General features: G+C 67.9%; 109 protein-coding genes and 2 pseudogenes (2 of these 111 running past the window's edge). 56 read left to right on the forward strand and 55 right to left on the reverse strand.

What is annotated here, in order from left to right; genetic code table 11:
- Positions 1-621 carry the 5' portion of a protease modulator HflC gene (hflC, locus tag ASC79_RS16980; RefSeq protein WP_056021764.1) on the reverse strand. Its footprint begins 270 nt before the window's first position, so 621 of the gene's 891 nt are visible here — the first part of the coding sequence; it begins with the start codon at positions 619-621; its stop codon lies beyond the left edge, outside the window.
- Entirely contained in the window at positions 618-1,649 is a 1,032-nt protein-coding gene (gene hflK, locus ASC79_RS16985; protein ID WP_235528762.1) for an FtsH protease activity modulator HflK, read from the reverse strand. The genes hflC and hflK overlap by 4 nt, the downstream gene beginning before the upstream one ends.
- Before the next feature lie 281 nt (positions 1,650-1,930).
- Here hflK and ASC79_RS16990 point away from each other — a divergent pair, with 281 nt between their 5' ends.
- A complete protein-coding gene (locus tag ASC79_RS16990; RefSeq protein ID WP_056021756.1) occupies positions 1,931-3,043 on the forward strand; it encodes an Mrp/NBP35 family ATP-binding protein in 1,113 nt (370 codons plus the stop codon).
- Between the two features lie 37 nt (positions 3,044-3,080).
- Here ASC79_RS16990 and ASC79_RS16995 read toward each other — a convergent pair whose 3' ends face one another.
- From ASC79_RS16995 to ASC79_RS17020, 6 genes are all read right to left on the reverse strand, one after another.
- The gene (locus ASC79_RS16995) at positions 3,081-4,493 is read right to left on the reverse strand and encodes an MFS transporter (protein ID WP_056021752.1); all 1,413 of its coding nucleotides are present in this window, start codon (positions 4,491-4,493) and stop codon (positions 3,081-3,083) included.
- An 88-nt stretch (positions 4,494-4,581) separates the two neighbouring features.
- The gene (locus tag ASC79_RS17000) at positions 4,582-6,012 is read right to left on the reverse strand and encodes an MFS transporter (protein ID WP_056021750.1); all 1,431 of its coding nucleotides are present in this window, start codon (positions 6,010-6,012) and stop codon (positions 4,582-4,584) included.
- Between the two features lie 180 nt (positions 6,013-6,192).
- The gene (locus tag ASC79_RS17005; protein WP_056021747.1) at positions 6,193-7,098 is read right to left on the reverse strand and encodes an SDR family NAD(P)-dependent oxidoreductase; all 906 of its coding nucleotides are present in this window, start codon (positions 7,096-7,098) and stop codon (positions 6,193-6,195) included.
- Positions 7,099-7,212: 114 nt separating this feature from the next.
- A complete protein-coding gene (locus ASC79_RS17010; protein ID WP_056021745.1) occupies positions 7,213-8,178 on the reverse strand; it encodes an HlyD family secretion protein in 966 nt (321 codons plus the stop codon).
- 6 nt (positions 8,179-8,184) lie between these two features.
- Positions 8,185-8,934 (reverse strand): ABC transporter ATP-binding protein, encoded by a 750-nt coding sequence (locus ASC79_RS17015; protein ID WP_056021742.1) that lies wholly within the window; start codon positions 8,932-8,934, stop codon positions 8,185-8,187.
- Positions 8,931-10,073 carry an ABC transporter permease gene (locus ASC79_RS17020; RefSeq protein WP_056021740.1) on the reverse strand — a complete coding sequence of 381 codons (1,143 nt, stop codon included), beginning with the start codon at positions 10,071-10,073 and terminating at the stop codon, positions 8,931-8,933. Before ASC79_RS17020 ends, ASC79_RS17015 begins: the two co-directional genes overlap by 4 nt.
- A 161-nt stretch (positions 10,074-10,234) precedes the next feature.
- Between ASC79_RS17020 and ASC79_RS17025 the strand changes: the two genes are divergently transcribed.
- Complete coding sequence (locus ASC79_RS17025; protein WP_056023602.1) at positions 10,235-12,307, forward strand: S46 family peptidase; 2,073 nt, start codon at positions 10,235-10,237, stop codon at positions 12,305-12,307.
- 214 nt (positions 12,308-12,521) lie between these two features.
- Positions 12,522-12,821: a DUF6665 family protein gene (locus ASC79_RS17030; protein WP_200937218.1), complete on the forward strand. Its 300-nt coding sequence runs from the start codon at positions 12,522-12,524 to the stop codon at positions 12,819-12,821.
- On the opposite strand, the gene ASC79_RS17035 is transcribed toward ASC79_RS17030, so the two are convergent.
- Both ASC79_RS17035 and ASC79_RS17040 read right to left on the reverse strand, forming a co-directional pair.
- Complete coding sequence (locus tag ASC79_RS17035; protein ID WP_056021734.1) at positions 12,818-13,294, reverse strand: MarR family winged helix-turn-helix transcriptional regulator; 477 nt, start codon at positions 13,292-13,294, stop codon at positions 12,818-12,820. The genes ASC79_RS17030 and ASC79_RS17035 overlap by 4 nt on opposite strands.
- Complete coding sequence (locus tag ASC79_RS17040) at positions 13,291-13,710, reverse strand: organic hydroperoxide resistance protein (protein WP_056021731.1); 420 nt, start codon at positions 13,708-13,710, stop codon at positions 13,291-13,293. The genes ASC79_RS17035 and ASC79_RS17040 overlap by 4 nt, the downstream gene beginning before the upstream one ends.
- Before the next feature lie 193 nt (positions 13,711-13,903).
- On the opposite strand from ASC79_RS17040, the gene ASC79_RS17045 reads away from it, so the two are divergent.
- From ASC79_RS17045 to ASC79_RS17055, 3 genes are read left to right on the forward strand one after another with little or no spacing between them, the layout of a single operon-like run.
- Complete coding sequence (locus ASC79_RS17045; protein ID WP_056021728.1) at positions 13,904-15,181, forward strand: NupC/NupG family nucleoside CNT transporter; 1,278 nt, start codon at positions 13,904-13,906, stop codon at positions 15,179-15,181.
- A 32-nt stretch (positions 15,182-15,213) separates the two neighbouring features.
- Positions 15,214-15,831 carry a glutathione S-transferase family protein gene (locus ASC79_RS17050; protein ID WP_056021726.1) on the forward strand — a complete coding sequence of 206 codons (618 nt, stop codon included), beginning with the start codon at positions 15,214-15,216 and terminating at the stop codon, positions 15,829-15,831.
- On the forward strand, positions 15,828-16,289 hold the full coding sequence (locus ASC79_RS17055) for a hypothetical protein (RefSeq protein WP_156378371.1): 462 nt from the start codon (positions 15,828-15,830) through the stop codon (positions 16,287-16,289). Before ASC79_RS17050 ends, ASC79_RS17055 begins: the two co-directional genes overlap by 4 nt.
- On the opposite strand, the gene ASC79_RS17060 is transcribed toward ASC79_RS17055, so the two are convergent.
- The 3 genes from ASC79_RS17060 to ASC79_RS17070 are packed head-to-tail and all read right to left on the reverse strand — an operon-like array spanning position 16,286 to position 17,447.
- Entirely contained in the window at positions 16,286-16,732 is a 447-nt protein-coding gene (locus ASC79_RS17060; protein WP_056021719.1) for a GNAT family N-acetyltransferase, read from the reverse strand. The two genes, ASC79_RS17055 and ASC79_RS17060, sit on opposite strands and share 4 nt — an antisense overlap.
- A gap of 4 nt (positions 16,733-16,736) precedes the next feature.
- Positions 16,737-16,982 (reverse strand): hypothetical protein, encoded by a 246-nt coding sequence (locus tag ASC79_RS17065; RefSeq protein ID WP_056021716.1) that lies wholly within the window; start codon positions 16,980-16,982, stop codon positions 16,737-16,739.
- A gap of 3 nt (positions 16,983-16,985) precedes the next feature.
- Positions 16,986-17,447, reverse strand: coding sequence for a PaaI family thioesterase (locus tag ASC79_RS17070; protein WP_056021714.1), 462 nt, complete (start codon positions 17,445-17,447; stop codon positions 16,986-16,988).
- A 97-nt stretch (positions 17,448-17,544) separates the two neighbouring features.
- Between ASC79_RS17070 and pcaF the strand changes: the two genes are divergently transcribed.
- The 7 genes and pseudogenes from pcaF (at position 17,545) to ASC79_RS17105 (ending at position 23,518) form a co-directional block, all read left to right on the forward strand.
- Positions 17,545-18,753 carry a 3-oxoadipyl-CoA thiolase gene (pcaF, locus tag ASC79_RS17075; protein WP_056021711.1) on the forward strand — a complete coding sequence of 403 codons (1,209 nt, stop codon included), beginning with the start codon at positions 17,545-17,547 and terminating at the stop codon, positions 18,751-18,753.
- On the forward strand, positions 18,753-19,280 hold the full coding sequence (locus ASC79_RS17080; protein WP_056021708.1) for a hypothetical protein: 528 nt from the start codon (positions 18,753-18,755) through the stop codon (positions 19,278-19,280). The genes pcaF and ASC79_RS17080 overlap by 1 nt, the downstream gene beginning before the upstream one ends.
- A 13-nt stretch (positions 19,281-19,293) precedes the next feature.
- Positions 19,294-20,444, forward strand: a pseudogene (locus ASC79_RS17085) (acyl-CoA dehydrogenase family protein).
- A gap of 2 nt (positions 20,445-20,446) precedes the next feature.
- Positions 20,447-20,737 carry a DUF3253 domain-containing protein gene (locus ASC79_RS17090; RefSeq protein WP_056021705.1) on the forward strand — a complete coding sequence of 97 codons (291 nt, stop codon included), beginning with the start codon at positions 20,447-20,449 and terminating at the stop codon, positions 20,735-20,737.
- Positions 20,738-20,761: 24 nt separating this feature from the next.
- A complete protein-coding gene (locus ASC79_RS17095; RefSeq protein ID WP_056021702.1) occupies positions 20,762-21,343 on the forward strand; it encodes a uracil-DNA glycosylase family protein in 582 nt (193 codons plus the stop codon).
- On the forward strand, positions 21,343-22,380 hold the full coding sequence (locus ASC79_RS17100) for an alpha/beta hydrolase (protein WP_056021695.1): 1,038 nt from the start codon (positions 21,343-21,345) through the stop codon (positions 22,378-22,380). Before ASC79_RS17095 ends, ASC79_RS17100 begins: the two co-directional genes overlap by 1 nt.
- A gap of 61 nt (positions 22,381-22,441) precedes the next feature.
- Positions 22,442-23,518, forward strand: a complete 1,077-nt coding sequence (locus ASC79_RS17105) for a Glu/Leu/Phe/Val dehydrogenase dimerization domain-containing protein (RefSeq protein WP_056021692.1) — start codon at positions 22,442-22,444, stop codon at positions 23,516-23,518.
- On the opposite strand, the gene ASC79_RS17110 is transcribed toward ASC79_RS17105, so the two are convergent.
- From ASC79_RS17110 to ASC79_RS17140, 7 genes are all read right to left on the reverse strand, one after another.
- A complete protein-coding gene (locus tag ASC79_RS17110; protein WP_056021689.1) occupies positions 23,515-23,979 on the reverse strand; it encodes a carboxymuconolactone decarboxylase family protein in 465 nt (154 codons plus the stop codon). The two genes, ASC79_RS17105 and ASC79_RS17110, sit on opposite strands and share 4 nt — an antisense overlap.
- A gap of 78 nt (positions 23,980-24,057) precedes the next feature.
- Positions 24,058-24,273: a hypothetical protein gene (locus tag ASC79_RS17115; protein ID WP_056021686.1), complete on the reverse strand. Its 216-nt coding sequence runs from the start codon at positions 24,271-24,273 to the stop codon at positions 24,058-24,060.
- A gap of 21 nt (positions 24,274-24,294) precedes the next feature.
- On the reverse strand, positions 24,295-25,635 hold the full coding sequence (locus ASC79_RS17120; protein ID WP_235528761.1) for an MFS transporter: 1,341 nt from the start codon (positions 25,633-25,635) through the stop codon (positions 24,295-24,297).
- Positions 25,636-25,766: 131 nt separating this feature from the next.
- Positions 25,767-28,034, reverse strand: coding sequence for a TonB-dependent receptor (locus ASC79_RS17125; RefSeq protein WP_056021683.1), 2,268 nt, complete (start codon positions 28,032-28,034; stop codon positions 25,767-25,769).
- Between the two features lie 70 nt (positions 28,035-28,104).
- On the reverse strand, positions 28,105-30,360 hold the full coding sequence (locus ASC79_RS17130) for a xanthine dehydrogenase family protein molybdopterin-binding subunit (protein WP_056021680.1): 2,256 nt from the start codon (positions 30,358-30,360) through the stop codon (positions 28,105-28,107).
- On the reverse strand, positions 30,357-30,827 hold the full coding sequence (locus ASC79_RS17135; protein ID WP_056021678.1) for a (2Fe-2S)-binding protein: 471 nt from the start codon (positions 30,825-30,827) through the stop codon (positions 30,357-30,359). The genes ASC79_RS17130 and ASC79_RS17135 overlap by 4 nt, the downstream gene beginning before the upstream one ends.
- Before the next feature lie 79 nt (positions 30,828-30,906).
- Positions 30,907-31,641: a hypothetical protein gene (locus tag ASC79_RS17140; RefSeq protein ID WP_056021675.1), complete on the reverse strand. Its 735-nt coding sequence runs from the start codon at positions 31,639-31,641 to the stop codon at positions 30,907-30,909.
- 84 nt (positions 31,642-31,725) lie between these two features.
- On the opposite strand from ASC79_RS17140, the gene ASC79_RS17145 reads away from it, so the two are divergent.
- Together ASC79_RS17145 and ASC79_RS17150 are read left to right on the forward strand one after the other, a co-directional pair.
- On the forward strand, positions 31,726-32,940 hold the full coding sequence (locus ASC79_RS17145) for a putative DNA modification/repair radical SAM protein (RefSeq protein WP_056021672.1): 1,215 nt from the start codon (positions 31,726-31,728) through the stop codon (positions 32,938-32,940).
- Entirely contained in the window at positions 32,940-34,370 is a 1,431-nt protein-coding gene (locus ASC79_RS17150; protein ID WP_056021669.1) for a UdgX family uracil-DNA binding protein, read from the forward strand. The genes ASC79_RS17145 and ASC79_RS17150 overlap by 1 nt, the downstream gene beginning before the upstream one ends.
- Here ASC79_RS17150 and ASC79_RS17155 read toward each other — a convergent pair.
- Both ASC79_RS17155 and ASC79_RS17160 read right to left on the reverse strand, forming a co-directional pair.
- A complete protein-coding gene (locus ASC79_RS17155; protein ID WP_235528760.1) occupies positions 34,367-35,020 on the reverse strand; it encodes a TetR/AcrR family transcriptional regulator in 654 nt (217 codons plus the stop codon). The genes ASC79_RS17150 and ASC79_RS17155 overlap by 4 nt on opposite strands.
- Positions 35,021-35,080: 60 nt before the next feature.
- Positions 35,081-36,256 (reverse strand): VWA domain-containing protein, encoded by a 1,176-nt coding sequence (locus ASC79_RS17160; RefSeq protein WP_056021664.1) that lies wholly within the window; start codon positions 36,254-36,256, stop codon positions 35,081-35,083.
- 298 nt (positions 36,257-36,554) lie between these two features.
- Between ASC79_RS17160 and ASC79_RS17165 the strand changes: the two genes are divergently transcribed.
- Positions 36,555-37,307 carry an ABC transporter ATP-binding protein gene (locus tag ASC79_RS17165; protein ID WP_056021661.1) on the forward strand — a complete coding sequence of 251 codons (753 nt, stop codon included), beginning with the start codon at positions 36,555-36,557 and terminating at the stop codon, positions 37,305-37,307.
- Position 37,308: 1 nt separating this feature from the next.
- On the opposite strand, the gene ASC79_RS17170 is transcribed toward ASC79_RS17165, so the two are convergent.
- From ASC79_RS17170 to ASC79_RS17180, 3 genes are all read right to left on the reverse strand, one after another.
- Positions 37,309-37,686 (reverse strand): MerC domain-containing protein, encoded by a 378-nt coding sequence (locus ASC79_RS17170; protein ID WP_056021658.1) that lies wholly within the window; start codon positions 37,684-37,686, stop codon positions 37,309-37,311.
- A 103-nt stretch (positions 37,687-37,789) separates the two neighbouring features.
- A complete protein-coding gene (locus tag ASC79_RS17175; protein WP_056021655.1) occupies positions 37,790-38,290 on the reverse strand; it encodes a recombinase family protein in 501 nt (166 codons plus the stop codon).
- Positions 38,291-38,444: 154 nt separating this feature from the next.
- The gene (locus ASC79_RS17180; RefSeq protein ID WP_056021652.1) at positions 38,445-38,978 is read right to left on the reverse strand and encodes a GNAT family N-acetyltransferase; all 534 of its coding nucleotides are present in this window, start codon (positions 38,976-38,978) and stop codon (positions 38,445-38,447) included.
- Positions 38,979-39,015: 37 nt separating this feature from the next.
- On the opposite strand from ASC79_RS17180, the gene ASC79_RS17185 reads away from it, so the two are divergent.
- From ASC79_RS17185 to dxs, 5 genes are all read left to right on the forward strand, one after another.
- A complete protein-coding gene (locus ASC79_RS17185) occupies positions 39,016-39,939 on the forward strand; it encodes a histone deacetylase family protein (protein WP_056021649.1) in 924 nt (307 codons plus the stop codon).
- Positions 39,940-39,979: 40 nt separating this feature from the next.
- The gene (locus tag ASC79_RS17190) at positions 39,980-40,597 is read left to right on the forward strand and encodes a histidine phosphatase family protein (protein ID WP_056023596.1); all 618 of its coding nucleotides are present in this window, start codon (positions 39,980-39,982) and stop codon (positions 40,595-40,597) included.
- 66 nt (positions 40,598-40,663) lie between these two features.
- The gene (locus ASC79_RS17195) at positions 40,664-40,906 is read left to right on the forward strand and encodes an exodeoxyribonuclease VII small subunit (RefSeq protein WP_056021646.1); all 243 of its coding nucleotides are present in this window, start codon (positions 40,664-40,666) and stop codon (positions 40,904-40,906) included.
- A 1-nt stretch (position 40,907) separates the two neighbouring features.
- Positions 40,908-41,786 (forward strand): polyprenyl synthetase family protein, encoded by an 879-nt coding sequence (locus ASC79_RS17200; protein WP_056021643.1) that lies wholly within the window; start codon positions 40,908-40,910, stop codon positions 41,784-41,786.
- A gap of 18 nt (positions 41,787-41,804) precedes the next feature.
- On the forward strand, positions 41,805-43,724 hold the full coding sequence (dxs, locus tag ASC79_RS17205) for a 1-deoxy-D-xylulose-5-phosphate synthase (protein ID WP_056021639.1): 1,920 nt from the start codon (positions 41,805-41,807) through the stop codon (positions 43,722-43,724).
- A 4-nt stretch (positions 43,725-43,728) separates the two neighbouring features.
- Here the strand turns inward: dxs and ASC79_RS17210 are convergent, their stop codons facing one another.
- The 5 genes from ASC79_RS17210 to flgF are packed head-to-tail and all read right to left on the reverse strand — an operon-like array spanning position 43,729 to position 47,306.
- Positions 43,729-44,232 carry a hypothetical protein gene (locus tag ASC79_RS17210; protein WP_056021636.1) on the reverse strand — a complete coding sequence of 168 codons (504 nt, stop codon included), beginning with the start codon at positions 44,230-44,232 and terminating at the stop codon, positions 43,729-43,731.
- Positions 44,233-44,270: 38 nt separating this feature from the next.
- On the reverse strand, positions 44,271-45,002 hold the full coding sequence (flgH, locus tag ASC79_RS17215; protein ID WP_056021633.1) for a flagellar basal body L-ring protein FlgH: 732 nt from the start codon (positions 45,000-45,002) through the stop codon (positions 44,271-44,273).
- Between the two features lie 12 nt (positions 45,003-45,014).
- A complete protein-coding gene (gene flgA, locus ASC79_RS17220; protein ID WP_056021630.1) occupies positions 45,015-45,764 on the reverse strand; it encodes a flagellar basal body P-ring formation chaperone FlgA in 750 nt (249 codons plus the stop codon).
- 2 nt (positions 45,765-45,766) lie between these two features.
- The gene (flgG, locus tag ASC79_RS17225; protein ID WP_056021627.1) at positions 45,767-46,555 is read right to left on the reverse strand and encodes a flagellar basal-body rod protein FlgG; all 789 of its coding nucleotides are present in this window, start codon (positions 46,553-46,555) and stop codon (positions 45,767-45,769) included.
- Positions 46,556-46,568: 13 nt separating this feature from the next.
- Positions 46,569-47,306, reverse strand: coding sequence for a flagellar basal-body rod protein FlgF (gene flgF / locus ASC79_RS17230; RefSeq protein ID WP_056021624.1), 738 nt, complete (start codon positions 47,304-47,306; stop codon positions 46,569-46,571).
- A 217-nt stretch (positions 47,307-47,523) separates the two neighbouring features.
- Between flgF and ASC79_RS17235 the strand changes: the two genes are divergently transcribed.
- Genes ASC79_RS17235 through ASC79_RS17255 form a run of 5 tightly spaced genes read left to right on the forward strand, consistent with a single transcriptional unit; the run spans position 47,524 to position 53,454 of the window.
- Positions 47,524-48,111 (forward strand): flagellar basal body-associated FliL family protein, encoded by a 588-nt coding sequence (locus tag ASC79_RS17235; protein ID WP_056021621.1) that lies wholly within the window; start codon positions 47,524-47,526, stop codon positions 48,109-48,111.
- Positions 48,112-48,137: 26 nt separating this feature from the next.
- The gene (fliM, locus tag ASC79_RS17240; RefSeq protein WP_235528759.1) at positions 48,138-49,229 is read left to right on the forward strand and encodes a flagellar motor switch protein FliM; all 1,092 of its coding nucleotides are present in this window, start codon (positions 48,138-48,140) and stop codon (positions 49,227-49,229) included.
- Positions 49,226-49,744: a DUF6468 domain-containing protein gene (locus ASC79_RS17245; RefSeq protein WP_056021618.1), complete on the forward strand. Its 519-nt coding sequence runs from the start codon at positions 49,226-49,228 to the stop codon at positions 49,742-49,744. The genes fliM and ASC79_RS17245 overlap by 4 nt, the downstream gene beginning before the upstream one ends.
- A complete protein-coding gene (locus ASC79_RS17250) occupies positions 49,741-50,532 on the forward strand; it encodes a MotE family protein (RefSeq protein ID WP_056021615.1) in 792 nt (263 codons plus the stop codon). The genes ASC79_RS17245 and ASC79_RS17250 overlap by 4 nt, the downstream gene beginning before the upstream one ends.
- A 3-nt stretch (positions 50,533-50,535) precedes the next feature.
- Positions 50,536-53,454 (forward strand): endoglucanase, encoded by a 2,919-nt coding sequence (locus ASC79_RS17255; RefSeq protein WP_056021612.1) that lies wholly within the window; start codon positions 50,536-50,538, stop codon positions 53,452-53,454.
- Between the two features lie 7 nt (positions 53,455-53,461).
- Here ASC79_RS17255 and fliP read toward each other — a convergent pair whose 3' ends face one another.
- Together fliP and ASC79_RS17265 are read right to left on the reverse strand one after the other, a co-directional pair.
- Entirely contained in the window at positions 53,462-54,259 is a 798-nt protein-coding gene (gene fliP / locus ASC79_RS17260; RefSeq protein ID WP_056021609.1) for a flagellar type III secretion system pore protein FliP, read from the reverse strand.
- Between the two features lie 3 nt (positions 54,260-54,262).
- Positions 54,263-54,545 (reverse strand): annotated as a pseudogene (locus ASC79_RS17265) (flagellar biosynthetic protein FliO); the annotation flags it as partial.
- Positions 54,546-54,650: 105 nt separating this feature from the next.
- Here ASC79_RS17265 and flgB point away from each other — a divergent pair.
- The 10 genes from flgB to ASC79_RS17315 all read left to right on the forward strand — a co-directional run bounded on the left by flgB (position 54,651) and on the right by ASC79_RS17315 (position 63,511).
- On the forward strand, positions 54,651-55,079 hold the full coding sequence (gene flgB, locus ASC79_RS17270; protein WP_056021603.1) for a flagellar basal body rod protein FlgB: 429 nt from the start codon (positions 54,651-54,653) through the stop codon (positions 55,077-55,079).
- 11 nt (positions 55,080-55,090) lie between these two features.
- Positions 55,091-55,510: a flagellar basal body rod protein FlgC gene (gene flgC, locus ASC79_RS17275; protein ID WP_056021600.1), complete on the forward strand. Its 420-nt coding sequence runs from the start codon at positions 55,091-55,093 to the stop codon at positions 55,508-55,510.
- 13 nt (positions 55,511-55,523) lie between these two features.
- Positions 55,524-55,832 (forward strand): flagellar hook-basal body complex protein FliE, encoded by a 309-nt coding sequence (gene fliE / locus ASC79_RS17280; protein WP_056021597.1) that lies wholly within the window; start codon positions 55,524-55,526, stop codon positions 55,830-55,832.
- A 49-nt stretch (positions 55,833-55,881) separates the two neighbouring features.
- Positions 55,882-56,649, forward strand: a complete 768-nt coding sequence (locus tag ASC79_RS17285) for an ABC transporter ATP-binding protein (RefSeq protein ID WP_056021594.1) — start codon at positions 55,882-55,884, stop codon at positions 56,647-56,649.
- Complete coding sequence (locus tag ASC79_RS17290; protein WP_056021591.1) at positions 56,646-58,190, forward strand: glycine betaine ABC transporter substrate-binding protein; 1,545 nt, start codon at positions 56,646-56,648, stop codon at positions 58,188-58,190. The genes ASC79_RS17285 and ASC79_RS17290 overlap by 4 nt, the downstream gene beginning before the upstream one ends.
- 76 nt (positions 58,191-58,266) lie before the next feature.
- Positions 58,267-58,530, forward strand: coding sequence for a flagellar biosynthesis protein FliQ (gene fliQ, locus ASC79_RS17295; protein WP_056021588.1), 264 nt, complete (start codon positions 58,267-58,269; stop codon positions 58,528-58,530).
- Between the two features lie 19 nt (positions 58,531-58,549).
- The gene (gene fliR / locus ASC79_RS17300) at positions 58,550-59,305 is read left to right on the forward strand and encodes a flagellar biosynthetic protein FliR (RefSeq protein ID WP_056021585.1); all 756 of its coding nucleotides are present in this window, start codon (positions 58,550-58,552) and stop codon (positions 59,303-59,305) included.
- Positions 59,306-59,308: 3 nt separating this feature from the next.
- Positions 59,309-60,397 (forward strand): flagellar biosynthesis protein FlhB, encoded by a 1,089-nt coding sequence (flhB, locus tag ASC79_RS17305; protein ID WP_056021582.1) that lies wholly within the window; start codon positions 59,309-59,311, stop codon positions 60,395-60,397.
- 75 nt (positions 60,398-60,472) lie between these two features.
- A complete protein-coding gene (gene cckA / locus ASC79_RS17310) occupies positions 60,473-62,542 on the forward strand; it encodes a cell cycle histidine kinase CckA (protein WP_056023590.1) in 2,070 nt (689 codons plus the stop codon).
- Between the two features lie 48 nt (positions 62,543-62,590).
- Positions 62,591-63,511 carry a mechanosensitive ion channel family protein gene (locus tag ASC79_RS17315; RefSeq protein ID WP_056021573.1) on the forward strand — a complete coding sequence of 307 codons (921 nt, stop codon included), beginning with the start codon at positions 62,591-62,593 and terminating at the stop codon, positions 63,509-63,511.
- On the opposite strand, the gene ASC79_RS17320 is transcribed toward ASC79_RS17315, so the two are convergent.
- Positions 63,483-64,712 carry a TIGR03862 family flavoprotein gene (locus ASC79_RS17320; protein WP_056021570.1) on the reverse strand — a complete coding sequence of 410 codons (1,230 nt, stop codon included), beginning with the start codon at positions 64,710-64,712 and terminating at the stop codon, positions 63,483-63,485. The genes ASC79_RS17315 and ASC79_RS17320 overlap by 29 nt on opposite strands.
- A gap of 39 nt (positions 64,713-64,751) precedes the next feature.
- Positions 64,752-65,135 (reverse strand): hypothetical protein, encoded by a 384-nt coding sequence (locus tag ASC79_RS17325; RefSeq protein WP_056021568.1) that lies wholly within the window; start codon positions 65,133-65,135, stop codon positions 64,752-64,754.
- Between the two features lie 160 nt (positions 65,136-65,295).
- Here ASC79_RS17325 and ASC79_RS17330 point away from each other — a divergent pair, with 160 nt between their 5' ends.
- The 3 genes from ASC79_RS17330 to ASC79_RS17340 all read left to right on the forward strand — a co-directional run bounded on the left by ASC79_RS17330 (position 65,296) and on the right by ASC79_RS17340 (position 69,115).
- Entirely contained in the window at positions 65,296-67,212 is a 1,917-nt protein-coding gene (locus ASC79_RS17330) for a DEAD/DEAH box helicase (RefSeq protein WP_082532187.1), read from the forward strand.
- A gap of 83 nt (positions 67,213-67,295) precedes the next feature.
- The gene (locus ASC79_RS17335) at positions 67,296-68,030 is read left to right on the forward strand and encodes a TVP38/TMEM64 family protein (protein ID WP_082532188.1); all 735 of its coding nucleotides are present in this window, start codon (positions 67,296-67,298) and stop codon (positions 68,028-68,030) included.
- Between the two features lie 59 nt (positions 68,031-68,089).
- A complete protein-coding gene (locus ASC79_RS17340; protein ID WP_056021559.1) occupies positions 68,090-69,115 on the forward strand; it encodes an NADP-dependent oxidoreductase in 1,026 nt (341 codons plus the stop codon).
- 15 nt (positions 69,116-69,130) lie between these two features.
- Here the strand turns inward: ASC79_RS17340 and ASC79_RS17345 are convergent, their stop codons facing one another.
- The gene (locus ASC79_RS17345; protein WP_082532189.1) at positions 69,131-70,762 is read right to left on the reverse strand and encodes an acyl-CoA synthetase; all 1,632 of its coding nucleotides are present in this window, start codon (positions 70,760-70,762) and stop codon (positions 69,131-69,133) included.
- 95 nt (positions 70,763-70,857) lie between these two features.
- Positions 70,858-71,871 (reverse strand): fatty acid desaturase, encoded by a 1,014-nt coding sequence (locus ASC79_RS17350; RefSeq protein ID WP_200937221.1) that lies wholly within the window; start codon positions 71,869-71,871, stop codon positions 70,858-70,860.
- Positions 71,872-72,056: 185 nt separating this feature from the next.
- On the opposite strand from ASC79_RS17350, the gene ASC79_RS17355 reads away from it, so the two are divergent.
- Positions 72,057-73,901: a DUF885 family protein gene (locus tag ASC79_RS17355; RefSeq protein ID WP_056021552.1), complete on the forward strand. Its 1,845-nt coding sequence runs from the start codon at positions 72,057-72,059 to the stop codon at positions 73,899-73,901.
- A gap of 2 nt (positions 73,902-73,903) precedes the next feature.
- Here the strand turns inward: ASC79_RS17355 and ASC79_RS17360 are convergent, their stop codons facing one another.
- On the reverse strand, positions 73,904-74,407 hold the full coding sequence (locus ASC79_RS17360; protein WP_056021549.1) for a GNAT family N-acetyltransferase: 504 nt from the start codon (positions 74,405-74,407) through the stop codon (positions 73,904-73,906).
- On the reverse strand, positions 74,407-76,032 hold the full coding sequence (locus ASC79_RS17365) for an EAL domain-containing protein (protein WP_082532228.1): 1,626 nt from the start codon (positions 76,030-76,032) through the stop codon (positions 74,407-74,409). Before ASC79_RS17365 ends, ASC79_RS17360 begins: the two co-directional genes overlap by 1 nt.
- A 130-nt stretch (positions 76,033-76,162) precedes the next feature.
- On the opposite strand from ASC79_RS17365, the gene ASC79_RS17370 reads away from it, so the two are divergent.
- Together ASC79_RS17370 and ASC79_RS17375 are read left to right on the forward strand one after the other, a co-directional pair.
- Positions 76,163-76,654, forward strand: coding sequence for an NUDIX hydrolase (locus ASC79_RS17370; RefSeq protein ID WP_056021542.1), 492 nt, complete (start codon positions 76,163-76,165; stop codon positions 76,652-76,654).
- Between the two features lie 43 nt (positions 76,655-76,697).
- Positions 76,698-77,783 (forward strand): Ca2+-dependent phosphoinositide-specific phospholipase C, encoded by a 1,086-nt coding sequence (locus tag ASC79_RS17375; RefSeq protein ID WP_056021539.1) that lies wholly within the window; start codon positions 76,698-76,700, stop codon positions 77,781-77,783.
- On the opposite strand, the gene ASC79_RS17380 is transcribed toward ASC79_RS17375, so the two are convergent.
- Positions 77,780-78,178, reverse strand: coding sequence for a GFA family protein (locus tag ASC79_RS17380; RefSeq protein ID WP_082532192.1), 399 nt, complete (start codon positions 78,176-78,178; stop codon positions 77,780-77,782). The genes ASC79_RS17375 and ASC79_RS17380 overlap by 4 nt on opposite strands.
- A 104-nt stretch (positions 78,179-78,282) precedes the next feature.
- Here ASC79_RS17380 and ASC79_RS21165 point away from each other — a divergent pair, with 104 nt between their 5' ends.
- The 4 genes from ASC79_RS21165 (at position 78,283) to ASC79_RS17390 (ending at position 80,810) form a co-directional block, all read left to right on the forward strand.
- On the forward strand, positions 78,283-78,423 hold the full coding sequence (locus ASC79_RS21165; RefSeq protein ID WP_156378370.1) for a hypothetical protein: 141 nt from the start codon (positions 78,283-78,285) through the stop codon (positions 78,421-78,423).
- A gap of 64 nt (positions 78,424-78,487) precedes the next feature.
- Positions 78,488-78,637, forward strand: coding sequence for a hypothetical protein (locus ASC79_RS21170; RefSeq protein ID WP_156378369.1), 150 nt, complete (start codon positions 78,488-78,490; stop codon positions 78,635-78,637).
- Between the two features lie 69 nt (positions 78,638-78,706).
- Positions 78,707-79,684: a CorA family divalent cation transporter gene (locus ASC79_RS17385; protein WP_056021533.1), complete on the forward strand. Its 978-nt coding sequence runs from the start codon at positions 78,707-78,709 to the stop codon at positions 79,682-79,684.
- A gap of 70 nt (positions 79,685-79,754) precedes the next feature.
- Positions 79,755-80,810 (forward strand): alpha/beta fold hydrolase, encoded by a 1,056-nt coding sequence (locus tag ASC79_RS17390; protein ID WP_056021531.1) that lies wholly within the window; start codon positions 79,755-79,757, stop codon positions 80,808-80,810.
- On the opposite strand, the gene ASC79_RS17395 is transcribed toward ASC79_RS17390, so the two are convergent.
- Positions 80,807-82,081: a dicarboxylate/amino acid:cation symporter gene (locus tag ASC79_RS17395; RefSeq protein WP_056021528.1), complete on the reverse strand. Its 1,275-nt coding sequence runs from the start codon at positions 82,079-82,081 to the stop codon at positions 80,807-80,809. The genes ASC79_RS17390 and ASC79_RS17395 overlap by 4 nt on opposite strands.
- A gap of 141 nt (positions 82,082-82,222) precedes the next feature.
- A complete protein-coding gene (locus ASC79_RS17400) occupies positions 82,223-83,866 on the reverse strand; it encodes a putative 2OG-Fe(II) oxygenase (RefSeq protein ID WP_056106316.1) in 1,644 nt (547 codons plus the stop codon).
- Between the two features lie 248 nt (positions 83,867-84,114).
- Between ASC79_RS17400 and ASC79_RS17405 the strand changes: the two genes are divergently transcribed.
- Positions 84,115-87,105: a TonB-dependent receptor domain-containing protein gene (locus ASC79_RS17405; protein WP_082532194.1), complete on the forward strand. Its 2,991-nt coding sequence runs from the start codon at positions 84,115-84,117 to the stop codon at positions 87,103-87,105.
- Positions 87,106-87,289: 184 nt separating this feature from the next.
- Here the strand turns inward: ASC79_RS17405 and ASC79_RS17410 are convergent, their stop codons facing one another.
- From ASC79_RS17410 to ASC79_RS17425, 4 genes are all read right to left on the reverse strand, one after another.
- The gene (locus ASC79_RS17410) at positions 87,290-90,049 is read right to left on the reverse strand and encodes a M14 family metallopeptidase (RefSeq protein WP_235528758.1); all 2,760 of its coding nucleotides are present in this window, start codon (positions 90,047-90,049) and stop codon (positions 87,290-87,292) included.
- Between the two features lie 202 nt (positions 90,050-90,251).
- Positions 90,252-91,742, reverse strand: coding sequence for an amidohydrolase (locus ASC79_RS17415; protein WP_082532196.1), 1,491 nt, complete (start codon positions 91,740-91,742; stop codon positions 90,252-90,254).
- 67 nt (positions 91,743-91,809) lie between these two features.
- Positions 91,810-92,835, reverse strand: a complete 1,026-nt coding sequence (locus tag ASC79_RS17420; protein WP_082532197.1) for a FecR domain-containing protein — start codon at positions 92,833-92,835, stop codon at positions 91,810-91,812.
- Positions 92,798-93,361 carry an RNA polymerase sigma factor gene (locus ASC79_RS17425; RefSeq protein WP_056021512.1) on the reverse strand — a complete coding sequence of 188 codons (564 nt, stop codon included), beginning with the start codon at positions 93,359-93,361 and terminating at the stop codon, positions 92,798-92,800. The genes ASC79_RS17420 and ASC79_RS17425 overlap by 38 nt, the downstream gene beginning before the upstream one ends.
- A gap of 298 nt (positions 93,362-93,659) precedes the next feature.
- On the opposite strand from ASC79_RS17425, the gene ASC79_RS17430 reads away from it, so the two are divergent.
- From ASC79_RS17430 to alaS, 3 genes are all read left to right on the forward strand, one after another.
- Complete coding sequence (locus tag ASC79_RS17430) at positions 93,660-96,101, forward strand: TonB-dependent receptor (RefSeq protein WP_056106320.1); 2,442 nt, start codon at positions 93,660-93,662, stop codon at positions 96,099-96,101.
- A 166-nt stretch (positions 96,102-96,267) separates the two neighbouring features.
- On the forward strand, positions 96,268-97,338 hold the full coding sequence (gene recA, locus ASC79_RS17435) for a recombinase RecA (protein WP_056021505.1): 1,071 nt from the start codon (positions 96,268-96,270) through the stop codon (positions 97,336-97,338).
- 252 nt (positions 97,339-97,590) lie between these two features.
- Positions 97,591-100,230 carry an alanine--tRNA ligase gene (alaS, locus tag ASC79_RS17440; RefSeq protein WP_056021502.1) on the forward strand — a complete coding sequence of 880 codons (2,640 nt, stop codon included), beginning with the start codon at positions 97,591-97,593 and terminating at the stop codon, positions 100,228-100,230.
- Between the two features lie 99 nt (positions 100,231-100,329).
- Here alaS and ASC79_RS17445 read toward each other — a convergent pair whose 3' ends face one another.
- The 4 genes from ASC79_RS17445 to ASC79_RS17460 all read right to left on the reverse strand — a co-directional run bounded on the left by ASC79_RS17445 (position 100,330) and on the right by ASC79_RS17460 (position 103,271).
- A complete protein-coding gene (locus ASC79_RS17445; protein WP_056021499.1) occupies positions 100,330-100,707 on the reverse strand; it encodes a VOC family protein in 378 nt (125 codons plus the stop codon).
- Positions 100,708-100,775: 68 nt separating this feature from the next.
- Positions 100,776-101,468 (reverse strand): ribonuclease T, encoded by a 693-nt coding sequence (locus tag ASC79_RS17450; RefSeq protein WP_327082832.1) that lies wholly within the window; start codon positions 101,466-101,468, stop codon positions 100,776-100,778.
- A 5-nt stretch (positions 101,469-101,473) separates the two neighbouring features.
- Positions 101,474-102,043 (reverse strand): DUF2939 domain-containing protein, encoded by a 570-nt coding sequence (locus ASC79_RS17455; RefSeq protein ID WP_056021493.1) that lies wholly within the window; start codon positions 102,041-102,043, stop codon positions 101,474-101,476.
- Between the two features lie 4 nt (positions 102,044-102,047).
- Positions 102,048-103,271 carry an NADP-dependent isocitrate dehydrogenase gene (locus ASC79_RS17460; RefSeq protein ID WP_056021490.1) on the reverse strand — a complete coding sequence of 408 codons (1,224 nt, stop codon included), beginning with the start codon at positions 103,269-103,271 and terminating at the stop codon, positions 102,048-102,050.
- A gap of 177 nt (positions 103,272-103,448) precedes the next feature.
- Between ASC79_RS17460 and ASC79_RS17465 the strand changes: the two genes are divergently transcribed.
- The 5 genes from ASC79_RS17465 to ASC79_RS17485 all read left to right on the forward strand — a co-directional run bounded on the left by ASC79_RS17465 (position 103,449) and on the right by ASC79_RS17485 (position 106,966).
- Entirely contained in the window at positions 103,449-104,228 is a 780-nt protein-coding gene (locus tag ASC79_RS17465) for an RNA methyltransferase (protein WP_056021488.1), read from the forward strand.
- The gene (locus ASC79_RS17470; RefSeq protein WP_056021482.1) at positions 104,228-105,301 is read left to right on the forward strand and encodes a nitronate monooxygenase family protein; all 1,074 of its coding nucleotides are present in this window, start codon (positions 104,228-104,230) and stop codon (positions 105,299-105,301) included. The genes ASC79_RS17465 and ASC79_RS17470 overlap by 1 nt, the downstream gene beginning before the upstream one ends.
- A 71-nt stretch (positions 105,302-105,372) precedes the next feature.
- Entirely contained in the window at positions 105,373-105,717 is a 345-nt protein-coding gene (locus ASC79_RS17475) for a hypothetical protein (protein ID WP_056021479.1), read from the forward strand.
- A gap of 168 nt (positions 105,718-105,885) precedes the next feature.
- On the forward strand, positions 105,886-106,503 hold the full coding sequence (gene rpsD / locus ASC79_RS17480; RefSeq protein ID WP_056021477.1) for a 30S ribosomal protein S4: 618 nt from the start codon (positions 105,886-105,888) through the stop codon (positions 106,501-106,503).
- Positions 106,504-106,591: 88 nt separating this feature from the next.
- Positions 106,592-106,966: a hypothetical protein gene (locus ASC79_RS17485; RefSeq protein ID WP_056021474.1), complete on the forward strand. Its 375-nt coding sequence runs from the start codon at positions 106,592-106,594 to the stop codon at positions 106,964-106,966.
- Between the two features lie 8 nt (positions 106,967-106,974).
- Here ASC79_RS17485 and ASC79_RS17490 read toward each other — a convergent pair whose 3' ends face one another.
- The 6 genes from ASC79_RS17490 to ASC79_RS17515 all read right to left on the reverse strand — a co-directional run bounded on the left by ASC79_RS17490 (position 106,975) and on the right by ASC79_RS17515 (position 110,702).
- Positions 106,975-107,394, reverse strand: a complete 420-nt coding sequence (locus ASC79_RS17490) for a thioesterase family protein (RefSeq protein WP_056021471.1) — start codon at positions 107,392-107,394, stop codon at positions 106,975-106,977.
- The gene (grxD, locus tag ASC79_RS17495; RefSeq protein WP_056021468.1) at positions 107,391-107,735 is read right to left on the reverse strand and encodes a Grx4 family monothiol glutaredoxin; all 345 of its coding nucleotides are present in this window, start codon (positions 107,733-107,735) and stop codon (positions 107,391-107,393) included. The genes ASC79_RS17490 and grxD overlap by 4 nt, the downstream gene beginning before the upstream one ends.
- A gap of 75 nt (positions 107,736-107,810) precedes the next feature.
- On the reverse strand, positions 107,811-108,716 hold the full coding sequence (locus tag ASC79_RS17500; protein WP_156378368.1) for an aldo/keto reductase: 906 nt from the start codon (positions 108,714-108,716) through the stop codon (positions 107,811-107,813).
- Positions 108,717-108,729: 13 nt separating this feature from the next.
- The gene (locus ASC79_RS17505) at positions 108,730-108,963 is read right to left on the reverse strand and encodes a BolA family protein (protein WP_200937222.1); all 234 of its coding nucleotides are present in this window, start codon (positions 108,961-108,963) and stop codon (positions 108,730-108,732) included.
- Between the two features lie 85 nt (positions 108,964-109,048).
- Positions 109,049-109,453 (reverse strand): VOC family protein, encoded by a 405-nt coding sequence (locus ASC79_RS17510; RefSeq protein ID WP_056021462.1) that lies wholly within the window; start codon positions 109,451-109,453, stop codon positions 109,049-109,051.
- A 16-nt stretch (positions 109,454-109,469) separates the two neighbouring features.
- Positions 109,470-110,702 carry a serine hydrolase gene (locus ASC79_RS17515; RefSeq protein WP_056021459.1) on the reverse strand — a complete coding sequence of 411 codons (1,233 nt, stop codon included), beginning with the start codon at positions 110,700-110,702 and terminating at the stop codon, positions 109,470-109,472.
- Between the two features lie 95 nt (positions 110,703-110,797).
- On the opposite strand from ASC79_RS17515, the gene ASC79_RS17520 reads away from it, so the two are divergent.
- Positions 110,798-111,017 carry the beginning of an amidohydrolase gene (locus tag ASC79_RS17520; protein WP_056021456.1) on the forward strand. It continues 758 nt past the right edge of the window, so the window shows 220 of its 978 coding nt (coding positions 1-220); the start codon lies at positions 110,798-110,800; the stop codon falls past the right edge of the window.

The following is a 111,017-nucleotide window of genomic DNA, read 5'->3' on the forward strand; positions in this document are numbered from 1 at the left end:
CTGCTCGCCCTGGGCGCGGATGCGGGCCGCTTCCTGCTGACGGCTGGTCTGCATCCGGCGATAGACCGACTCCTGAATCTGCGGCGGGTAGTCCGCGCGCTTGATGCGGATGTCGATGATCTGGATGCCGAGGCGCGAGGACTCGGCGCGGGCGACGACGTCCTTCTTGGTCTGGGCCAGCAGCGCTTCACGACGGCCCGAGATGATCTCGGTCGAGGTCGCGGTGCCGAGCACCTGGCGCAGCGAAGAGTTCACCAGCCGCTCGATGCGGTCGCTGGCGGTCTGCTCGTCGCGCAGGGTGCGGTAGTAGAGCAGCGGATTGGAGATCCGGTAGCGGATGAAGGCGTCGACCACGAGGCGCTGCTGGTCGGCGGCGGTGATTTCTTCCTGGGCCGCTTCGATGGCCAGGTTGCGCTTGTCGAACATGACCACGTTCTCGACGAACGGGACCTTCATCTTCAGGCCCGGGTCGGGATCGCCGGGCGCGTTGATGACGCGGACGGGTTCACCCAGCCGCACGATCACCGCCTGCTTGCGCTGGTCGACGATGAAGAAGGTCTGCGACAGGACGATCAGAGCCCCGGCCACCAGGATGCCGAGAACGGGAAGGTTGCGGATCATCGGGCGGCTCCCGTCGACGGAGCGACCGTGGGCGGAGCGGGCTCCGCAGCCGGCGCGGCCTGGGTGCGCGGACGGAAGACGTCAGGCGGCAGAATGATCGGCGCGCTTGCGCCCTTGCCGTCGATGACGACCTTGTTCGACTTGGCCAGCACGCGTTCCATGGTTTCGATGTAGAGGCGGTCCTTGGTCACGCCCGGAGCGCGGCGGTACTCGTTGTAGATCTGGTTGAAGCGGGCGACGTCACCGGTCGCCTCGCGAACGGCCTGCTCGCGATAGCCTTCGGCCGACTGGACCAGCTTGGAGGCGTCGCCCTTGGCTTCGTTGACCACGCGGTTGCGGTAGGTGTTGGCCTCGTTGCGGGCCGACTCCTGGTCCTGGCCCGCGCTGTTCACGTCGCGGAACGCGGCGGCCACTTCCTGCGGCGGGTTGGCCGAGCGGATCTGGACTTCGACGACGCTGATGCCCGCGCCCCAGGAATCCAGGGTCCGCTGCATCAGTTCGGCGGTCTGGGCCTGAACCGCGCCGCGGCCGGTGGTCAGGATCGGCTGCAGATCGGACTTGCCGACCACCTCGCGCATGGCGCTTTCGGCGGCGGCCTTAACCGAGGCGTCCGGGTCGCGCAGGGTGAAGACGTACTTGCTGGCGTCGGCGACGCGCCAGGTGACGCTGAAGTTCAGGTCGACGATGTTCTCGTCGCCGGTCAGCATCAGGCTTTCTTCGGGGACCTTGGCGTCGCCGACGCCGCCGATGTCGATGCGGTTCAGGGTGGTGACCGGCACCTTCTCGACCCGCTCGATGGGCGCGGGGAGATGGTAGCGGATGCCGGGGCCTTCCGAGCGCGAATAGGCGCCGAAGGTGGTGACCACGGCCTGTTCGTTGGGCTGGACGATGTAGACGCCCGACAGCGCCCACAGACCGACGCCGACGCCGGCGACCGCAGCGACCGCCGCGGGGCGAACGCCGTCGCCGCCAGGACCGCCGAAGAAGTCGCGCAATTGGCGTTGCAGCCGCTCGAAGGCGGCGTTCAATTCGGGCCCATCAGGGCGACGCGGGCCGCGAGGTCCGCCTCCGCCGCCGCCACCACCGCCGCCGAGGGGGCGGCGAGGTCCGGGTTTCTTGTCGCCGTTCCCTTCGTTGGGCGGCGGCGCGCCCCAGGGACCGGGGTTCGCGTTGTCATTCCAAGGCATGGTCGCGTCGTCTTGCTTTCGTTTCGGCGCGGCCGCGTCGTTAGCCCGTGGATGGGCTTGTAAACCGGCGCTGTGAGCCGGATATGTGGCTCAACACCAGTTAAAGCAAGTCAAAGGGCCGTATGGAGCCGACAATCCCCGACCGCGACAGCGTTCTGACAGCGCTGGATCGCGTCCTTGATCCGAAGACCGGCAAGGGATTGGCGAGCGCCGGGCTCGTCCGTGGGCTGACGGTCGGCCGTGGGCGCGCCGGCTTCATGCTGGAGGTCCCCGCCAGCGAAACTGCACTGTACGCGCCGGTGCGCGACGCCGCGCAGGCGGTGCTGGCGGCCTTGCCGGGCGTCGCCAAGGCGCAAGTCGTGCTGACCGCCGAGCACGCTTCGGCGCCGCCCGCCGAGGGCGTGACGCGGGTGCGCAAGGGCGCGCGCGTGGCCCAGGACCCGCAGGCCGCCCCGGCCCCGCCGGCCGACGCCGCGCGGCCCGCCCATGTGCGCCGGGTGATCGCGGTGGCCAGCGGCAAGGGCGGCGTTGGCAAGTCCACCGTCTCGGTCAATCTGGCGACGGCGTTTGCGGCCCAGGGGCTGAGCGTCGGGCTGCTGGACGCGGACGTCTATGGCCCGTCCGCCCCGCGGATGCTGGGGATCCAGGAGGAGCCGGCCTTCGTGGACGGCAAGCTGCAGCCGCTGGAGGCCTGGGGGCTGAAGGTGATGTCGATCGGCTTCATGGTCGATGAGGGCTCGCCGATGATCTGGCGCGGACCGATGGCCAGTTCGGCGGTGCGCCAGATGATGAACGACGTCGCCTGGGGCTCGGAGGCCGAGCCGCTGGACGTGCTGGTGGTCGACCTGCCGCCGGGCACCGGCGACATCCAGCTGACCCTGATCCAGAAGATGAAGATCGACGGCGTGGTGATCGTCTCGACGCCGCAGGAGATCGCGCTGATCGACGCGCGGCGGGCGGCCTCGATGTTCCAGAAGACCGCGACGCCGATCCTGGGCGTGATCGAGAACATGGCCTTCTTCACCGATCCGACGACCGGGGCGCCGATTCCGATCTTCGGCTCCGGCGGCGCTAAGGCCGAGGCCGCGCGGCTGGGCGTGCCGGTGCTGGCGGAGATCCCGCTGGAGATGTCGCTGCGCGAAGCCTGCGACGACGGCCGGCCGCTGGTGGCGACGGCGCCCGATAGCGCCGCCGCCAAGGCGTTCATCGCGGCGGCCAAGGCTCTGACGGCCTAGGGGCGTCCCCGGTACAAGCCCGGGGACGAGGGGATGTCTAGCGCGGGGCTTCGGTCGCCAGGCCGACGCCGCTGACGCTTTCCAGCAGGCCGGCTTCGGCCGCCAGGGCGTCGCGCTCGTCGAGCTGACGGCGGACCTCGGCGTGACGCTTGGCGTCCAGCTTCCAGCCGATGAAGGCCGCACCGCCGAAGAACACCAGGATGATCGGCGCGAACACGTAGCAGAGCTCCAGCCCGCGGATCGCCGCCGGGCTGTTCACCGCGCCTTCAGCGGGGTTGTAGCCGACCAGGTCGAGGACGGTGAAGCTGATGCCGACGGTGATGGCGGTGCCGATCTTCTGGGTCGTGGTGACCAGGGCGTAGAGCAGGCCCACGCGTTCCTTGCCGGTCTCCAGGCGCACCTCGTCGGCGACGTCGGCGACCATGGCGCGGACGATCAGGACGAAGGCCGAGGAGACGAAGCCGACCGAGAACATGCCGGGGATCGCCAGGGCCATGGTGGCGGGCGGGATGATCATCAGCGCCGACTGGGTGACGGCGTAGGCGACGGCCGAGACGATCAGGGCGCGGTGCTTGCCGATCTTCTGGGCCAGCCAGCCCCAGAACATGGCGCCGACCAGGCCCGCGCCGATGAAGAACACCAGCAGGATGCCGGTCTGGGTCGTCGAGTAGCCACGGGCGTCGTGGAAGAAGAACAGGTAGAGCGCCGCGGTGGTGCCCGGGCCGAGCGCCATGAACAGGTCGGCGAAGATCAGCCGGGCCATCTCCGGCCGGCGGACCAGGTCCCAGTAGTCGCGCAGGGTGACGCGTTCCTTGCTGGCGTCGGGGGCGACGCGCTCGGGGGTGATCAGGGTGCAGAGGGCGAGCGTGACCGGGATCAGCAGGATGCAGAACCAGCCCATGGCGTGGACGCCGTTCACGCCTTCGCCGTGCTTTCCGAGCGCCAGCGGCAGGAGCAGGATCAGCACCGCGCCGATCACGCCGACCGCCTGGATGACGCCGTAGACGCGCGAGCGGTCATGATAGTCGGTGGCCAGCGACGCGCCCCAGGCGGCCTGGGCCAGGGTCAGGATCGAGACGCCGAGATAGAGCACCAGCAGCCAGCCGATCAGGTAGGCCTCGGTGATGCCCGGCTGGGCCATGAACAGCATGTAGGCGGCGAGCATGACGATCGGGCCGCCGAGGAGCAGCCAGGGCCGGTAGCGGCCGAGCCGGCTGCGCGTGCGGTCCATGGCCATGCCGAGGATGGGGTCGATGGCCAGGTCGATCAGCCGCACGATGGTGAAGGCCAGGCCGACCGCGGCGAGCGACAGGCCGAGCTGGCCGGCGAAGAACCGCGGGAGATAGACGGCCATGACCAGGCCGATGGCGGCGATGGGCAGGGCTGTCGAGGAAAACGCCATAACGACGGGCAAGGGCAGGCGCGAGCTGCCGACGGCGGAATTCGCCATGTATCGCCTCAAATGTCAGGCCCCTGAAAAATGTTAGGGGCGGGCTAAAAATGAAACCGGCCCGGACGAACCGGGCCGGGCAGGGGTGTTATCGACCCGCTTGGGGCGGGACCGCAATGGCTGCTTCGGCGGAGACGACCTCGATGATCGGAGTTTCGTCGTAGAGGGCGTCGCGCTCGTCGAGCTGGCGGCGGATTTCCCCGTGGCGCTTGGCGTCGAGTCCGTAGCCGATCATGCAGGCCCCGCCGAGCATGACGAAGACCACCGGCCCGATCATGTAGGCGAGCTCGAGGTTGTGGATGGCTTGCGGCGTGTTGACCACGCCTTCCTTGGCCACGTAGCCGACCGCCTCCAGGACCAGGAAGGTCAGGCCGATCGAGAATGCGCCGGCGATCTTCGAGGTCATGGTGGTGATGGCGTAGAGCAAGCCTGAACGTTCGCGGCCCTGTTCGAGGCGGACCTCGTCGGCGATGTCGGCGGTCATGGCGCGGGTCAGGACGTTGAAGCCCGCCGCCAGGAAGCCGGCCATGAACATCGGGAAGATCGCGACCAGCATGTTCCCCTTGGGGATCGCCATCAGCGAGATCAGGATCAGCGAGTAGCCGGTGGTGGCGACCATCACCGCGCGGTGCTTGCTGATCATCATGGCCAGCCGGCCCATCATCGGCGCCCCGGCGAAGCCCGCCAGGATGTAGACGGCCAGCAGGATCGAGGCCTGGCCAGTGGTGAAGCCGCGGCTGTCGGTGAAGAAGAACAGGTAGAGCGCGCTCATCCAGCCCGGGCCCAGGGCCAGGCAAAGGTCGGCGGCGAGGATGCGCGCCATGCTGGGCCGCGAGACCAGGGACCAGTAGTCGCGCAGCTTGAACTGGTGACCGGGAACCTCGGGGGCGATGCGTTCGGGCGTGCGCCAGACGACCAGCGCCACGGCGATCGGGGTCAGCGCCAGGATGAACCAGCCCATGGTGGCGACGTTGCCCGAGTCGGGCAGGTCGCGGGCTTCGGCGATGATCGGGATCGCCAGCACGGCTGCGGCGCCGAGGACGCCGACGGCGGTCATGATGCCGAACACGCGCGAGCGGTCGTTATAGGCCGGGGCCAGGGTCGCGGCCCAGGCGGCGTGGGACAGGCTGAGGATCGAGGTCCCCAGGTACATGACCAGCAGCCAGAAGATCAGATAGCCGATGCCGACGCCTTCGGCCGGCATGAACAGCCAGTACATCGAGGCCATCAGGAACGGCGCGCCGACCACGGTCCAGACCCGGTAGCGGCCCCATTTGGTCCGCGTCTTGTCCATCACCCAGCCCAGCAGGCCGTCGACCGGAATGTCGATCATGCGGACGATGAAGAAGGCGGCGCCGACGGCGGCGAGGCTGACGCCCAAGTGGCTGGCGTAGTGACGGGGCAGATAGACCGCCACCGCGATGATCACAGCCTGGATCGGCAGGCTGGTCGCGGCGAAGGCGAAAATGGTGGAAAGCGGCAGCGTGCTGGCGCGCGGAGCCGGCGAAGCCTGGGTCAAGGTCTGGTTTCTCCCTATGCGAGCCGGGGCCTCTTCGGGCGCGGTCTCAAGGGTAGGTTACGCGCGATAACCTTGGTCGCGGCAAGTGAATTCGTTGCAACAGTACGCACAAAAGAAAGGGGCGGCCGCCCCGTCTGGAACGACCGCCCCCGATGTCCTGCGCCTTATGCGCGTGGCGTCTTAGCCGCCTTGCAGCTTGCGGAAGAACTTGCCGCTCTGCTCGCCGCCGTTGACGTAGGCCTGCTGGCCTTCGGGGTCGGAAATCTTGGACCAGTTGTCGCGGACCTCCTCGACCGACAGGCCGCCTTCACCGAGGTACACGCCCTCGGTTTCGTAGATGCGCGACAGGGCGAAGGCGCCGGCGCCGGCGGTCAGGATCGCGCCGGTCGGGGCTTCTTCCGAGGCCAGGTAGACGACGCCCGGGGTGACGTATTCCGGCTTCAGCTTTTCCAGCACCGGGGCCGGCATCAGGTTCTCGGTCATGCGGGTGGCGGCGACCGGGCTGATGGCGTTGATGTGGATGTTGTTCTTCTGGCCTTCGAGCTTGATGGTGTTCATGAAGCCGATGATGCCGAGCTTGGCCGCGCCGTAGTTCGACTGGCCGAAGTTGCCGTACATGCCCGACGACGAGGTCGTCACGACGATACGGCCGTAGTTCTGCTCGCGCATGATTTCCCAGACGGCCTTCACGGGCTTCACGGTGCCCATGAGGTGGACGTTCACGACCAACTCGAAGTCGGCCAGTTCCATCTTGGAGAAGGACTTGTCGCGCAGGATGCCGGCGTTGGCGATCAGGATGTCGATGCGGCCCCAGGTGTCCATCGCCTGCTTGACCATCAGGGCGACGCCGGCGTCGTCGGTGACCGACGAGCCGTTGGAGATGGCTTCGCCGCCGGCGGCCTTGATCTCGGCGACCACGGCGTCGGCCGCGGCCGAGGAGCCGCCCGAACCGTCGACCGAACCGCCCAGGTCGTTGACCACGACCTTGGCGCCGCGACGGGCCAGCTCAAGGGCGTGCTGACGGCCCAGGCCGCCGCCCGCGCCGGTGACGATCGCGACTTTGCCGTCGAAGCGGATGTCCGCCATGAGAAGTCTCCCATCAAACAGGGGTTTGAAATTTCGCAGCGGTTTGTGCGGTGCGGGAGAAGGGACGTCAAGCGGCGGTCTTTTCCCTCCGCGTGGAAGGGGAGCGAACGAGGATCAGCGCGCGGCGAGCGCGCTGGCGCCATCACGCATGAACTTCACCAGCACGCGCTGGCCGATCAGGAACGGGGCGCTGTCGGCGCTGACCACCACCTCGACCACGCGGTCGTCGGCGCGTTCGCTGGGATCGTCGGACTGCAGCTTGCGCGCGCCGAAGACGGCGGCTCGGCGCAGGACCTTGCCGCTGTAGGTCTTGGTCGGCTCCGACTCGGGCGCGATCTGGACGGTCTGGCCGATGGCGACATGCGGCAGGGCGCTTTCGGCGATTTCGGCGCGGACGATGCGGGGGGCGGCCGGCTCAAGGTCGAACATGTTCGAAACGTTGAGGGTCGAGGCGCCGGCGCCCGGATTGGCGTAGCGGCGGGCGATGCGCCCATCGGTCGGGGCGCGGATGATGGTCAGTTCGAGATTGTAGCGCGCCTCTTCGAGGGCGGCCTGGGCGGTCGCGATCGCGGCGCGCTGGGCCTGGATGTTGGCCTGGGCCTCGCGGATCTTGTCGGCCGCCTGGTCGACCCGCTGGGCGGCGACGAAGTTGGTCGCCACCAGCCCCTGCAGGCGCTTGTGCTCGCGCTCGGCGGTGGAAAGCTGGACCTGATACTGGGTCATCTGGGCCTTGGCCTGTTCAACCGCGGCGGCGGCGCGAGCGGCCGAGAGCTTGGGCTCGTCGTCTTCCTGGCGGGCGAGAATCTGGCCCTTCACGACCTCGTCGCCTTCCTGGACGTAGACCTCGCGCACGATGCCGGCCCGGCGGGCGGCGACCTGGATCATGCCGCCTTCGACGTCGGCCTTGCCGTTGGCGACGGCGACGAAGGGGCTCTTTGGCGCGGCGGCCGCGGCGGCCTTGGCCTCGGCTTCCTTCTTGGCGTTGGCCTGGCTCGACACCATGAAGGCGCCGCCGCCCAGGACGACCAGGGCTGCCACGGCCGCGATTTTGATGCGGTTGGATTTCACGAAGGCGAACATGGTCTCTTAGGCTCCAACGAGCTCGGTGTGGCTGACGGGGGCATGGATCTCGCGCGTTCGGCGATCGTCCAGAATACGTCCGTCCTCGATGTGGATGATGCGGTCGGCATAGGCCTCGAGCCGCGGGTCGTGGGTCACGCAGATCACCGCCGCGCCGTGTTCCTTGGCGGCGCGCTGCAGAAGCTTGATGACGATCTGGCCGTTCTCGCCGTCGAGGGCGCTGGTCGGCTCGTCGGCGAACAGCAGGCGCGGATCCTTCGCCAGGGCGCGGGCGATGGCGACGCGCTGTTTCTCACCGCCCGACAGCTCTGACGGGCGCTGGTCGAGGCGATTGCCCAGACCGACCTCGGTCAGGGCGACCGCGGCGCGATCCTTGGCCTCCGCGGGCGAGTAGCCCTTGTACTTCAGGATCGTCGTGACCTGCTGCAGGGCGCTGAGCGCGCCGAACAGGTTGAAGCCCTGGAAGATGAAGCCGCAGTGATCGAGACGGAACTTGTCGATCTTGCCGGGGCGCTGGCTCCAGAGGTCCTCGCCGAGCGCGACGACCTTGCCCTGGTCCGGCTTGAGCAGGCCCGAGAGGCTGGCGATCAGGGTCGACTTGCCCGAGCCGGAGGGGCCCATGACCATGGTCATCTCGCCATGGCGGCAGTCGAAGTCGACCGACTTGAGCACCTCGATGTGGGTGCGGCCGGTCTTGAACCGCTTGACCAGGCCGGTCCCCTGGAGCGCGATGGAGTTGGGGGCTTGGGCGTTCATCGCAGCAGGTCCGCCGGTTGGCTCTTTTTCAGGATGCCCAGGGCCATGAGCCCGGAGGCCAGCGAGATCGCCATCAGCAGCACGGCGACGGCGGCGACCCAGACGGGCGGGAAGCCCATGGGCAGACCGCCGCTGCGGGCCAGCAGCGAGACGAGGAAGGTGAAGAGGGCGGTGGCGCCAAGGCCCACGACCCCGACCCAGAACGACAGCTCCAGCACGATCAGGCGCAGCGACCCCATCGAGACGCCGAGGGCGCGCAGGGAGGCGAACTCCTTGATGTTGGCGAGGATGGCTCCGCGCAGGGTCTGGGAGGTGATGCCGACGCCGATCAGGAAGCCGAGGAACACAGAGAAGCCGAGGAAGATGCCGATGATCTGCTCCTTCATCAGCGCGCTCTCGTTGGCCTGGGCGAGCTCGGCGCGGGTCCAGGCGCGGTAGGCGCCCTTGGCCTCGGCGTTGAGCTGGTCGCGGACCGCCGCGGCCTGGGCCGGGTTGTTGATGCGGACCATCAGCGGGCCGGTCTTCTCGCCCTTCTCCATCATGCCGAGCCGGCGGAGGGTGTCGCGCGAGACGACGATCGAGGGCTGATTGATGTCCGGATAGTTGTCGAGCAGGGCGCGGACGCGGACCGTCTTGCCGTTGACCGTGGCGGTGTCACCGAGCTTCACGCCGAGACGTCCCAGCCCCGAGCGGTCGATGGCGACGGCGTTCGGCTCCATCAGCGCGATGCGCACGCTCTCGGGATAGTCGACCGGCAGGGTGAGGGCGCCTGGCTCGGTGTCGACCATGTTCACCTGGACGAAGGTGGTGACCTGCTTCTGGCCGTCCTTGGGCTGGTTGGTCCAGCGTCCGCCGCCGCCGTCGAAGCTGGCGACCTCGGCGACATTGGGGTTGAGGTAGAGCTGCGGACCGATGCGGCGCGGCAGGCTGGACGGGCCTGAATTGATCAGGCTTTCCGACTTCGCCGGCATGATCATCAGGTCGGCGCGCGAGCGGTTGATCGTGGCCGTGGCGGCCTGGATCATGCCCGTGAACATCCCGACCTGAGCCAGGATGAGCAGGCCGGAAAAGGCGAGGGCGATGACCGCGGCCAGGTAGCGGCGCCATTCGTAGATCAGGGTCGCTAGAGCCAATGACATGGGGCCCTCCTCAGGCCCAGCATGTGCGGCGGACCCGCGTTCGAACCTAGTTAAATCGAGGTAAGGCGACGTTGGCGTCGCTGGTCGCGAAGATTTGCGGGTGTTACGGAGTTACATCTCGCGGGGCCCGGGGGGCGCCCGCGCCCATCAAGTTGGTGACCATGAATTCAGTGAAGTTCGGCGCAGGCCTTGGCCTGGCCGCTGCGTTTTCGATTTCCGCCGCGCCTGCCCTCGCCGACGAAGGCATGTGGACCTACGACAACTTCCCCCTCGCCAAGGTGAACCAGGACTATGGCCTGAAGCTGGACCAGAGGTGGCTGGACCGGATGCAGGGGGCCTCGGTCCGCCTGACCACCGGCTGCTCGGCCTCGCTGGTCTCGGGCACGGGCCTCGTCTTCACCAACCATCATTGCGTGGTCGAGTGCGTCCAGGACCTGTCGTCCGGCGACAAGGACTTCGTGAAGGACGGCTTCCTCACCGCCACGCGCGACGAAGAGAAGAAGTGCCCGGGGATGCAGGCCGAGATCCTGGCCTCGATCACCGACGTGACCAAGGACATCCAGGCCGCCGGCGCGGGCAAGACCGGTCAGGACTTCGTGCGGGCTCGTGAGACCGCCATGGCCGCCGCCGAAAAGGCCGGCTGCGGCGATGACGCAAATGTCCGCTGCCAGGTGGTGAGCCTCTACCGGGGCGGCCAGTTCAAGCTCTACAAGTACCGCAAGTACGCGGATGTGCGGCTGGTCTTCGCGCCTGAGTTCGCGACCGCGTTCTTCGGCGGCGACCCGGACAACTTCAACTTCCCGCGCTTCAACCTTGATGTCGGCTTCGTGCGCCTGTACGAGAACGGCAAGCCGGCCGTGACGCCGACGCATCTGAGCTGGGTCAGCCGTGCGCCGCAGGAGGGCGAGGCGACCTTCGTCTCCGGCAATCCCGGCTCGACCAACCGCCTGATGACCGTCTCGCAGCTGGAGACCCTGCGCGACCTGACGATTCCGGTCGGTCAGCTGCAGCGCTCCGAGATCCGCGGGCGCCTCGCGCAGTTCGGCCAGGAGAGCGCCGAGCACAAGCGCATCGCCACCGATCCGCTGTTCGGCATCGAGAACAGCTTCAAGGTGTTCTATGGCCAGCAGTCGGCGCTGAACGACAAGGCGTTCATGGACGCCAAGCGCGCCCAGGAGGCTGAGCTGAAGGCCAAGGTCGCCGCCGACCCGAAGCTGACCGCCGAGATCGGCGATCCGTGGGGCGACATCGCCAAGGCGCAGGACGCCTACGCCAACAACTATCTGCGCTATCGCCAGATCGAGGGCGGGGCGACCTACTCGAACCTCTACTACTATGCCCAGACCCTGGTCCGGGCCGCCGAGGAGCGCGCCAAGCCGAACGCCGAGCGTCTGGCCGAGTACGCCGACACCCGCCTGCCGCTGGTCGAGAAGAAGGTGCTGGACGCCAAGCCGGTCGACGCCGAGCTGGAGGAGGTCTACCTGGCCTTCTGGCTGTCGAAGACCCGCGAATACCTGACCACGGACGACGCTGCGGTGAAGACCCTGCTGGGCAAGGAGAGCCCCGAGGGCCTGGCCAAGCGGGCGGTGGCCGGCTCGAAGCTGGGCGATCCGGCGGCGCGCAAGGCGCTGTGGGACGGTGGGCTGGAGGCGATCAAGGCCTCGGACGACCCGATGATTCAACTGGTGCTGCGCAACGAGCCGGCGGCCCGGGCGGTGCGCAAGGTCTGGGAGACCGAGGTCCAGGCCCCGACGGACTCCGCCGCTGGGCGCGTGGCCCGCGCCAAGTTCGCGGCCTATGGCGACGCGGTCTATCCCGACGCGACGTTCAGCCTGCGGCTGTCCTACGGCAAGGTCGCCGGTTGGAGCTATCGCGGCGTGACCGTTCCGGCGACGACCAACTTCGCGGGGTTGTACGACCGGGCGACCGGCGCCGAGCCCTACAGGCTTGCGCCGCGCTGGGTCGAGGCGCAGGCCAAGGTCACGCCGACGACGGTCTACAACTTCGTCACCACCAACGACATCATCGGCGGCAATTCCGGCTCGCCGGTGGTGAACGCCAAGGGCGAAGTGCTGGGCGCGGCCTTCGACGGCAACATCCACTCGCTGGGCGGCGCCTTCGGATATGACGGCTCCATCAACCGCACCGTGGTGGTCGCGACCTCCGCGGCGACCGAGGCGCTGTCGAAGGTCTATGGCCGGACCGCGCTGGTGAAGGAACTGACGGGGAAGTAGGCCGCTCGGCAATATCCATAGGTCATCCCCGAAAGCGCGGAGCGCTTGTCCGGGACCCATGAACACCGGATCGTCGTGTAGGCGGCTCTGGCCTCGCCATCTGGTGAACCGCGGCGCGAATGGGTCCCGGACAGCCGCAAGCGGCTTCCGGGATGACACGACGTGTTGCTTGCGACTTCAGGCCGTTCATATTTGCGGAATGTCCAGCCTCCGCATGCCGCAGGGATCGACGTCGCCGCTGTTCAAGAGCGGCGCGAGCATTCTCGACTACGAAATCCAGGAAGAGCGCGGCTATGCGCTCGGGCGCGCCGGGGAGCGGGTCGAGCGGGCGCTCGCGGCGCTGAAGGCGTTCGACGGTCCAGACGAAGACCGCGCGCCGCTGTTGAAGGAGGCCGCCACGGCGGTCTGGTACTACTTCATCCAGCGTGAGGCGTGCGGCATCCGCAACCAGAAGCCGGCCATCGAGCACTACGGCATTCCGCGCGAAGTGCTGATGCGGCTGGGCGCGACCTAGGCCTTCATCCGACGGGCCAGGTCCTGCAGCGTCGCGCGCAGGTCGACGATCTCGTTCAGCGGCAGGTGCAGCTGGCAGGCCAGGGCGGCCGGGACTTCCGCCGCTCGCGCCTGCAGCGCCCGCCCGGCGTCGGTCAGCTCGATCTGCACCTTGCGCTCGTCCTGGGTGTCGCGGCGGCGGGTGACAAAGCCGGCCGCCTCCAGCCGCTTGAGCAGCGGGGTGAGGGTGCCGGAGTCGAGGTCGAGCGCCTGGCCCAGCGCCTTCACCGTGCGCGGGGCGTCTTCCCACAGCGCGAGCATCACCAGGTACTGCGGATAGGTGAGGCCGAGCGGCTCCAGCAGCGGGCGATAGGCGCGCGTGACCAGCCCGCTGGCGGCGTAGAGCGCAAAGCAGAGCTGGTTGTCGAGGCGCAGCAGATCGCCGGCCGCGGGTGCGGCCGGCGTCGTCGGCGAGGATTTGGTCTTGGCGGTCATTCAGCTCGCACAGATATCGCAACATCGACGTTGCCGCGAATGGCGTTGGAATAAGGGCAGACCTGGTGGGCCGACGCCACCAGCGCTTCGGCGGCGGCCTGGTCCAGGCCCTGGGTCTCGGCGTCGAGCGCCACGCCCAGCTTGAAGCCGCCCTCGGCCCGCGGATGCAGCTCGACCGTCGCGGTCACGGCCGCGCCCTTGAGCGGGATCTTCTGCTGGCCGGCGATGTAGCGCACGGCGTTTTCGAAGCAGGCCGCGTAGCCGGCCGCGAACAGCTGCTCGGGATTGGTGCCGCCGCCCTTGCCGCCCATTTCGCGGGGGAGGGCGAGGTCGAGGCTGAGCAGGCCGTCCTGGGATTCGACGTGGCCGGCGCGGCCGCCGACGGCGCGGGCCTGGGTGGCGTAGAGAGCGGTCATTTGTTTGTCTCCAATTGCATTGTACACAATTAAATATGATGCAAATGGGGTTCGTCAAGGGGCGGCGATGCGCGCGCTTGCCTGACCCGGCCCCGGCGTAGTCAATAGCCCCAGAAAACCTGCGCGAGTCCGCGCGGACCGTGAGAGATATTGGGCTGTCGCCGTTTCCGCGCGACGGGCCCGGGGGCCATGAATGTTTCGTCCTGAGAACGCCCAGAGCCTGGCCGGCCTGGGCTTCATCATCGCCGTTTGCTGGGCGCTGTCGGAGAACAAGAAGGTTTTCCCCTGGCGGCTGGCCCTGGGGTCGGTGGCGGTGCAGGTGGGGCTGATCCTGCTGCTGTTCGGCCTGCCCGGCGCGCAGGCGGTGATCGAGACGATCAACCGCGGCGTGGACGGCTTGGCCGCGGCCACGGCCACCGGCACCCAGTTTGTGTTCGGCTATATGGGCGGCGGCGCCCAGCCCTATGAGGTGACCAATTCGGGGGCGCTGTTCGTCTTCGCCTTCCAGGTGCTGCCGCTGATCCTGGTGATCTCGTCGCTGTCGGCCCTGCTGTGGCATTGGGGGATTCTGAAATGGATCACCCGCGGCTTCGGCCTGCTGTTCCAGAAGACCATGGGCCTGGGCGGCGCCTCGGCCCTGGCGGTGGCGGTGAACATCTTCCTGGGCATGATCGAGAGCCCGATCGTGATCCGCGCCTATCTCGACAAGCTGACCCGCTCCGAACTGTTCCTGATGATGGTCGTCGGCCTGGCCACGGTGGCCGGCTCGACCATGGTCGCCTACGCCACGATCCTGAAGACCGTGCTGCCCAACGCCGCCGCGCACGTGCTGGTGGCCTCGATCATCTCGGCCCCCGCCGGCATCCTGCTGGCCAAGATCATGATCCCCGAGAAGCCGGGGCAGGGCGGGCTCTACGCCGACTATTCCTCGCTGCTGAAGTACGACAGCTCGATCGACGCCATCAGCAAGGGCACGATGGACGGACTGACCGTGGTGCTGAACATCTCGGCGATCCTGATCGTGTTCGTCGCCTTCGTGGCGATCGGCAACGGACTGCTGTCGGTCCTGCCGATGGTCGGCGGCGAGCCGGTGACCATCGAGCGCGTGCTGGGCCTGGTGTTCTCGCCGCTGGCCTGGGCCATGGGCGTGCATTGGGACGAGGCGCTGAAGGCCGGCTACCTGCTGGGCGTGAAGCTGATGCTGACCGAGTTCATCGCCTTCATCCAGCTGGGCGCGGTCCCGGCGGGTGAGATGACCGAGCGCACGCGGATGATCCTGACCTACGCGCTCTGCGGCTTCGCCAATGTGGGGTCCGTCGGGATCACCGTGACCGGCATGGGCGTGCTGATGCCCGAGCGGCGCAACGAGATCATCGGCATGGTCTGGAAGGCGCTTATCGCCGGCTTCCTGGCCACCTGCATGACCGGCGCGCTGGTCGGGGCCATGCCGCGAGAACTGTTCGGACAATAGCAGCGGCCGTCAGAGCCGCCGGAGGACCAGGGATGAAGCTCTACGACACCGCGATGGCTCCCAATCCGCGCCGGGTGCGCTGGTTCATGGCCGAGAAGGGCATCGACGACATCGAGATCGTCCAGCTCAACCTGATCCAGGGGCAGCACAAGCAGGCGGACTATCTGACCAAGGCCGGCCTGCCCAACGTGCCGGCGCTGGAGATGGACGACGGGACCTGCATCACCGAGTCTCTGGCGATCTGCCGATATCTGGAGAGCCGCTACCCGGAGCCGAACCTGTTCGGCGCGACGCCGGAGGAAGCCGCCGTGGTCGAGATGTGGACCCGCCGCGCGGAGATGCTGGTCGCCAACCCGTTCATGCTGGGCGTGCGCCACACGCACCCGGCGCTCGCGGCGCTGGAAGCGCCCAACCCGCCGGTCGGCGAGTACAACAAGGAGGTCGGGCTCAAGGGCCTGAAGGTGCTCGACCGCCGGCTGGGCGAGAGCGTGTGGCTGGCGGGAGATCGCCTGACCATCGCCGACATCATCGCCTTCATCGGCATCGACTTCACGCGGATGATCAAGCTGCCGATCCCGGCGGAGCTGTCGAACCTGGATCGCTGGGCGCAGGCCATGCGCAGCCGCCCGGCGGCGAAGGCGGCGATGTGAGGGGCCTAGGTTTCGCCCTTGCGTTGGCGCTGGCGCCGCTAGGCGCCGTCGCCGCCGAACTGACCATCGTGCCGCCCGGCGGCGCAGCCAAGGTGCTGAGCCAGGCGGACCTGGCCGGTCTGCCGCGAGAGAGCGTGAAGCTGGGCGCCAAGACCTATGAAGGACCGGTGCTGGCCTACGTCCTGCGCGCCGGCGGCATGCCGGTCGGCGCCAAGCTGCACGGCGATCCGCTGCGGGCCTATGCGGTGGTCAGCGGCAAGGACGGGTTCAAGGCGGTCTACTCGCTGGCCGAGCTGGACCGCGACTATCATGCCGGCACGGTGATCCTGGCCGACAAGGTCGACGGGGCGCCGCTGGCCGACAAGGAGACGCCCTGGCGGCTGGTTCTGTCGGAAGACAAGAAGGCGTGGCGCAGCGTCTACGGCGTCACGAAGATCGAGGCGACGATCGTCCCCTAGGCGCGGGTCGCCCAGACCTCGCGGCTGACCGCGAGCTTGTCGCCGGTCTCGTCGCTGAAATAGGGCGTGAAGCCCTCACGCAGATAGACGTGGCGGGCGCGGTCGTTGCCGGGGCGCACGTGCAGGCTCACACCCTCGGCCGCAGTGTTGGCGAAGATCCAATCGACAGCGGCGCGGAAGAGGGCGCTGCCGGTCCCCCGGCCGGTCTTGTCGACCGCGATCCGGCGCAGCAGCGCCGTGGGCGCCGTGAACTCCTGGACGATCACGAAGCCGGCGAGACCGTCGCCCTGGCGGTAGCCTAGGTAACGGGCGTCGGGCGAGGCGAACTGGGCCTCATGCTCCGCCTCGCTGAACTGGCCGATGAAGGCGTCGTAGCCCGGCAGGCGCTCGATGCGCATGACCTCGGCGATGTCGGCCGTCGTCAGCGGAACGAGCGCGGCCACGGGCCTAGTCCCTCAGCGTCCGCATGATGGAGCGGACGCCAAAGGCGGTCAGGACGCCGGTCATGATGCAGATGACGATCTCCATCGAGAGGTCCACCACCTGGTTCGGCGAGGTCGCGCCACGCGTCCCGCTCATCGCCGCGAACATGATCAGGTCCATGACGAAAAACAGGAAGATCGGTCCGGCCACCAGGACCATGAGCGCCGAGGGCGCGATCTTCTTGGCGGTGGCGGCGTCGAGCTTCTTCATGGGTCAGCTCCGGGGCTTGGTCTTCTTGATGATCGCCGAGAAGCTCATCACCGGCTCGCCCCCGGTGGTGATCAGGCCGCGGACGAACACCATGCTGCGGGCGGCCTTCACGACCTCGCCGCGGCACTCGACCAGCGAGCCCTCGGGGACCGCGCCGACGAAGTCGCCGTTGAACTGGGCGGTGACGCTACGGCTGTCCTGCAGGTCGTCGCGGGCGATCACGAACAGGCAGTAGTCGGCGAAGGTCATGATCGCGCCGCCGTGCATGAAGCCGCCGCCGTTCATATGGTGCTTTTCGGCGCGCATCGCGCAGACGCGCTGTCCGGTCTCGTCGACCCGGTAATAGAAGGGGCCAGCATGATCCTCGAACGGGTCGTTGCCGTACAGCACCCAGCCGGCCCACTCGCCGTCCTTTACGACCTGGTGCTTCCAGCCGCCGCTTTCGAGTTCTTCGCCGCCGTCCATTCCGTCCCCTGACCCCTAGAAGGGTTTGCTCGCCGCGTTCTCAAACACTAGTTTGCGGCCCTTATCACGAATGCGAACTAGGCGGCGGGGACATACGATGCAAGGCCGGACTGTCTATCTCTGTGGCGGACTGCGGACGCCCATCGGCCGCTATGCCGGCGCCCTGTCGAAGGTGCGGGCCGACGATCTGGCCGCCCATCCGCTCCGGGCGCTGATGGCCGCCTATCCCAAGCTCGATTGGGCGCGGGTCGACGAGGTCATCTACGGCTGCGTCAATCAGGCCGGCGAGGACAACCGCAACGTCGCGCGTATGGCGCTGCTGCTGGCCGGGATGCCGGAAAGCGTGCCGGGCCTGACGGTCAACCGTCTCTGCGCCTCGGGCCTGGACGCCGTGATCGCAGGCGCGCGGGCGATCGCCTCGGGCGACGCCGACCTGATCGTCGCCGGCGGGGTCGAGAGCATGAGCCGCTCGCCCTTCGTCATGGCCAAGCCGGACACGGCGTTCTCGCGCACGCCGGAAATCTACGACACCACCATCGGCTGGCGGTTCGTGAACCCTGCGCTGAAGAAGGCCTATGGCGTCGACGCCATGCCCGAGACCGCCGAGAACGTGGCCACCGACTACCAGATCAACCGCGAAGACCAGGACGCCTTCGCACAGCGCAGCCAGGCCCGCGTCGGCGCGGCCCGCGCCAAGGGATTCTTCGAGGGCGAGATCGCTCCGGTCACCATCAAGGACCGCAAGGGCGACATCGTCGTCGCCCAGGACGAGCATCCGCGTCCCGACACCAGCCTGGAGGCGCTGAGCGCGCTGAAGCCGATCGTCCGCGAGGGCGGCACGGTGACGGCGGGCAACGCCTCGGGCGTCAATGACGGCGCGGCGGCGCTGCTGCTTGCCTCCGCCGAGATGGTCGAGAAGCTGGGCCTTGAGCCGTTGGCCCGCATCGAGGCCGGCGCCGCCGGCGGCGTGGCCCCGCGGATCATGGGCGTCGGCCCGGTGCCGGCGGTCGAGAAGCTGACCGCCCGGCTCGGGATCAAGGTCGGCGACTTCGACGTCATCGAACTCAACGAGGCCTTCGCCGCCCAGGCCCTGGCCTGCACCCGCGCCTGGGGCTTGCCCGACGACGCGGCGCATGTGAACGCGCACGGCGGCGCCATCGCCATTGGTCACCCGCTGGGCGCCTCGGGCGCGCGGATCGCCCTGACGGCGGCCCGCACCCTGCAGCAGAATGGCGGCGACCGCGCCCTGGCGACCATGTGCGTGGGGGTGGGGCAGGGCTCGGCCCTGGCGCTGGCCCGCGTCTGATGCGGACCCTGGTCATCGCGGCGCTGGGCGTCACGCTTGCGGCCGGCGCCGTGCAGGCGCAAGTCCCGACCATACCGGTCGAGGCGCTGAAGGCCGCAGGGCTCGACCCGCACACCAAGGTCGATGGCGGCGCGGTCCAGGTTCTGACCGGGCAGCGGGCCGTCATCGACATCGATGACAGCGGCAAGCTGAAGCTGGAGGACGTGGAGACTGGCCGCATCGGCATGGCGGCGTCCGACGGCAAGGAAACCTACAAGGGCGCGGGCGCCGGCAAGCTGGCCTTCGCGCTCGACGCCTCGGTCGAGAAGCGCCAGTCGATCCTCAAGATCTGGAACGGCCTGACCCGTCCGCTGGCCTATGAGGCCGAGATCACCGCCCTGCGCGGCGGCAAGCTGATGAAGCGGATGAGCACGATCTGCACCGTGCCAGCCGGCGCGGTGGGCTATGAGGTCTGGCCCGATCCGGTTATCAGCGTCACCCTTTCCAAGTTCGCCGAGACCCCGGCGGACAAGCACGTCTGCCAATAGCCGAGACTTCTCAATGGCCCTGGACCTCGAAACCCGCGAACAGCTCATCGACACGGTGCGCCGGTTCGTCACCGAACGGCTGCGGCCGCTGGAGGCCAAGGTCTCCGAAGACGACGCCATCCCGCAGGAGGTGGTCGAGGAGATGAAGGGGCTGGGGCTGTTCGGCCTGTCGATCCCCGAGGAGTTCGGCGGCCTGGACCTGTCCATGGAGGACGAGTGCCTGGTCGGCGTCGAGCTCGAGCTGGGCCGCACCAGCCCGGCCTTCCGCTCGGCGTTCGGCACCAATGTCGGCATCGGCAGCCAGGGGCTGGTGATGTTCGGCACCGACGCCCAGAAGGCCAAGTACCTGCCGGGCATCGCCTCGGGCGAGATCATCACCTCGTTCGCCCTGACCGAGCCGGAGGCCGGGTCGGACAGCGCCAACGTCCAGACCACCGCGATCCGAGACGGCGACGTCTACGTCCTGAACGGCACCAAGCGCTTCATCACCAACGCCAACAAGGCCGACCTGTTCACCGTCATGGCGCGGACCGATCCCTCCAAGGCCGGCGGCGGCGGGGGCGGGGTTTCGGCCTTCCTGGTGGAGCGCAACCTGCCGGGCCTGTCGGTCGGCAAGCCCGAGAAGAAGATGGGCCAGCARGGCGCGCACATCTGCGACGTGATCTTCGACAATGTCCGCGTGCCGGTCGAGAACCGCCTGGGCAATGAGGGCGAAGGCTTCAAGGTCGCCATGCAGGTGCTGGACCGCGGSCGGCTGCACATCTCGGCSGTCTGCATCGGCGTGGCCGAGCGTCTGCTGGCCGACTGCGTGGCCTATGCGACCGAGCGCAAGCAGTTCGGGCAGGCGATCTCCAGCTTCCAGCTATGATCGCCGACAGCAAGACCGAGGCGCTGGTCGCCAAGGCGATGACCATGGAGACCGCCCGCAAGCGCGACGCCGGACAGAGCGTGACCATGGAAGCGGCGGCGGCCAAGTACTTCGCCTCYGAGATGGTCGGCCGGGTGGCCGACCGCGCCGTKCAGATCTTCGGCGGCGCCGGYTATGTCGCCGACCACGGCATCGAGCGGTTCTATCGCGACGTGCGGATCTTCCGGATCTACGAGGGCACCAGCCAGATCCAGCAGGTCGTCATCGCCCGTGAAACCCTGAAGCGGGGCGGCTGATCATGAGCATCGACATGGAAGCCGTGATCTTCGACGTGCTGGGCAAGCTCGCGCCCGGCAAGTCGGCCTCGTCGGAAGAGGTGGCGCGCGCCGCCGACAACGAGAACTGGCGTCGCCTGACCGGCCACGTGCGCAACACCGCGCGCGGCCTGGCCCGGCAGGGCAAGATCGTCATCACTCGCCACGGCAAGCCCGCGGACCCGGAGAAGTTCAAGGGCGTCTACCGCCTGCGCATGCCGCTGGAGGGCGAAGTTGTCGCGCCGCCGGCCGCCGCCGGCGATGTGGACGAGTAAGGCCTCGTCTCCCATATCGGGCCGATGAGCCTTTCGGCCGTTCTCGACGATATCGCAGCCTGCCGGGCCTGCGCCGGCGAACTGCCGCATGAGCCGCGACCGGTGGTGCGCGTCAGTACGCAGACCAGGCTGCTGATCTGCGGCCAGGCGCCGGGCCGGCGCGTACACGAGAGCGGGATGCCGTTCACCGATCCCTCCGGCGACCGGTTGCGGAGCTGGATGGGCGTCGACTACGAGACCTTCTATGGCCGGCCGGAGATCGGCGTTGCTGCCATGGCGTTCTGTTTCCCGGGGACCAACCCCAAGGGCGGCGATTTCCCGCCGCCGCCACGCTGCGCCCAGCTATGGCGGCCGCAGTTGCTGGCCGGCCTGCCGCGGGTCGAGCTGACCCTGCTGGTCGGCGGTTACGCGCAGGACTGGGCCCTGGGGCCGCGCGCCAAGGGCAACATGACCGAGACGGTGCGCGCCTGGCGTGACTATGCGCCGGCGTTCCTGCCCATGCCGCACCCGTCTTGGCGCAATACCGGATGGTTGAAGCGGAACCCCTGGTTCGAGACCGAGGTGGCGCCCTATCTTCGCCAAAGGGTTCTGGAGATCTTGGGCTAGTGAAACGCCTCGCCGCCATCCTCGCCGCCGTGATGCTGAGCGCCTGTACGCCCCTGATGGTGCAACAGGCCGGCGCTCCGCCGATGGGATTCCAAGGGCCGCACCTGCAGGACGACGCGTTCGTCTCGTTCGACGGCGCGCGGCTGGGGCTGACCCGCTGGGAGGCGCAGGGCGAACCGCAGGCCGTGGTCGTGGCGCTGCACGGCATGAACGACTACGCCAACGCCTTCCATCTGGCCGCCCCCTACTGGGCGCAGAACGGCGTGACCACCTACGCCTTCGACCAGCGGGGCTTTGGACGCTCGCCCAACCGCGGCATCTGGGGCGGCGACGAGCTGATGATCGAGGACCTGCGGACGATCACCACGGTGGTGCGCCTGCGCCATCCCGGCGTGCCGCTGATCGTCGCCGGCGAGAGCATGGGCGGGGCTGTGGCGATCGAGGCCTTCGCCTCCGATCGGCCGCCGGAGGCCGACCGGCTGATCCTGATGGCGCCGGCGGTGTGGGGATGGTCGAACCAGCCGCTGCCCTACAAGACCATGCTGTGGCTGGCCTCGCGGTTCACGGCCGCCAAGGTCTATGAGCCGCCGCGCTGGCTGACCAGCCGCGTGAAGCCGACCGACAATCGCGACGAGCTGATCGCCATGGGCCGCGATCCGTTGATGGTGTGGGGCGCGCGCTCGGACACCCTCTACGGCCTGGTCGCGATGATGGAGCGGGCTTGGTCCTCGATCGGCGAGATCAAGGTCCCGACGCTCTACATCTACGGCGCCAACGACGAGATCATTCCCGAGGCCCCCTCGTTCCAGGCGGCCAAGCGGCTGAAGTCGAGCGATCGTTCGGCCTACTACGACAAAGGCTGGCACCTGATGACTCGCGACCGACAGGGACCGGTCGTCTGGGCGGACCTGCTGTCCTATATCAAGAGCCCCGAAGCGCCGCTGCCGTCCGGCGCCCCGACCATTCCAGGCGCGCGGACGCAGCCCAATGCGCCGATCAACGCCGAGGCCGCAGGTCGCATCAGAGCGGGCTTGTGAAGCGCCGGGCAGCGGCGTAAGGCGGAGGCAAGCTCTTCCAGTCCGAGGCTTTGATTGCAGCATGACCTTGTTCGATTCCCCCGCATTCGAGGGTCACGAAGGCGTCCATTCGTTCTTCGATGAAAAAACCGGCCTGAAGACGATCATCGCCGTCCACTCCACCGCGCGCGGCCCCGCCGCCGGCGGCTGCCGGATGTGGCCCTATGCGAGCGCCGATGCGGCGCTGGAGGACGCGCTGCGGCTGTCGCGGGCGATGTCCTACAAGAACGCCATGGCCGACCTGGAGCTGGGCGGCGGCAAGTCGGTGATCATCGGCGATTCCCGCACCATGAAGACGCCGGCGCTGTTCGAGGCCTTCGGCCGCGCGGTCGAGGCGCTGAACGGCTCCTACTGGACCGCCGAGGATGTCGGCGTGTCGCCGGTCGATCTCAGCTATGCGCGCAAGCAGACGCGCTATGTCGCCGGGCTCGAGGGCCATCCCGCGGCTTCGGGCGACCCCAGCCCGGTGACCGCCGAGGGCGTGTTCCGTGGAGTGCGCCTGGCCGTCCGCCGGGGCCTCGACCGCGAGCTCGACGGCGTCACCGTGGCGATCCAGGGCGTGGGACATGTCGGCGCCTATCTGGCCGATAAGCTGCACGCGGCCGGCGCCAAGCTGATCATCACCGACGTCAACGAGGAGGCGCTGTCGCAGGTGGCGGCCCGCACGGGCGCAACCATCGTGGCCCCTGCCGCGATCTTCGACGCCGAGGCCGACGTCTTTGCGCCGTGCGCGCTGGGCGGGGCGATCAACGAGAGCACCCTGCCGCGGCTGAAGGCCAAGATCATCGCCGGGGGCGCCAACAATCAGCTGGCCAGCGCCGAGATCGGCCGCGAGGTGTTCGCCCGCGGCATGCTGTACGCGCCCGACTACGTCATCAACGGCGGCGGCATCATCAATGTGGCCGGCGAGATCCGCGCCCTGGCGCGCGGCGAGGCGTTCGACCAGGCCTGGGTCGAGGCCAAGCTCGATCGCCTGACCCTGACGCTGGAAGAGGTGCTCGACCGCGCCGCGTCGGAGGGACGGCCGAGCCACGAAGTCGCCAACGAGATGGCCAAGGCGCGCATCGCGCAGGCCGTCGCCGGCAAGCTGGCGGCCTAAGCCGCCTTCTCGGCGACCCACTTGCGCGGGTGCTGGGTGCGGAAGCCGACGGCCAGCCGGTTCCAGACGTTGATCGCGCCGATCAGCATGGTCAGCTTCACCGCCTCGGCTTCGTCGAAGTGCTCGCGCATGGTCGCATAGTCGGCGTCCGGCGCGCGGGTCTGGGCGATCAGGGTGAGGGAGTCGGTCCAGGTCAGGGCCGCCTTCTCGCGCGGGGTGAACAGCGAGCTCTCCCACCAGGCCGACAGCAGATACAGGCGCTCTTCGCTCTCGCCGTGGGCGCGGGCGTCGCGGGTGTGCATGTGGATGCAGAAGGCGCAGCCGTTGATCTGCGAGGCGCGGGTCTTCACGAGCTCGATCAGGCTGTGTTCGAGGCCCGAGGAGACCACCGCCTCTTCGAGGGCGGTCATGGCCGCGATCATTTCCGGAGCAGCGGCGAAGGGATTGAGGCGAGCAGACATGGGGAGGTCCTGTGCTTGGGGTTCAAACACAGGACGCGCGGGCCTCGCGCCGTGTGACACGGCGCGAGGAAATTCTCCCTAGAGGAAGCGCGGCAGGACGAAGACCGCCAGCAGGACCAGCACGACGAGAACCAGGATCGGGCCGGCGTGTCGCCGGCCGCCTAGCATGGAGCCGCCCGACTTCGCCTGTCGGGCGGCCTTTTCGCGGGCGGCCTTGGCGGCCGCCTCGCGAGCCTGCAAGGCTTTTCGATGCTGGGCGAGGTCGACGACCTCGGGGTCTTTCTCCGGCTTCATGTCACCCGGTCTAGCATGCCTTCAGAGGGAGGCCATCCGTGCCGTGCGAGGTTCCTTCACGACGGTGAGCAGGATCACCAGTCCGACCAGAAGGAAGCCGATCGAGGCGCCGAAGACGATGTTGAAGCCATAGTGGTCGGCGATGAAGCCGCCGGCCAGCGGCCCGAGCGAGGCCATGATCCCCTCGGCGGTCGAGGAGATCGCGATCCGCATCGGCATTTCGGCCCGCGAGCCGAACTCCAGGATCATGGTCTGGGCCGCCATCATGTAGCCGGACTGCGCCGCACCCAGGCCGAAGAAGGCCAGGAACACCGCCCAGGGCTCGTGGTTCAGCATCAGCAGCGTCGTGGCCGCGGCCCAGCCGATCAACGAGCAGACCAGCACCAGCTTGAAGCCGGTCTTGTCGCCGAGATAGCCCCAGACCAGGTTCGACAGGGTGTCGGCCCCCAGATAGGCGAGGCTGAGCAGGCCCAGCGTCATGCCGTCCAGCTTCATCGTGGAGGACACGAAGATGATGTAGAACGGCGTCGCGATCCGGCTGGCGGTGGCGACCATCTGCACCACCAGGAACCAGGCGTAGCCCTTGTCCGACATGATCAGCGCGGGGAAGTCCTTGAGCCGGTCGCGGAACCTGGCCTGGGCCGGGAGGTTCGGGGGTTCCGGTTCCTTCAGCAGGATCTGAAGGGCCCACAGGCCCATGGTGGTCAGGAAGGCGGCGAGCGCGAATGTCGTGGCGTAGCCGTTGCCGAGCACATTGCCTTCGATGAGGTATTTCCCTGCCGCCCAGGCCAGGGCGGCGGCTATCAGCCCGCCGGTGGCGTTGCGCCAGGCCTGCAGTCGGCCGCGGCGGCTGAGTGGGATGACCTTGGCCATCAGCAGGCCGAAGACGACCCGCTGGGTGCCCATGAAGAGCCCGAACAGGAACATCAGGATCATCATGGTGACGACGAGCGACTGGCCCTTCAGGAACCAGCCGGCCAGGGCCATGCCGATGATCTGGACGCGGGCCAGGCCGCCCATCCAGACCGCGGCTGGCATGACCTTGCTGCGGTGTTCGATCTGGGTGGCGCCGAAGATCGGCGAGATCACGCTGCCGACCTGCTGCAAGGCCAGGCCCAGGCCCACCACGGTGTTCGACCCGGAAATCATGTGCAGGTAGGCGGGCAGGAAGGTCGGCGCGTTGATCAGCCTGAACCCGGTCATGCCCAGCATGCCGTGCAGGTAGTTGCCGATGTAGTTCCGCTTCAGATTGTCCCAGACGAACTTCTCATAGGCGGCTTCCTTCTCCGCCAGGGTGAGTTCGACAGGGGCGCTTTCGGACGCAGCGGCAGCCGCGTCCTCCTCCTTAATGTGTGCTTCCAATTGCGTTCCGCCCGCGCGCGGATCGCTAAATGGGTCGCGCGGGCGACTCCCTAATCATTACGGCTAAATTTTATGCCGACCGTCGTATCAGAGTCCGATACGGCGGGGGAAGGGGCGCCCGCGACGTTACGTCACCAACGGGCTTCGAGGATGGCGCCGACGACACGCGGGGCGCCGTACATGGCCCGGTTGAGGGTCGGCTGGCGGAACTGGACGTAGTCTTCGTCCAGCAGGTTGGTCGTGTAGGCGGCCAGGGTCCAGCGCTCGGCCTGGTAGCCGAACTTGCCGCCGACCAGGGTGCGCGCGTCGAGTTTGTTGGCGCCCTGGGTCGGACCCGAGACCCCGTAGGATTCGCTGCGGTAGCCGGCGTTGAGGTTGGCGAACAGGCCGTTGTCCCAGCGGTAGTTGCCCCCGACGTTCCAGGTCCACTCCGGAGCGAAAGCGAACTCGCTGCCGGACAGGTCGATGGTCGAGGTGCCCGCGCGGATGGTGAAGTCGTCGAACTCGGTGCGGCTGTAGCCGACGGAACCGTAGAGGTCCCAGGCGGCCGACGGGCGGTACGCGGTCTCGATCTCGGCCCCGTAGAGGGTCGAGGCCCCGGCGTTCTCGGTCTGGTAGTCGTAGGGCGTGGCGCTGAGGTTCACGACCACCTGCTGGTCGGTCCAGTCGACGTAATAGGCGTTCGCGTTCACCGTCAGGGTGTCGTTCAGCCAGCTGGTGCGGGCGGCCAGCTCGTAGTTCCAGGTGTATTCGGGATCGTAGGGCACGACGGCCGAGCGGATGACGTTGATGTTGGCCCCGCCCGAACGATAGCCGCGCTGGGCCACGAAGCTGAGCGAGGCGTCCTCGGTGAGGTCGTACTTGAGGCCGACCTTCGGCAGGAACGCCTCGAAGCTGCGCGAGGTCTCCGGCTGGTTGGCGGTGGCCTGGGCGACATAGAGGCCGACGACCTGGTTGAGGCCGGCGATCACCGGGGCCAGCGTCCCGAAGGCGGCGGGGTTCGGATAGGTCCCGGCGAAGCGCGTCGTCTGGGCGACCGACAGGGTGTTCTCTTCGCGGTCATACCGGAAGCCGGCCAGCAGCGAGAGCTGCGGGGTCAGCTGGTAGCGGCCGTCGGCGAACAGGGCGACCGTCTGGATCTCTTCTGGCGCGCGGCCGCTGAAGTCGACCGACACCGAGGGCAGGGCCGCGACGTAGGCGTTGGCCGCGGCGTTGGCGGTGGCCGAGGGCAGATTGAACGGCGCGCTCATCAGCACGCCGAGCAGGGTCGCTCGCGGCGTGGCCAGGGCGTTGCGGGTGGTGACGGCGAAGTCACGGTCGCGGTCGGCGAAGTAGAGGCCGGCGAGGCCCGACAGGCGCTCACCTTCGTACTGCAGGCGCAGTTCCTGCGAGAACGAGCGGTCGAGGTCGTCCTCTGCCCCGTAGGCGATCGAGGCCGGGCCGCCGTCCATGTCGAACATCGTGGCGCTGCGGACCTTGCTCCAGGCGGTCACCGAGGTGAACTTCAGCTGGTCCGAGATGGCGTAGTCGGCGTTGAGCGTCAGGATGTCGGTGGTGCTGCGGGTCTGGCCCGGGAAGTCGCTGGTGGCGATGCGCGCGTCGGCGGCGTCCGGAACGTCGGAGCGCGAGTAGCTGTAGATGTAGCCGCCCTTGTGCCGGTTGTGGGTGACGCCGGCGCGGATGGTCAGGTCCGGCAGGGCCGAGGGCGTGAACAGCAGCTTGCCGCGGACAGTCGTCGCCTTCAGCGGGTCTTCCTGCGTCTTGCGGGTCGAGTTGTAGGTGAAGCCCTCGGCGTCACGGTCTTCGAACGACACGCGGAAGGCCAGCTGGTCGGCGACGATCGGCCCGCCGCCCGCGAAGGACAGGGTGCGGGAGTCGTCGTCGGCGATGATGGCGCGGGCCGCGCCGCTCCAGGCCCAGGTCGGGTCGTTGGTGCGCAGGACGATGGCGCCGGCCAGGGTGTTGCGGCCTTGAAGGGTCGATTGCGGACCACGCAGGATTTCGGCCTGGGCGATGTCCCACATATCGAGCGGGCCGGCCGCCAGAGTGCGGTCAGGCAGGGCCGCGCCGTCGAGATAGACGGTGGCGAGGCCGCCGCTGCCGCCGCCGGAGACGCCGTTGTTGGCGACGCCGCGGATCGTGAAGCCGAAGCCCTGATAGGTCTCGGCGACGTTGGCGGCCTGGTTCACCAGATCGCCGAGATTGCGGATGTTCTGTTCGTCCATGCGGCGCTCGGTGAAGAGCGCGACGCTGGCGACGGTGTCCTGCAGGCTGCGGTCGGCCTTCTCGCCGGTGACGACCAGCTCTTCGACCTGCGGCGCGGTGTCCGCGGCGAACGCGGCGCTGGAGGACAGGAGCGCGGCGGCGGCCGCGCCGCCGACGAGGAGAAGGCGATGCATCGAGGGGCTTTCCGGTGTCTGCTACGCGTCGCGAGGGGAACGACGCGGCCCGGAAATATCGCCCCGCGGGTTAAGACTTGGTCTTCAAGGCGTTAAGGACTGCTTCCGGCCGGATCGGCAGGTGACGGACACGCGCGCCGCAGGCGTTGAAGATGGCGTTGCCGATCGCGGGCCCGACCACGGTGGTCGCCGGCTCGCCCAGACCCACCGGAACCTCGGCGCTCTCGACGAACTCGATGTCCAGATCGGGGGTGTCGGCCATCCTCAGCGGCGTGTAGCCGTCGAGGTTGGTGTCACGCGGGGCGCCGTTCTCGAACTCGGTGCCCTCGAACAGCGCCAGGCTCATGCCCCAGAGGGCGGCTCCCTCCATCTGCGCCATCGCGCCCTCGGGCGAGACGATGGTTCCCGCGTCCGCCACCAGGGTCAGCTTCTCGACCTTCACCGCGCCGCTGGAGGTGTCGACATTGACCCGCGCCGCGCAGGCGACCCAGGTTGGCATGTCGCGCTCCTGTCCGAAGGTGGTGGCGATGCCAAGGCCGGTTCCCTTGGGCAGCGGCTGGCCCCAGCCGGCCTTCCTGGCCAGGCGTGAGAGCACGGCGGCCTGGCGCTTGGCGCCGCCGACGGAGTTCGGCGGGGTTCCGGCGTTGCGGCCCGCGCCGTCCAGCAGCGCCAGGCGGAAGGCCAGCGGGTCCTTGCCCACCGACTGAGCCGCTTCGTCCATGAAGCACTCGACGGCCCAATTGGTCCAACCCGGGCCTACAGAGCGCAGCCAGCCTGGCCGGAAGGCGCGGTTGGCGAGGTCGTTGGGCACGGCCCGCACGCGCTGGGCGCCGACGCTGTACCAGTGGTTGGCGCCGCTGATCGCGAAAGGATCGTACGCGACGTCGTTGGCGCCCTTGGGCATGAAGAACGGGGCCATGACCTGGGTCGGCCAGCCGGCGCAGGCCGTGTGGTCCATCGCCGCGACGCGGCCGCCCTCGCCGAACGCCATCTTCACGACCTGGACCGAGGGTGAGCGGAATGAGTCGAAGCGGCTGTCGTCGGCGCGGGTGCAGACCATCTTCACCGGCCGGCCAAGCGCCTTGGCGGCAAGGGCCGCGGGCACCGCATAGTCGCCGTTGAGCCGCCGACCGAAGCCGCCGCCCAGCAGGTAGGTCTTCAGGACGATCTTGTCCTCAGGCGCGCCAAGCGCCTTGGACAGCCACGGCAGCACCAGCGACTGCCACTGGTTGCCGGTGTGAATCTCGTAGGAGCCGTCCTTGTTGGCGATGGCCAGGGCGTTGACCGGCTCGAGCTGGAAGTGCAGGGCGCTGGCGGTAGTGTAGGTCCGCTCCAGCTTGGTCTTGGCGCCGGCGAACGCGGCGTCGACGCCGGCGTCTTCGACCACCAGGGCGCCGGCCTTCGGGTCGGCGATCAGGGCGCTGGCGCGCTTCTGGATGTCGGCTTCGGAAACCTTGGCCGTGTCGCCCGAGGTCCACTGCACCTTGACCAGTTCGCAGGCGGCGTCCGCGGCGACGAAGCTTTCGGCGATGACCATCACCCAGCCGGGGACGGTGTTCGACGGATCTTCCAGGGCGATGCTGCGGATATAGCCGGGCACGGCCTTGGCGGCGCTGTCGTCGATCGAAGCGACCTTGGATTCGTTGCGCGTCGGCGGAATTTTCGGCCGGGCGTAGACCATCCCGTCGACCTTGGCGTCGATGCCGAACTTGCCCGATCCATCGACCTTTTCGCCAATGTCGAGCTGGGCCGACGGCTTGCCGACCAGGCGGCGGTCGGCGGCCTTCTTGATGGGCATCTTGCCGAGCTCGTCGGCGGTGAAGCTGCGCTTGAGGTCGCCGCGGGCGACGATGTCGCCGTAGCCGATGGATTTGCCGCCGCCGCTGACGACGCTGTTGGCCGCCGTGCAGGCCTTGGGATCGACGCCGAGCAGCTTGGCGCCTTCCTCGATCAGCACGATGCGGCCGGCGGCGCCCGCCTGGCTCATCAGCGGATAGCTCTGCCAGACCGACCAACTGCCGCCGGTGACCATCAGGCCCCACTTGGCGGCGGAGTCGACGTGGTTGATGCGGACCTTGGACCAGTCGGCCTCGAGTTCGTCGGCGACGATCCGGGCGATGGCGGTGCCGACATGCTGGCCCATTTCAGCGCGGATCACGTTGACCGTGACGATCCCGTCGCGGCCGATCGAGTACCAGATGGTCGGCTCGAAATCGCCGGCCGCGGCTGTCGCGTCATCGGGCGTCACGGCGAAGGTCATGATGGCGCCGGCGGCGGCGATCGAGGCCAGGAAGCCGCGGCGCGAGAGAGGGGCGAGCGCGTTCATGCCTTGGCTCCCTGTATCCGGGCGGCGGCGAGCTTGATGGCCTTCCTGATCCGCACATAGGACATGCAACGGCAGAGGTTGCCGTTCATGGCGTCGTCGATCTGGGCGTCGGTCGGATTGGGCGTCGACTTCAGCAGCGCGGCGGCGGACATGATCTGGCCCGACTGGCAGTAGCCGCACTGCGGGGCCTGGGCCTCGATCCAGGCGGTCTGCAGCGGATGGGCGCCGTTCGGGGCCAGGCCCTCGATGGTGGTGATGGCGTGGCCGGCGATGGAGCTGACCGGCGTGACGCACGAGCGCACGGGCTCGCCGTCGAGATGCACGGTGCAGGCGCCGCAGCCGCCGATGCCGCAGCCGAACTTGGTGCCGGTCAGGCCGATTTCGTCGCGTATGGCCCAAAGAAGCGGGGAGTCGTCCGGGCCCTGAACCGTGACCTCGCGGCCATTCAGCTTGAACGTTGTCGCCATGCAGCCCTAAGCCTCCATGCGTCCCCCGACAGCGGTACGGGACGCCAAGCTCAGCCGGGGCGCAACCCCTTTTTTGCGGTCAGGAATTCCACAGATCCGGCTCGGCGATCATGGCGTCGACCAGCTCCATGACCCGCTCGCGCGGGATGCAGCGGCCGAGGCGTTCGGCTTCGTAGGTGGCGACGTAGATGCCTATCCACTGCATCATCGTGCGATCGCCGCGTTCGGCCCGCAGCGCCACCGGCCCGCCGGAGCAGCCGGCCCCGCCGATACCATCGATGTGGAAGGCGTAGGGATTGAGCCGGTAGTCTGAGGCCAGGGTGAAGCCGCGGGCGATCGGGGCGCTGCGCAGGATCGCCGCGCCTCCAGGGAAGCCGTAGATCATGCCCGCCGAGCCGGTGGTCAGCGGCAGGCCCTGGGGCAGCACCTCATAGTCGCCGAAACGGCCGGTCCAGTTGATCGCCTGGGGCTGGCCCCGCAGCCGGACGGGCACGCCGGCCACATCGAGCGAGGCGTTGTCCGGGTCCTGGTGCCATCGAAAGCGTGGCGCCTGGCCGTCATAGAGCGGCACGCTGATCCCCAGCGCCTCGCAATCGAGGTCGTGGCCGTAGGTGTCGGCCCAGGTCGCCTCAGTCCCGCGGTTCTTGAAGTAGAATGTGTTCGGCCTCAGCAGGCAGTGCAGGGCGGTCAGCACGATGTAGCGGTCGGCGTCGACGTGGAAGAGGAAGCCCGAGAACACCTGATGCGGCTCGCCATTCTTGAGGCGGGTGGCGAACCGCGGGCTGGCCTGGGCGAAGGGATCGATGAGGTCCATGGCGAAAGGCTAGGCCGCATCGGGCGGCCGCGTCGAGACGTCGCCCCACTCGACAGAACAAAATGAGAACATTAGAGTGCGCGGATGGCCGTCCTCAGCCTCAAGCGCAAGCTTTCGATCCTGTCCGACGCGGCGAAGTACGACGCGTCCTGCGCCTCGTCGGGATCGTCGCGGCGGGACTCGGTGGGCGGATCGGGCGTCGGTTCGACCGAGGGCATGGGGATCTGCCACGCCTATGCGCCGGACGGGCGATGCATCAGTCTGCTGAAGATCCTGCTGACCAACTTCTGCGTCTATGACTGCGCCTATTGCGTCAATAGGGTCAGCTCGAATACGCCGCGGGCGCGGTTCGCGGTCGAGGAGGTCGTCGATCTGACCCTCGGCTTCTACAAGCGCAACTACATCGAGGGCCTGTTCCTCTCGTCCGGGATCATCCGGAGCGCCGACTACACGATGGAAGAGATGGTCCGCGTGGCGCGCACGTTGCGCGAGGTCCACGACTTTCGCGGCTACATCCACCTGAAGCTCATTCCCGAGGCGTCGGCGGGGCTGGTCAACGATGCGGCGCTGTATGCCGACCGGCTGTCGATCAACATCGAGCTGCCGCGCGACGAGAGCATCGCCTCGCTGGCGCCGGAAAAGGACGCGCGCCAGATCCGCAAGGCGATGGGCGCGGTGCGGCTGGGCATCGAGGAGGCGTCGGAGCCGGCGCGGGTCGCCGCGCCGCCGAAGTATGCGCCGGCAGGGCAATCCACGCAGATGATCGTCGGCGCGGACGGCGCCCTCGACGGCGAGATCCTGTCGCGCAGCGCCGCGCTCTACGGCGCCTATGGCCTGCGCCGGGTCTACTATTCCGCTTACAGCCCGATCCCCGACACCACCTCGCGGTTGCCACCGGCGCGGCCGCCGCTGGCGCGCGAGCACCGGCTCTACCAGGCCGACTGGCTGATGCGGTTCTACGGCTTCGAGGCCGGGGAGATCGCCGCCAGCGGCGAGAATCTCGACCTGGAAGTCGATCCCAAGCACGCCTGGGCGCTGCGCCATCGCGAGGCGTTCCCCGTGGACCTCAACCTGGCCGATCGCGAGCAGATGCTGCGGGTCCCGGGACTGGGCGTCGCCGCCGTGGACCGTCTGATCGCCCTGCGCCGGCAAAAGCGCCTGCGGCTGGAGGACGTGCGGCGGCTGAGCCGGGGGCTGAAGACCTCAAAGGCCTATATCGTGGTCGACGACTGGCGACCGACCCGGCTGTCGGATCAGGCCGATCTGCGTCCGCCGCCGCAGCAGCTAAGCCTGTTCTGATGCGGGTGGTGCGGCTCGCCTCCGAGATCGACTTTGCCGGGTGGCGGCTCGCCGCGCGGGCCTTGCGCTCGCTTCAGGCGGCGCCGGACGACGTCATCTGGACCGTGGACGGCGAGGGCGACCTGTTCGGAGACGAGGCGACGCCGCCTCAGGCCGGTCCGCCGGCGTTCACGGTGCCCAAGGGGTTCCTCGATCTTGCCCAGGAGGTGGCGCTGCATCGCTCGGGCGAGCGGTTCACTTTGCTTTACCGGCTGCTCTGGCGGCTTGGGCGGCAGCCCGAACTGCTGGGCCTGGCCTCAGATCCCGACGTCGCCCGCGCTCGCGATATGGCCAAGGCGGTGTCGCGCGCATCGCACAAGATGAAGGCCTTCGTCCGCTTCCGGCTGGTCGAGGATGCGGCCGAGGAGACCTATGTCGCCTGGTTCGAGCCCGCGCACCGGGTGACCGAGGCGACGGCGCCGTTCTTCCAGCGGCGTTTCACCAACATGTGCTGGTCGATCCTGACGCCGGACGTCTGCGCCCACTGGGACCGGGAGAAGCTCACCTTCTCGTCCGGCGCCGATCCGGCCGACGCGCCGGGCGAGGATGCGCTGGAGGAGTATTGGCGCACCTATTACGCCTCGATCTTCAATCCGGCGCGGCTGAAGACGGCGGCGATGCAGCGCGAGATGCCCAAGCGCTACTGGCGGAACCTGCCGGAGGCGCGGCTCATTCCCGAACTGGTCGCCACAGCGGAGGCGCGCGCCGAGGAGATGGTCCGCCAGCAACCTTCCGAACCCACGCGGCGCGTCGTGCGCCAGGCCCAGCGGCTGTCGCGGGACGGCTCGTTCGAGGAGGGCGCGCCGGCGACCTTGGAAGAGGTGACCGCCGGCGCCGACTTTTGCCGCCGCTGCGAGCTCTGGCGCGATGCGACCCAGGCTGTCGCGGGCGACGGGCCGGGCAGGGCGAGGCTCATGCTGGTGGGCGAACAACCGGGCGATCAGGAGGATTTGGCCGGCAAGCCGTTCGTGGGGCCGGCGGGGCGGGTGCTGGACGAGGCGCTTGAGGCCGCCGGGGCGCCGCGCGCCCAGATCTACGTCACCAACGCCGTGAAGCACTTCCGGCACGAGTTGCACGGCAAGCGCCGGATTCACAAGACCCCGACGGCAGGGCATGTGTCGGCCTGTCGCTGGTGGCTGGACGCTGAGCGGCGGATCGTCCAGCCGCGGGTGATCGTGGCGCTGGGTGCGACCGCCGCGCTGGGCGTGTTCGGCAAGGCGATGGCGGTCGGCCAGTCGCGCGGCCAGGCGCTGCAGTTGCCGGACCAGGCGCAGGGCGTGGTGACCTATCACCCGTCGTTTCTGCTGCGCATGCCGGACGCCCAGGCCAAGTCCGAGGTGTACGCGGCCTTCGTCGAGGATCTGAAGTTCGCCTGGAAGCTGGCGAGCTAGGCCGTGAAGCCGGCCTCGGCGAAGTCGAGCATCCGGGTCAACAGGGCCGCGGTGTCGCTCTCGCGCGTTGCGCCGTCCGACAGCACGTGCAGGCGGTCGAACTCGGCGAAGCGGTTGTTGTGCACCATGCCCAGGCAGAAGTGCAGCCGCCAGTAGACGGTGTCGCGCGGCAGGTCGGGCCGGGCCTTGATCAGCGCATCGGCGAAGCGGGCGAGGTGGCTGACGTCCTTGGCCAGCGCTTCGCGCATCTCCTCGTTCCCCTCGCTGCGCGAGCGGATGATGAACTGGATGGAGATGCGGCGGTCGTTCTCGGGCGAGCCCCAGCGCAGCGGCGGCGCGAACAGCGCCTCCAGGATCTCGCGCACGGGCGGACTGCCCTGGTGGCGGTCGTTCGCCTCGTGCAGCATCCGGGCGCGCTCGCGGTTCAGCTCCGCCGTCCGGCGACGGAAGATCTCGAACAGCAGGGCGTCCTTGGAGCCGAAGTGATAGTTCACCGAGGCGAGGTTCACCCCCGCGTCAGAGGTGATGTCGCGGACCGAGACGTTCTGGAAGCCGTGCAGGGCGAACAAGCGCTCCGCAGAGCAGAACACGGCGGCCTTGGTGGCGGCTTCGTTGGTCTCTTCGGTTTCGTTGGCCTGAGCCGGGTCCACGGGCGAATCTCTCATACGACACGCGAGCTTAGCAGGTAGCTTGCAAACCGCGATGCGACGCTAGCGCGCGAGCTCCCGCATCGCCTTGTCGAGACCCTCGATGGTCAAAGGGAACATGCGGTCGTTGACCAGTTGCTTCATCACCTCGATCGACGGGGTGTAGTCCCAGTGCCGCTCGGCGGTGGGGTTCAGCCACACGACGTGCTCATAGATCTGGGCCACGCGATCCATCCAGATCGCGCCGGCTTCTTCGTTCCAGTGCTCGACCGAACCGCCCGGATAGGTGATTTCGTACGGGCTCATGGTCGCGTCGCCGACGAACAGCACCTTGTAGTCGCTGGAGTACTTGTGGAGGATGTCCCAAGTGTTCAGCTTCTCGGTATGGCGACGGCGATTGTCCTTCCACACGCTCTCGTAGAGGCAGTTGTGGAAGTAGTAGAATTCCATGTTCTTGAATTCTGACCGCGCGGCCGAGAACAGCTCCTCGCAGACCTTGATGTGGCTGTCCATCGAGCCGCCGATGTCGAAGAAGATCAGCACGCTGATCTTGTTGCGGCGCTCGGGGCGCATGTGGATGTCCAGGTAGCCCTTCTCGGCGGTGCCGCGGATGGTGCCCTGCATGTCCAGTTCGTCGGCGGCGCCGTCGCGGACCCACTTGCGCAGCCGGCGCAGGGCGACCTTGATGTTGCGGGTGCCGAGCTCGACGGCGTCGTCGAGGTTCTTGTACTCGCGCTTGTCCCAGACCTTCACGGCCTTGCCGTGCCGGCCCTTGTCCTGGCCGATGCGCACGCCCTCGGGGTGGTAGCCGTTGGCGCCGAAGGGCGAGGTGCCGCCAGTGCCGATCGCCTTGTTGCCGCCCTCGTGGCGTTCCTTCTGTTCCTTCAGCCGCTCGGCCAGGGCTTCCATGAGCTTGTCGAAACCGCCCATGGCCTCGATCTGGGCCTTTTCCTCTTCAGTGAGGAATTTCTCGGAGATCTTGCGCAGCCATTCGGCCGGGATGTCCGCCGTGCCGGCGCCCTCGATCTTCTCCAGGCCCTTGAACACGTGGGAGAAGACCTGGTCGAACTTGTCGAGGTTCTTCTCGTCCTTCACCAGCGCCGAACGCGACAGGTAGTAGAAGTCGTCGACCGAGCGCTCGATGACCACCTTGTCGAGCGCCTCCATGAGCATGAGGTACTCTTTCAGAGTCACCGGCACCTTGGCTTCGCGCAGCTCGGTGAAAAAGCGCATGAACATGGGGCAGGCTTCCCGCTGGGAGACGAACAGACGTTTGACTTCGAAAGATGGAGCCGCCGACCGCTGTTGTCCAGCGCGCCCTTGCGTCCCATCGGCATGGGCGACCCTTTCTAGGGTTTCTACCTAGGATGCGGAGCCCCGATTGCACCCCTAACATTCGGTCGCGCGCCTTGAAGGCGTGAAGGCGGCGTACTACAGTTTTAACTTAACAAGTTAAAATGAGTGGCGGACGAACATGGTCGCGACGCAACGCGGATGGTTGGCGGCGACGCGGGCGGGGCCGTCTGCGAGAATCGACATGCCTGGGCTTGTCGCCTCGCCGGCTGCGGTCAGCGTCCGCGATCTCACCCTGCGCTTTCCGATCTACGGGGCCGACAACCGCTCGCTGAAGAAGCACCTGGCCCGCGCCGCGGTCGGCGGCGCGCTCAGCCGCGGGGGGCGGATAGTCACCGCGCTCCAGGGCGTCAGCTTCGAACTCCAGCCTGGCGACCGCCTTGGCCTGGTCGGTCACAACGGCTCAGGGAAAACCACGCTGCTGCGCGCGCTAGCCGGCGCCTATGAGCCGGACGAGGGGAGCGTCGCGGTCGATGGGCGGATCGCCTCGCTTCTCGACCTCAGCCTCGGCATCGACCCTACGGCCACCGGCCTGGACAACATCCGCCTGCGCGGACTGATCGCTGGCCTCACCCGGCGCGAGGTGGAAGAGCGCCTGCCTGACATCGCCGAGTTCTCCGGGCTCGGCCGTTTCCTGGAGATGCCGCTCAAGACCTACTCGGCGGGCATGCAGGCGCGGTTGGCCTTTGCGGTGGCGACGTCGGTCGAGGCCGACGTCCTGTTGATGGACGAGTGGATCGCCGTCGGTGACGCGGAGTTCCGCAGCCAGGCCCATCTGCGCCTGCAGCAGTTGGTCGAGCGCGCCGGCATCCTGGTGTTGGCCTCGCACGACCCGATGACACTCAGGACCTACTGCAACAAGGTCATGCGGATCGACGCAGGCGTCGCTTCGCCCATCGTCGAGATCGACGGGTTCGACGCCTTGATGGCGGCCTGATCTAGCCGGCCTTGCCGGCGCAGCTGTGCCGCCGCCGCCAGTTGGCGATGTGGCTCGCGGCGAGCAGCAGGCTGCCGGCCACTGTGATCGGCGTCTCGAACTCGTGGCTCGGCCAATGCGCGACGCCCAGCGCCATCAGCGACAGTCCGGACATGGCGAGCACGATCACCGCCAGCGACTGGCCCCTGCGCCATAGCGCGAGCGCCGACATCGGCGCGGCCAGGCCGATGGCCAGCGCGTGGACCCACTCGGCCTCCGCCCAGGTCGCCACAACTGGGGAGAAGGCGGCGACGAGGGGGAGGGCCAGGCAGTGGGCCAGGCAGAGGCCCGACAGGCTGATGGCCGATGCGTCCAGGAGGGAACTCGGGGCAGCTTTCAAGAATCCCTCCGCAGTCGGCCGCAACCGCCGCGGCAGAGGTCATGTAATATTATAACATTTCACATTCAAGCCCCGGACGGGCCGCGGGCCGCAGTTCCTGGGCTCAGGCCGCCGCTTCGGCCGCTTCCTTGAGCTTGCGCCACACGGTCATGCGAGAGACGCCTAGCCGGCGGGCGATCTCCACGGGACCGACGCCCGCGGCCTGCAACGCGCGGATGTCGGCGGCCGGCGCGCCGCGGCGACGGCGCGCCCACGGCGGTTCGACCGAGGCCACGGCTTCAAGCGCAGCGCGCAGGGCGCGGCCGCCCTCGCCAAGGGTGCCGACATCGGCTTCGGTCACGAACAGGCTCGCGCCGCGGGCTTCCAGACGCTCGATCACGTCGAGGACTTCGCGCGTGCAGGTGGCGAGGTGGTTCAGGCGGGTGACGACCAACTGGTCGCCCTCGGAAATGAAGTCGAGAATCGACATGAGCACGGACGATCCGTCCGCGCCCGGTCCGACCGGTTCTTCAGCGCGCACGACATGGCAGCCGATCGATTTCAGCGTCGCAGTGTCGTCCGCGGACCGCGCGTCGCGCAGCCTGACATATCCGATTTTCAGCATCCCACCCGTCGCGTGCAGCTACGTCGATGATTACGGCGAAGTTCGCAAATGCGAGCGCCAGCGTCAAAGTCTGCGGTGTTAAATCGCAGCAATATTTCTCTAAGGAGGCGAGGAAATTCAGCGAAGCTCGCAAGCCCCGCCCAAAAATTCGCCCTTAGGTGGAGAGCCCTTGCGCGGCACGCCGTAGAATGAACTCGTGGTCCGTCACGCTGCCGACCTGGAAGCCGTAGTCGCCGACCCGAACGAAGCCATGACGGCCATAGAATCTCTGGGCGCCGACGTTCTCCGACCACACGCCGATCCAGAGGTCTCGCGGACCGTCCCGCTCGAGCCAGGCCATGACGTCCTGGAAGAGCCGACCGCCCGTTCCGCCGCCCTGCCAGTCCTTGAGCAGGTAGAACCGCTTGAGCTCGCCGCTGGCCGCGGTGACGTCCGGGTGCGGGAGATCGCAGGGGCCGGCGAGGGCGTATCCGACGGCCTCGCCGCCAGCCTCGACCAACCACTGCGCCTTGGCCGGATCGGCGAGGTCGGCGCGCGTGCGCTCCAGGCCATAGGCGCGCGCCAGGAAGTCGGCCAGATCCTGGGGCGGATACAGATGCGCGAAGGTTTCAGTAAACGTACGCGCGCCGAGTTCGGATAAAACCTGAGCGTCGGATGGATCTGCGCGGCGTATCGTCGGTTGTTGCATTCGGCTTCTACGTAAGGCGGGTTAGGCTGCGATTCGAATGGATATCGCCCTCTACACCCATCTGGAGATGCTCGGCCACCAGCCGGGCGAGTGGCATCCGGAGCGTCCGGAGCGTCTGAGCTCGGTGCTGGGCGCGCTGGGCGACAGCGACCTTTCGCTTGACCGCCGCGAGGCGCCGCTGATCGTGCGCGCCGACCTGGAGCTGGCGCACCGCGGCGCCTACGTCCAGGCGGTGATCGACAACGCTCCGACCCAGGGGCTGCTGCGGCTGGACGACGACACCTACATGTCCGCCGGCAGCCTGACCGCGGCGCTGCGTGCGGCCGGCGGCGTGGTCCAGGCGGTGCGCGACGTGGCCGCGGGCAGGAACGATCGGGCGTTCTGCGCGGTGCGGCCGCCGGGCCACCACGCCGAACCTGCGCTGCCGATGGGGTTCTGCATCTTTTCGAACGTGGCGCTCGCCGCGCGCGCGGCCCAGCTGGCGGGACTGCAGCGTGTCGCGGTCGTGGACTTCGACGTCCATCACGGCAACGGCACCCAGGCGGCCCTGGGCGGCCAGGACGGCCTGTTCTTCGCCTCCGTGCAGCAGTGGCCGATGTGGCCCGGAACGGGGCATCCGTCCGAGGTCGTCCCTGGCAACATCCGCAACGCGGTCGTTCCGGCGAACGCGCCGCGTGAGTTGTGGCGCAAGGAGTTCGAGGGACTCCTGACCCACGTCGACGCCTTCGCCCCCGATCTGATCCTGATTTCGGCGGGCTTCGACGCCCATGCCCGCGATCCGATCGGTGATTCCAGCCAGAACCTGGAGGCTGAAGACTTCGCCTGGGCGACCCGCGCGATCATGAGCGTGGCGCGGACCCATAGCCGCGGGCGGGTTGTTTCCTCGCTCGAGGGCGGGTACGACCTTGAGGCTCTAGGCCGTTCTGCGCTCGCGCACGTTCAGGCACTTTCGCAGGGGTGAGGGCGAGGCTGGGTTGCGCGAATCCTGGCCATTGGATGACATGGCCGACGCTTTGACCGCCGACCTTCCGAAAACCGCCGCCGAGCGCCCAGGAGCGATTGTTCTCGCGCGCCACGGCGAGCCCGACATCCACCGCAAGGTGATGCTGAACGTTCACGGCTATCGCGACTATTGGAGCCGCTACGAACAGCTGGGCATTCGGCCGGGCCAGACGCCGCCGGCGGCGCTGATCGAGCAGACCGCACAGGCCGGCGTCATCATCTCCTCCGTCCGCAACCGTTCCATCGAGAGCGCCCTGGCCCTGGCCGCAGGCCGCGAATTCGAGCGCACGGCCCTGTTCGTCGAGGCGCCGCTGCCGCCGCCGCACTTTCCGGGCTTCGTGCGGATGTCGCCGAAGATCTGGGGCTTCATCGCGCGGTTCTGGTGGTGGTTCTTCAATCATCACGACGGCCACGAGACCCGCCGTCAGGCCGAGCAGCGGGCCGACCAGGCCGCCGACCTGATCATCGACCTGGCGGTCGGCGGGCAGGACGTGGTGGTCTTGGCTCACGGCTTCTTCAACTTCATGGTCGGCCGGGCCTTGCGCCGGCGAGGTTGGCGGCTGACGGCCAATCAGGGCTGGAAGTATTGGTCCACCCGGCGCTACGAGCGGTCCTGAAACCGCCCGAAAAGTTGCGGGCCGGGCCGTCGGTCACTAACCTGCTAGCATCTCAAGGAATTCAGAATGGCCGACGCCGCTGACATTGACGCGCTTTCTTTCGAGCAGGCTCTGGCCGAGCTGGAACGCATCGTCGGCCAGCTGGAGTCGGGGCAGGCGCCTCTGGAGCAGTCCATCGAGCTCTATGAGCGGGGCGCTTTGCTGAAGGCGCATTGCGAAAAGCGGCTCGAAGCCGCCCGCCTGCGCGTCGAAAAGATCGTGGTCGGCGCGAGCGGCCAGGCCAACGTCGAACCAGCCGAGTTCAACTGACATGGCCCTGGCCAAGCGCATGGCCGAGGCCGCCGACCTGGTGACGGTGGCGCTCGACCAACTCCTGCCGCGGGCCGAGGGGCCCGAGCAGCGGCTGACCGAGGCCATGCGCTACGCCGCGCTGGGGCCGGGCAAGCGCATGCGTCCGTTCTTCGCCATCGAGACCGGCCGGATGTTCGATCTGGACGAACGCGCCGTGCTGCGCGCGGCCTGCGCGCTGGAATGCATCCAGGCCTACAGCCTGATCCACGACGATCTGCCGTGCATGGACGACGACGACATGCGTCGCGGCCGGCCGACGGTCCACAAGGCCTATGATGAGGCGACCGCGGTTCTGGCCGGCGATGCGCTGCAGACCGTCGCCTTCGAGATCCTGGCCGATCCCGACACCCACCACGACGGCGGCGTGCGCGCCGAAATGGTGCTGAGGCTGGCTCAGGCGGCCGGCGCGCGGGGCATGTGCGGCGGCCAGATGATCGACATGCTGGGCGTGCGCGACGACCTGGGCGCGGTCGCCCGGATGCAGCGCCTGAAGACCGGCGCCCTGATCGCCGTCTCGTTCGAGCTGCCGCTGATCATGGCCCATGCGGGCGAAGCCGAGCGCCACGCCCTGATGGCCTTCGCGCAGGATATCGGCCTGGCCTACCAGATCGTCGACGATCTGCTGGACGTGGAAGGCGACAGCGCCGTGCTGGGCAAGAAGGCCGGCAAGGACGCCGAAATGGGCAAGGCGAACTACGTCACCTTGCTCGGCGCGGACGCGGCGCGTGAGCGCCTCGCCTTGCTCGCCGAACAGACGAAGTCGCACCTGGATCCGTTCGGCCAGCAGGCCGATTTCCTGCGGGCCAGCGTCGATTTCGTGCTAGATCGCCGGAATTAGTTCGAGAACGACAACAATATGCCGCCAGTCACGCCCCTGCTCGACAAGGTTTCGTATCCGCGCGACATGCGCGGTTTCAGCGCGCCTGAACTGCGCCAGCTGGCCGATGAACTTCGCGCCGAGATGATCGACGTGGTGTCGCAGACCGGCGGACACTTCGGCGCCGGTCTCGGCGTGGTCGAACTCACGGTGGCGCTTCACCACGTCTATGAAACGCCGGACGACATCCTGATCTGGGACGTCGGACACCAGACCTATCCGCACAAGATTTTGACAGGTCGCCGCGACCGCATCCGCACACTGCGGCAGGGCGGGGGTCTGTCGGGCTTCACCAAGCGCAGCGAGAGCGAGTACGACCCGTTCGGCGCGGCCCACGCGGCCACCTCGATCTCGGCGGCGCTGGGTTTCGCCGCCGCGCGTGACGCCGCGGGCAAGACGAACAGCGTCGTCGCGGTCATCGGCGACGGGTCGATGAGCGCGGGCATGGCCTATGAGGCGATGAACAGCGCTTGCCACACCACCACCGGCCAGCTGACCGTCATCCTCAACGACAACGACATGTCGATCGCCCCGCCGGTCGGCGGGATGAGCGCCTATCTGGCTCGCGTCGTCTCGGGCGGCGGCTACCAGTCGCTGCGCAACCTGGGCAAGTCGGTCGCCAAGGTGCTGCCGCGTCCGCTGCAGGAGGCGGCCCGCAAGGCGGAGGAGTACGCCCGCGGCATGGTCACCGGCGGGACGCTCTTCGAGGAACTCGGCTTCTACTATGTCGGGCCGATCGACGGCCACGACCTCGAGGCCCTCGTGCCGGTGCTGAACAACGTGCGCGAGATCAAGGACAAGCCGGTCCTGGTCCACGTGGTCACCCAGAAGGGCAAGGGCTACGCCCCGGCCGAGAGCGCCGCCGACAAGCTGCACGCGGTGCAGAAGTTCGACGTGATCACCGGCCAACAGGCCAAGAGCCAGCCGGTGGCCCCGACCTACACCAAGGTATTCGCCCAGGAACTGATCAAGCGGGCCGAGCTCGATCCGAAGATCATCGCCATCACCGCGGCGATGGACTCCGGAACCGGGCTCGACCTGTTCGCCAAGCGCTTCCCGGACCGCATGTTCGACGTCGGCATCGCCGAGCAGCACGCGGTGACCTTCGCCGCCGGTCTCGCGGCAGACGGCATGAAGCCGTTCTGCGCGATCTATTCGACCTTCCTGCAGCGTGGCTACGATCAGGTCGTCCACGATGTGGCGATCCAGGGGCTGCCCGTTCGCTTCGCCATGGACCGCGCCGGTCTGGTGGGCGCCGACGGCGCGACGCACGCCGGCTCGTTCGACATCGGCTTCATGGGCGCGCTGCCAGGCATGGTGCTGATGGCCGCCGCCGACGAGGCGGAACTGGCCCACATGATCGCGACCGCCGCGGTGATCGACGACCGCCCGTCCGCCTTCCGCTATCCGCGCGGCGAGGGCGTGGGCGTGGCGATCCCGGATCTCGCTGAGCCCCTGGAGATCGGCAAGGGCCGCATCGTCCGCGAAGGCTCGGCCGTGGCTATCCTCTCGTTCGGCACGCGCCTGGCCGAAAGCCTCAAGGCGGCCGACCTGCTCGCCGCCCGCGGCCTCTCGGCGACGGTCGCCGACGCCCGCTTCGCCAAGCCGCTCGATATCGACCTGATCCTGAACCTGGCCCGCAACCACGAGGCCCTGATCACCGTCGAAGAAGGCGCCATGGGCGGCTTCGGCTCGTTCGTGCTGCAGGCCCTGGCCCAGCATGGCGCGCTCGACCGCGGCCTGAAGGTTCGCACCCTGACCCTGCCCGACATCTTCCAGGACCAGGACAAGCCGGAAATCATGTACGCGCAGGCGGGCCTCGACGCCGAGGGCATCGTCGCCGGTGCGCTTTCGGCGCTGGGCGTGGACAACGTCTCGGCGGCGGGCCGCCGGGCCTAAGCCCCTATTTGCAGGCGCTGAGGAACTTGCGCACCGCGCCCTTGGGCGCGGGCGGCGGCTTCACGCTTTCACCTGCTGCGGTCAGCGAGACGACGCCGCTCTTGCGGAAGGCGGCGGCCAGCGGCGCGCGGGTCGAGAACTCGGTCAGCACCAGCGTGCCGTCGGTGATGTCGTTGGGGTGTCCGACGCCGCGCAGCGTCAGCGATGCGCCTTCCGACGCCATGGCCACGCTCATCGGCCAGGGCGCGCGCACGCCGGCCTTGTCGACCCAGGTCTCGCCGATCCGCTCGACGCCCAGGCGCTTGGCGAGGTCGGCGCTGACCTTCACCTGGCCTGAGCCGCGCACGCAGGTGAAGGCGATCGGCTGGTCGTCGGTGTCGTGGAGGCCGAAACGCAGGGCGGCTTCGGCGTCCTTGGGCGTCTCGACGCTCCACGCGTAGTCGGAATCCTGGGCGTGGGCGGCGCCGGAGGCGGCGAAAAGGGCGAGCGCGAGAGCGGCGGACTTCATCGGCTCAACCTAGCATCGGCCCGCGCGCGCCTCCACCGTCAGAACGGCTGGAAGCGCTCGACCAGCGACTGGCCCGCGGGCACCTTCTGCACGCGGCTGATGTCGCCGCGGCCGCCGTAGCTGATCCGGGCCTCGGCGATCTGGGTGTGGCGGATGGTGTTGGCCGAGGAGATGTCTTCCGGGCGCACGATGCCGGCGACGGTCAGCTGGCGCAGCTCGGCGTTGGTGCGCACTTCCTGCGTGCCCTGGATCACCATGTTGCCGTTGGGCAGGACGTTGGTGACCACCGCGGCGATGGTCAGCGAGATCTTCTCGGACCGCGTCACCGCGCCCGAACCGGCGTTGTTCGAGGTCGAGTTGGTGCTGACCATGCTGGACGGGTCGAACCCGCCCGGGAAATATTTGCCGAGGCTCGATTCCAGCCCGAAGAAATTGTCGACGCCGGCCTGCATCCCGGCCGTGCGGCCGCTGGTCGAGGCGTTCCGCGTCTGGGCGGAATCGTCGATGTCGATCTGCACCGTCAGGATGTCGCCGACGCGGTTGGCGCGCTGGTCGATGAAGAAGGCGCGCGCGCCGGTCCGCCACAGCGAGTTGGCCGAGGCCGCCTGAGGTCCGGGCTCGCGGGCCGAGACGAAGGTCGGCTGCTCGCGGGCGACCAAGGTCGCCGGATATCCGACCGGAGCCAGTTCGGGGCCCATCACCGCCTCGGTGACGGTGGAGCAGGCGGCCAGCGGGGCCAGGGCGAGGACGGCGAGAACGGAGAGGCGCATGGGCGTGGGTCCCTAACGGAGCGCGTACTGGGTGCGGGGAAGGGCCTTCAGCTGGTCGGCGGCAGGGCCGACCACGGCCTGGCCCGGACCGCTGGCGACGGCCTGGATGACTTTCTTCGACGTGACGTTCTGGACGGCCAGGGTGTCGCCCAGGCTGGCGGCGGACATCGCCTTGCCTTGCAGCACCAGGGAAATCCCGCCGTCCTCGTAGGTGACGGTGATCAGCTCTCCGGCCTTGATGACCTGCGGGGCCGAGACGTCGCGGGCCGAGACGGCGGCCCCGGCGCGCAGCGGCCGCTTGGCGGCCAGCCCAATGATCGCGTCGGAGTCGCTCGGGGCGTCCGAGGGGGCCGCGGCGGCCTTGCCCCAGACCAGATCCTGCGGCTGCACGATCTCTCCGGCCGAGAGGCTGCGGGCATAGGTCAGCACTTCGACATTGCCCCGCGCCGCGACGGCGGACGAGGCCATGCCCGGTCCGCTGGCGCCGCTGCGCACGACGATCCGGCGGAAGCCCTCGGCATTGGGCCAGTCCAGTCCGGCCCGGCGGGCGACGCCCTGAACGGCCGCGGCGTCGAGCACGGCCGAGACGCCGGGCTTGGCGGCGACGGCGATCTTGCCGGCCGCGCCGGCGCCCTCGAACAGGTCCGACAGCGTGATGACGCCATCGCTGTCGATGGGTTCGGCCTTCAGCATCACCGGCTGTCCGGCCAGGGCCGGGGAGGCGAGCAGAGCGGCGGCGGCGGCGATCAGGAGGCGCTTCATGATCAGGACCGGATGTTGCTGGCGGTGCGCAGCATCTCGTCGGCCGAGGTGATGACCTTCGAGTTCATCTCATACGCCCGCTGGGCGACGATGAGGGCGGTGATTTCGGTGACCGCATCGACGTTCGAGGCTTCGGTGTAGCCCTGGTTGATCACGCCGATGCCGTCGACGCCGGGGATGCCGACGGTCGGCGCGCCGGAGGCGGCGCTTTCCTTCAGCAGGTTGTCGCCGATGGCGTCGAGGCCGGCCTCGTTGACGAAGGTGGCCAGTTCCAGGTTGCCGATCACGTCCTGCGCGGTCTGGCCGGCGCGGATCGCCTGGACCTGGCCGCTCTTGGAGATCGAGATGTCGGTGGCGTCGGCCGGAATGGTGATGGCCGGCTCGATCAGGTAGCCGTCCTCGGTGACCAGCTGGCCCTGGTCGTTGGGCGAGAAGTTGCCGGCGCGGGTGTAGGCGATCTCGCCGCTCGGCATCATCACCTGGAAGTAGCCGCGGCCGGAGATCGCCATGTCGAACTTGCCGCCGGTGGCGGTCATGTTGCCCTGCTGGGTGATGCGGTAGACCGACCCGGCCTTCACCCCGCCGCCGACCTGCACGCCGGTCGGAACCACCGTGCCCTGGTCGGACGACTGCGCGCCCGCCCGCTCGATGGTCTGGTAGAGCAGGTCCTGGAACTCCGCCCGCTGCTTCTTGAAGCCAACGGTGTTCATGTTGGCGATGTTGTTCGAGATGACCTCGACGTTGAGCTGCTGAGCGGCCATGCCGGTCGCGGCTGTGCGGAGCGCTTGCATCGGCGGATATCCCTTAGTTCACTTTGCCCATGCGCTCGATCGAGCGACGGGAGAGTTCGGCGTTGGCGTCCATCATCTTGGCGACGGACTCGTATGTGCGGGTGATCTCGATCATCCGGGTGATCTCGGAGACCGGCTTGACGTTGGAACCTTCCAGCATGCCTTGCTGGATCACGGATTCCGTCGCCGCCTGGGGCTGGGCGTTCGAGGTGTTGCGGTAGCGGTTCTCACCGACCTTCTCGAGCACCGACAGCTCGTCGAAACGGGCCATTCCGACCTTGCCCAGGCGCTCGTTGCCCTGGCTGACCGTGCCGTCCTTGGCGATGGTCACGGGGCCCAGCTTCGGGTCGATGGTGATGTCGCCGCCGCCTTCGTCCAGCAGCGCCGCGCCGTCCTCGGTGACTAGGCGGCCGGCCTCATCCATGTGGAATCGGCCGTCGCGGGTGAACTGTTCGCCGTCCGCGGCGCGCACCCGGAAGAAACCGTCGCCCTGGATGCCGAGATCGAAGGTCCCGCCGGTGGCGCGCAGCACGCCCTGGCCGAAATCGCGTCCGACGCTGCGGTCGATCACGAACTTCACCGGACGCGGCGCGCCGAAGGTGTGGGCCGGCGCCATCGGCTCGGTTTCGACCATCAGGCTTTCGACCTTGAAGCCGGTCGTATCGATGTTGGCGATGTTGTTGGCCACGATGTCCAATTCGCGGCGCAGCGTCATCTGGCGCGAGAGTCCGACGTAGAGGGCGTTGTCCATGGCGAAGCCTTAACCTGCGGCGTTTTCGTCACCGGTTTGGCTGCAAGGATCGGGCCAGTTCAAAAACTCAATGAAAACAGCGAGAAATAAGGTTAACGCACGCCGCCCGGCGGAAATTGCCCGGCACGAAAATCGCCCTCGTTAATACTCGTTAAAAACTTGTCCTTAACCATGACTGGGCCATGAGACGGGGTAAGATTCTAAGGAGCGCGCGCGCGTGGCCAAGGACAAGGTGAAGGAAGCCCCGCAAGGCGACGCCGCTGAAGGCGAAGACGGCGAGGGTGCGCCCGCGAAAAAGAAGTTCACCCCGAAGATGATGATCATCGCCGGGGTCGCGGCTTTGCTCGTGCTCGGCGGCGGCGGGGCCGGCGCCTTTTTCCTGCTGAAGCCCAAGCCGGAGGCGGCCGCCGGCAAGGCTGCGGAAAAGAAAAAAGAAAAGAAGGGCGAGAAGAAGGGCGAGGGCGAGAAGCCCGTCGGCCAGGTCCGTGAAGGACCCGACGGCATCCTGTTCTACACCATGCCCAGCGTGGTCGTGAACATGCAGACCGCCGACGGCCGCTCGACCTTCCTGAAGCTCAAGCTGACCCTGGAAGTGCCGGACCAGGCGACCGTCGACCTGCTGGAGCCGAACATGCCTAGGCTCCAGGACATGTTCCAGACCTTCCTGCGCGAACTGCGCCCCGAGGACCTTCAGGGCAGCCAAGGCTCCTACCAGCTGCGCATGGAGATCCAGCGCCGGGTCAACATGGTCATCGCACCGTCCAAGGTGAACGCCGTCCTGATCGAGGAGATGCTGATCAACTAGGGCCCTCCCTGGTTGGCGCGTGACCCATGGCTGACGAAGAACCCCAGATCATCGGCGGGCTGCAGGGCGGGATAAACCCCGACGACCCGGCCACCTGGCAGAACCCCGACGACAAGGTCGAAGGGCTGCTCGGCGCCGAGCGCATCCTCAATCAGGACGAGATCGACAGCCTGCTGGGCTTCGACCTTTCCGATGAGGAGGCGGCCGAGCGCTCGGGCATCCGCGCGATCATCAACTCGGCGCTGGTGTCGTATGAACGCCTGCCGATGCTGGAGATCGTCTTCGACCGCCTGGTGCGGTTGATGACGACGTCCCTGCGGAACTTCACCTCGGACAACGTTGAGGTCAGCCTCGACAACATCTCGTCGATCCGTTTCGGCGACTATCTGAACTCGATCCCGCTGCCGGCCATCCTCTCGGTCTTCAAGGCCGAGGAACTGGAAAACTACGGCCTGCTGACGGTCGATTCCAACCTGATCTACTCGATCGTCGACGTGCTGCTGGGCGGTCGCCGCGGCACTGCGGCCATGCGCATCGAGGGCCGTCCCTACACCACCATCGAGCGGGTTCTGGTCCAGCGGATGGTCGAGGTCGTGCTGGCCGACGCCCGCGCCGCCTTCGAGCCGCTGACCCCGGTGACCTTCACCCTCGACCGGCTGGAAACCAATCCGCGCTTCGCCGCCATCGCGCGGCCGGCCAATGCGGCGATCCTGGTCAAGCTGCGCATCGACATGGAAGACCGCGGCGGCCGCATCGAGCTGTTGCTGCCCTACGCCACCCTCGAGCCCATCCGGAAGATGCTGCTGCAGCAGTTCATGGGCGAGAAGTTCGGCCGCGACAACATCTGGGAAAGCCACCTGGCGACCGAGCTCTGGACAACCCAGCTCGACGTGCGGGCCGTGCTCGACGAGCAGCAGCTGCCGCTCCGCGAGGTGCTGGAGCTGAAGGTCGGCGACACCCTGATGCTGAACGCGACGCCCGACAGCCAGGTCGAATTGCGCGCCGGCGCGATCCCGCTGACGCGCGGGCGCATGGGCCGGCGCAACCACCACATCGCCGTGCGCGTCGACGGGCCGCTGTCGCCGCACGCCAAGAAAGCCATCTCGAGGTTCAAATGAGCGCTGTCGCCATCGGCCTGAACCTGATGCTCGCCGGCCTGCTGGCCGCGGCCCTGATGATGGGCTACCGCCTCAATGCGCGCCTCAAGGCGCTGCGTGAGAGTCACGAGGGCTTCGCCAGGGCGGTCGCCGATCTGGACGCCGCCGCCGCCCGCGCCGAACAGGGCCTGGCCGACCTGCGCGCCGCCACCGACGAGGCGCACGACGCCCTGGCCGATCGCATTGAAAAGGCGCGCGTCCTGACCGCCAAGCTCGATCGCCAATTGCAAGGCGTCCCGCAGTCGGCGGCGTCGCATCGCGGCGTCGAGCCGGTGGCCGAAGCCGATGTCGAGCGTGTCACCCATCGCCTGGGCGCTCTGCTGTCGGCTTCCCGCGATCCTCGGCCCGAGCGCCAACCCGCCGCGCCCCGGCGTGAAGCGGCGCCGGCCGCCCGCCCGACTTTTGACGACGACCTCTTCGACCAGCCCGCCGAGCGTCGCCCGACGCCCGGCGCGCGCCTGGGAGCCCGCCGATGAAGAATATCCCCCGCATCCTGCCGCTGGTCGGTGTCGCCATGGTCGGCGTGCTGGGTCTGAACGCCCTGTCCGGCGCCCAGAGCCTGCCTGATCTGGTCTCCGGCGCACGCGCCTTCGCCGAGGAAGCCGCCAAGGGCGTGGCGCCGGCCAAGGACGAGGCCAAGGCCGCGACGGGCGAGGCCAAGGACGCCGCTGCCAGCGTGCCGAACCTGCCGGCCGCGGCTAAGCCGGCCGCGGTCTGCGCGCCCACCGCCGCCGAACTGGCCAAGGAGGCCGGCCTCTCGCCTGCGGAGCTGCAGGTTCTGCAGAGCCTGGGCGCCCGCCGCGGCCAGCTCGACAAGCGCGAGCAGGACCTCGACGTCCAGCTCGCCCTGATGGCCGCCGCCGAAGCCAAGCTCGACGCCAAGATCCAGGCGCTCAACGGCATGAAGGGCGACATCGCCAAGCTGATGGTCGATGCCGACGAGAAGGAACAGGCCGAGATCGACCGCCTGGTGAAGGTGTTCGAACTCATGAAGCCCAAGGACGCCGCCCCGCGGATGGTGCTGCTCGACGACGCTGTGCGTCTCCCGGTCGCGGCGAAGATGAAGGAGCGGGCGCTCTCGCCGATCATCGCCAACATGCCGCCGGTCGAGGCCAAGAAGCTGACCGAGGCGCTCGCCCGCCGCTTCGCCGACGTCAAGAAGGTGGCCGCCGCCGCGCAGGCCGCCGCCGGACCGCTGCCCGCCGCGCCGCGTCCCGCCGCTCAGGCCGCGGCTCCAGCCGCGCCGCCCGCCAAGGCCGGATAACCGATGAAACTGCGCCAGGCCCTCAGGTCGAGCGTCGCGGCGATTACCATCGCCAGCGTCGCTGCGCCTACCGGTCTGTCCGCACAGACATCGGAAGCTGCTGCCCGTCCCAGCGCCCAGGTTCGGGTCGCCCAGGCCAAGGACTTCTCGCGGATCGAGCTCGGCGGCCGCGCCGTGGCGCGGCGCGATGGCCAGACGCTGACGCTGCAGTTGGCGCGCGGCGCCAATCCGGACATCAGCCGCCTGCGCGTTTCGCCGCCACGCTGGCTGAAGGCCGCTGAACTGCGCCGCGCCGCCGGCGGCGCGACCCTTGTGCTGACCCTCGCCGACAACGCCGACGCCCGTGTGGGCACGGCCGATGGCTCGACCTACGTCAATCTCTTCGAAAAGCCGCCGGCGCCTGCTGCGCCGACCGCCATGGCCGAGGCCGCCCCGGTCGCGGCGCCGACGCCGCCGCGCGCCAATCCTGTCCCTGCCGGCGGCGTGGTCCGCATGGCGACCAAGGTCGGGGCGGGGCAGGTGCAGCTCAGCTTCCCGTGGGCCAACCCAGCGGGCGCCTCGGTGTTCCGGCGCGGCGGCGCGGTCTGGGTGGTGTTCGACGCTCCGGCGGCCCTGGACATCTCGGCCGCACCGCGCGGCCTGCGTCAGATGGGCGGCGTCACGACCTATCGCGGGAACGACTATGCGGCCGTCCGCATCGAGTCGCCCTCCAGCACGCCGTTCTTCGCCGCCTCCCAGGGCGCGACCTGGACCGTGATCCTGGGCCCCGGCGCCCAGGTCGAGCAGGCTGCGCAGATCCGGGTGGTGCGCGATCAGGCCGGCGGTCCGGCGGGCCTCAAGGCGGCGGTTTCCGGCGCGACCAAGGTCGTGCGTGTCGCCGATCCGATCGTGGGCGACACGCTCTCAGTCGTCACCGCCCTCGGCCCGGCCAAGGGGCTGCCGTCGCGCCGCGAGTTCGTACAGATGGCGCTGCTGCCCTCGGCCCAGGGCCTGGCGGCGGAGTCCTATATCGACGACCTGGCGATGAGCCAGGATGGCGACCTGGTGCAGATCGGACGCCCGGCGGGCCTGACGCTGTCGCCGGCCTCGGCCACGGTCGTGCGCGCCGAAGCGACGCTTGGCGCCCCGCAGCCGGCCAGCCTGCCTGGCCTGATCGACCATCAGAACTGGGCCAAGACCGGCTCGGGCGGATTCCTCTCGCGCTACAACGCCCTGCTGGCCGCCGCCAACGAAGAGGCGGCCGTCGGGCGTGACGCTCCGGTGGCGGCGCGCATGGCGCTGGCCAGGTTCCTGGTCGGCTCCGAGCTCTCGTTCGAAGCCATCGGCGTGCTCAACGATACCGCGCGCCGCAATCCTTCGGTGATGGAGGATCCGGAATTCCGCGGCCTGCGCGGCATCGCCCGTGTCATGGCGCGCCGCTACAAGGAGGCGCAGGCCGACTTCTCCGCGCCGATCCTGCAGGACGACCCGTCCATCTCCCTGTGGCGCTCGTACGTCGCCGCCCAACTGGCCCAGTGGCCCGAGGCGCGCAGCCAGTTCGGGGCCGGCGCCGAGGCGTTCAACCAGTTCTCGCCGACGTGGAAGGCGCGCTTCGCCCGCTCGGACGCCCTGGCCGCGCTGGCTCTGGGCGACGTGAACGGCGCCGATGCGCGCATCAAGCTCGCCCTCATGGACAGGACCGACCCGTTGGAGGAGCTGGCGACCCGGCTGGTCCAGGGCCAGGTCGTCGAGGCGCTGGGCCACAAGGACCGTGCGCTGCGCATCTACGCCGCCGTGGCCGGCGCGCCGAGCGAGGCGATCGCCGCGCCGGCGACCTTGCGCGCCACCAAGATCCGCCTGGAGACGGGCAAGATCACCCCTGTCCAGGCCGCCAACGTCTTCGCCGGCCTGCGCTATCGCTGGCGGGGCGATGCGACCGAGCTCGAGACCATCCGCGCGCTGGGCCACCTTTATCTGAGCCAGGGTCGCTACCGCGAGGCGCTGGAAGCCTTGCGCGGAGCAGGGAGCCGCATGCCCGATCTGCCGGAGGCCCTGCAGCTGCAGGCCGATCTGGCGGCCGCCTTCCGGGCGCTGTTCCTCGACGGCGCCGCCGATGGCCTGGAGCCTGTTCAGGCCCTGGCGATGTTCTACGACTTCCGCGAACTGACGCCGCTGGGCGCTGACGGCGACATGATGGTGCGCCGGCTGGTCCGCCGCCTCGTCGACGTGGATCTGCTCGATCAGGCCGCGGAACTGCTGAAGTACCAGGCCGAGAACCGCCTCAACGGCGTGCCGCGGGCGCAGGTCTCCACCGATCTGGCGCTGATCTACCTGATGGATCGCCGGCCCGAGCAGGCGCTGCAGGCGATCAACGCCTCGCGCACGACGATCCTGCCCACCGCCCTCAACGCCGAGCGCCGCGTCGTCGAGGCCCGCGCGCTGATGGGCCTGGGCCGCTACGACCACGGCCTGGAGCTGCTGGAACGCGACACAGGCCGCGACGCCCAGGACACCCGCGGCGAGATCTTCTGGAAGCAGAAGAACTGGGCTGCAGCCGCCTCGATCTTCGAGAAGAGCCTGGGTGATCGCTGGAAGCTGCCGGGCCCGCTCAGCGCCGAGGAGGAAGGCAAGCTGCTGCGCACCGGTGTCGCCTACAGCCTGGCCGGCGACGACGTTTCCCTGGCGCGGATGCAGCAGCGCTACTCGGGCTTCTACGACCAGGCGCGCAATCCCGAGGCGCTGCGCGTCGCCCTGACCGGCGTGCAGACCGGGCAACTCAACGTCAGCGACTTCGGCCGGGCCACGGCCGACAACGAGGCGTTCGCCGGTTGGGTCGCCAAGATGAAGGTCAAGTTCCGCGAGAAGCCGGCGCCTCTCGGCCCGGCCACGACGCCAGCGCCGACCGCAAAGCAGGCTGTGGCGCCGACCGCCGCCCGCGGCTGACGCTTCGCTATCCGCCGCCGGCGCCGCGCTGGAAGCTCTCGACCAGGCTGCCTGCGACCAGCCGCCAGCCGTCGACCAGCACGAAGAAGATAAGCTTGAAGGGCAGCGAGACCACCACCGGCGGCAGCATCATCATACCCATGCTCATCAGCACGCTGGCGACGACCAGGTCGATGACCAGGAACGGGATGAACAGCAGGAAGCCGATCTCGAACGCCCGCTTCAATTCGGAGATCATGAACGCCGGGGTGACGACGCTCAGCGGCGTCTCCTGGGCGGTGGCCGGCCGTTCGATCTTTGAGAGCCGGATGAACAGCGCCAGATCGTCCTGATCCACCTGGCTCAGCATGAAGGTCTTCACCGGGGCGGCCGAGGCGTCGAACGCCGCCGGCAGCTCCATCTGCTGATCCATCAGCGGCTTGATGCCCTCGTCGTAGGACTTCTGGAACGTCGGGCCCATGACGATGGCGGTCAGGAACAGCGCCAGGCTGATCAGCACTGCATTGGGCGGGCTCTGCTGCAGGCCAAGCGCCGTCCGCAGCAGGCCCAGAACGACCACGATCCGCACGAACGACGTGGTCATGATGACGATCGAGGGGGCCAGCGACAGGACGGTCAGCAGGCCGACCATCTGGACGACCCGCTCCGAGAGCCCGGCGCCGGTCCCGAGGTCGATGTTGATCGCCTGGGCCGCGGCCGCGGCCGGGAAGATCATCGCCGCGAGGGTCGCCAGCACCGAGAGCCCGGCCGCGCGCCGCCAGTCTTCGGCGCGTAGATGGAAGAGGGCGGCGAAAACCTTACGCATCGGCGGTGATCTTTGGCTTGCGGGCGGGCTTGGCGGGACTTTGCAGGACCTGGCCCTCGCCGAGCAGCAGGAGCTTCTCCTCGCCGTCGAACGAGACCACGACCAGCCGTCGGGAGGGGTCCAGGACCAGGGTCTCGACGACCTTCAGGCGGCGGTCAGCCTTGGCCTTGGCCAGGCGCGCGACGGCGTCGGGCCCAAAGCGCCGCAGGGCGACGGCCGCAAGGCCGACGAGCCCCAGGGTCAGCGCCAGGGCGAAGACGGCGCGGAGGAAATCAGCGAATTCCATCAGGTGTTCGAAAGGGGGCGGGGCGCGACTCGTGCGCTGTCCCCCTGGGTGTGCGCTGCAGGGTCTTAAGGCCTGGTTAACCCTGTTTGTTCACCATCTTGAGCTATGAACCTGAACGAGATTCCGCTGTTCGCGATGCTAAAGGGGCGCTTTGGGCACCTCGGTGAGCGACAGCGCCTGATCTCGCAGAACGTCGCCAACTCCGATACGCCCGGCTACACGCCCAACGATCTCAAGGCCTACTCCTTCCAGGCTCAGGTCAAGGCCGCGCAAGGCGCGACCGCCATGTCGGCCGCGGCAGGGCAAGCGGTGACCCAGCCGGGCCACATGTCGCCGGCCTCGCAGCACCGCAGCGGCTTCAAGCCCATCAAGGCCAAGGACTCCGAAACGACGCTCGACGGCAACTCGGTCGTGCTCGAGGAAGAGATGCTGAAGATGGCCGAGGCGCGGATGAACTACGACGCGGCGATCAGTTTCTACCAGAAGTCCCTGGGCATGCTGCGGGCCGCCAGCCGCGCCCCTGGCCGCGGTTAAGGATCAGCTAGATGGCCGATATCAAGCCCATGACCGGCGCCACCCAGGCGATCGCCGCGACCGCCTTGCGCGCGCAGCAGGCGCGGATGCGGGTCATCGCCGAGAACATGGCCAACGCCCAGTCGGTGTCGCGCCAGCCGGGCGGCGATCCGTACCGCCGGCAGGTGCCGGTGTTCACGCCCTACAAGACCGACGCCGGCCAGGGCGTGCGCGTCGCCCGCGTCGAGCCGGACCGCAAGGACTTCCGGAGCGTCTACGACCCCAGCCATCCGTCCGCCGACGACAAAGGCTATGTGAAACTGCCCAACGTCGACACCCTGGTCGAGGCGTTGGACATGAAGGAGGCCCAGCGGGCCTACGAAGCGAACCTCAACGTCATCGAGACGGCGCGCGCCATGGAGCAGCGCACCCTCGACATCCTCAAGAAGTAGGGCGGCCTAAGCCATGATGACCGCGCTCGCCGCCGCCAAGGCCTACGCCGCGACCCAGAACACGGCGGTGATCAAACCGCCATCGGCCAGTCAGGACGACCAGGGCCTGGACTTCGGCTCCATGGTCAAGTCGGCCATGAACGACGTCATGCACAACACCAGGAAGGCGGAAGGCCAGATCGCCGCCCAGGTCGCGGGCAAGGCCGAACTGATCGACGTCGTGACCGCCATTTCCGCGGCCGAGGCCAGCCTGGAGACGGTGATGGCCGTCCGCGATCAGGTGATCAACGCCTACCAGGAAATCATGCGCATGCCGATCTGACGGGCGAGGCGGGGGTTTCCCTTCCACCTGGCCGTGTTACGCCTAGGGCATGCCGGCGATCGAGCTTTCGAAAATCGAGAAGCGTTTCGGCGCGCATGCGGCGCTAGCCGGCGTTGATCTGGCGATCCAGCCCGGCGAGTTCGTCGCCCTGGTCGGCCCGTCCGGATCTGGCAAGACCACCCTCCTGAAGACGATCAACGGTCTGTCGGAGCCTGACTCCGGAAGCGTCCGGATCGGGGGCGAGGACGCCGGCGCCCAGCCCGTGCACCAGCTGCGTCGGCGCATCGGCTATGTCTTTCAGGAGATCGGGCTCTTCCCGCACCTGACCGTGGGCGAGAACATCGCCGTGACGCCGCGGCTGCTGGGCTGGGAACGCCCACGGATCGCCGGGCGCGTGAACGATCTGCTCGAACTGGTCGATCTGCCGCACGAGGTGGCGGGCCGGATGCCCGCGGCGCTGTCGGGGGGGCAACGCCAGCGCGTCGGCGTGGCCCGCGCGCTGGCCGCCGAACCGAAGATCATGCTGATGGACGAGCCGTTCGGGGCGCTCGATCCGCTGACGCGCGACGCCCTGGGCGGCGACTATCGCGCCTTGCACGACAAGCTCAACCTGACGACGGTCATGGTCACCCACGACATGGCCGAAGCGGTTCTGCTGGCCGACCGCATCGTGGTGCTCACCGGTGGACGCATCGTCGCCGACGGCGCTCCGGCCGAGTTGCTGGCCTCGACCACCGATCCCGAGGTCCGCGCGCTGCTGGAGGCGCCGCGTCGTCAGGCCGAACGGCTGCGCGAGCGCCTGGGGGCGGCCACGTGAACGAACGCATCGCGCAGGCCTTCGCCCTGCTTCCCGATTATTTGGCCTGGCATGTCCTGCTGAGCGCCAGCGCCCTGCTGCTGGGCGTACTGATCAGCCTGCCGCTGGCGGTGGCGGCGAGCCGCAGCCCACGCCTGCGCTGGCCGGTGCTGGCCTTCGCTGGCCTCATCCAGACGATCCCCAGCCTGGCTCTGCTGGCGCTGTTCTATCCAGTGTTGCTGGGCCTGTCGGCGGCGAGCCTGGCGGTGTTCGGCAAGGGGTTCTCGGCGCTCGGCTTTCTGCCGTCGCTGCTGGCCCTGACGCTCTATTCGATGCTGCCGATCCTGCGCACGGCGACGGCGGGTATCCTGGGCGTCGACCCGGCGGTGCGCGAGGCGGCCGACGGCGTGGGCATGACCGCGCGCCAGAGGCTGTTTCAGGTCGAGCTGCCGTTGGCGATGCCGGTGATCATGGCCGGCGTGCGCACCGCCGCCGTCTGGACGATTGGCGCAGCGACGCTCTCGACCCCGGTCGGGCAGACCAGCCTGGGCAACTACATCTTCGCCGGGCTGCAGACCGAGAACTGGATCTTCGTGCTGTTCGGCTGCGCGGCCTCTGCGGGTCTGGCGATGATTGTGGACCAACTGCTGGGCCTGATCGAAACCGGCGCGGCCCGTCGGCGGCGCGGGCTGATCATCGCAGGCGCCGTGCTGCTGGTGATCGGCGCCCTGGCGGCGATGAGCCCGCTGGCGGCCATCGGCAAGCCGGCCAGCTACGTCGTCGGCGCCAAGAATTTCTCCGAGCAGTACATTCTCGCCGAGCTGATGGCCGAGCGGCTGGAGGCGACCGGCGCCCGCGTCTCGCGCAAGGAGGATCTCGGTTCGGCGGTCGCCTATCGCGCGCTCGCGGCAGGCGAGCTGGACGTCTATGTCGACTACACCGGCACCCTCTGGACCAATGTCCTCAAGCGCGACGACAACCCTGGCCGAGCCGAGGTCCTGGCCCAGCTCACGGAAGAGCTGAAACAGCGCGACGGCGTCGTGGTGCTGGGGTCGCTGGGCTTCGAGAACGCCTACGCCTTCGCCATGCGGGCCGATCGCGCCGACGCGCTGGGAATCACCAGCCTGGCCGACCTCGCCCGGCAGGCGCCGCGGCTGACGCTGGGCTCGGATATCGAGTTCCTGTCGCGGCCCGAGTGGAAGGCTGTCGATGCTGCCTATGACTTCCACTTCAAGGCCGAGCGCTCGTTCCAGCCGACCTTCATGTATCGCGCCCTCTCCGGCGGCGAGGCCGACGTGATCTCCGCATTCTCGTCCGATGGACGGATCGCGGCCGACAAGCTCGTGGTGCTCGGCGATCCAAAGGGAGCGTTGCCGCCTTACGACGCGGTGATCCTGGTGTCGCCAAAGCGGGCGGGAGACGCGCGTCTTCTGGACGCGCTGAAGCCGCTGGTCGGGTCGATCTCGGTGGAGGCCATGCGGGCGGCGAACTACAGCGTCGACCGCGACCGCGGCAAGCTGTCGCCGGCCCAGGCGGCGAGGGCGCTCGAACCTTCGAAGTAGCCCTTCGTTAACCATAAGTAGGCAATTTCGACCTAGCTGATTTCCAGCATTCCACGCGTACCCAAGAGGCCTACCGATGAACGGCGCCGAGGTTCTGGACGTCGGTCGCGACGCCATCTGGCTCACCATTCAGCTTTGCGCGCCCGTACTGATCGTCGGCCTGGTGGTCGGGGTCGGGGTGGGCCTGATGCAGGCCCTGACCCAGATCCAGGAGGCGACCCTGGTCTACGCGCCCAAGATCGTTGCGATCTTCCTGTCGCTGCTGCTGTTCCTGCCGCTGATGGGCGCGCTGATGAGCGGCTTCATGCGCCAGATCGCCGCCCGCATCGCAGCGATGTAGCGGCCGCCCGGCCGCTCCCATGGAAAGCTTCGCCGCCGCAAATCAGGTCTACGCCGCCGGGCTGATCTTCGCCCGCGTGGGCGCGATCATCATGCTGCTGCCTGGCTTTGGCGACACCAGCGTGCCGCCGCGCGTGCGGCTGTCCTTCGCCCTGCTGATGGCCTTGATGCTGATGCCTTTGGTGGCCAAGGGGCTGCCGGTCCCCGGCACGGTCTCGGGCGTCGCCAGCGGCGTGATCAAGGAGCTGCTGATCGGCCTGATGATCGGCACGATCCTCAAGATGTTCCTGTCGTCGCTGTCGACGGCGGGTGAAATCATCTCGATCCAGACGACCCTGGCCTTCGCCCAGACCGCCGCGCCGGGGCAGGCGCAGCCGTCGACGACGCTGAGCACCTTCCTGATGCTGATCGGCGTCACCCTGATCATGGCGACCGACCTGCATCACATGTTCCTGGCGGCGATCGTGCATTCGTACGCCGTGTTCCCGTTCAGCCGGGAACTGGCGATCGCCGACAGCACCCAGCTGGCGGTGCAGACGGTGGCGGGCTCGTTCCGGCTCGGCCTGCAGCTGGCTGCGCCGGTCGTCGTGTTTTCGGTGATCTTCAACGTCGCCGCCGGCCTGGTCGGGCGGGTGATGCCGCAGTTCCAGGTGTTCTTCGTCGTCACCCCGTTGATCGTGCTGCTGGGGTTGTCGATCTTCGCGCTCAGCCTGGGCGTGATCGGGATGGTCTGGCTCAACCGCTATCGCGAGCTCGTCTCGCTGTTCCTGGGCTAGGTCATGGCCGACGAACAGGACGCAGCCTCCAAAACAGAAGAGGCGACACCCCAGAAACTCCAGAAAGCCAGGGAGAAAGGGGATGTCGCCAAGACCCCCGATCTGGCGATGCTGGCCTCGTTCGCCGGCGCAGCGGCGGTCATTGCGATCGCCGGCGGCTGGATGTCGCGCAATCTGGCGGCCGAACTGCTGCCGTTCATCTCAAGGCCCGAGAGCATCAGCCTGGAAGGGCATGGCGCGATCGATGTGGCCGTCCATGCGGCGCGCGCGGCCGCGCCGATCCTGCTCTGCGTCATGGTGGTGGCGGCCGTGCTCGGCGCCGCGGGCAACCTCGTGCAGACGGGCCTGCTCTACAGCCCCGACAAGATCAAACCGGAATGGAAGAAGGTCTCTCCGCTCGCTGGCCTGAAGCGTATCCTCGGCCCCGACGGCCTGATGCAGTTCTTCAAGTCGCTGGTGAAGATCGTGATGGTCGGCTGGGTCGGCTGGGTCGTCATGAAGCCCTACATCCATCCGCTGAAGGAGCTGGCCGCCCTCGATCCGGCCGCCATGCTGCCGCTGATGGTCGAGATCCTTCGCAAACTGGTCTTCGCCACCGCCGCCCTGATGCTCGTGATCGCCGGCTTCGACTGGTTCTGGCAGCGCCAGCGCTTCCTCAAGCGCATGAGGATGACCAAGGAAGAGCAGAAGGAAGAATTCAAGAACTCGGAAGGCGACCCTCACTTCAAGGCCAAGCGCCGCCAGATCGCCATTCAGCGCTCGCGCCGGCGGATGATGGCCGCGGTCCCGAACGCCACCATGGTGGTCATGAACCCGACCCACTACGCCGTGGCGCTGCGCTACGAGGCGGGGGAAGCCGCCGCGCCGCAGTGCGTGGCCAAGGGTATGGACGCCGTCGCGCTGAAGATCCGCGCGCTTGCCGAAGAGCACGGCGTGCCGATCATCGAGGACCCGCCGCTGGCTCGCGCGCTCTACGCGGCGGTCGAACTGGACGACTACATCCCGCCTGCTCACTACGAAGCCGTGGCGAAGCTGATCGGCTTCATCATGCAGAGCAGCGCCCGCGTGGCCGCAAAGGCCCGCCACCACTAAGAAATATGAGAACATTGCGTGACTGATTCGCCGGAGGCGCAGGCTTCCTCGTTCGAATTCAACCGGGACCGTCCCATGGCCAAGCCCAAGACGCAGGACCGCGCGGCTCGCCGCTTCGACCCGATGACGGCGCTGGCTGTGCTGTGCTTCCTCGCCGCCGTCGGCTTCGCGGCGGTGCCGGCCTTCCATGCCGGGCCCGCGACGCGGGCGGGCGTGATGCTGCTGATCGGGTTGTTCGGCGTCGCCTGCCTGGGCCTGTTCGCGCTGCGCGGCTCGGCGGAGCCGGCGGTCGCCGGCGAACCCGCCGCCGATCAGATGGTTGACGCCCTGACCGAGCCGGCGGCGATCGCCGCCGCAGACGGACGCATCCATGCCGCCAACGCCGCTTGGCGCTCGCTGCTCGGCGCGGCGGCCCGCCTGCCCAAGGGCGGCTCCTCGGCCGCCAGCCTGTTCTCGGCCCTGACCGCCGCCCGCCGCGGCGAGACCGGCCAGGCGTCGATCCGCAACAACGGCGCCGAGCACACGGCGACGGTCGCCCCGCTGGGCGAACGCCGCTTCCTGGTGCGACTGGCTGAGACCCCGCCGCTGGCGCTGCCGCCGGCCGCGGCCGAAGTCCTGCAGGCGTTCAACACCGCCAAGCCGCCGCCGCCCAAGGTGCTGGACGCCTTCGCCGCCGCTTCGCCGTTCGGCGCGGCTCTGCTCGATGGTGAGGATCCCTTCGAAGCGACGATCATCGAGGCCAATCCGGCGCTGGCCGGTCTGGCGGGCGGAGGCGCCAACGGTTCGCGGTTCGGCGACCTGATCGACGCGGCCTCCCGCGCCGACGCCGCGCAAAAGCTGGCCGAAGGGCATGTGGGCGTGCTCGAAGTGCGTCTGGCGTCCGATCAGGCCAAGATCGCCCACCTTTATCTGTCCAAGGGCGAGGGGCGTTGGGTCGCCTATCTGGTGGACGTCTCCGAGCAGAAGCAGATCGAACTGCAGCTCTCGCAGAGCCAGAAGATGCAGGCCATCGGCCAGTTGGCCGGCGGCGTCGCCCATGACTTCAACAACCTGCTGACCGCGATCTTCTTCCAGCTCGACGTGCTGGCTCAGCGCCACCCCGTCGGCGATCCCTCCTATGAGGGCCTCAACGAGATCCGCTCCACATCGGCCCGCGCGGCCGATCTGGTGCGCAAGCTGCTGGCCTTCTCGCGCAAGCAGACCGTCCAGCGCGAGACCCTCGATCTGGGCGAACTGATCAGCGAGTCCGAAGTCCTGCTGCGCCGCGTGCTCTATGAGGACGTGAAGCTGGAGACCGAGTACGGCCGCAACCTGCCGCACGTGCGCGCTGACCGCAGCCAGATCGAGACGGCGGTCATGAACCTGGCCGTCAACGCGCGAGACGCCGTGCGCGCTCACGGCGGCGGCGTGGTCCGGATCCGTCTGGCCCGTCTCACCCAGGACGAGGCGATCGCCCAGGGCTATCCCGCCGCCAAGGGCGACCAGGCCCTCATCGAGGTCTCCGACGACGGCCCGGGGATCACCCCCGAGGTGATGGACAAGATCTTCGACCCGTTCTTCACCACCAAGCCGGTGGGCGAGGGGACGGGTCTGGGCCTGGCCACCGTCTACGGCATCGTCAAGCAATCGGACGGCTGGATCAGCGTTGCTTCCAAGCCGGGCGAGGGCGCGGCCTTCCGCATCTTCCTGCCGGTCCACATTCCGACCGCCGCCGCGCCGGCCCCGACGCCCGCCGCCAACCGCGCGCCGCCCAAGGCCCGCGATCTGTCGGGCGCCGGCCGTATCCTGTTCGTCGAGGACGAGGACGCGGTGCGCACCGTGGCGGCCAAGCTGCTGCGCGCCCGCGGCTACGAGGTCATCGAGGCCGGGTCGGGCGAGGAAGCGCTGGAACTGGCCGAACAGTACGCCGGCCAGATCGACCTGATGATTTCCGACGTTGTCATGCCGGGCATGCAAGGCCCCGACCTGCTCAAGCACGCCCGCGTCTACCTGGCCGGTGCGCCGGTCATGTTCATCTCGGGCTATGCCGAGGCCGAGTTCTCGAACCTGCTCGAAGGCGAGGAGAACATCTCGTTCCTGCCGAAGCCGATCGACATCAAGACCCTTGCCGAGCGCGTGAAGCAGGAACTTCAAAAGGCGGCGTAGCGTTGCGCGGGTTGGTCTTGGCGGGGGCGTCAATGCTAAGCGGTGGGCATGCAGGTACTTGAACGCGAGATCACCAACCGTCTGAGCCAGACGGTCCGGAGCGACGAGAACGTCTTCCACAAGTTCGTCGATGCGGCGGGCGACCTGGCCGTGAACCTGGTCGTCGCTGTCATCATTCTCACCGTCACCTGGTGGGCGGCAGGCTGGGCGGCGCGTCTTGTGCGCCGGCTGATCGCCCGCGTGCACGGCGGCGGTCCGCCGGACGTGACCTTGCAGGGTTTTGCAGGATCGGCGGCCCGCTACCTGGTGATGATCGTCGGGATCATCGCGGTGCTGCAGCAGCTGGGAGTGCAGACCACATCGATCCTGGCGGTCCTGGGCGCCGCTTCGCTGGCGGTCGGCCTGGCGCTGCAGGGCACGCTGAGCAACGTCGCGGCTGGGGTGATGCTGCTGCTGTTTCGGCCCTATCGCGTCGGCGATGTGATCGAGGTCGCGGGACGCACCGGGACGGTCCGCTCGCTGGACCTGTTCGTGACCGAGCTGACCACCCCTGACAACCTCAAGGTCGTCCTGCCCAACGGCAAGGTGTTCGGCGATGTGATCGTCAACACCAGCTATCACAGCCGTCGCCGCGTGGACGCGGTGATCAAGACCGATCTTAAGCGCGACGTCGCCGCGCTGATGGCGGCGCTGAAGGCGCGTGCGGAGTCCAATCCGTTGGTGATCAAGGACCCGGCGCCCCAGGTCGAGCTCACTGGGATGTCGGAAGCCTTTGTCGAACTCACGGTCCGGGCCTGGGTGGAAGCTCAGGACTTCGCCGCCGTGAAGGCCGACATCATGCTGGCTGGCCGCCTGCTGGCCGACGGCGCGGAGCAGCTCCCCGCCCTGCCGGCGCCGCGGGCCAAGCCCGCGACGGCCCCGAAGAAGAAGGCGCCGAGCCTTACCGAGCGCCTTCGTCCCAAGTCTTGAGGATCGCGCGCGCGGCATGGACGCCGGTGGCGAAGCACGCCTGCAGCAGATAGCCGCCGGTTGGGGCCTCCCAATCCAGCATCTCGCCTGTGGCGTAGACGCCGGGCACCACGCGCAGCATCAGGTTCTCGTCCACAGCGGTCAGTTCGACTCCGCCCGCGGAAGAGATCGCGCGGTCGAGTGGCCGCATGGCGGTCAAGCGCAAAGGCGCGGCCTTGATGGCGCGGGCAAGGGCGCCAGGTTCGCGGGGCAACTCGACCCCATGAGCCTCGCGCAGCAGGTTGATCGCCAGCGGCGACAGCCCGGCCGCCTTGCGCAGCAGGTTCGTCGTCGATTGGCCCCCTGGCGCGCGATGCAGCCGGTCAGTCAGCTTGGCGCGGCTGAGGTCCGGGGTCAGGTCGATCTCCAGCGTCGCGTGGCCGCCGTTGGACAGCGCCTCGCGCAGATCGGCCGATAGTGCGTAGATCGCGCCGCCTTCGATCCCATAGGCCGCAACCATGGCTTCGCCACGGATCGTTCGGTCGCCGAAGCTGAGGGCGATGTTCTTCAAGGGCTCGCCAGCGAAACGCTCGGCGAACATCTTGCTCCAGGCGATTTCGAAGCCGCTGTTGGCGCTGCGGAACGGCGCCATGGCGACGCCCTTGGCGGCGAGCAGCGGCGCCCAGGCGCCGGTCGATCCCAGCCTTGGCCAGCTGGCGCCGCCCAGGGCGAGCACCGTTGCGTCAGGCGCGGCGGTTTCGATGGCGCCGCCTTCGGTTGCGAAGATCAGCTCGCCGGCCTCGTTCCAGCCCCGCCAATCGCGGCGGAGCCTCAACTCCACGCCCTGGTCCGCCAGGCGCGACAGCCACGCGCGTAGGAGGGGAGAGGCCTTCAACGCGCGCGGGAACACGCGCCCGCTCGAGCCCACGAAGGTCTCCTGGCCAAGGTCCTGAGCCCAGGCGATCAAGTCAGCGGGCGAGAAGCTCTCCAGCATCGGGGCCAGCCATGAGGCGGCCTCGCCGTAGTGGGCGCGGAACGTGAGCAGGTCTTCGGAATGGGTGAGGTTGAGCCCGCCGCGGCCGGCCATCAGGAACTTGCGCCCCAGGGTCGGCATGCGGTCGTAGACGGTCACCTTCACGCCGGCGGCGCTCAGGGTTTCGGCGGCGATCAGGCCGGCCGGGCCGCCGCCGATCACCGCGACGTTCTTCACTGAAGTGGACATGGGCGAGGTCAGAGGCCCTTCCGTCCGAAATGTCCAGTCTCAGGGCGCGAAGCTGGAGCGCGCCTTAACGCCCCAATGACCGTCCTCGCAGGTGATCACATAGATGGAGTCGAAGCCGCCGATGACCGTGCCGTCCTTGCGGTAGCGGGTGAAGCGGGTGTCCAGGTGCACCTTGTCCGGGCCGGCGTGGATGACCTCGCGGCGCTCCCATGCAGAGTGGTCCCAGTCCGAGAGCGGGCCCTTCTCGAACATCTGCGGCTGATGATAGCCCGGCTCGATCACGGTCAACGTGTTGGAGGCCAGGCGCACGCTTGGGAAGTTGAAGGTCTTCTCGAAGGCCGGCAGGTCACGGGCGTTGAAGGCGGTCATGAACGCGTCGGTGACGGCCATGGCGGCGGCGACTTCAGTTTCGTAAGCTGGCATCACATCTCCCTTTGCAGAGGCAGCTTGGCACGTTTATTTGTGCGGCGCTTGCGCCCGGCAGCACGAATTCCGCGTTGTAAGGCTTGCCGTAGACGCTTGCTTGGCCTCTAAGGCGCGCCCGCGCTCTTTTTGTGTGTGGCGCGAACCTTCAAGGACGACCATGGCCTTCCCCGATATTCATCCCGCTTTGGCGCGCGCGCTCGCGAGCCAAGGATACGAAGAACCCACCCCCGTCCAGGCGGCGGTGCTGACCGAGGAGGCCGAAGGCCGCGACCTGCTGGTCTCGGCCCAGACCGGGTCGGGCAAGACGGTTGCGTTCGGCCTCGCCGCGGGTCCGACCTTGCTCGGCGCCGAGCAGTGGTTCGGCCAGGCCGGCCCGCCGCTCGCCCTGGTGATCGCGCCGACCCGCGAACTGGCCATGCAGGTCAGCCGGGAACTGGGCTGGCTCTACGGCCAGTCCGGCGCGAAGGTCGAAACCTGCGTCGGCGGCATGGATCCGCGCCGCGAACAGCGCGCCCTTGCGGCCGGCTGCCACATCCTGGTCGGCACGCCGGGCCGTCTCAAGGACCACCTTGAGCGCGGCAACCTCGACCTTGGCTCGCTTCGCGTCCTCGTCCTCGACGAGGCGGACGAGATGCTCGACATGGGCTTCCGCGAGGATCTCGAGGAAATCCTGGACTCTTCGCCAGTCGATCGGCGGACGCTGCTGTTCTCGGCCACCATCGCCAAGGACATCGCCGCCCTGGCCAAGCGCTACCAGCGCAACGCCCTGCGCATCGACACCGTTCGCCGCGACGAGCCGCACGGCGACATCGAGTACCGGGCCGTCCGCGTGGCGCCCAATGAAGTCGAGCTGGCGGTGGTCAACGTCCTGCGCTTCTTCGAGGCTCCGGGCGCACTGGTCTTCTGCAACACTCGCGACGGCGTGCGCCATATGCACGCGGCGCTGCGCGAGCGTGGCTTCTCGGTCGTCGGACTGTCGGGCGAATTGGGCCAGCGTGAGCGCTCGGAAGCGCTGCAGGCCCTGCGCGACGGTCACGCCCGCGTCTGCGTCGCCACCGACGTCGCCGCGCGCGGTCTCGATCTGCCCGACCTGGGCCTCGTGATCCACGCCGACCTGCCGATCAACAAGCCGGCGCTGCTGCACCGTTCGGGCCGTACGGGCCGGGCGGGGCGCAAGGGTACTTCGGTCCTGCTGGTGCCCTACACGCGTCGCCGCAAGGCCGAGCAGCTGCTGGCGTCGGCCGGAGTCGATGTCCACTGGCAGGGTCCGCCGACGGCCGACGAGATCAAGGCCAAGGACCAGGCCCGGATGCTCGAGGACCCGATCCTCACCGAAACGCCGGCGGAAGAAGATCTGGCCCTGGCCCGCCTGGTGCTGGAAACCCGCAGCGCCGAGCAGGTCGCCGCGGCGCTGATGCGGCTCTATCGCCAGCGTCTGCCGGCGCCGGAAGAGCTCTATGACGACGCGCGGATGCGCGACTCTCAGGCGCGTGATCGCGACCGCCCGCAGCGTGGCGAGCGCTGGGAGCCCTCCGACCGCGACGAGGGTCCCGTCGGCCGTGCGCCGCGGCTGGCGCCGGAAGACGTCACCTGGTTCCGCATCACCGTGGGCCGCGACAAGAACGCCGATCCCAAGTGGTTGATCCCGATGATCTGCCGCCTGGGCCACATCACCAAGAAGGACATCGGCTCGATCCGGATCTTCGATCGCGAGACGAAGTTCGAGATCTCCAAGGAAGCCGAGGCCAAGTTCGCCTCCGCCGTGAAGGTGACAGTCAACGACGAGATCAAGATCGAGGCGTCCGGTCCGCCCGGCGGCCCGACCTCGCCGCCGCGCGGCGGTCCGCACCGCAAGGGCCCGCCGAGCGGCGACCGCCCCTTCCGCAAAGGTCCTCCCGGTGAGGGCAAGCCGCCCTTCCGCAAGGCCGCGGCGGCTGGCGAAGATCGCCCCCCGTTCCGCAAGGGCCCGCCGCACGAGGGGGGAAAGCCCGCCTTCAAGGGCCCGCCCGGCGCGCCTGGGCCCAAGGCCGGCAAGCCCCCGTGGAAGAAGAAGGGCAACGACCAGCGCAAATAGGCGTCTTGGTCCCGTCACAAAATCAGTCCTAGGCTGTGGTCGTGCACTTCTTGTCCGGGGTGCACGTCAGGGCGGTACAGCAGATGACCGAGACTGATTCAGATCGACGCATGGCCGCGCTGCGGATCGTCGCGCGCTGGATCCCGGCGGTGCTTTTGATTGGCGCCGCCGTTGCGCTCTACGCCAGCGGTCTGGCGGCGAGCATGTCGTTCGACAACATCCAGGCCAACGAAATCCGCCTTCGCGGCGAGGTCGCGGCCGCGCCGATCGCGGCGCTGGTGGTCTTCATCGGCCTCTACGCGGTCGCCACCGGCGCGTTCGTGCCGGTCGGGCTGGTGTTGATGCTGGCCGGAGGCTTCCTGTTCGGCCCCCTGGTCGGGACCCTGGCGACGATCATCGGTTCGACGCTGGGCGCGATCATGACCTATCTGGCGGCCCGGTTCGCCGCGGGCGACCGTGTCCGCCGATTCCTCACCAGCGGCCGCTTTCGCAAGCTGGTCGTGGGATTTGAGCGCGCCCCGTTTCGTTATCTGCTGACCCTGCGTCTCGTGCCGCTCAGCCCATTTGGCCTGGTCAATCTGGCGGCAGGCTGCGCGCGCACGCCGTTCCGCGCCTATGTGGCGGCGACCGCCGTCGGGGCGGTGCCCTATTCGCTGATCTACAGCTATCTCGGCGCCGGTCTGGGGCAGGCCTTTCTTGTCAGCAGAACGCCCGATGCGGGTGTCCTGCTACGTCCCCAGGTAGCGCTCCCGCTCGCGGCCCTGGCCTTGCTGAGCCTGCTGACCGGCCGTCTGAAACGCCGTCAGGAAGCGCTGTAGGCGCTCGACTCTCAACGACATCGCGGCACATGATCTCCGGCCTCAGGGAAGGAAGCCTCATGCCGACCAATCGTCAGTGGATCCTGCGTCGCCGTCCGGCCGGAGAGATCGTTCCGGACGACCTGGAATTGATCGAGACCGTGACGCCGGAGCTGCACGAGGGCGAGGTGCTGGTCCGCAACATCTATCTTTCCCTCGATCCGACCCATCGCATCTGGATGAGCGACCAGGATCAGTACCTGCCGCCGGTGCAGATCGGTGAGGTGATGCGCGGCGGTGCGATCGGCGTGGTCGAGCAGTCCCGCGACCCGGGCTTGCCGGAGGGCACGATCGTCAACGCCGGCCTCGGCGGCTGGCAGGACTACGCCATCGTGCACGAGGGCATGGCCCGCCGGGTGCCGCATCTGAACGACGTGCCGCTGACCGCCTACATGAGCGTGCTCGGCGGGACCGGGCTCACGGCCTACTTCGGGCTCAACGACATCGGCAAGCCGCAGCCGGGCGAGACGGTAGTGGTCTCGGCGGCCGCTGGGGCGGTGGGATCGATCGTCGGGCAACTGGCCAAGCTGCAGGGCTGCCGGGTCATCGGCATCGCCGGCGGTCCGGAGAAGTGCCGCTGGCTGACGCAGGAACTCGGGTTCGACGGGGCCATCGACTACAAGTCGGAGGATGTCAGCGCAGCGCTTGAGCGGCTGGCGCCCAACGGCGTCGACATCAACTTCGAGAACGTCGGCGGCGAAGTCATGAACGCCGTCATCGGACACATGAACAACTACAGCCGCATGCCGCTGTGCGGGATGATCTCCACCTACAACACCGAAGGGCCGATCGCGGGGCCGACGGATTTCGGGCGGGTGCTGATGCACCGCATCCTGATAAAGGGCTTCATCGTCATCGACTATCTGCCGCGCGCCTCCGAAGCCCTGTCAGAGCTCGCGCCCCTGGTCGCCAGCCACCAGCTGAAGTGGAAGGTCCACGTGGTCGATGGCCTGGAAAACGCGGTCGGCGCGCTGGGCAGGCTGTTCACCGGCGACCATGACGGCAAGCTGCTGATCCAGGTCTCCCCGGAACCGAAACACGCCTGACGCGGCGGGGAGGGGCTAGGCCCCGACCCCCAGGGCAGACAGAGCCCGTTCGCGGCTGGCCTTGTAGTCGACCTTGCCGTTGGGCGCGCGGCCGATGCTGGCCACCACGACCAGCTCCCGCGGCGCCTTGTAGGCCGCCAGGCGCGAGCGGACGTGGGCGGCCATGTCCTCCAGGCTGGGCGGAGCAGCATCGGGCTCGGGCTCGACGACAGCGCAGATCCGCTCGCCGAAGCGCGGGTCGGGCACGCCCACCACCACGGCGTCGCGCACCGAGGGGTGGGTCTTCAGGGCCTCTTCGACCTCTTCAGGGAAGACCTTTTCGCCGCCGGTGTTGATGCATTGGCTGCCGCGTCCCAACAGCTTCAGGGTTCCGTCCAGATTGACCTCGGCCCAGTCGCCCGGAACGCTCCAGCGCTGCCCTTCCATGGTCTTGAACGTCTTGGCGCTCTTCTCCGGGTCCTTGTAGTAGCCCGTCGGCAGGAAGCCCGAGACCGCGACAAGCCCGCGCTCGCCCGAGCCGGGCTCCACACGCCGGCCCTCCTCGGTGAAGACCGCGCAATTGGGGCCGAGCATGAAGGCCGCCGTTGCGGCTTCCGCGCCGGGCGCCGAGGCCGAGGCCCCCAGGCCGACGGCTTCGGACGAGCCGAACGAGTCCATGATCATCGCGTTGCGCGCGTGGCTCAGCAGGCCGCGCTTGTTCTCCTGGCTCCACATTGAGCCGGACGAACTCATCGCCTTGACGTTGGACAGGTCCCAGCGCCCGGGATTGGCCTCCAGCGCCTCCAGCATCGGTGTCGAGAAGGCGAGACCGACGATGACGATGTTGCCCGCCTGCAGCCGCACGGCCTCGTCCCACAGTTCCATGGCGTTGAAGTTGCGCGAGGGCAGGCTGGCGACCGTGCCGCCGATGTTGAGGGTGATGAACGCCGAGAATTGCCCGGTGCCGTGCATGAGCGGGCAGCAGACAAGGGTCATGGGGGGCGGGTATGAGCCGATCCGGCCGCTGACGTCCTGCGGGTGCTCCAGCGGCGGCAGGCCCATCAGGGCGTGGCCGCCGGCGCCGATCACGTTGAACAGGTCGTCCTGACGCCACATCACGCCCTTGGGCATGCCGGTGGTGCCGCCCGTGTAGAGCAGCACCAGATTGTCGGGCGAACGGCCCCAAGGCGCTCTGAACGGGCGCTGGGCGGGCGGCGCGGCTACGACCGTCTCATAGTCGTCGGCCCAGGCCGGAGCAGGGTGGCCGGGCTCGGCGACCGCGATCCAGCGCTTCACGGTCGGCAACTTGGCCCGCAGCGGCTCCAGGGTGTCGGCGAAGCCGGCGTGGAAGACCACGGCCTCGGCGTCGGCGTTGTCGAACAGGTAGGTCAGTTCTTCGCCGCCATAGCGGTAGTTGGTGTTGAGCGGCGCCATGCCGGCCTTGAAGGCTGCGTAGTAGGTCTCGAGGTACTCTGGACCGTTGTAGAGGTAGGCGGCGACCTTCGCGTCGGCTGAAAGGCCGTTCGCGACCAGATGTGCTGCCAAAGCGTCGGCGCGGGCGTCGAACTGGCCCCAGGTCACGACGCGGTCGCCCTGAATCAGGGCCGGATGGTCAGGCTGTTTGGCGGCGATCGCCTCCCAGACGTCAGCGAATGTCCACGCGCTCACCACGTCTCCTCCCATGCTTTTGTATTTTGGGAGGAAGTGGGGGGCACCCGCCGCCGAGTGTCAACGTTGACCCCAGGGCAGGGGCCGCAAGCGCCCTAAGCAGCGCGGGCCAGATGGCGGATGTCGCGGAACGACACCAGACGCTGTGCGGCTTCGTCCCACAGCGCCAGGCGGGCGTTCCTGAAGCTTTCCCACAGGCCGATGCGGCTGACGTCGTGCAGTTCCGGATGGTCCTTCAGCACTTGCGGCAGCCGATAGAAGGGAATGCGGCTGGACAGGTGGTGAACGTGGTGGATGCCGATGTTGGCGGTCAGCCAGCGCAGCGGCTGCGGCAGGTCGTAGTGCGAGCTGCCGTGCAGGGCGGCGTCGTCGCGGTTCCATTCCTTGTTCCGCGCCCAGGCGACCCCTTCGTACTGGTGCTGCACGAAGAAGAGCCAGACCCCGATCGTGGCTGCGACCACCATGGTCGTGAAGTTGACGAGGATCACAGGCGCGACGCCCAGCAGCCACATCATCACCCCGACGCCGACGGCGGCCACGGCGGTGTTTCCGAGCGTCGAGGCCCAGGGACGCCATCCCTCCTTCATGAGCCCGATCGGCAGGCGCTGCTGCAGGAAGAAGACGAAGGTCGGGCCCAGGCCGAACATCACCGCCGGGTTGCGATAGAGCCGATAGCCCAGCCGCCTGATCGGTGGGAGGGCGAGGTACTCCTCGACGGTAAGCATCTCGATCACGCCAAGGCCTCGGCGGTCCAGGTTGCCGGAGGTGGCGTGGTGCATGGCGTGGGTCCGGCGCCAGTAGTCGTATGGCGTCAGGGTCAACAGGCCGATGGTCCGCCCCACCCAGTCGTTGGCGGCCTTGTCCTCGAAGAACGACCCGTGACCGCAGTCATGCTGGATCATGAACAGCCGGACCAGGAAGACTGCGGCCGGAATGCTGAGCAGAAGGGCGAGCCACCAGAGGCCGAAATGGAACGCAGCCCAGCCTAGGCCCCAAAGGCCAATCAGGGCGGAGGCGGTCAGCGCCAGTTCGAAGATGCTGCGTGACAAACGCGGGCGCTTGTACGCGGAGAGCTTACGGCTCCAGTCGGCGGGCTTGGGGTCGGTCACGTGGTCCAGGTTCCGTCACATGGGCGGGAAGATCCTGTCAGCAGAATGCGGTGGTTCTACGACAGCACTTTGAAGGGCGGCATGGCATTAGGGGGAATTAACAGGGCGCGCCACGGCCATGCCTTGTCGCGGGATCGCCGGCGCCCCTAGGGTCGCGTCACATTGTGACAGTTTGGGGGGCGGACATGCACAGTCGCCGACATCTACTTCTTTCCGCCGGCGCGCTCGCCATCCTGGGCGGTTGCGCCAGCAAGGCCGCGGCCCCGCCTTTCGCAGCGCCGCCGCCCGCGCCGGCCCCTGATGCGGCCGCGCAACTGACCGCCTTCCTGGAGAAGATTTTCGACCAGGCGCTGGACGATTCGCCGCAACTGGTCACCGGGCTCGGCCTCGACAAGGGCGAGCGCGCCCAGGCCAAGTTCAAGCTCGACGACAGCTCGCTCGCCGAGAAGGCGCGGGCGAAGGCTCTGAACACCGCACAGTTGGCCGAGTTGAAGGCGATCGACCGCGCGCAGCTCTCGGGCATGCCGGGCGTGAACTACGACAGCGTGCTCTTCAATCTCGAGACCGCCGAGGCCGCCAACCAGCGGTTCGACTACGGCTATCTGGGCGCGGGCGTGCCCTACATGATCTCGCAGCTGAGCGGTTCCTATCAGTCGACGCCCGACTGGCTCGACAATCAGCATCGCATCGAGACCAAGGAGGACGCGGACGCCTATCTATCGCGCCTGGCCGACTTCGGAGCGATCATCGATCAGGAGGTCGAACGCGCCCGCAAGGATATCGGCGCGGGCGTCATCCCGCCGGACTTCATCATCGCCCGCGCCCTGCCGCAGATGCAGGGCATGCTGGTGGCGCCGGAGGCCTCGGGCCTGGTGACCTCGGTCGCCCGCCGGGCCAAGGACAAGGGCATCGCAGGCGACTATGCCGGCCAGGCCGCCAAGATCTACGCCGAGAAGGTGGCGCCCGCGCTGGAGCGCCAGGTCGCCCTCTTCAAGGAGACCCAGGGCAAGGCCTGGCACGACGCGGGCGTCTGGCGTCAGCCGGATGGCGAGGCCTATTACGAGCAGGCCCTGCACGGCTCGACCACGACGCGCCTGAGCGCCGAGGAGGTGCACAATATCGGGTTGGAACAGGCCAAGGCGCTGCAGTCGCGCGCCGACGTGCTGCTGCGCGGAGAGGGCCTGACCAAGGGCAGCGTCGGCGAGCGGATCCAGGCGCTCTACAAGGACAAGCGCTACCACTATCCGAACACCGATCCGGGCAAGGAAAAGCTGATCGCCGACCTGATGGAGATGGTCGCGGCGACCACCAAGCGCCTTCCCGAGTACTTCGATGCGCTGCCCAAGGCGCCGCTTCAGATCAAGCGGGTGCCCAAGACGATCGAGGCGGCCGCTCCCGGCGGCTACTACAATCAGCCCAGCCTCGATGGCTCGCGGCCGGGCATCTACTGGATCAACCTGCGCGACACGGCGGAGTATCCGAAGTGGGCGCTGCCGACCCTGACCTATCATGAGGGCGTGCCGGGCCATCATCTCCAGTTGTCGCTGCAGCAGGAGGCCGACCTGCCGATGATACGCCGCGCCACCTTCCTGTCGGCCTATGGCGAGGGTTGGGCGCTCTATGCCGAGGAGCTGGCCCGCGAGATGGGCGTCTATGATGGCGATCCGCGCGGCGAGATCGGCTACATCCAGGCGGCGCTGTTCCGCGCCGCACGCCTGGTGGTCGACACCGGCATGCACGCCAAGCGCTGGAGTCGCGAGAAGGCGATCGAGACGATGAGCGCCATCAGCGGCACGCCGACCACGGCCTCGACCACCGAGATCGAACGCTATGTCGTCTGGCCGGGGCAGGCCTGCAGCTACATGGTCGGCAAGCTGGAGTGGCTGCGGCTGCGGGAGAAGGCCAAGTCCGCGATGGGCGCGAGCTTCGACATCCGCAAGTTCCATGACGCCGGGCTGTTGTCAGGGGCGATGCCGCTGACCGTCCTCGAGGCGGTGGTCGATCAGTACATCGCCACGGCGCGGAGCTGACCTCAGGCGAGCCGGCGGTAGAGGCGCTCCACCTTGCCGCCGGTCTCGTAGGTCCCGACGTCCGACAGCCCGAGCTTGGCCAAGACGCGCTGTGAGCCAAGGTTGTCCGGGTGCACGCTCGCGGCGATGGCCGGCAGGCGCAGCGCCTGGAAGGCATGGTCGAGGAGGCAGGCGCCGGCTTCGGTCGCCAGGCCGCGGCCCCAGGCGTTCTTGCGTAGGCGATAGCCGATCTGGACATCGTCGGAGCCTGGCAGGGGCGTCAGCAGCGCCCAGCCCAGCAGGGTGGTCGGCGCGGCATGTTCGAAGAGGCTCCAGTATCCGAGGCCCTCGCCGAAGTCGGTTTGGATCTGAGCGGTCAGATGGGTGCGTTGACGTTCGGGCGGCCAGACCGCGCCGAGATAGCGCATCACATCGTGATCGCTGTTGATGGCGATGCTGGCGTCCAGGTCGCTGAACTGCCTGGGACGAAGCCTCAGGCGCGCGGTGACGAAGCTCGGTTGCCCCATCAGCCCCAGCTGTCGATCGAGCCGACGCGGCGCGCCGCCGGACGGGGCGTGCCGACGACCGCCGGAGCGATGACGGAGGCGGGGGCGTCGCTTGGCGCGCCGTAGAGCCAGCCCTGGGCGAAGTCGACCCCGGCGCGCCGCACGGCGTCCTCGGCGGCGGCGTTCTCCACCATCTCGGCGATGGTCCGGACCTTAAGCTCGGCGCACATGCGCACCAGATGACGGATGAAGGTGCTCTCGCGGCCGCCGTGCTGCAGTTCGCGGATGTAGCGGCCATCGATCTTGACGATGTCGAGGGTCAGTTGCTGCAGATAGGCCAGGGACGCGGCGCCCGCGCCGAAGTCGTCCAGGCAGATCACGCAGCCTTCCTGGCGCAGGGTGGACAGGTGGCGGTCGGCAAGGGCCAGGTCGTCGATCGCCGCGCTCTCGGTGATCTCCAGCAGCAGCCGCCCGGCGACGGTCGGCGACTTGGCCAGCATCTGACGCACGGCCTGGATGAAGGCGGGGCTGATGATCGTGCGGCCAGAGACGTTCGCCGCGAGCTTCAATCCCGGCTCCGCCGCAAGACGGGCGACGGTTTCCTCGACGACCGCGATGTCCAGAGGTTCGATCATGTCGAGCTCCTCTGCCATGCGGATCATCGGATAGGGGCTGGCGCTGTCGCCGAAGCGGACCAGCATCTCGTAGTGGTGCAGGGTCGAACCAGCCTTCAGATCGACGACCGGCTGGTAGACAAGGCGGAAGCGCTTGTCGTTCACCGCCGCGCCCAGCACCCCGACGTCGGCCAGGGTCTTCTTGATCGAGCGATCGACCATCTCGTTCAGGTCGAGCGTCCCGCCGTCGCTGACGCCTTCGTTGATGAAGTTGTCCAGCGCATAGCGGATCGCGCGGGCCAGTTGCGCGGGCGAGGCGGTGGACTGAAGCGTCATCAGCCGCGCATTGGCGTGCAGGCCTGAGCTTGAATCGGACGAGATCTGGGTGATGAGCCTTTGAACCAGGGCGTCGACGCCCTCGCCCTTCTGACGCACCAGGGCGAAGCGGTCGGAGCCCAGGCTGGCCGCGGCGGACCCGCCATGGGACTGCGCGCGAAGACCGCCGATCAGGCGCTGCTCGAGCGCGAGGAAGGCTTCGGGGGCCACCCGTTCACGCAGCGCCGCCAGGCCGCCGAACTCCAGGAACGCCATCTCCAGTTCCTGCCCGGTCGCGCGCGCCGCCTCGATCAGGGCGCCTGCCGCCGCCTCAAACGCGGCCTTGTCGTGCAGGTCATGGCTGGTCTTGGGCGCCGCGCGGCTGAAAGCGCAGGATACGGCCCCGCCGTTGCCGGGCATCTTGAACGCGCTCATCGCGGCTGCGCGCTCGGCTCCGCCGTCGCTGGCCAGACCGACCACGATCGGGCCGCCGCGTCCGCCGTCCTTGAGGCCGGCGAGCAGCGCATCGACCATCGCCCGGTCCCGCGGATCGATGAAGTCGCGCCAGGCGCGGCCGACCAGATCGGTCTCCGCCGAACCGGACAGCGCCTCGCTGGCCCCGATGGCCAATCCGATCCGGCCGTCGGGCGCGAGCTCCAGCAGGAGATCCGCGCTCGCGAAGGCGAAGCCGAGCAGGCGTTGAGGGGCTAAGGACAAGCGGACGGTCTCCATCCCGCGACGGGCGCCGCATACTTGCCAGACGCGATTAATTTCACGTTGAGACCGTGGTTCGCCTTAAATGGGGCGAACGGCTAAGTCTTCTCGTCTTCGAAGCCAGGGAGGATGCATGCGCGAACGCCTGACAGCCCGGGTGCTGCTGTTCGACGACGACGGACGGATCCTCCTGCTCAAGGGACGACTGCCGAACCGCAGCACGTCGTCCTGGTTCACCGTCGGCGGCGGTGTCGAGCCGGGGGAAACGCTGCTGGAAGCCGCGCTGCGCGAGATCGCCGAGGAGACAGGCTTCGTCGAGAATGTCGAGCTGGGGCCCATCGTGTGGACACGCGAGGCGGTCAGCATGCTCGCGAGCGGCGAAATGGCGTTGTTCAAGGAAAGCTACATCGTCGCGCGCTGCCGTGGCGGGGAGGTCTCCCGAGCGGGCTGGGAGGCTCATGAGCTTGACCTCATCGACGACATCCGCTGGTGGAGCCTGGAGGAAATCGCCGCGACCACCGACAGGATCTGGCCCGAACGCTTCTGCGAGCTGATCGGCGCGGCGGCGCGCGGCGAGCACCCTGCGTCGCCGCTGGAGATCAGCGTCGTCAGCGCCGCCGGCTGAACGCTGTCATCGGGGCGCCGTCTCGGCGCGATAGGGGAGGGGCATGCTGATCACCATTCTCGCCGCGGCCGCGGCCATCTCCGCAAGCTGCGATCTAGAGACGCCCAACGGCGAGCCCGGATGCACCCGCGCGGCGGTCGATGCGCTCAAGGTCAACGATCTGCAGGCGATCGGCACCCACAACTCATACAAGCAGGCGATCGCGCCCAGGCAGATGGCGTTGCTGCGGGTTGTTGATCCCAAGCAGGCTGACGGCCTGGACTACGCCCATCCGCCGCTGGCCGCCCAGCTGGGCGCCGGTGCGCGCCAGCTCGAGCTCGATCTGTTGAATGACCCGGGCGGCGGTCGCTATGCTTCGCCCCTGGCGATGAAGATGGCGCCCGACATCCCGTACGACCTCGCGCCGCTGCAGGGGCCGGGGATGAAGGTCATGCACGTCCAGGACATCGACTACCGCTCCAGCTGCGCGCGCTTCACCGATTGCCTGAAGGAGGTGGCGGCCTGGTCGAAGGCGCACCCCGATCACCTGCCGATCCTCATCCTCCTGAACCTCAAGGAGGGCGGGCTGAACGTCCCCGGAACGGTCGAGGCCCTCGCCTTCGACGCCGCCGCCATGGACGCGGTGGACGCCGAGATCCTGTCAGTCTTCCAGCCCGGCGAACTGATCACGCCAGGCAGCGTCCAGGGCCGCCGCGCCAGCCTGCGCGAGGCGGTGCTGGCAGGCGACTGGCCGACCCTGAAGGCCGCCCGCGGCAAGGTGATGTTCGCGCTCGACGCGCCGCCCGAGCAGGTCACCCTCTACCGCGGCCAGCGGCGCTCGCTGGAGGGACGGGCGATGTTCGTGAACATCGATGAGACGTCGCCGGCCGCCGGCTACATCACCCTCAACGAGCCCAAGGAGCAGGCCGCCCGCATCGCCGCGGCGGTGAAGGCCGGTTTCATCGTCCGCACCCGCGCCGACGCCGACACGCTCGAGGCGCGCAATGGCGATCTCAGCCGCCAGCAGGCTGCGTTCAGCTCCGGCGCGCAGTACGTCTCGACCGACTACATGGCGCCTGACCCGCGCCTGGGCGCCTACAGCGTCCAACTGCCCGGCGGGGGAACCGCGCGGCGCAGCCCGGCGCGCTAGGGCCGCGCGTCCGGATACTGCGGCAGGTCGTCGGTGATCGGCCACCAGTCGGCTTTGGAGTCGACGTAGAAGTGGAAGTCCAGTTTCGCCCCGACCGGCGCATCCAGCGTCCCGGCCCGCAGGCGGATGAACCCGGGCTTGCTCGCCAGCCGGCTGAACAATGGCCCGCCGCACCGGCGGCAGAACACCCGCTCCTTGCCCGGCGACGACTCGTAGGCGGTCAGCTCGGCCTCGCCGCTGAGCATCCGCACGTTACGGGTTTCCAGCGGAATATTGGCGCCGAACGGCCCGCCCTGAGCCTTGCGGCAGTCGCCGCAATGACAGAGCTGGATCGGCGGCAGATCGCCTTCGACCTCGAAGCGGACAGCACGGCAAAGGCAGGATCCGGCGTGCATTTGGTCAATCTCCTGAAGCCTTGACGCGAGCATTAGGGTTAAGGCCGCTGAAACTAACCAAAAGCGTTTACGGGCAGTTGACGGAACGTCGTTATATTTCGCGCATGACCCGTTTCTCGATCCAGTATGAGGAACCGTCCCCGCGGAAGCCGGCTCCGAACGGGTGGGTGATCGTTCGCGTCTTCATCTGGACGCTGCTGTTCGCCTGCTTCGGACTCTGGAGCTGGGCCATGCTGGCCAAGTAGCAACTGGCCCGCGCCTTGCGTTCGCACTCCTCCGACTGGGCAAAACGTCCCGACGGAGGACACAATGCGGTTCACATTCGCCGAAGAAGTGCAGGCTCCCCGCCGCAACCCCCTGATGGTCTGGGCGCGCCGAGCGTTCGACATGATCGTCGTCGGGGCGCTGCTGCTGGCGGCGGCCGAGACCATCTCGTTCCTGCGGGACCTCGCGGTCTAGGGCCGTCATCGGCTTGTCATCTCCGCGTCGCATGACCGTTCCGAGCCAGGCTCGGGAGATCGTCGCACGATGGGGCAAGCCAGCGCCTTCCTTTGGGCCTACCTGTTCGACGACGGCCTCGCGCGGCCTCTGACCGAGGCCACCGCGCATGCCCATCCGGCCTGCCCGCAGGCGTGGGTCTGGACCCACTTCCCCCTGAGCGACCAACGCGCGCGTCTCCACCTCGAAGACTTCGCCGAAATGCCCGCCGCGGCGCGCGACTTGATCCTGCGCACGGAGCAGCGCGTGCAGATCCAGTTCAGCGGCGCCTGGGCCTATGGCGTCCTTCCCGACTTCGAGCGTGACCTTGACGGCCGCGCCAACGGCGCCGGTCGACTGTTGTTCGCCCTCTCCGAGCGGCGCCTGGTCACCGCCCGCCGCCAGGCGCTGCGCGTCGTCGATGAGGTGCGGCGCGAGGCCGAGCGCGGTGAGCGCCTCCAGGCACCGGCGGACGCCGTGATCCGCCTGATCGAACGCTATGTCGACGTCTCGGAGATGCGGCTGCACGCCGCCGCGGAGGCGCTGGATCGTGTCGAGGATCACATGCTGGGGGGACACGGTGAGGTCGAGGGATTGAAGCTTGGGCCCACCCGCCGGAGCCTGTCGCGCGATCACCGCGAGTACCTTGGCTTGCGCAGCGCCCTGCACCGCGCCTGCGCGCCGCGCGCCGCCCACGGGGTGGATCTGCTGTCATCGCACCTTCCCCGCCTGGCGCAGGAAGCCGAAGACCTAGACCGTGAAGCCGCCAGTCTGCAGGAGCGGGCCCGGCTCGTGCACGAAGAGATCGACACCCAGATCACCAGCGCCACCAATCGCAGCATGAAGGCGCTGACGGTGATGTCGAGCCTGCTGATCCCGCCGACAGTGATTGTTGGCGCCTTCGGAATGAACCTCGAGGGCATGCCCTTCGCCGCCTCGCACGCGGGCTTCGCAGCGGCCTGCGGGCTCTGTCTGGCGGTGGTGGGAGGCGCCTACTGGCTGCTGCGGCGGATGCGGGTCATGTCCTGACGCCACGGCGCCCTGGAAACGCGCCCCGAACCGCGTCTAGTGAGGCCAACGACCCTGGGGAGAGACGCCGTTGAAGATCCTGAGCCTGACGCTTGCTGCCTGTCTGCTGGCCAGCGCCGCCCACGCCGAGGCCCCCAGCGTCGCCAAGGTCGGCGACCTGCCCGCGGTCTTCGACGACCTTGGCGTCGCGGTCCAGACCTTGAAGACCGCCGACGGGCGCACGGTCCATTTCACTGACACCGGCGAGCCTGGTTTCCGGCCAGTCCTGTTCATGGGCGGGACCGGCACCAGCGCGCGCGCCTTCGAGATGACCGAATTCCTGAAATCGATGCGCAAGCAGCTGAAGCTGCGCTTCATCACGGTCGAGCGTAACGGCTTTGGCGACAGCCCGATCAGGGCAGGATGGGGTTATGCCGACTATGTCGCCGAAGTGCGCGCGGTGCTCGACCATCTGCAGGTCCAGCGCGCCTCGGGCGTGGCGATCTCGGGCGGCGGACCGTACATGGCGCAGGTGGCTGCGGCGATGCCTGAGCGCCTGATCTCCCTTCACCTGCTGGCGGCTGCGACCCAGCGCCCGCCCGAGGACGCCGTCTGCAAGCTGAGCGCCGATCAACTCACCGCGTTCATGAAGTCCCAGGTGCAGAACCCCAAGACCTGGTGGGGCTTCCCGAAGGACAGCCCGACCCACAAGATCCCCGGCTTCGCCGACCGCGCCTATGACGAGGGCGCACGAGCGTTCTACATCCGTGGCCAGATGGGCGACCCCGCGCCCGAGGTCGCCGAGGTCATGCGATACTGCGGTCCTTCCCCAGACCTCTCGGCGGTCAAGGCGCCGGCCTTCATCTACCAGGGGACGGCCGACACCTTGGTCACGGTGGAGACGGCTGAACGCTGGAAGGCCCAGTTGCCGAACGTCGTCGAGATGCGGCTGTATCCGGGCGAGGGGCACGACGTGCAGTATCGCCATTGGGATCAGCTGCTGCTGGACGTGGCCGGTCATGCCGACCTTACTGTCCTCTGCGCCTCGGGTCGCTCGCTGGCGGTTCCCAAGGCGCAAGCCGAACGCAAGCTGAAGGCAGGCGCGACGTTGGGCGTCTGCGCCTGGGCCAAGCCGGCGGCCGGTTAGACGCTCGCCTTCACGGGCTCTCCGGGCGCGTCGGGATCCTGGTCCTCGATGTCCTCCAGTTCGCCCTCCCACTTGGCCACGACCGCGGCCGCGACCGAGTTGCCGACCACGTTCGTCGCCGAGCGCCCCATGTCCAGCAGATGGTCGACGCCGAGCACGATGGCGATCCAGGCTTCGGGCAGGCCGAAGTAGGTGAGGGTGGCCATGATCACCACCAGCGAGGCGCGTGGCACGCCGGCGATGCCCTTCGAGGTCACCATCAGCAGCAGCAGCATGAAGATCTGCTGCTGGACCGTCAGGTGCACGCCGTGCGCCTGGGTGATGAAGATGGTCGCGAACGTGCAGTAGAGCATCGAGCCGTCGAGGTTGAACGAGTACCCCAGCGGCAGCACGAACGAGACGATGCGGCGGCGGACGCCGACCTTGGGCAGGGCGTCCAGGATGCGGGGATAGGCGGCTTCCGAACTGGCGGTCGAGAAGGCCAGCAGGGCCGGCGTGCGGATGACGCCGAACAGCGGCACCACGCGTTTGCCGATCACCAGGAAGCCGGCGATGAACAGCAGCACCCACAGCACGCCCATGGTCGCATAGAAGCCGACGACGAACTTGCCGTAGACCGCCAGCATGGCCAGGCCCTGCGTCGCGATGGTCGAGGCCAACGCCGCGAAGATGGCCAGCGGGGCCAACTTCATCACGAACTCGGTGACCTTCAGCATGATCTGGGCGCCCTGTTCGACCAGGACGGCCACGGCCGGCGCACGATCGTCGACCGCGGCGACCGCGGTGCCGACGAACAGCGAGAAGACGACGATCTGCAGGATCTCGTTCTTGGCCATTGCGTCGACGATCGAGGTCGGCACCAGGTGGGTGATGAAGCCCTTCAGGGTGAAGGCGTCGGTGCTGGCTGCGGTGGGCGCGGCGGCGGCCGCGGTCTCCAGGTGCAGACCCGCGCCCGGCTGCAGCAGGTGCACCATCATCAGCCCGACAAGCAGCGAGACGACGGAGGCGCCGATGAACCAGCCCATGGTCTTGGCGCCGATCCGGCCGACGGCGGCGGCGTCCTCCATGTGGGCGATGCCCGCGACCAGGGTGGTGAACACCAGCGGCGCGATGATCATCTTGATCAGGCGCAGGAAGACGTCGGTGATCAGCGACAGGTTTTCGGCGGCCTGCTTGGCCTGTTCGGGGCTCAGGAACTGGTTGCACGCCCACCCGACCCCCACGCCCAGCACCATGGAAAGGACAATCAGCAGGGCGAAACGGCGGTTCATAGGCTGCTCACGGCTCGTGGAAGGCGGTCGGCGCGGCCTCGCCGCGAAATTCCGACTTTCCATCAAGACGCACGCGGGCCTCGGCGCCTCATGCCAAATCGTCGCCCGGTCATAACCTTTGCGCTCGAAAGCGCGCCGGCCCTAGTCCGGGACCACGTCGAACGCGATGGTGGTGCGTACCTGATCGCCGCCGAACGGCACGGTGCCGTGCCACATGTAAGATGGGAACAGCGCCAGCAGGCCGGGCTGCGGCCGAACGAAATGCTCGGCCTCCAGCGCCGGCCGGGTGGGGATCGGCGGCGCGCCGAAGCGCAGCCATCCGGCGCGATCGTCCTCGCCGGCCCCGAGGGCCTGCGGCACGTCGATGTAGCAGGCCGACGAGATCCAGCCCTGCGGGTGGATGTGATCGACGTGGAAGCCGCCGGGGCGCAGCCGTACCGACCACGCGCCGAGCACCCTGTGGCCGCCGCGGTTGCGGCCGCGGAACATGTCGTCCCCGATCCCGACTGCGGCGCGATACGCACCGATCGGCCCTTCGATCGCCTCGAAGAAGGCGCGTATGGCGGGATGCTCGGAGGCCAGCAGGTTCTGCGAGGTCTGGGTGCCGCCGCGCACTGACTGCTCGACCGGGTGGGCCTGCAGGGCATGCAGGTCGGCGAGGGCTACGCGCAGGTCGCCCAGATAGGCGTCCAGGGTGCTCCAGCCGCGCGGCGTATCGATCGTCTGGGCGCGGACCAGGGCGCCATAGTCCCAAAGGTCGCGATATCTCTCATCGCCCGCCAGCCGTCGTGCGGTCGCCAGGGCTGCGGCCGCCTCCTGATCGATCGGGTTCTCGGCCAGCAGGTGCTCGGCGATCTGGGCGGCGGCGCTTGCCTCGCCCAGGGCGAGGTGGGCGTGGGCCATCGTTCGTCTGGCGGACTGATCGCGCGGGCTGCGGGCCAGTACCGATGCGCAAAGATCGCGGCTGCGTTCGGGCGCGACGCTCAGCGAAAGGGCGGCCGTTTCGAGCGCCAGGCGTAGATCGCCGGGAGCCGCCGCAAGCGCCGCCTGCGCGAAAGCCAAGGCCTCTTCTTCGCCCGCGATATGGTTGAGCAGCCGGATCTTAACGCCGGACAGGACGGGGCCTAGCGCTGGCTGCGACCGCGCAGCGTCCAGGGCTGCATTGATCGGCGCCAACGCCAGCGCCGCGTCGCCCGAGCGCATCCAGATCAGCTGGCCCAGGTCGCGCAGCGCGTCCGCATAGCCGGGCCGCTTGGTCACCGCCGTACGGAACGCCGTCTGCGCCTTTTCGAACCTGCGCAGGCCTTGAAGGGCGCGGCCGTAGACAAGCCAGGTCTCGGGCGCATCCAACCCGAGTGAGAAGGCGCGTTCCGCTTCGGCGGCGGCTTCACGGTCGCGGCCTGCGTCCCCAAGGCCTGAGGCGACATTGTGGGCCGCGACGCCGCTGGTCGGGTTGAGCTGGGCGGCGCGGGCGTAGTCGGCCAACGACTCCGGCTTGCGATCCAGCGCCTTCAGCGCCGCGGCGCGGGCGGACAGCGCCTCGTGCCACGCAGCCTCGCCTTGGGTGAACGGGCGGACCAACACCTCGGCCTCAGCGGCCCGGCCGCCGGCGGTCAGCAAGCGGGCGAGCGCCGCAGCAGCTTGGACACAGTCCGGGGCCTGCGCCAGCACTCCGCGATAGGCGCGCTCGGCTTCGGCCAGCCGGCCGGCCCGTCCAAGCGCGCGGGCCTGTTCCAGCATCTGGGATACGGTTGGGGAGGGCGGAGGCGGGATGGCGGCGGACAAGCGTCTCGACTTCCGTTCACTGAGCATTGGCGAGCCCGATGCGCGAGCGTGCGCGCACATTGTGCGAACGCCCTGCCGAGCCTGTCCAGTGGGCGCCGGATGTGTAGGCGAGACGCAAAAGCCGCACTCGTGAAGTGCTCGGCGCCGCACTGCAAAAAATTACGGATCGGACATGTGGGTCCTCAGAACCCCTGCGTCTTGGGCTCGGACGCGCGAGGGGTGCGTCGTCAAATAATAAGGGCGGACGGATGAATTCGAGTACCTTGAAGTGGCTGATGGTCGGGGGTGTCGCCTACGGCGCGTTGCTCGCTGGCGGCGTTGCCCAGGCGCAGGAGGACAGCTCCACCGCCGTTGAAGAAGTGGTCGTCACCGGCTCGCGTATCGCCCGGCCCGACTATGTCGCCAACAGCCCGATCGTGTCCGTCGGCCAAGCGGCCATCGAGAACACCGGACAGGTGACCGTCGAAAAGTCGCTGTCGCAGATGCCCCAATTCTCCGGCTCGTTCGGCCAGGGCAACACTGGCTCGACCTCGACCGGCCTCAATGGCGGCCAGTCCTACGCCTCGCTGCGCGGCCTCGGCGCCAAGCGCACCCTGATCCTGATGGACGGCCGTCGCCTGCAGCCGTCGAACCCGGACGGTTCGGTCGACCTCAACACCATCCCTGAAGCCCTTATCGAGAACGTTGAAGTCATCACCGGCGGCGCCTCGACGGCCTACGGTTCGGACGCCACCGCCGGCGTCGTGAACTTCCGCCTGAAGCGCAACTTCGACGGCATCACGGTCGACAGCCAGTACGGCATCTCGGAACACGGCGACGGCGAGTCCTTCAAGGTTTCGCTCACCGCCGGCCGGGCGTTCGACGAGGGCCGCGGCCGCGCCGTTCTGTCGGTTGACTACACCAACCGCGACATCGCGCTGCAGAGCGCCCGCGACTGGTTCGTCTTCCGCCTGACGACGCCGGGTCTGTCGACCATCCCGCAAGGCACCGTGCTGTTCGGCGCGAACCTGCCGACCCTGGCTTCGGTCAACGGCGTGTTCGTTGGCCAGTACGGCACGGCCGCGCTGCCGGGCAACGCTGCCGGCCGTTACACCGGCCAAATCGGCTTCAATACCGACCAGACGATCTTCTCGACCGCCGGCGTGCGGGTGCAGAACTTCCGCGACCCCCAGACCAACACCGCGTACATCGTCAACTCGAACGCCTCGGGCAGCCAACAGCAGGTCAACTTCGGCTATGACGGCGCCTCGATGCAGTCGGATCTCGACCGCTATTCGGTGTTCGGCAAGATCGACTATGACCTGACCGACAATCTCCGGTTCTTCACGCAGTTCACCTTCACGGACTACGAGTCGGTCGGCATTTCGAACCCGACCCTGGCCTCGAACGTCTACGGCCTGACCGTTCCGGTCTCGAACCCGTTCATTCCGGCCGACTTCCGCGGCATCCTGGCTTCGCGTCCCACCCCCGGCGCAGACTTCACCTTCTACAAGGCTCTGGACATCCTCGGCCCGCGGATCCAGCGCTATGAGTACACCGTCTACCAGCTGACCAGCGGCCTCTCGGGCGACGTCGGCTTCAAGGACTGGACCTGGGACGCCTACGCTTCGTTCTCGAAGGCCAAGTTCGACAACGAGCAGACCGGCGGCGCCAGCGCCAGCGCTGTCAATCGCCTGCTGCGCAGCCCCACCGGCGGCACCGAGTACTGCACCGGCGGCTGGAACCCCTTCGGCAACCTGACCCCGTCGGGCGACTGCATCCGCTACATCAGCCGCCGCACGCTGAACCAGAACGAGCTGGAACAGCGCATCGTTGAAGCCAGCGTCCAGGGCGGCCTGTTCGAACTGCCTGCCGGCGAGATCCGCTTCGCGGCCGGCGTCGACTACCGCTCGAACGAGTACACCTTCACCCCGGACACCCAGCTGAACCAGCCCGACGGCACGTCCGACGTGCTGGGCTACAGCGTGCTGCGCGACGCCTCCGGCTCGGTCGACACCTACGAAGCCTTCGGCGAACTGCTGATCCCGATCGTCAAGGATCTGCCGTTCGTCAAGGAGCTGAACACCAACCTCGGCTACCGCTTCTCGGACTACTCGTCGGTCGGCGCGATCAGCACCTACAAGGTCGACTTCGACTGGTCGGTGATCGACAGCCTGCGCTTCCGCGGCGGCTACAACCGCGCCATCCGCGCCCCGAGCGTCGGCGAACTCTACGCGCCGGTCTCGACGGGTTCGGTCGCCATCGGCACCGCCGGCCCGACCAACACCGACGGCGACCCCTGCGATGTCCGTTCGTCGTTCCGTCAGGGCGCGAACGCCGCTCAGGTCCGGGCGCTCTGCCTGACCCAGGGTGTTCCGACCGCGATCATCGACAGCTACCAGCTCGGTACGGCCCAGGTGTTCGCCCTCACCGGCGGCAACCCGGACCTGCAGGAAGAAACCGCCGACACCTTCTCGTTCGGTGCGGTCGTCACCTCGCCGTTCGAGCACCCGCTGCTGAGCCGCATGTCGGCCTCGATCGACTACTACAGCATCAAGGTGAAGGACGCCGTCGGCAGCCTGCCGATCAAGAACTCCTTCCAGTTCTGCTACAACGCCGGCGGCGCCAACCCGACGTACGATCCGAACAACTACTACTGCCAGCTGATCGCCCGTAACACGGCGTCCGGCGTGCCGCTGAACCCCGTTCAGCCGCTGCAGAACCTTGGTCAGTTCGAAACCACCGGCATCGACTTCCAGTTCGACTGGAACATCGACCTGATGGACGTCGGCCTGAGCGAAGACGCCGGCGCGCTGGCGATCAACGTCTCTATCGGCTGGTTGGACCAGTTCAAGATCCAGAACCTGCCGAACGCGGCGACCTACGACTACGCCGGCACCTGGGGTACGGCCGTCGAGACCAGCGCCGGTCAGGCTCACCCGGAATGGAAGTCGGTCACCTCGGCGACCTACACCCGCGGCCCGGCCAGCATCGGCCTCCGTTGGCGCTATATCAGCGAGATGAAGAACTCGGCCGTGGTCGTCAGCCCGAACAGCACCGCGCGTGGTGTGAAGGCCTACAACATCTTCGACCTGAACAGCCGCGTGAAGCTTCCGTGGGAGACCGACCTGCGCTTTGGCGTGAACAACCTGTTCAACCAGAACCCGCCGCAGGCTGGCGACACCGAATACAACTACGACCAACAGAACTACGACGTCATGGGCCGCACCTACTACGTGGGCGTGCGCAAGCGTTTCTAGGACTGAAATCGGAGACAGGGGCGGCCCCACCGCCCCTGTCGCCACAAACCGCTGCGTCCTTGGCGGTGGAGGGCGTCGGTCGAAAGACCGGCGCCCTTCTTGTTTGCGGGAGGTCCTGGCGAGCGGGCAAAAAAAGAGCGCCGGACCCGAAGGCCCGGCGCTCCCTGGCGTCCTGGGGAGACGCCTACTTCTTGGCGACGGCCGGTCCGTAGAGCATGCCGTTGAACAAGAACTTGAAGGTTCCGTAGGACTGCGCGCGCTGGGTCACTTCCGGGCCCATCACGAACAGCTTGCCCTTGCCGACGTCGATATCGAGGACGCCGGTCGAGCCCTTCAGCTTCTCCTGGCCGACGGCCCAGCCGCTGCGCAGCGGAGCATCGGTGTCGAACCATGAGACGCGCGCCACGCCGGTCGCCGAGGCCTTCAGGTTGAAGGTCGGGCTGCGGTCGAAGAACACGTCCACATCCTGCGGGATGCCGTAGGCGAGCGGCTGGCGGTTATCGACCTTGGCGCGCAGCACCGAACCCGGAATGTAGAATTCCTTGTTCGACAGGCCGGCGACCTTGTCGCCGTCCTTCTTGGCCACGGCCACCTCGACCGGCGCGCCGATCACGGTCGCCAAGCGCGACGACGAGCCGATGGTGATCACCGTGCCGCCGTTCTTGGCGAAGTCGGCGACCTGCGGCAGCGTCTTGTCGTCGGTGATCGCGCCCAGCCACGGGTGGAACTCGGCCGGGATATCCTCGGCCTTGGGCTGCGGGAAGGCGCGGCCGGCGCGGAACGGACCGCCCTGCGGAGCCGGGATCACGCCGTCGGCGAAGACCAGGACGTCGTAGTCCTTGGCCAGGTCGCCGGCGTCGAGGCGCTTCGGATAGACCACCTCGAAGGGCGCTTCGAACTGTTCGAACAGCCAGCGGTTCCAGCCCGAGGGCATCGACCCGCCGTAGACGTCGACCAGACCGATGCGGACCGGCTTCAGGGGCAGGGCTTCGCCCGCGGGCTTGGCGCCCACGGCGAAGGCGTCGATGCCGAGATCCTTCACGCCCTTGGCGATCACCGCCTGGGCTTCGGCCGAGGCCGGGACCCAGATGGCGCCGGGACCGAAGCTGTCCTTGCCGGCCTTGGCGCCGTCCTTCAGCCAGAACACCGGCTGACCAGCCTTCAGCAGGCGGTTGGTCAGGGTGAAGCTCTGGTTGGTCTCGTGGCTGATCAGCCAGCCCGCCTTGCCCGAACCCTTCACCGAACCCGACTGCACGGGAACGAGGTCCGGCAGGCGTTCGGTCGGGGCTTCGAAGCCGTCCAGGATGCGGTCGAACTTGATCCCCATCTGGTAGGCCAGGGTGTAGCCGGTGATGTCGTACGGCGCCTTGGGCGGGCCGCCCGGGTACTCGAGGTCGTGCGGGTGGTCCTGCGGCTCGAACATGTCGAGGACGTGCGGACGATAGGCCTGCGCCGCCTTCACGACATACGATCCGGCCGGATAGGTCTTGTCGCCGACCTTGAACGACTTGGTCGCACGATCGACGTCGACGCCGGTCTTGATCAGCGCGTTCACGAACGCGGTGACGGTCGGCATGTCGGCCTGGTCGGACGGGATGATGAAGCCGCGCGGATCGCGGGCTTCGGGCTTTTGCAGGACGCCATAGAGCTTCGGATCGACCGCGCCGGCGCGGCCGAAGAACGATGCCATCATTTCGTCCTCGCCCGCGGGCTTGGCGTTCTTGGCCGCCTCGTTCAGTTCGTCGATCTTGGTCGGCGTGGTCGTCCAGCTGTCCTTGGAGCCGCGCTCGATGCTGTTCGCGCCCATCTTGTAGATGTTCGACAGCAGGCGTTCGCGGTTGCGCGAGGCGTAGTCGATGACCGCGCGGTTCATCGTCCACTGGTACTCGACGGTCTGCGACAGATGCCAGGTCTGCGGCGCGATCGGCATGGGCCGGTCGCCGTTCGGCAGCTGCAGGTTCGGCACCAGCTTCACGGTCTCGGGGGTCGGGCCGCCGATGATCTCGGTCAGCAGGCCGATCGAGTTGTGGAAGTAGGCGATCGAGCGTTCCATCCCGTTGTGCCAGGTGGAGTAGGACGCGGCGCTGCGCGCGCCCGAGCCGGGCTTGTCCTCGGCGACCAGACGGCTGTGCATGGCCATCCCGACTTCCTGCAGGGAGGTCATGACCAGCGGGTCATAGTTGTAGTTGAAGGGGTCGCGGAACGGAGGAACGAAGACGACCATGCCCGTCGGGCCGGTCTGGTGCTGGTTGAAGATGATCTGCGGGAACCACTCGCGGAACAGCTGCTTGTTGACGTTGGTCGTCTCAGCCATCTGCGACATGTAGCTGTCGCGGTTGTTATCGTGGCCGACGTACTTCTGGTAGAGGCGGGGGATCGAGTAGAACTCGCGCTTCTTGGGGTCCTCGTGACGCATGTACCAGTCGGACACGAGTTCCATGCCGTCCGGATTGTCGTGCGCGAACAGGATGATCACGTCGTCCAGCATGCGCAGGGTCTCAGGGTCGTTCTGAGACAGCATGCGGTAGAGCACCTGGATCTGCCCCTGGGACGTCACCGTCTCCGTGGCGTGCAGGCCGGCGTCGATCCAGACAATGGCCTTGCCCTCGGCCGCCAGCTTGGCGGCTTCTTCCTTGGACAGGCCTTCAGCCTTGGCCAGGCGCTTGGAAATCGCCTTGTAGTGATCGAGCTTGGCGAGGTTGGCGGGCGAGGAGACCACAGCCATCCATTGCGTGCGGCCCTCTTCGGACTTTCCGAAGTCGACCAGCTTCATGCGGTCGGATTGGCCCGCCAGCGTCTTCAGGTAGGCCTCGTAGGCCGTGTAGTCGGCGAGGAAATAGTCGCTGCCCGGATTCTGGGCGAAGGCCTCGGTCGGCGGGGTGATGGTCGCCGCGTTGGCGGCTCCGCCCATGATCATGACCAACGCCAGTGCGGCGCCCGTCATTGCGTGTTTTCGCGTCATTCCATCCCCCGTCTCGTTTGCCAGAACAGGCAGCCCTACAAATGGACCTGCCTCAGTAGACGAGACGCAAGCGGGGTTCGATTCCGCACCTCTGGTTGCGGAACAATTTTAAGGGGGCGGGAGGATACCGACCCGCAGAAAAGCAGGCGGGATCGGATCTGCTGATCCGATCCCGCCTGGCGGCTTACTCGGCGCCGCCGGCCTTGCGGTAGTCGAGCGGCGGCTTGCGGTCGCCGACCATCGCCTTGTAGGCGAAGTCAGCGCCCTGACGCTCTTTCAGCTCGGCCTTGGCCTGGGCGATCAGCTCGGGGTTGGACAGCAGCTCGGCGCCCGTGAGCGAGAGCGTCTTGGCGGCCACGGCCGCGCCCTTCAGGCCGATGCTCATGCCCGCGGCGGCCACGTTCTGCCAGCTGTGGCCGGCCGAGCCGGGCACGAAGGTGGCCGTGGAGAGGCCAACGGTCGGGGTGACCCACGAGACGTCCGCCACGTCGGTCGAACCGCCGCCGGCGTCGCCCGAGGTGTCGGCGTCCTTGTACGGCTGGATCTTGCCCACCGAGGAGAGGTCGCCGCCGCCGTTCGGCAGCGACTTGGCCAGTTCCTGAGCGAACTTGGTCTCTTCCGGGGTCCAGGTGATCCCGCCGACGCTGTTCAGCGACTGGTACATGACCTTGCCGAGCACGTCGTTGGGCAGGAGGTTGTAGACGCCGCCGGTCTGTTCGAACTCGACCTTGGTGTTGGTGATCATCGCCGCGCCTTCGGCGGCCTTCTTGACGCGGTCCATGACGTTGACCACGACCTTCGGGTCGGCGTTACGCACGTAGTAGTAGACCTCGGCGAAGTCCGGCACCACGTTCGGGGCCTTGCCGCCGTTGGTGACGACGTAGTGGATGCGGGTGCGGTCGGGGATGTGTTCGCGCAGGTAGTTGTTGGCGACGTTCATGATCTCGACGCCGTCCAGCGCCGAGCGACCGGCCCACGGCGCGCCCGAGGCGTGGCTGGATTGGCCATAAAAGCGGAACTTGCCGCTGATGTTGGCCATCGAGGTGCCCTGGTTGGCCGAGTTGGTGTTGCCCGGGTGCCAGTGCAGCGTGATGTCCACGTCGTTGAACAGGCCGTCGCGGACCATGTAGACCTTGCCGGAGCCGCCTTCTTCGGCGGGGGTGCCGTAGACGCGCACTTCGCCCTGCACCTTGTTGGCCACCATCCACTGCTTCAGCGCCACGGCGCCGGCGACCGAGGCGGCGCCGAACAGGCTGTGGCCGCAGCCATGGCCGTTGTCTTGCCCGGCGACCGGCTGCTTGGTGGGGGCGGCGGCCTGCGACAGGCCCGGCAGGGCGTCGAACTCGGCCAGGATGGCGATAACCGGGCCATTGCCGTTCTTGAAGCTGGCGACGAAGCCGGTCGGTTCACCCGCGACGCCGGCCTGGACCTTGAAGCCCGCGGCCTTCAGTTGGTCCTGGAGGAGGGCGCTGCTTTTGACTTCCTGATAGCCGAGCTCGGCGTAGCTCCAGATCTTCAGGGCCGCGTCATTCATCTTCGGGGTGTACGCGTCGACGGCCGCGGTGAGCTGGGTCTTGTCAGCGGCGGTGAGCGGGGCGGCGGTGGCGGCGGAAGCCGCAAGCCAGGCAGTAGCGCAGAGCGCGCTGGTCGCCAGCGCCTTCGAAATCAGTTTCATGGGTCCTCCAGGGCGGCGGCGCATTAGGGCGCCGCCGCTTCTCAAGACGCAGCTGCGTCTGAAATCCTCACTCTCCCGCGGGCGGGTAGAGGTCGATTGTGTCAGGAGAAGTGTCGCCGGCCTTGACCATGCCGTAGGCCTCGAGCGTGGCCACGAAACCGGTGACGTCGCCAGACTTGAAGCGGCCGCTGAGCGGTGTCGCGGCAAGCGCCGGATCGGCGATGCGCACCTTGCGGGTCGAGTAACGGTTCATTTCCTGGACGATCGAGGCCAGCGGACGATTCTCGAACACCAGGCTGCCTTCACGCCAGCTGGTCAGCTCGGCGAGATTTCGTTTTTCCAGGGTCCAGGGCGCGTCGCCTGTCTGCGCCAGGTGATGGCCGGGGATCATCTCGACGCTGGCGCCGGGGCCGCCCACGCGGACCTTGCCTTCGATCAGGCTGACCGACCATTGCCCCGGATCGACGCGAACGTCGAATGCGGTGCCGAGCGCCGTGACCGTCCGTCCAGCGGCGGTGACGACGAAGGGCTTTTCCGCGTTCTTGGCGACCTGGAAGTACGCCTCGCCACGGACCAGAGTCAGGCCGCGTCGGCGATCCCACTCGTCGAGACGCACTTCGGTGTCGGTGCTGAGGGTGACCTTCGAGCCGTCCTTCAAGGTGACGACCTGCTGACCCCCGACCGCGGTCCGATAGACTGCGATGGCCTGAGGCGCTGCGGCCACCACGACGGGCGGTGCGGCGCTGTCTTGCGCCTGGCGCCAGGAGCCATACCCAAGCAGCGAGCCCGCGGTGACGATGGTTGCCGCGATGCCGGCCGCCCAACGCAGGTGGGGGCGGCGTCGGCCGGCGGCCAAGTCAGCCTTCAGCGCCTCGCGCGCAGCCAGGATCTGAGCATCTTCCTTGAGCTCGTCCATGCGATCCCAGGCGCCGCTTACCAGCGCCCAGTCGTCACGATGGGCCGGATCGGCCGCCAGCCAGGTCTCGAAGTCGCTCTGCACACGCCTGTCGCCAGGGTGGCGCTGCAAACGCACAAACCACGACGCGGCGTCCGGATTACCGGAAAGACCGATTTGTCGTTGGTTGTCGTTCATCGAATTCCTGCAGCCGGAGCGAGACGGTCCGGAGAGCCTTGGTGACGTGTTTCTCGACGGCGCTGACGGAGATGCCAAGTTGCGCCGCTGCAACCTTGTAGCTCAAGCCCTCGAAGCGGACGAGCATGAATGCCGCGCGAGTGCGGGGAGAAAGTTGATTCAAGGCCTCCAGGGCCACGGAAGCTTCCTGTTTGGCCTGCAAGATTCGGTCAGGCGACAGCTCGTCGAGCGGATGGTGGGCTTCTTCGAGTTCGCAGTGGGCGCCCCGGCGCCTCACTGTGTCGCGGCGGCGGCGGTCCAAGAGAACATTGGTCGCGGTCTGGAAGATGAAGCTGGAAAGGTTCGTCACCTCTCCGCCTTGCCGACGGTTGTGCAGTCGCAGGAGCACTTCCTGAATCAGGTCGTCGATCTCGTGACCATCGGCTCTTCGCCGAAAGAACGCGCGTAAGGCTTGCTGGTAGGGGATCGACGCGTGCGCTAATCCCTCCGGCTCGCCCCTGGCACCGGTCGTTTCCGCCCACGCCATGGAATTTCCCGAACACCCCGATTTGTCTTATTGATGTCATCGTTGTTGATGGGGGCGCCCAGGTCAATGACGTTTGGGGAGGGGAGCCGCACACTTGGCTCCCTGCTGTGTTTTCGGGCAACGGTGGGGCGGTCGTCGGCGCCATGTGGGCGGAGAGCGGCAAAGAGCGCACTGGCTGGCGGGTTGGGCTGGCCATAGAAGGTTGTCTGTCGGAAGGCCGTGGCGTTGGCGCGGAGCCTTGTAGCCGTTGAGTATTCTCCGTCTCGGGATTGTTGTCGCGTGTGTGTCGTGCGCCGTCTTGCCTGGGACGGCGACCGCCGCCGGCCGCAAGGCGCAATTCTCCATTCCAGCAGGCGCGCCGCTGGATCGGGCGCTGACGCAGTTTTCCGCTCAGAGCGATCGCGACATCCTGTTCACGCCGGCGATGGTCGCTGGACGCCGCAGCAAGGGTGTCTGGGGGCGAATGGATTCAGACGCCGCGCTCGAGACATTGCTGCGGGGCTCCGGGCTTACATGGCGCGAGTTCCAGGGCCGCTATCTGGTCGAGCACGCGGGCCTGGAGAAGACCGCGATCGAGTCCGCGGCCGAGGTCGAGGGCGTGGTTGTGACGGCCTTGCGAAGGCCCACTCTGGATCGGCTCACGCCGATGTCGGTGCGCGCCTTCTCCGGTGAGGAGCTCACCCGCGCGGGCGCTGCGACCTTCACCCAGGCCGCGAACCTGCTGCCCGGGCTCACCCAGACCAGCACCGGGACCGGCCGCAACCGCTTCAGCCTTCGCGGCGTCTCCGGCTCGGGCGAGGCGACCACCGCCCTCTATTACGACGACATCCCGGTGACGGGGCCGAGCGGGACGACCGCCGATCCCGGCGGCTCCTCGCCCGAGTTCCTGCTGGTCGACGTCGATCGGCTGGAATTGCTGCGCGGTCCCCAGGGCACGCTCTATGGCTCGAGCGCCATGGGCGGAGCGCTGAAGGTGGTCTTCAAGCGGCCGGACCTGTCGAATCCCAGCGCCTCGCTGGCCGCGGAGATGTCGACGAACGCGGGCGAGTGGGGGCAGGCGCAGACCCTGGTGCTCAATCAGCCGCTCGTTCAGGACAAGGTCGGCTTGCGGCTGGCGGTCTATCACCGCCGTGATCCAGCCTATCTCGACAACCGGCGACTTGGCCTGGCCAGGGTCAATGAGGGCTCCACCTCCGGCGCTCGCCTCGGGGTCGGCTTCGAGCTCGAAGGCGACCTGCAGATCAACTTGACCGCGGCGCACCAGGATACGCGCGAAGGCGACACCAGCGGCGGCTGGCTGGGCGCCCCGTCCAACGTTTCCTACGCCTATGTCCGCACCCCGTTCGACAGCCTCATGACCATGTACGAAGGGGCGCTGGTCTGGCGCGTCTCCGGCGTGCGCCTCTCAGCCAACGTGGCGTCGTACACTTGGAAGAGCACGCGCCAGATCGACTATACCGGCACCTTGCAGAGCGAGCGGCTGAGCCTCGACGGCTGCAAGCGCTACCTGCAGATCTCGGCCCTTGGGGCCTGCACGCCTGGCCAGCTCGATCTCTACTCGGCCTATGTCGACAGCCGCGCGCCGGGACTGCTCTACCAGCCGATCGATCTGAAAGCGGACGTGCAGGAAGTGCGGCTGCAGTCGGATACGTCAGGATTCTTCGCGTGGACGGCGGGGCTGTTCCGCGAGGCGCGCAGCGACACGATCGACAGTCAGGTGATCGTGGCCGATCCGGCCACGGGCCTGCCACGCCACGGCGACTTCACCGGACGGCGCATTGTCGCCAGCCGGCTCTCGCAACGCGCTGTGTTCGGAGAGGTGACCCTGGGCGCAGACCGCGACACGTCCTTCGTGCTCGGCGCTCGCCACTTCGTCTACGACAAGCTGACCCAGGGCGAGGCCCTGATCGTCAACGTGATCTCGAATACGACCGAGGCCAACTTCCGCAACATGACCGGCGAGAGCGGCTGGAGCCTGAAGCTGCTGGCCAGCCATCGCTTCAGCCCGACCACCATGGGCTATGCACAGGCGTCCCAGGGGTTCCGGCCGGGCGGGGTCAACACCGTGCCTGGGTTGCCGCCGAACGTCGCCGCCTATGGCGCAGATGGGCTGTGGAACTACGAGCTCGGGATTAAGAGCTCCTGGCTCAACAACCGGCTGACCCTCAGCGCCGCGCTCTACCACATCGACTGGCGCGACATGCAGTACACCGCCAACAGCACCAACGGGGCGTTCTCGTTCATCACCAATCTGGGGCGGGCGCGGGTGAACGGGCTTGAGGCCGATGCCAGTTTCGTTCTCAGCCCGGCTTTGCGGGGCGGGGCGAACCTGGCCCTGACCGATGCGATCCTCACCAGCGACCAGGCAAGCGATGTCGGCATCGGGCTGGGCGCTTCGGGCGATCACATTCCGGCCGTGCCGCGGGTGGCTGCTGACGGCTGGGTCGAGTATCGGCGCGACCTGGCGGCGGGGCTGGAACTCATGCTCCGCGCGGACGCCGCCTATGTCGGCCGTTCGCACAGCACCTTCGATCCGGGCGTCGGTTCGGACGTGGCCCTCGGCGACTACTGGCTGGTCAACACGCGGGCGGTTCTTCGCAGCGCGGACTGGACCCTGAGCGCCTTTGTCGAGAATCTGACCGACACCGACGATCCGAGTTTCGCCACGACGGGCCGCCAGCCGCTGACTTTCGCGCCGCGTCCGCGCCGCTTCGGCGTCGCCGCCACCTACGAATTCTGACATCGGTTCTGGAGATGCGTCAGATCCGGTCGTAGAATTGGCTGTGGCGCAAGAAGAACATCTTGTGAACCCAGAACAAAGCGCGTACGCCTTGTTCCAGCGGCCGACGACGCCTTTTGAGGCTCGGACTGTCGGGTTGGAATCATGAAACAAGGAGCGCCTTGCAATGAGTCAGTCGGCGTTAAAGCTCGTGGGACGAGAAGAAGGCGATAAGCAACGCGCTCTGGAAGCGGCGATTGCGCAGATCGATCGGGCCTTTGGCAAAGGCTCGGTGATGAAGCTTGGCTCCAAGAGCCAGATCGAGGTCGAGGCGGTTTCCACCGGCTCGCTGGGCCTCGATATTGCGCTCGGCATCGGCGGTTTGCCGAAGGGCCGTGTGGTCGAGATCTACGGGCCGGAAAGCTCCGGCAAGACGACGCTCGCCCTGCATGTGGTGTCTGAGGTCCAGAAGGCGGGCGGCGTCGCAGCCTTCGTGGACGCCGAGCACGCGCTCGACCCCGCCTACGCCCGCAAGCTGGGCGTGAACCTGGACGACCTGCTGGTGTCGCAGCCCGACACCGGCGAGCAGGCGCTGGAGATCACCGACACCCTGGTGCGTTCGGGCGCCGTTGACATCATCGTCATCGACTCCGTCGCGGCTCTGACGCCGAAGGCCGAGATCGAGGGCGAAATGGGCGACAGCCTGCCCGGCCTTCAGGCCCGCCTGATGAGTCAGGCCCTGCGCAAGCTGACCGCCTCGATCTCTAAAGCCGGCACCTTGGTCATCTTCATCAACCAGATCCGCATGAAGATCGGAGTGATGTACGGCAGCCCTGAGACGACGACGGGCGGCAACGCCTTGAAGTTCTACGCCTCAGTGCGCCTGGACATCCGTCGCACCGGTTCGGTCAAGGTGCGCGACGAGATCGTCGGCAACAATGTCCGCGTGAAGGTGGTGAAGAACAAGGTCGCGCCTCCCTTCCGCGAGGTCGAATTCGACATCATGTACGGCGAGGGCATCTCCAAGCTCGGCGAGATCATCGATCTGGGCGTCAAGGCCGGGGTCGTTGAGAAGTCCGGCTCGTGGTTCTCGTGGAACTCGACGCGCATCGGTCAAGGGCGCGACAACGCTCGGGAATTCCTCAAGAACAACCCGGACATCGCTCAACAGATCGAACGGCAGGTCCGCGGCGCCAAAGAGGTGATCGAGGAAGAACTGCTGGTCGGTCCGACCGGCGACGAAGACGCCGAAGACTAGGATCCGCATCGCCGGAGCGGCCGCCACGGCCGCTCGGAACCGGACGCGTCCAACCCGACGTCCGGACCCGCCCGAGCAGGTCGAGCCCCCGCGCGACCGCTTCCAGTGATGCGCAAGGACGCTTGGACGCACGTCGTCCAAGCGTCCTTTTCCTTTGCGGGCGTCAACAAAATCCGTAAACGGTCGCGCGCGGGGCGGCGCAACGGTGCGCGAGCCCCTATCTATTTTCTCCATTTTCAAGTCCGACGAGCCATGCCGAGCCTCAACGAAATCAGAAGCGCGTTCCTGGGCTATTTCGAGAAGAATGATCACTTGATCATTCCTTCGGCGCCGCTCGTGCCGCAGAACGACCCGACCCTGTTGTTCGTCAACGCGGGCATGGTCCCGTTCAAGAACTACTTCACCGGGGCCGAGACGCCGCCGGCGCCCCGCGCCGCGTCGTCCCAGAAGTCCGTGCGCGCCGGCGGCAAGCACAACGACCTCGACAACGTCGGCTACACGGCGCGTCACCACACCTTCTTCGAAATGCTGGGGAACTTCTCGTTCGGCGACTACTTCAAGGCCGGCGCTATCGAGCACGCCTGGACGCTGCTGACCAAGGAATTCAAGATTCCGGCGGAGAAGCTGTGCGTCACCGTCTACCACACCGACGACGAGGCGGCCGAACTCTGGAAGAAGATCGCCGGCCTGCCGGATGAGAAGATCATCCGCATCTCGACCAACGACAATTTCTGGTCGATGGGCGACACCGGCCCCTGCGGTCCCTGCTCGGAAATCTTCTACGACCACGGCGCCCACATCCCCGGCGGCCCGCCCGGCAGCCCGGATGAGGACGGCGATCGGTTCGTCGAGATCTGGAACCTGGTCTTCATGCAGTTCGAGCAGTTCGCCGATGGCCGGCGGATCGATCTGCCCAAGCCGCAGATCGATACCGGTATGGGCCTCGAGCGCGTCGCTGCGGTGCTCCAGGGCGTCCACGACAACTATGACGTCGACCTGTTCCGCACTCTGATCGCGGCCTCGAAGAACCTCGTTGGGGACGGCACCAACGGTCCCTCGCACCGGGTTATCGCCGACCACCTCCGTTCGACCAGCTTCCTCATCGCCGATGGCGTCTCGCCGTCGAACGAAGGCCGCGGCTATGTCCTGCGCCGGATCATGCGCCGCGCCATGCGCCACGCGCACCTGCTGGGCGCCGAGGAGCCGTTGATGCACCGCCTGGCGCCGGTCCTGGTCGCCGAAATGGGCGAGGCCTATCCTGAGCTGCGCCGTGCCGAGCCGGTGATCGTCGAGACCCTGCGCCAGGAAGAGGAGCGGTTCCGCCGCACCCTGGGCCGCGGCATGACGCTGCTGGACGAGGCGACCGCCAAGATGAACGCGGGCGACATGCTCTCGGGCGAGACGGCCTTCAAACTCTACGACACCTATGGCTTCCCGCTCGACCTCACCCAGGACGCGGTGCGCAACAAGGGCATCAGCGTCGATCTGGCGGGCTTCGAGGACGCCATGAAGCGTCAGCGCGATCAGGCGCGCGAGGCCTGGACCGGCTCTGGCCAGTCCGCCCAGGGAGCTGAATGGTTCGCCATCCGCGAGCGGCTCGGCGCGACCCAGTTCCTCGGCTACGACACCACCGAAGCGACCGGCAAGCTGTTGGCCCTGGTGACCGGCGGCGCTGAAATCGGCGAAGCCAAGAGCGGCCAAACCGTCCTGGCGATCTTCGATCGCACGCCGTTCTACGCCGAAAGCGGCGGTCAGGCCGGCGACGTCGGCGAGATCGAATGGAACGGCGGCAAGGCGCGGGTGCTCGACACTCAGAAGCAGGCCGGCGACCTCTTCGTGCACGAGATCGAGATCCTGCAGGGTGAACTCGCGATCGGCGCGGAAGCACGACTGGCCGTGGATCCGGACCTGCGCACCACGACCCGCGCCAATCACTCGGCAACCCATCTGCTGCACGCGGCCCTGCGCAACGTCCTGGGCCCCCACGTGTCGCAGAAGGGCCAGATGGTCGACGGGGAACGCATCCGCTTCGACTTCAGCCACGGCGGGCCGCTGACGGCCGAGGAAATCGATCGGATCGAGACCGAAGTGAATGCGGTCGTTCGTCAGAACCTCCCGGCGGTGACCCAGGAGATGGCGCCCGACCAGGCCATCGAGGCCGGCGCCATGGCGCTGTTCGGTGAAAAGTACGGCGAATCGGTGCGCGTGCTCTCGCTCGGCAAGGCGCTGAGCGGCGAGGGCGACTACTCGGTGGAACTCTGCGGCGGGACCCACGTGGCGCGCACGGGCGACATCGCGCTCTTCAAGATCGTCTCCGAGGGCGGCGTGGCGGCGGGCGTGCGTCGGATCGAGGCCCTGACCGGCGAGGCGGCGCGCCGTTGGCTGATCGAACAGGCGAACGTCGCCAAGGCGCTGGCCGACCAGTTCAAGACGCCGGTCGCCGAAGTGGCCGCTCGCGTCGAGGCGCTGGAAGCCCAGCGTCGCAAGCTCGAGAAGGATCTCGCCGAAGCCAAGCGCCAACTGGCCATGGGCGGCGGGGCGGGCGGCGCCGCTGCCGGACCCGAGGATATCGGCGGCGTGCAGGTGATTGCTCGCGTCATGGAAGGCGTCGGCGGCAAGGACCTGCGTCCCATCGCCGAGGAGTTCAAGAAGCAGCTGCCCGACGGCGTCATCGCGCTGGTCGGATCGGCCGAGGGCAAGGCGGCGGTCACCGTCGCCGTCACTGGCGCGGCCGCCGGCAAGTTCAGCGCTGTCGAGTTGGCCAAGGCCGCCGTGCTGGCGATGGGCGGACAGGGCGCCGGCGGGCGTCCGGACTTCGCTCAAGGCGGCGCCCCGGACGGGGCCAAGGCTCAGGACGGCCTGGCCGCGATCAAGGCGCTACTGACCACCTGATCAGCTTGCCGATCGGCCCTTGGGCTGGCGGCCCGATCAACGTCGAACGCAGTAGAAAGGCCGGGGGCGACCCCGGCCTTTTCATTTGAGCGGATCGGATCAGGGCTTGGTGAAGATGGCGATCTTGTTGCCGGTCACGTCGCGCACATAGGCTCCGTAGAAGCTGGTGGAGTCCGCCGGACGCGGGCCGGGCGCGCCTTCGTCGACGCCGCCGCTGGCCAGGGCCGCGGCATGCGCCGCATCCACGGCCTCCTTGCTCGGGCTGCGGAAGGCGATCATCACGCCGTTGCCGCCCCGCGCCGCCTGACCATCGAAGGGCGGACAGATAAAGGTGTTCGCCTCTTGGCCTTTGGGGCCATAGCCTGCCCAGCCGCTGTCGAAGAATTGGCGCTCATAGCCGATGGCGCCCAGCACCGCGTCGTAGAAGGGCATTGCCTCCTCGACGTTCAGCGCCCCGATCGTGACATAGCCGATCATGTCGTTCGTCTCCCTTGGATCAGGGCGCGAAGCTAACGGCACGAATCGAACAAAACAAGAACGAATGGCTAGTGCTGAACCTTGATCCTGGCATGATCGGGCGCGCCCAGGCCACTACGACAGGCGGCGGGGCGGAACTGCAGGTCGTGGCAGATGCGCACCTCCTGTAGCCGGTTGCCGTCCGCGACCTTGATGTAGAGGCTGTTGCGGCGCAGGCGGGGATTGCGGGCAAGGAACGCCGTCCGTACGTCGCCGGCGGTGACGGTCCTGTCCGCCGCGAAGGACAGGCTAGGCGGGCTGATCGTGCTCCACAGCGCCTGCGCCTTGCCGAAATAGGCCTCCGGCGTCGCCCAGCCGCAGGAACCGTGCGCCGCCCATTCATGCTGTTGCAGGCTTGCCGAGGGGGTCATGCAGTAGTGCTTGCGGACGGTGGCCGCGCTGATGGCCGGCGCGGGGGCGCAGTAACGCGGATGGCGCTTGCCTTTGCCGTTGGGCCAAAGGCCGTGGACGACGAAGCCCATATGGTTCTGCCGGCACTGGAAGCGCGCTTCCTGCGTGCCGCCACGCGTGCGGCACCACTCCGGCGACCAGGTCAGGGCAAGCATGTAGGACGCGATGGGAACATCGCGAGCGACCTCATGGGCGGGCGGTCGTTCCACTGGCGCAGGCGTGACGTGGGACGGAGCCAGGCAGGCCCGCAATGGCCCGGCGATCGCTGGCCCAGCCATCGCCATGGCGACCAGCAACAAGGCCAAGGCCACGCGACTCATTTGGCCGGCGGTGAAGCGGGCAGGCGGATCTGCACGAGCTTCCAGGCGAAGAGGTCGCGGCGCTCGAACGTGAAGATCACGCCTTGCTCGTCGGTCTTCACACCCTTGGCGCGGACCACGAAACGCGCGCGGTTGGGGTCCCAGTAGCGCAGGCGCGGGAAGATCGAACCTCTGGCGGCGTCGGCGGGCCCCGCGCCTGGGGCATAGCCCCTGGCCAAGTCGTAGAGCCCTGGAGCGGTCATGTAGGGATCAAGCGCCGGCGGCACGGGTACGATCGGTTCGATCGCGCGCTTTATCGCGCCGATCGGATCGCTCCAGACGTCGGGGGGCGGCGGCGCGGGGACCGGCTTGGCGGCGACCTGCGGCCGCAGCCCCTGGCGGACGGCCGGATAGTCGACGAGTTGGGCCAGCGCCTGGCCGTCGCCGTCGCGGGCGGCCGCTTTCATGGCCCTGAAAGCAAAGAACGGCGCGGTCGCGAAGACCAGCGCCGTTCCCACGATCAGAGTGACGATCAAGCGGAAGACCGCGCGGCCGAGGCTCCATTGCCCTGGCGCGCGGTCGTTCATGGCCTTAGGCGGGGGTCTTCGCCAAGGCCGCTTCCAGATTGGCGGCGACCTTGTCGATGAAGCCTTCCGTGGTCAGCCAGCCCTGGGTGTCGCCGACCAGCAGCGCCAGGTCCTTGGTCATCGAGCCGGCTTCGACGGTGTCGACGCAGACCTTTTCCAGGGTGTCGGCGAAGTGGGTCAGTTCGGCGTTGCCGTCGAGCTTGGCGCGGTGCTTCAGGCCCTGGGTCCAGGCGAAGATCGAGGCGATCGAGTTGGTCGAGGTCGACTCGCCGCGCTGATGCTGACGGAAGTGGCGGGTCACGGTGCCGTGGGCGGCTTCCGATTCCATGATCTTGCCGTCCGGGGTGATCAGGACGGAAGTCATCAGGCCCAGCGAGCCGAAGCCCTGGGCGACCTGGTCGGACTGCACGTCGCCATCGTAGTTCTTGCAGGCCCAGACGAAGCCGCCGGACCACTTCAGGGCCGAGGCGACCATGTCGTCGATCAGGCGGTGCTCGTAGACAATGCCGGCTTCCTTGAACTTGCCCGCATACTCGGCCTCGTAGACCTCGTTGAAGATGTCCTTGAAGCGGCCGTCATAGGCCTTGAGGATCGTGTTCTTGGTCGAGAGGTAGACCGGGTACTTCCGCTGCAGGCCGTAGTTCAGGCAGGCGTGCGCGAATTCGCGGATCGAATCGTCGAGGTTGTACATGCCCATGGCGACGCCGCCGCCGGGGAACTCGAACACTTCATGCTCGATGGTGTCGCCGTTCTCGCCTTCCCACTTGATGGTCAGGCGGCCCTTGCCGGGCACACGGAAGTCGGTGGCCTTGTACTGGTCGCCGAAGGCGTGACGGCCGACGATGATCGGCTGCGTCCAGCCCGGGATCAGGCGCGGGACGTTCTTGCAGATGATCGGCTCGCGGAAGACGACGCCGCCGAGGATGTTGCGGATCGTGCCGTTCGGCGACTTCCACATCTTCTTCAGGCCGAACTCTTCGACCCGGGCCTCGTCAGGGGTGATCGTGGCGCACTTCACGCCGACGCCGTGACGCTTGATGGCCTCGGCCGCGTCGACGGTGACCTTGTCGTCGGTGGCGTCGCGGTGCTCGATTCCCAGGTCGTAGTAATCCAGATCGATATCCAGATGCGGGAAGATCAGCTTGTCCTTGATCCACTTCCAGATGATGCGGGTCATCTCGTCCCCGTCGATGTCTACGACGGGGTTCGCGACTTTAATCTTGGCCATGAGGGCAGAGCGCTCCGGGGGCGTAACGGCTAGGATAGGGTAGGGTAGATAGGGTAAGGGCCGTATACTAGGCCAAGGCCCAGACGCAAAGGGTGGCTCACCCCCTATTGACCTGCGATGGGCGCGATCTGGCAGGCGGCGCTTGCATTTTCGGCCCCTCGCATCCCAAAACGCGGCATGGAAGCCGCCGCACCGCCCTGCATCATCCTCAATGTCCCGCAACTGGCCCAGAACATCGGCGCCGTCGCGCGGGTGATGGCCAATTTCGGCCTGGCCGACCTGCGCCTGGTCAATCCCCGGGATGGTTGGCCGCAGGAGCGGGCCTGGGCCTCGGCGTCCGGCGCCGAATGGCCGCTGAACGGCGCGCGGGTCTACGACAGCGTCGAAGCGGCGATCTCCGACCTGTACCTCGTCTACGCCACCACGGCGCGGCCGCGTGAGCTGCAACTGCCGATCCTTGGCCCGCGTGAGGCCGCGGCGAACCTTTCGCACGAGGTGGCCGAGGGCCGCGCCGTCGGGCTGCTGTTCGGCGGCGAGCGGGCGGGCCTGGAAACGGCGGACATCGCGCTTTGCCAGGCCGTGGTGACGCTGCCGATCGATCCGCGCTTCCGCTCGCTGAACCTGGCCCAGGCGGTGGCTATCAACGCCTACGAGTGGCGAATGACCGTCGAGTCGGGCGCGCCGCCGATCTTCCGCGAGGGACCGCCGCCGGCCGACGCCGCCGCGATGCTCGGTCTCTACGAGCATTTCGAGCGCGAACTGGACGACGCAGGCTTCTTCCATCCACCGGAGAAGAAGCCCTCCATGGTGCAGAACCTGCGCTCGGCGCTCGGCCGCGCCCGGTTCTCCGACCAGGAGGTCCGCACCTTCCGTGGAGTGGTTACGGCCCTGTCGAAGGGGCGTGGTCGATCCCTTGAGAAGCTGGCGCGCAAGAAGGCGGGCGAAGGAGAAGTCTGATGGCGTTGCGCGACCTGCTGGACGGCTTGGCGATTCCGATTCTCCAGGCCCCGATGGTCGGCGCATCGCCGCCGGAAATGGCGGTTTCCGTGTCGCGAGCGGGCGGCATGGGCTCGCTGGCGGCCGGCGCCCTGGCGCCCGACCAGATCGGACCCGAGATCGAGCGCATGCGCGCCGCCACGGACGCGCCCTTCGGCGTGAACCTGCTGATGGCCCCCGCGGCGCGTCCGGACGCTTCGACCATCGACTCCGCCCTGGCGCGGCTGGCGCCCTGGTACGCAGAGCTCGGCGAGCCGCCGCCGGCGCATCCCAACAGCTTTGCTCCCGACTTCGAGGCGCAGCTCTCGGCGATCATCCAGGCGGCGCCGCCGGTGGCTTCCTTCACCTTTGGCATCCTCAGCGCGGCCCAGATCGCGGCCCTGCAAGAGGCCGGAACCTTTGTGGTCGGCACAGCCACCACCGTGGCCGAGGCGCGCGCCTGGGCGTTGGCCGGTGCGGACGGGATCTGCGCCCAGGGCTTCGAGGCCGGCGGTCACCGCGGTCACTTCCTGGCCGAGCCCGAGGCCAGTCTGGTCGGGACCATCGCATTGACGGCCCTGATCCTCGACGCGATCGACCTGCCGGTCATCGCCGCCGGGGGCATCATGAACGGGCGCGGCGTCGCCGCCGCCTTGGCGCTGGGTGCCTCTGCGGTGCAGATGGGCACTGCGTTCCTGCTGGCCGAGCAGACCGGGGTCAGCGCGCCCTGGCGCACGGCGATCGAGACGGCGGGCGACGACGCCACGCGGTTGACCCGGGCTTTCACGGGCCGCTACGCACGCGGCATCGAGAACCGGTTCATGCGAGAGCTGCGGGCCGTCGAGGACGAGGTTCCCGCCTATCCGGTCCAAAACCGGCTGACCCAGTCGCTTCGCGCCGCCGCTGCGAAGGCTGGCGAACCCGACATGGTCTCGCTCTGGGCTGGCCAGGCGGTGAAGCTTGCGCGGCCCGGAGACGCCGGCGAGATGGTCAAGGCTTGGTGGCGCGAAGCGCAGGACGCCGCCGGGCGGCTTTCGGCGCGGACATCGGCCTGATCTGGAGCGATCCTGGCGAGCGTGGCGGTTTCACGCTAGGGTGGTCCAAGGTAACGCTTGAGGTGCGCCCCTTGAAAAAACTCGCCCTGACCCTCGCCGCTCTGACCATGTTGGCCACGCCCGCCGCCGCGCAGGTGATGTGCCGTGACGATGTCGGCCGCGTCACCTGCTACGACATCTATGGCAATTCGGTCGTCGGTACGAAGGACGTGCTGGGCAAGGCCACCTGGGTCGACGAGTACGGCAACCAGGTCTCGGTGCGCCGCGACGTGCTGGGCAACCGGATCATCGAGGACAGCGACGGCAATCGCACCAGCGTGCGCCGTGACGTGCTGGGCAACACGGTGGTCACCGACGACCGGGGTAACAAGAGCAGCTGCCGCGTCGACCTGCTGGGCAAGGCCCGCTGCAAGTAACCCTTGCCGAGATTGACTCTTCGGCCTGCTGACGTCATACACCGCCCCTTCGCGCCGCCGGGCCTCGCCCGGTGGTCTGCGATCTATGACGGGTGACCTGACGCCGCCGTTGAGATCGTGTCCTCACTTGCGGGGACGCCGGCTCAGGTCGAAGTGAAAGAGACGACTATGTCGAAGCGCCATAGCGCCAAGTACAAAATTGACCGCCGGATGGGCGAAAACATCTGGGGTCGCCCGAAGTCCCCGATCAACCAACGCTCGTACGGCCCCGGCCAGCACGGTCAGCGCCGCAAGCAAAAGGTTTCGGACTTTGGTCTGCAGCTGCGCGCCAAGCAAAAGCTGAAGGGCTACTACGGCAACCTGACCGAGAAGCAGTTCTCGCGCACCTACACCGAGGCCGCGCGCCGCAAGGGCAACACCTCGGAAAACCTGATCGGCCTGCTGGAATCGCGTCTGGACGCGGTGGTCTACCGCGCGAAGTTCGTGCCGACTGTGTTCGCGGCCCGTCAGTTCGTGAACCACGGCCACGTCCAGGTGAACGGCAAGCGCGTCAACATCGCCTCGTACCGCGTCAAGGTCGGCGATGTGGTCACCGTGCGCGAGCGTTCGCGCAACATGGCCCTGGTGCTGGAAGCCCTGCAGTCGGGCGAACGTGACACCCCCGACTACGTCGAGGTCGATCCGAAGGCCATGACCGCCAAGTTCATTCGTATTCCGGAATTCTCCGAGGTCCCGTACCCGGTGAAGATGGAGCCGAACCTGGTTATCGAATTCTACGCGTCCTAATCGGCGCTGAAGACCATATCGAAATTGCGAAGGCCCCGGAGCGATCCGGGGCCTTTTGCTTTGCGGCGATCTGTGGCCGACTCCTCCGATGAATCGTCGACTGTTGTTGCTTGCGGGCCTGAGCCTGTTGACCGGATGTGCGAGCACGCCCCCGGTCGTCACGCCCAGCGCAGCGACCCATCCCGAACTGGAGGCCGTCTACTCGGCCGTAGCGGGCCGCGAGGCGCTGACCATCCAGGTGGCGTCAAACGGCTGCACCAAGAAGGACGACTTCGCGTTCTACATCGATCGCAAGGGTCCGGCGCCGACGGTGTCTTTCGCCCGAAAACGCCTCGACCAGTGCCGATCGTTCGCCATGGGCAAGACCGAGCTGCGCTTCACCTGGGCCGAATTGGGCCTGGAGCCCCGCACCTCGGTGTTCCTGTTGAACCCGCTCACGGCCTGGATGGGGCCGGGCGGCTAGGGGCGGCCTTAGACGAAGCGTTCGATGATCTCGGGCGTCACGCGCTTTGGCCTGCCGGTGGCCGCATCGATCATGCACCACTCCGTGCGCGCTTGCGCGCACATGGCGCCGTCCGGACCGTCGATGCGCACGAAGCGGTCGAAGCGCGGGCCCTCGGCGGTCTCGGCGACCCAGGTGCGGGCGGTGGCGGTCTCGCCGGGCATCAGGGCGCGGCGATAGTCGATCTCGTGGCGCAGCACGATCCAGGCCCAGCGGACCTGTTCGTCGGCCGGCTGCCGGGACGCCCAGTGCGACGTCGCCATGTCTTGAATCCAGCGGACATAGACCACGTTGTTCACATGGCCGTTGGCGTCGATGTCGGACGCTGACGGCGTGAACTGGAGCGAGAAGACCTGGCGCCCGGGGGGCGGTTCGAGCAGACGGCTCACGCCGTCAGGACGCCCTGTTCGGTCAGGAGGGTCTTCAGTTCGCCGGACTGGAACATTTCGCGGATGATGTCCGCGCCGCCGACGAATTCGCCCTTCACGTAGAGCTGCGGAATGGTCGGCCAGTCGGTGAAGGTCTTGATGCCTTCGCGCAGGGGCTCGCTTTGCAGCACGTCGACGCCGACGAAGTCCACGCCGAGATGGTCGAGGATCTGCACGACGACCGACGAGAAGCCGCAGCGCGGCTCTTCCGGCACGCCTTTCATGAACAGCAGCACCGGATGATCGGCCACTGCCTTGGCGATGAAGTCGTGGACGGGGTTGGCGGTCGCGGTGTCGGTCATGACGTGTGGCCTTTGCGGCGGAGAATTCGCCCCAGAGCTAGGGAGCCTGGGCGCTCTGGTCAAGCGGCAGCGAGCTTAGGCGCGGCGCTGGGCCGCGACCTGTCCGAACCGTGCCATCTCGATCTGGGCGGCGACGCCGGTCGGCAGGTCCTTGTCGGTTACGGCGGCCATGCGCTCGATCATGTCGGCGCGGCCCGCTTCCAACTGGATGCTGGCGAACGCCGGCTCGGTCAGCGCGAAGGCCAGGCAGAGCTCCTCATAGGACCAGCCGGGGGTGTCGTGCAGGAAGCCGTAGATGTTGGAGGCGGCCAGTTGTTCAGTGCGGCGACCGCCCAGCAGGCCACGTCGCATCGGTCGTTCTGTCTCAAGGCGTGGATTGGGCGCGCCGTGCAGGCCGGTCGGGAACGGATCGCATCCGATGAGCGTCATGTTGGCGGCCGAAGCGTCGCGGATGCGCCGCCGGGTCTGCCATTCGGACACCAGGCTGAAGGTCGTGGCGAGGACGTCGAAGGTGTCGTTCGCGATGCAGCGGTCGATCACCGGTCCATCGCCGGCGATCCCGATCTGCAGGCACACCCCGCCGTTCTTCAGATCGGCGAGATAGGCGAGCGCGTCCGGCGTCATGGTTTCGGCCGCCGTCTCGTCCATCATCAGCAGGTCGAGATAGCCGGCGCGTGTTCGTTGCAAGGCGGCGCGTACATTGTCGGCGATATCGCGGGCGGTGATGGCCCCGGCCGGATTGCCGCGCAGGCGCCAGCTCAGGAAGATCAGGCGGCGTTCGACCGCGCTGAGCGCTTCGCCCAGGCCGATCGCCAGGACATCCGAGCCCGCCGTCGCTTCGAAGCTGTTCACCCCGTTTTCCATCGCCGAGATGATCAGGGTGCGCCAGGCCCCAGGCGCGCCCATATTGGGCGCGTCCCGCAATAGCAGGCTTACGGCGGAAACCGCCTTTCCCGATGCGCCGAACGGACGGTAGCGCACGGGCCGTTCCCTCTTAAGCCGGCGCGGAGGTTTCGAGGGCCAGGGCGTGCAGTTCGCCGCCGACCCTGCCCTTCAAGGCTCCATAGACCAGCTGATGCTGCTTTACTCGGGAAAGCCCTGCGAAGGCAGGGGAGACAATGCGGGCGCGATAGTGGTCGCCGTCGCCGGCCAGATCGTCGATCGCGATCTCGGCGTCGGGAAACGCCTCTCGCAGGCTGGTTTCCAGGTCAGCGATGGACATGGGCATCGGGGGAACTCCACTCGGCGAATCTTTCTGCGATAGAAAGCTTAACAACCGCTGGATCGCCATATGGGTCCGCGCCGGCTCGGCGTCAGATCGTTGGTGCGATCTCGTCATAGCCGCGGCCTAGGAACTGCAACAGGCAAAAGCCATTTCCGAACGGGTCGGCCAGCACGGCAATGCGGCCCCACACGTGGGCGCGCGGAGCGGCGTCCAGGGTCGCGCCGGCGGCGGTCGCGCGGGTCAGCGCAGCGTCCAGATCATCGACCACGATGTCGAGATGCACGGGCGTCCAATGGCGCGCATAGCGCCGTGGTTCTTCGCCCGCGCCCCGGGAGCCCTCGGGCTTCTCCAGAATATAGAGCTTCACCGGCAAGCCGGAGAGCTCGGCGCCGTCGCGGCCGAAGCGGCGCGTCACCGTCAGGCCGAGAGCGTCGGTGTAGAACGCCTCGGCGCTGGCGAGGTCGGGGACGTCGATGTTGACGAGCAGATCCATCGACGCCCCCTCGCGATCAGTCGACGATGGCCGAGTAGATCAGGCTCTTGAGCTGGCCGCGGAAGTTGAAGGTCCCCGACGGCATCAGCTGGGTCATGAACACCACCGACAGCTCCTCCTTGGGATCGACCCAGAAGATGGTCGAGGCCGCGCCGCCCCAGTAGTAGTCGCCGGCCCCCAGCGAGGCGGTCTCCACCTGGCCCTTGGTCGCGGCGAAGCCGAGGCCGAAGCCGACGCCGTCGTTCGCGGTCTCCGAGAAGGTGCCCAGGGCCATGGTCGAGAGGTCCTGATCGCCCGGCAGGTGGTTCATGTGCATCATCTCGAGCGTGCGCGGTCCCAGGATCCGGACCCCGTCGAGTTCGCCGCCGCGGCGCAGCATCTCGCAGAAGCGCATGTAATCGTCGGTGGTGCCGGTCAGGCCGCCGCCGCCGGACTTGAACCCGGCGGGTCGCGCAAAGGCGCTGGTCGCGGGATCGTCGATCAGCTTCAGCTTCTTGTCCGGCCCGCGTTGATAGTTGGCGCAGAAACGGTCCGCCTTTTCCGGCGCGACCGAGAAGGAGGTGTCCTTCATGCCGAGCGGGCCGAAGATCTCATCTTGCAGGTACTGATCGAACGGTTTGCCGGAGATCACTTCGACCAGGGCGCCGCAGACGTCGGTGGCCAGCGAGTACATCCAGCGCTCGCCCGGCTGGAACAGCAGCGGCACCTGGCCGAGCTTGTCCAGGAAGCTCTGCATCGTGTCCTCGCCGCCGAAGGTCCGGACCTTGAGCCCCCGATAGACCTTGTCGACCGGATGCTGGACGCCGACGCCCGGCAGGCCGCCCCCATAGGTCAGGCCCGACGTGTGGCCCAGCACGTCGCGGAACGAGATCGGCCGCCGGACAGGCTCGGTGACGATCGCGTCGTCGTCGCCCGAGACATAGACGCGGTGATCCTTCCAGGACGGGACGAAGCGGCTGACCGGGTCGTTGAGCTGAAAGTAGCCCTTCTCGTAGAGGGTCATCAGCGCGACCGAGGTGATCGGCTTGGTCATCGAGTAGATGCGGAAGATGGCGTCGTCGGCCATCGGCTTGCCGCGTTCCAGGTCCATCGACCCATACGACTTGCGATAGGCGAGCTGGCCGCGGCGCGAAACGGCGATCTGGGCGCCCATGATCTTCTGCGGGCCGATGTAGTTGCGCTGCATGTGGTCGTCGATGCGCGCCAGACGAGCAGCGTCCAGGCCCGTCCACTGAGATTGGGCGTCCATAAAATTCCTCCCGAAGAAATGGCGGTCGTTCTAATTGGCGGGCATCATGAGCGCGCCGGCGTACGGAAGCCAAGAAAAACGAGCGGGGGGACGGCGTGAACGAGGAGATCATCGAACCCGACCTCGCGATCTGCGATCCGCACCATCACCTCTGGGACTTCCCGAACGGCCGCTACCTACTGGATGAGCTGCTGGCCGACCTGGGATCAGGGCACAAGGTCGAGAGCACGGTCTTCGTCGAGTGCGGGGCCATGTACAGCGCCGATACGAGCCCGCTGCTGTCGCCGGTCGGCGAGACCGAATTCGTCAACGGCG

The sequence above is a fragment of the Phenylobacterium sp. Root1290 genome, assembly GCF_001425305.1.
Classification (GTDB): domain Bacteria; phylum Pseudomonadota; class Alphaproteobacteria; order Caulobacterales; family Caulobacteraceae; genus Phenylobacterium.

Excerpts from the sequence above, each read along its gene's own strand:
- ASC79_RS16990 (WP_056021756.1), top strand. The coding sequence starts at position 1,931 with ATGGAGCCGACAATCCCCGACCGCGACAGCGTTCTGACAGCGCTGGAT.
- ASC79_RS16995 (WP_056021752.1), bottom strand. The coding sequence starts at position 4,493 with ATGGCGAATTCCGCCGTCGGCAGCTCGCGCCTGCCCTTGCCCGTCGTT.
- ASC79_RS17005 (WP_056021747.1), bottom strand. The coding sequence starts at position 7,098 with ATGGCGGACATCCGCTTCGACGGCAAAGTCGCGATCGTCACCGGCGCG.
- ASC79_RS17010 (WP_056021745.1), bottom strand. The coding sequence starts at position 8,178 with ATGTTCGCCTTCGTGAAATCCAACCGCATCAAAATCGCGGCCGTGGCA.
- ASC79_RS17015 (WP_056021742.1), bottom strand. The coding sequence starts at position 8,934 with ATGAACGCCCAAGCCCCCAACTCCATCGCGCTCCAGGGGACCGGCCTG.
- ASC79_RS17020 (WP_056021740.1), bottom strand. The coding sequence starts at position 10,073 with ATGTCATTGGCTCTAGCGACCCTGATCTACGAATGGCGCCGCTACCTG.
- ASC79_RS17025 (WP_056023602.1), top strand. The coding sequence starts at position 10,235 with ATGAATTCAGTGAAGTTCGGCGCAGGCCTTGGCCTGGCCGCTGCGTTT.
- ASC79_RS17030 (WP_200937218.1), top strand. The coding sequence starts at position 12,522 with ATGCCGCAGGGATCGACGTCGCCGCTGTTCAAGAGCGGCGCGAGCATT.
- ASC79_RS17035 (WP_056021734.1), bottom strand. The coding sequence starts at position 13,294 with ATGACCGCCAAGACCAAATCCTCGCCGACGACGCCGGCCGCACCCGCG.
- ASC79_RS17040 (WP_056021731.1), bottom strand. The coding sequence starts at position 13,710 with ATGACCGCTCTCTACGCCACCCAGGCCCGCGCCGTCGGCGGCCGCGCC.
- ASC79_RS17045 (WP_056021728.1), top strand. The coding sequence starts at position 13,904 with ATGTTTCGTCCTGAGAACGCCCAGAGCCTGGCCGGCCTGGGCTTCATC.
- ASC79_RS17050 (WP_056021726.1), top strand. The coding sequence starts at position 15,214 with ATGAAGCTCTACGACACCGCGATGGCTCCCAATCCGCGCCGGGTGCGC.
- ASC79_RS17065 (WP_056021716.1), bottom strand. The coding sequence starts at position 16,982 with ATGAAGAAGCTCGACGCCGCCACCGCCAAGAAGATCGCGCCCTCGGCG.
- ASC79_RS17070 (WP_056021714.1), bottom strand. The coding sequence starts at position 17,447 with ATGGACGGCGGCGAAGAACTCGAAAGCGGCGGCTGGAAGCACCAGGTC.
- pcaF (WP_056021711.1), top strand. The coding sequence starts at position 17,545 with ATGCAAGGCCGGACTGTCTATCTCTGTGGCGGACTGCGGACGCCCATC.
- ASC79_RS17080 (WP_056021708.1), top strand. The coding sequence starts at position 18,753 with ATGCGGACCCTGGTCATCGCGGCGCTGGGCGTCACGCTTGCGGCCGGC.
- ASC79_RS17090 (WP_056021705.1), top strand. The coding sequence starts at position 20,447 with ATGAGCATCGACATGGAAGCCGTGATCTTCGACGTGCTGGGCAAGCTC.
- ASC79_RS17095 (WP_056021702.1), top strand. The coding sequence starts at position 20,762 with ATGAGCCTTTCGGCCGTTCTCGACGATATCGCAGCCTGCCGGGCCTGC.
- ASC79_RS17105 (WP_056021692.1), top strand. The coding sequence starts at position 22,442 with ATGACCTTGTTCGATTCCCCCGCATTCGAGGGTCACGAAGGCGTCCAT.
- ASC79_RS17110 (WP_056021689.1), bottom strand. The coding sequence starts at position 23,979 with ATGTCTGCTCGCCTCAATCCCTTCGCCGCTGCTCCGGAAATGATCGCG.
- ASC79_RS17115 (WP_056021686.1), bottom strand. The coding sequence starts at position 24,273 with ATGAAGCCGGAGAAAGACCCCGAGGTCGTCGACCTCGCCCAGCATCGA.
- ASC79_RS17125 (WP_056021683.1), bottom strand. The coding sequence starts at position 28,034 with ATGCATCGCCTTCTCCTCGTCGGCGGCGCGGCCGCCGCCGCGCTCCTG.
- ASC79_RS17130 (WP_056021680.1), bottom strand. The coding sequence starts at position 30,360 with ATGAACGCGCTCGCCCCTCTCTCGCGCCGCGGCTTCCTGGCCTCGATC.
- ASC79_RS17135 (WP_056021678.1), bottom strand. The coding sequence starts at position 30,827 with ATGGCGACAACGTTCAAGCTGAATGGCCGCGAGGTCACGGTTCAGGGC.
- ASC79_RS17140 (WP_056021675.1), bottom strand. The coding sequence starts at position 31,641 with ATGGACCTCATCGATCCCTTCGCCCAGGCCAGCCCGCGGTTCGCCACC.
- ASC79_RS17145 (WP_056021672.1), top strand. The coding sequence starts at position 31,726 with ATGGCCGTCCTCAGCCTCAAGCGCAAGCTTTCGATCCTGTCCGACGCG.
- ASC79_RS17150 (WP_056021669.1), top strand. The coding sequence starts at position 32,940 with ATGCGGGTGGTGCGGCTCGCCTCCGAGATCGACTTTGCCGGGTGGCGG.
- ASC79_RS17160 (WP_056021664.1), bottom strand. The coding sequence starts at position 36,256 with ATGTTCATGCGCTTTTTCACCGAGCTGCGCGAAGCCAAGGTGCCGGTG.
- ASC79_RS17165 (WP_056021661.1), top strand. The coding sequence starts at position 36,555 with ATGCCTGGGCTTGTCGCCTCGCCGGCTGCGGTCAGCGTCCGCGATCTC.
- ASC79_RS17175 (WP_056021655.1), bottom strand. The coding sequence starts at position 38,290 with ATGCTGAAAATCGGATATGTCAGGCTGCGCGACGCGCGGTCCGCGGAC.
- ASC79_RS17180 (WP_056021652.1), bottom strand. The coding sequence starts at position 38,978 with ATGCAACAACCGACGATACGCCGCGCAGATCCATCCGACGCTCAGGTT.
- ASC79_RS17185 (WP_056021649.1), top strand. The coding sequence starts at position 39,016 with ATGGATATCGCCCTCTACACCCATCTGGAGATGCTCGGCCACCAGCCG.
- ASC79_RS17190 (WP_056023596.1), top strand. The coding sequence starts at position 39,980 with ATGGCCGACGCTTTGACCGCCGACCTTCCGAAAACCGCCGCCGAGCGC.
- ASC79_RS17195 (WP_056021646.1), top strand. The coding sequence starts at position 40,664 with ATGGCCGACGCCGCTGACATTGACGCGCTTTCTTTCGAGCAGGCTCTG.
- ASC79_RS17200 (WP_056021643.1), top strand. The coding sequence starts at position 40,908 with ATGGCCCTGGCCAAGCGCATGGCCGAGGCCGCCGACCTGGTGACGGTG.
- dxs (WP_056021639.1), top strand. The coding sequence starts at position 41,805 with ATGCCGCCAGTCACGCCCCTGCTCGACAAGGTTTCGTATCCGCGCGAC.
- ASC79_RS17210 (WP_056021636.1), bottom strand. The coding sequence starts at position 44,232 with ATGAAGTCCGCCGCTCTCGCGCTCGCCCTTTTCGCCGCCTCCGGCGCC.
- flgH (WP_056021633.1), bottom strand. The coding sequence starts at position 45,002 with ATGCGCCTCTCCGTTCTCGCCGTCCTCGCCCTGGCCCCGCTGGCCGCC.
- flgA (WP_056021630.1), bottom strand. The coding sequence starts at position 45,764 with ATGAAGCGCCTCCTGATCGCCGCCGCCGCCGCTCTGCTCGCCTCCCCG.
- flgG (WP_056021627.1), bottom strand. The coding sequence starts at position 46,555 with ATGCAAGCGCTCCGCACAGCCGCGACCGGCATGGCCGCTCAGCAGCTC.
- flgF (WP_056021624.1), bottom strand. The coding sequence starts at position 47,306 with ATGGACAACGCCCTCTACGTCGGACTCTCGCGCCAGATGACGCTGCGC.
- fliM (WP_235528759.1), top strand. The coding sequence starts at position 48,138 with ATGGCTGACGAAGAACCCCAGATCATCGGCGGGCTGCAGGGCGGGATA.
- ASC79_RS17245 (WP_056021618.1), top strand. The coding sequence starts at position 49,226 with ATGAGCGCTGTCGCCATCGGCCTGAACCTGATGCTCGCCGGCCTGCTG.
- ASC79_RS17250 (WP_056021615.1), top strand. The coding sequence starts at position 49,741 with ATGAAGAATATCCCCCGCATCCTGCCGCTGGTCGGTGTCGCCATGGTC.
- ASC79_RS17255 (WP_056021612.1), top strand. The coding sequence starts at position 50,536 with ATGAAACTGCGCCAGGCCCTCAGGTCGAGCGTCGCGGCGATTACCATC.
- fliP (WP_056021609.1), bottom strand. The coding sequence starts at position 54,259 with ATGCGTAAGGTTTTCGCCGCCCTCTTCCATCTACGCGCCGAAGACTGG.
- flgB (WP_056021603.1), top strand. The coding sequence starts at position 54,651 with ATGAACCTGAACGAGATTCCGCTGTTCGCGATGCTAAAGGGGCGCTTT.
- flgC (WP_056021600.1), top strand. The coding sequence starts at position 55,091 with ATGGCCGATATCAAGCCCATGACCGGCGCCACCCAGGCGATCGCCGCG.
- fliE (WP_056021597.1), top strand. The coding sequence starts at position 55,524 with ATGATGACCGCGCTCGCCGCCGCCAAGGCCTACGCCGCGACCCAGAAC.
- ASC79_RS17285 (WP_056021594.1), top strand. The coding sequence starts at position 55,882 with ATGCCGGCGATCGAGCTTTCGAAAATCGAGAAGCGTTTCGGCGCGCAT.
- fliQ (WP_056021588.1), top strand. The coding sequence starts at position 58,267 with ATGAACGGCGCCGAGGTTCTGGACGTCGGTCGCGACGCCATCTGGCTC.
- fliR (WP_056021585.1), top strand. The coding sequence starts at position 58,550 with ATGGAAAGCTTCGCCGCCGCAAATCAGGTCTACGCCGCCGGGCTGATC.
- flhB (WP_056021582.1), top strand. The coding sequence starts at position 59,309 with ATGGCCGACGAACAGGACGCAGCCTCCAAAACAGAAGAGGCGACACCC.
- cckA (WP_056023590.1), top strand. The coding sequence starts at position 60,473 with ATGGCCAAGCCCAAGACGCAGGACCGCGCGGCTCGCCGCTTCGACCCG.
- ASC79_RS17315 (WP_056021573.1), top strand. The coding sequence starts at position 62,591 with ATGCAGGTACTTGAACGCGAGATCACCAACCGTCTGAGCCAGACGGTC.
- ASC79_RS17320 (WP_056021570.1), bottom strand. The coding sequence starts at position 64,712 with ATGTCCACTTCAGTGAAGAACGTCGCGGTGATCGGCGGCGGCCCGGCC.
- ASC79_RS17325 (WP_056021568.1), bottom strand. The coding sequence starts at position 65,135 with ATGCCAGCTTACGAAACTGAAGTCGCCGCCGCCATGGCCGTCACCGAC.
- ASC79_RS17330 (WP_082532187.1), top strand. The coding sequence starts at position 65,296 with ATGGCCTTCCCCGATATTCATCCCGCTTTGGCGCGCGCGCTCGCGAGC.
- ASC79_RS17335 (WP_082532188.1), top strand. The coding sequence starts at position 67,296 with ATGACCGAGACTGATTCAGATCGACGCATGGCCGCGCTGCGGATCGTC.
- ASC79_RS17340 (WP_056021559.1), top strand. The coding sequence starts at position 68,090 with ATGCCGACCAATCGTCAGTGGATCCTGCGTCGCCGTCCGGCCGGAGAG.
- ASC79_RS17355 (WP_056021552.1), top strand. The coding sequence starts at position 72,057 with ATGCACAGTCGCCGACATCTACTTCTTTCCGCCGGCGCGCTCGCCATC.
- ASC79_RS17360 (WP_056021549.1), bottom strand. The coding sequence starts at position 74,407 with ATGGGGCAACCGAGCTTCGTCACCGCGCGCCTGAGGCTTCGTCCCAGG.
- ASC79_RS17370 (WP_056021542.1), top strand. The coding sequence starts at position 76,163 with ATGCGCGAACGCCTGACAGCCCGGGTGCTGCTGTTCGACGACGACGGA.
- ASC79_RS17375 (WP_056021539.1), top strand. The coding sequence starts at position 76,698 with ATGCTGATCACCATTCTCGCCGCGGCCGCGGCCATCTCCGCAAGCTGC.
- ASC79_RS17380 (WP_082532192.1), bottom strand. The coding sequence starts at position 78,178 with ATGCACGCCGGATCCTGCCTTTGCCGTGCTGTCCGCTTCGAGGTCGAA.
- ASC79_RS21165 (WP_156378370.1), top strand. The coding sequence starts at position 78,283 with ATGACCCGTTTCTCGATCCAGTATGAGGAACCGTCCCCGCGGAAGCCG.
- ASC79_RS21170 (WP_156378369.1), top strand. The coding sequence starts at position 78,488 with ATGCGGTTCACATTCGCCGAAGAAGTGCAGGCTCCCCGCCGCAACCCC.
- ASC79_RS17385 (WP_056021533.1), top strand. The coding sequence starts at position 78,707 with ATGGGGCAAGCCAGCGCCTTCCTTTGGGCCTACCTGTTCGACGACGGC.
- ASC79_RS17395 (WP_056021528.1), bottom strand. The coding sequence starts at position 82,081 with ATGAACCGCCGTTTCGCCCTGCTGATTGTCCTTTCCATGGTGCTGGGC.
- ASC79_RS17405 (WP_082532194.1), top strand. The coding sequence starts at position 84,115 with ATGAATTCGAGTACCTTGAAGTGGCTGATGGTCGGGGGTGTCGCCTAC.
- ASC79_RS17410 (WP_235528758.1), bottom strand. The coding sequence starts at position 90,049 with ATGACGGGCGCCGCACTGGCGTTGGTCATGATCATGGGCGGAGCCGCC.
- ASC79_RS17415 (WP_082532196.1), bottom strand. The coding sequence starts at position 91,742 with ATGAAACTGATTTCGAAGGCGCTGGCGACCAGCGCGCTCTGCGCTACT.
- ASC79_RS17420 (WP_082532197.1), bottom strand. The coding sequence starts at position 92,835 with ATGAACGACAACCAACGACAAATCGGTCTTTCCGGTAATCCGGACGCC.
- ASC79_RS17425 (WP_056021512.1), bottom strand. The coding sequence starts at position 93,361 with ATGGCGTGGGCGGAAACGACCGGTGCCAGGGGCGAGCCGGAGGGATTA.
- recA (WP_056021505.1), top strand. The coding sequence starts at position 96,268 with ATGAGTCAGTCGGCGTTAAAGCTCGTGGGACGAGAAGAAGGCGATAAG.
- alaS (WP_056021502.1), top strand. The coding sequence starts at position 97,591 with ATGCCGAGCCTCAACGAAATCAGAAGCGCGTTCCTGGGCTATTTCGAG.
- ASC79_RS17445 (WP_056021499.1), bottom strand. The coding sequence starts at position 100,707 with ATGATCGGCTATGTCACGATCGGGGCGCTGAACGTCGAGGAGGCAATG.
- ASC79_RS17455 (WP_056021493.1), bottom strand. The coding sequence starts at position 102,043 with ATGAACGACCGCGCGCCAGGGCAATGGAGCCTCGGCCGCGCGGTCTTC.
- ASC79_RS17460 (WP_056021490.1), bottom strand. The coding sequence starts at position 103,271 with ATGGCCAAGATTAAAGTCGCGAACCCCGTCGTAGACATCGACGGGGAC.
- ASC79_RS17465 (WP_056021488.1), top strand. The coding sequence starts at position 103,449 with ATGGAAGCCGCCGCACCGCCCTGCATCATCCTCAATGTCCCGCAACTG.
- ASC79_RS17470 (WP_056021482.1), top strand. The coding sequence starts at position 104,228 with ATGGCGTTGCGCGACCTGCTGGACGGCTTGGCGATTCCGATTCTCCAG.
- rpsD (WP_056021477.1), top strand. The coding sequence starts at position 105,886 with ATGTCGAAGCGCCATAGCGCCAAGTACAAAATTGACCGCCGGATGGGC.
- ASC79_RS17485 (WP_056021474.1), top strand. The coding sequence starts at position 106,592 with ATGAATCGTCGACTGTTGTTGCTTGCGGGCCTGAGCCTGTTGACCGGA.
- grxD (WP_056021468.1), bottom strand. The coding sequence starts at position 107,735 with ATGACCGACACCGCGACCGCCAACCCCGTCCACGACTTCATCGCCAAG.
- ASC79_RS17505 (WP_200937222.1), bottom strand. The coding sequence starts at position 108,963 with ATGCCCATGTCCATCGCTGACCTGGAAACCAGCCTGCGAGAGGCGTTT.
- ASC79_RS17510 (WP_056021462.1), bottom strand. The coding sequence starts at position 109,453 with ATGGATCTGCTCGTCAACATCGACGTCCCCGACCTCGCCAGCGCCGAG.
- ASC79_RS17515 (WP_056021459.1), bottom strand. The coding sequence starts at position 110,702 with ATGGACGCCCAATCTCAGTGGACGGGCCTGGACGCTGCTCGTCTGGCG.